This is a genomic window from Rathayibacter sp. Leaf299 (assembly GCF_001423055.1).
Classification (GTDB): Bacteria; Actinomycetota; Actinomycetes; order Actinomycetales; family Microbacteriaceae; genus Rathayibacter; species Rathayibacter caricis.
Genome location: NZ_LMNT01000002.1, coordinates 1 through 115343, shown reverse-complemented (window position 1 = coordinate 115343; position 115343 = coordinate 1). Strand labels below are relative to the sequence as shown.

Below are 115343 nucleotides of genomic sequence, written 5' to 3'. Positions count from 1 at the left end.
CGGGCCGGTCAGCTGCCGAGAGACGGGGTGTCGGTGGGGGCGTCCGGCTGGTCGCCCTCAGCGGGCGGGATGGGGTGCTCACCGTCCGCCGGAGGGGTGGGGTGCTCACCGTCGGCCGGAGGGGTCGGGTGCTCACCGTCGGCCGGAGGCGTCGGGCGCTCGCCGTCCGTCGGCAGGGTCGGCCGCTCCCCGTCCGCAGGCGGCGTCGGCGGGGTCGGCCGCTTACCGTCCCCCGACGGCAGCCCGCCGGCGGGGGGCCCCGCGGGTCCGCACTCGCCCGGCGCAGGCGGCGTCGGGGCCGACCCCTCGCCCGGAGCATCCGTCGATCCAGGCGTCGGCGCATCCGGTGCCGCACTCGCCCCCGGTCCCGGCACGACGGACCCGTTCGGCGAGGCGGTGGCCGTGGGAGTCGCGGTGCCCGTCGCCGACGGCCCCGCCGCGAAGGCCGCCGTCGATCCCAGTGCCGCGAGCCCGAGTGCGCCCGCGGCGATTCCGATCACGAGTCGGGTGCGGGGGCGGCGCGGTCCGCGGGGCTGCGGGGTGGTGGTCTCGTCCATGGTCGTCTCCTCCGTCCGGCGCTGCGGCGGACCCGGTCGGGCCCGGCTCGCCGCCGGTTCCTCATCAGACTCCGAAGCCGTTCTGAAGCCCCGCTTAAGAACAGCGTCCGCACAGGTGGCGCAGGGCCGGCCGATAACGGGCGCTCCTACGCTCGGCGGATGCCCTCCGCCGCCCGCGTCCTCCTCGTCGAGGACGACGACGCCCTCCGCTCCTCCGTCGACACCGCTCTGCGCAGCGAGCGCTTCACCGTGCGCGCCCTGGCGAGCGGTGAGGACCTCGCGCGGGAGGTCGCCGCGTTCGCGCCCGACCTCGTCGTCCTCGACTGGATGCTCCCCGGGCCCAGCGGCATCGTGCTCGCCGAGCGCCTGCGCCGCAGCAGCGACGCCGCGGTCATCATGCTGACCGCCCGCGACGCGGTCGACGATCGGCTGCGGGCGTTCGGCGAGGGAGTGGACGACTACGTCGTGAAGCCCTTCTCGCTCGCCGAGCTGGTCGCCCGGGTGACCGCCGTCCTGCGGCGCCGCGGGCGCATCCCGTCGATCATCGAGATCGGCGACCTGGTCGTCGATCCGGAGGCGGGTCGCGCCCGCCGCGCCGGCACGGCGCTGGACCTCACGGCGACGGAGTTCCGCCTGCTCGCGTTCCTCGCGGCGAGCCGGGGCCGCACGCTCACCAAGACGCAGATCCTCACCCAGGTCTGGGGCTACGACCACGTCGACCCCAATCTCGTCGAGGTCCACCTCAGCTCGCTGCGCAAGAAGATGGAGGCGCACGGCGACCGCCTCGTCCACACGGTCCGCGGCCTGGGCTACCGGGTCGACGCGTGAGCACCGCACCGCTGCGCACCGGATCGCTCCGCCTGCGGACCGTCGTCGCCGTGCTGGCCCTGCTCGCGGTGCTGCTGCTGGCGCTCTCGGTGACGGTGCAGGTCGTCCTCGGCGACCGCCTCCGCTCGCAGATCGAGGAGCGGCTGGCCGATCGCGCCGCGGCCGCGGCCGCCCTGGTCGGCACGGTCGACGACGACGACCTCGCCTCCCGCCTCTCGGCGCAGGGCGTCTCGGTGCTGATCACGAGCCCCGAGGGCGAGGCGGTCGTCGCGGGTCCGAGCCCGGAGGAGCTGCGCCGCGGACCGGGGAGCGGCCTCCCCGCCGGCCCCGGTCCCGCTCCCGCCGCCCCGCCGTCCACGACCGGCACGGCCGACGCGCCCGCCTCCGCGGTCACCGTGACCTCCTCCTCCGTCACCGCCGACGACGACCTCGTCACCCTCGCCTCGACGCTCAGCGACGGCACCGAGCTGGTGCTGACCGCCGACGCGAGCTCGGTCGGGACGACCCTCGCGTCGCTGAACGCGATCCTGCTCGGCGCCTCGGCCGCGTTCCTCCTCCTCGCGGCCGGCGCTCTCGTCGTGGTGGTGCGCGCGACGCTCCGTCCCCTCGAGCGGATGACGACGGTCGCCCGCTCCATCGCCCGCGGCGACCGGGGCCGGCGGCTGCGCCCCTCGCGCCCCTCCACCGAGCTGGGCCGCACCGCGACCGCGTTCGACGAGATGCTCGACGACCTCGAGACGGCCGAATCCGCCGCCCTCGCGGCCGAGCAGCGGATGCGCGCCTTCGTGTCCGACGCGGCGCACGAACTGCGCACCCCCGTCGCGGGCATCCGGGTGGCGGCGGACGCCCTGGTCCGCGCCGACGGCTCGAGCGAGGAGCGCGAGCGGCTGGCCGTTCTCGTGGTGCAGGAGTCGCTGCGCGCGGGACGGCTGATCCAGGACATGCTCCTGATGGCGCGCCTCGACGAGGGTCTGGCGGTGCGCTCGGAGCCGGTCGACGTCTCGTCGATCGCCGGCGCGGTGCTCGAGCGCCAGCGCCTCCGCAGGCCGGGGATCGTGCTCGCACTGCGGAGCGACGCGGCGGTGCCGCCCGCCGACGGCGACCCCGACCGGCTCGAGCAGATCGTCGCGAACCTCGTCGAGAACGCGGGGCGCTTCGCCCGCTCGCGCGTCGACGTCGTGGTCGCGGCGACGCCGAGCAGAGTGTCGCTGACGGTCGACGACGACGGTCCCGGCGTCGCGGAGTCGGAGCGCGAGCGGGTGTTCGACCGGCTGGTGCGCCTGGACGACGCCCGGAACCGTTCCGACGGAGGGGCGGGGCTCGGCCTGCCGATCGCCCGCGGCCTCGCCCGGGCCCAGGGCGGCGACCTCGTCTGCGTGCCGCGGGACGGAGGCGCGCGCTTCCGCGTCACGCTGCGGGCGGCTGCTCCGCAGAATCCCCCGAGCGCGGAGGAGGGGACTGGCCGGACCCGCCTCCCCCTCTGCGCACAGCCCTACAGCACGTAGAGCATCTCCTGGTAGGTCGGCAGCGGCCACAGGTCGTCCGCCACCACGTCCTCGAGCGCGTCGGCGGCCGTGCGCACGAGCGCCATGGCCGGCAGCAGCGCCGCCGCGGCGTGCTTCGCCTCGGCCTCGGCCGTGTGCCCCGGCTCGACGGCGAGGGCCGCCTTGAGATCCGCCAGCGCCGACCGCAGCGCGTCGACCTGCTCCGAGACCTCCAGCAGCGGGTCGAGCGAGGTGCCCACTCCGGCCGCCTTCATCGCGGCCACGTTCGAGGCCAGCTCGGTCTGGTGCCGCACGGCCGCGGGCAGCACGGTCGTGGTCCCCATCTCGAGCGTGAGGCGCGCCTCCACCCCGATGGTGAGCGCGTACTGCTCGAGCCCGATCTCGTAGCGCGAGTGCATCTCGCGGTGGTTGAACACGCGGTACTTCTCGAACAGCGCCAGCGCCGGCTCGGTGATCAGCTCGGGCAGGGCGTCGAGGGTCGTCCGCAGGTTCGCGAGCCCGCGCTTCTCGGCCTCGATCGGCCAGGCGTCCGCGTAGCCGTCGCCGTTGAAGACGACGGCGCCGTGCTCGGTGATGATCCCGGTCAGCAGCGCCTGCACGGCCTCGTCGAAGTCGACCCCGTCGGCCACGTCCTTCTCGAGCCGCGTGGCGATCCAGTCGAGCGACTCCGCCATGATCGTGTTGATCGTGACCATGGGCCCCGCGACCGACTGCATCGACCCGGGAGCGCGGAACTCGAAGCGGTTGCCGGTGAACGCGAACGGGCTCGTGCGGTTGCGGTCGCCGGGATCGGTCGGCAGCACCGGCAGCGTGTCGACTCCGATGGTCATGTGACCCCGGCCCTTCGACGAGGTGGCCGGGCCCGAGGCGATCTGCTCGAACACGTCGGCGAGCTGGTCGCCGAGGAAGATCGAGATGATCGCGGGAGGCGCCTCGTTGGCCCCGAGGCGGTGGTCGTTCGTCGCGGAGGCGACGGAGGCCCGCAGGAGCCCGGAGTAGCGGTGCACCGCGCGGATCACGGCCGCGCAGAACACCAGGAACTGCGCGTTGTCGTGCGGGGTGTCGCCCGGCACCAGCAGCGAGCCGAGCGAGGAGTTGCCGAGCGAGAAGTTCACGTGCTTGCCCGAGCCGTTGACGCCCTGGAACGGCTTCTCGTGGAACAGGATCTCCATCCCGTGCTTCTTCGCGATGGTCTTGAAGGTCGTCATCAGCAGCTGCTGGTGGTCCGCCGCGACGTTGCCGCGCTCGAACATCGGCGCGATCTCGAACTGGCCCGGCGCGACCTCGTTGTGCCGTGTCTTCGCGGGGATGCCGAGCTTGAACAGCTCGCGCTCGGTGTCCATCATGAAGCCGAGCACGCGCTCCGGGATCGCTCCGAAGTAGTGGTCGTCGAACTCCTGGCCCTTGGGCGGGGTGCTGCCGAAAAGGGTGCGGCCCGCGTTCATCAGATCGGGACGGGCGAGGAAGAAGTGCCGGTCCACCAGGAAGTACTCCTGCTCGGGGCCGCAGAACGAGACGATCTTCTCGTCGTCGGCGTGGCCGAAGAGTGCCAGGACGCGCTCGGCGTGCTCGCCCATCGCCTGCTGCGAGCGCAGGAGCGGCGTCTTGTGGTCCAGCGCCTCGCCGGTCATCGAGACGAAGACGGTGGGGATGCAGAGAGTGTTGCCGTTGGGGTTCTCGAGCACGTACGCCGGGCTGGTGACGTCCCAGCCGGTGTAGCCGCGCGCCTCGAACGTGTTGCGCAGCCCTCCGTTCGGGAAGCTCGACGCGTCGGGCTCGCCCTGCACGAGGGTCTTGCCGGCGAACTCGGCGAGCGCCGCTCCGTCGCCCGTGGGCTCGAAGAAGCTGTCGTGCTTCTCGGCGGTCAGGCCGGTGAGCGGGTAGAACACGTGGGCGTAGTGGGTGGCGCCCTTCTCGAGCGCCCAGTCCTTCATCGCGCTCGCGACCGCGTCGGCGACCAGCGGATCCAGGGTCGTGCCGCGCTCGATCGTCGAGATCACGGACTTGTAGACCGACTTCGGCAGGCGCTTGCGCATCACCGCGGTGCTGAAGACGTTGGCGCCGAAGACCTCGCCGGGCGCCTCCGACTCGTCGAAGCTGTGCGCCGGAGGAACGTAGGCCTCCACGTCGCGGATGGCCTGGAGGCGGACGGTGTTGCCACTCATCGGGTCTGTTCCCTTCGTCGCGGCGGACGGCCCGCCGTGCGCGGGGCACCGCTGCGCCCACAGTAGGGAGGCCGTGTCTCCGGGTCGTTTCGACGGCGTGACGGTCTGCCCCGTCCGCGCCAGCGTTCCGGTGACACGGGTTTCGTTGGTCCGCACAACAAATCCGGGACCGCACGCGGCAGAATGGGTTCATGACGCACCGGAGCAACTGGGCGGGCACCTACGAGTACCGCGCCGCCGACATCCTCGAACCCGAGTCGATCGAGGAGGTGCAGTCCCTGGTCCGCTCGAGCGACCGGATCCGCGCCCTCGGGACCCGCCACTCCTTCAACGCCCTCCCCGACACCCCCGGCACCCTGCTGCACTTGGGCCGGATCTCGCCCGACCCGGTGATCGACGCCGACGCCAGCACCGTGACGGTCGGAGGAGCGACGCGCTACGGCATCGTCGCTCAGCACCTGCACGCGGCGGGCTACGCCCTGCACAACATGGGCTCGCTCCCCCACATCTCGGTCGCCGGCGCGATCTCGACCGGCACGCACGGGTCCGGCGACCGCAACGCCAACCTCTCCTCCGCCGTCTCGGCGCTCGAGCTCGTCACCGCCGATGGGTCGCTCCGCACGGTCCGCCGCGGCGAGCCGGGCTTCGAGGGCCTGGTCGTCGGACTCGGCGCCTTCGGCATCGTGACCCGCGTCACCCTCGACATCCAGCCCACGTTCGACGTGCGGCAGGACGCGTTCGTCGACCTGCCCTGGGACCGCGTGCTCGACGACTTCGACGCGATCACCTCCTCCGCCTACAGCGTCAGCCTCATGACGCACTGGTCGAGCCCCACGGTCGAGCAGCTGTGGCTGAAGACCAAGGTCGAGAAGGGGAGCGTCGCCGACGTCGACGCGACGCACCTGGGTGCGATCGCGGCCTCCGCGAGCCTGTTCGCCGTGTCGGAGGGAGTGGACTCGAACCTGAACCCGTTCGGCGGGTCGGTCGGGCCGTGGTCCGAGCGACTGCCGCACTTCCGTCTCGATCGCGAGCCGAGTGCCGGCGACGAGATCCAGAGCGAGTACATGGTGCCGCGCTCGAGGATCCGCGAGGCGATCGTCGCGCTGCGCGCGATCGGCGACCGGATCGACGAGGTCCTGCTGATCACGGAGCTGCGCACCATGGCGGGCGACGACCAGTGGCTCTCGCCGGCGTCCGAGCGCGACAGCGTCGGCATCCACTTCACCTTCGCGAAGAACCGCGCGGGAGTCGACGCCGTGCTGCCCGCCGTCGAGGGCGCGCTGCTGCCGCTGGGCGCCCGGCCGCACTGGGGCAAGCACTTCCTGGCCGGAGCGGACGAGATCGCCCCGCTCTACCCGCACCTGCCCGCGTGGCGTGCGCTGGTGGCGGAGTGGGATCCCTCCGGCCGCTTCGCGAGCGACTTCGTGCGCGAGCGCCTGCTGGGCTGACGCCGGCGCGAGATGCCACTCCGGTACGCGACACGCCGACGAAGGCGTCCCGGAGTGGCATCTCGCGGGCTCGTCAACGGGGTGATCCCGCCTCGGGTGGAGTCGTAGCGTCGAAGGGGACGAGAGGGAGGCACCCATGCCGGCACGCGACGAGATCCCGTCGACCATCGAACGTTCCGAGAAGCACGCGCAGGACCTCTGGTCGGCGGCGCACGACTCCGCCGTCGAGAGCTACGGAGAGGGCGAGCGCGCCCACCGCACCGCCTTCGCCGCGCTGAAGCACGAGTACGAGAAGGTCGGCGACCACTGGGAGCGCAAGGACGAGAACGGCCCGTCCGACTCGCGCGCCGCCGAGCGCGGCACCGACGGCGGCGGCGAGACGGCGGGCGGAGTCGACGCGAACGCCTCGAAGGCGCACCTGATGGACCTCGCGAAGCGCCTCGAGATCTCGGGCCGCTCGCGCATGACGAAGGACGAGCTCGTCGACGCGCTGCAGAAGGAGAACGCCCGCCAGACCCGCAAGGCCCGCTGAGGGTTGGGCACGCGGATCTCGATAAGCCCGCCGCGCGGGCTACTCGATCAGCAAGCAGACCCCGCTGGTCGAGTAGCCGCCGCAGGCGGCGTATCGAGACCCCCGTCACCAGAAGGGCGGATCCCGGTACGCCCCGCCCCTCACCGCAGCAGCACCGGCCCCGCCCCGATCGCGACGCGGAACAGCGAGTACGGGTAGGCGCGCAGGTCCACTCCGCCCTGGTAGTCGGCCTGCCGGTGCAGCTGGTTCGCCGTGAAGTAGAGGTGCTCGTCCGTCGCGACCGACATCGTGTCGGGCCACAGCATCCGCTCGTCGTGGACCAGCGTCTCGAGCACGCCGTCGCTGCGCCGACGCAGGATCGCGTTGTGCTCGTAGTCCGTGGCGTAGAAGCGCCCGAGCGCGTCGGTCTCGAGCCCGTCCGATCCGCCGCCCTTATCGCCCTCGTCGACGACGGTCGCTGCGACCTCCTCGTCCGGCAGCGCGCGGTCCACGAGCGCCGCCGTCGACACGCTCCACCAGCGCCGCGAGACCAGCGGGCAGTACCAGAGCCGCTCGCCGTCGGCCGAGATCGCGATGCCGTCGGCGCCCATGGTCACAGGCTGCGGATCGCCGTCCTCCGGCCGCTTCATCAGCACGCGCCCCTCCGCCACGGCCACCATCTCGGGCGGTGTGAGCGCCTTCGTCGAGGGGTGCTCGTGCAGCCGGCGCCACGCCTCGCCCGACTCGAGGTCCACCACGATCAGCCCGTTGGGCCCGGAGTCCGCGGAGTCGGTGATGTACGCGACTCCTCGGCGCAGATCGAAGCGCACGTCGTTGAGGTAGGTCGTCGGCAGGGCCACATCGGGCTCGAACACGATCACCTTCTCGACCGTGTCGGTGGCGAGGTCGACGCAGACGAGCTTCGGTCCACCGCGCTCCGTCGGCTGGAACAGCGGGCTGCCGGTGTCGAGGATCCACAGCCGGTCGGCCGGATCGACGACGATGCTCTGCACCGAGACGAGCGCGTTCTCGTCGTGGTCGCTCGCGGGGCTGTTCCACTCCTCGCTCGGGAACGGCACCGCCACTCCGTCGCGCAGCTCGACGACCGTCGCGGGCACCTCGTCGCCCCACTTCGGGAAGTTCACGAAGATCCGCCCGGTGTGCGAGACGCTGACCCCGGTGGGCATCGGCCCGCTCTCGAACGCGTGCACCAGCTCGAGCTCGCCGACCGGCTCGTCGACCGGCCTGGTCTCGCGCCCGGCGTCGTGCTGTCCCCAGAAACTCATCGGATGCCCTCCTCGCGTCGGCCGCGCGGCTCGCGACCTGTGTTCGACGCTAGGCACGCGGGGCGCGGAGCGAAGGCCGCTTGACAGGCCGCGGAAGAGCGGGGCAGGAGGATCCAGCGCGCTCAGCGCAGCGAGTCCCGCACCGCCGTCAGCCCGAGCTCCAGCTCGGCGAACGTCGTCGACAGCGGCGACAGACCGATCCGGATGCCGTCCGGGTTCCGGAAGTCCGGGATCACGCCGCCCGCCTGCAACCGCGGCACCAGCTCCGCGAACGACTCGTGGTCGATCGTGATGTGCGAGCCCCGGGCGGCGGGGTCGCGCGGAGTCGCCACCCGCACGCCGAGCGGCACGAGCCACTCGTCGACGAGCTCCAGCGCGTAGGCCGTCATCGCCTCCGACTTCGCGCGGATCGCCGGCATCCCCACCTCGGCGATCAGCGCGATCATGTCCTGCATCGCGAGCATCCCGGTGATCGGAGGCGTGCCGCTGAGGAAGCGCCTCATCCCCTCGGCCGGACGGTAGCCGGGCCCCATCTCGAACATGTCGGCGACGCCCATCCAGCCCTGGATCGGCTGCGTCAACGACTCCTGGTGCCGCTCGGCGACGTACGCCCAGGCCGGCGCGCCGGGCCCGCCGTTGAGGTACTTGTAGGAGCAGCCCACGGCGAGGTCGGCGCCCCACGCGTCCAGCTCCATCGGCACGGAGCCGACCGAGTGGGAGGCGTCCCACAGCACGACCGCGCCGGCGTCGTGCGCCTGCGCGGTGATCGCCGCGGCGTCGGCGAGGAAGCCCGAGCGGTAGGCGACGTGGCTGAGCAGCACGAGCGCGGTGCGGTCGCCGAGGACCGGCGCGAGGTCCTCGGGCCGCACGCCCGCCTGCGGATCGGACGAGACCCAGCGCAGCGTCGCTCCGGTCTCGGCCGCGATGCCCTCGAGCACATAGCGGTCGGTCGGGAAGTTGTCGGTGTCGACCACGATCTCGTCGCGGCCGAGGGGCAGCTGGTGCGCGAGCGCCGCGCGAGCGAGCTTGTAGAGCAGCACGGTGGTGGAGTCGGCGACGACGGTCTGCCCGGCCGCCGCTCCGAGCGCCGCGGCGCCGAGCGCATCGCCGACGGCGAGCGGCATCTCGAGCCAGCTCTCGGACCAGCCGCGGATCAGGCGACCGCCCCACTCCTCCTCGGCGAAGCGCTGGAGCCGCTTGATGCTGGCGCGCAGCGGCCGCCCGAGCGAGTTGCCGTCGAGGTAGGAGCGCACCTCGGGGGTGCGGACGAAGAGCTCGGGGTACTGCGCGAGCGGGTCCCGGGCGTCGAGGGGATGCATGCCCTCACCCTACGGTCGCGGTGGCGCCTCTTCCGGGGGTGGACGGCGGCGGCTGCCCGCGACCCACTCCTCGAAAGTCGTCGTGCTCGAGCCCGAGTACGACAACTCCTGCGGACTCGACCTCGAGCGCTTCCTCCTTCCGCAGAAGTTGCGGGAAGCGCGCGCCGTCACCGCAACTTCTGAGGAACCACAACACCTCCACCCGCTCCTCCAAAAGTTGCGGGAGACGCCACCCGCTACCGCAACTTCTGAGGAAGCACGGCACCTCCGCCCGCACACCCCGTCTCCGATCTGTTCCGTCCTCCAGAAGTTGCGGGAAGCGCGCGCCGTCACCGCAACTTCTGAGGAAGCACGGCGACTCGAGCCTCCGCGCCCCGACCACCCCCGCAACCCTGAGAAATCAACGAGCAGACGCCGATCCGCGCCGCACCTACCGTCGAGACAGGACGACCCTCGCCCCCGATCCCCGGAGCCGCCCCATGCCTGCAACGCCCACCCGACTCGCGCACGAGCCGCGCGTCCTCCGCACCGCACCCGCCCTCGCCCGCCGCTCCGACGACATCCGGGAGCACTCCGCATGAGGCTGACCGACACCAGCGACCTGTGGTGGCGCTCCGCCGTCTACTACAACCTCGACGTGAAGACCTTCATGGACTGGAACGACGACGGCGTCGGCGACCTCGAGGGCCTCGCGCACCGGATCGACTACCTCGCCGAGCTCGGCGTCAGCTGCCTCTGGCTCGCGCCGTTCTACCGCTCGCCCGGCAAGGACAACGGCTACGACATCAGCGACTTCTTCGGAGTGGACGAGCGCTACGGCCACCACGGCGACGTGGTCGAGGTGATCCGGACTGCCCACGACCGCGGCATGCGCGTGATCATCGACCTGGTCGTGAACCACACGTCCGACCAGCACCCGTGGTTCCAGGCCGCGCGCTCCTCCCCCGACAGCCCGTACCGCGACTACTACGTCTGGCGCGACGAGGTGCCGGCCGACCAGCCCGCGAACGTGTTCCCCGATGTGGAGGACGGAGTCTGGTCCTTCGACGACGAGGCCGGCCAGTACTACCTGCACAACTTCTACCGGCACCAGCCCGACCTCAACACCGACAATCCTGCGGTGCGCGACGAGATCGCGAAGCTGGTCGGATTCTGGCTGCAGCTCGGAGTCGACGGCTTCCGCGTCGACGCGGTCCCGTTCCTGATCGAGCCGGGCGCGCACGACGAGCACGAGTGGCTGCGGCTGCTGCGCCGCTTCGTCTCGCGCCGGTCGGGCGAGGCGATGATGCTCGGCGAGGTCAACGTGAGCCGCGACCAGCAGCTCGCCTTCTTCGGCGGGGCCGACGCCGACGAGCTCTCGATGCAGTTCGACTTCATCGGCAACCAGCGCCTCTACCTGGCGCTCGCCCGCGGCGACTCGACACCGCTGGCGGAGGCGATCGCGAGCCGTCCCGAGATCTCGATCGGCAGCCAGTGGGCCAACTTCGCCCGCAACCACGACGAGCTGACCCTCGACCAGCTCGAGGACTCCGAGCGCGACGAGGTCTTCGCGGCGTTCGCTCCGCACGAGGCGCAGCGGATCCACGGACGCGGCATCGTCCGCCGCCTCCCGCCGATGCTGGGCGGTGATCCCCGCCGCCTCCGCATGGTCTACAGCCTGCTGTTCTCGCTCCCCGGCGCGCCGGTGCTCTACTACGGCGAGGAGATCGGCATGGGCGAGAACCCCTCGATCCCGGGACGCGGCGCCGTGCGGACGCCGATGCAGTGGAGCTCGGCCGCGAACGGCGGCTTCTCGCGCGCGGACGCGTCCGCACTGATCGCGCCCGTCACGGGGGACGGCTTCAGCCCCGAGCACGTGAACGCCGCCGACCAGCTCAAGTCCCCGGAGTCGCTGCTCGCGCACCTGAAGGGCCTCGCGTGGCTCTACCGCCGCTCCCCCGAGATCGGCTGGGGCGAGTACACGCACCTCCCCGCCGACGAGTCGTGCGTCTTCGCGCACCGCATGTCGGCGTCGACCGGGACGACCGTGGCCGTGCACAACTTCGCCTCGAGCCCGCGGACCGCGGCGCTGACCGTGCCCGGCACGGAACCGGGCGCGCGCCTCGTCGACTCGCTGAGCTCGGAGGAGTACCCGGTCGGCGACGACGGCGCGGTGTCGATCCCGATCGACGGCTACGGCGGCCGCTGGTTCCGTCTGCTGTCGGTCGGCTCCCGCCGCCTGGTCTGACGCGGTCCCCGCACTTCGAGCGCCGACTCCGCGAGAGTCGTCGTACTCGTGCCCCCGTACGACGACTCCTGCGCACTCGGCGGCGGTGCTCGCCGCGTCGGAATCCATCCGAGCGCGACTCCGCGGAAGTCGTCGTACTCGACGCCCAGTACGACGACTTCCGCGTACTCGGCGCGCCTGAACCCACCCGGCCGGCGACTCCGCAGAAGTCGTCGTACTCGAACACCCAGTACGACAACTTCTGCGGACTCGAAGGAGTCATGCAGACGCGGGGGTCCGACCGCCCCGCATCCGCCTGAGAGTCCGCGAGGCGTTCTCACGGGAGACGTCCCTACTGTTGCTCCGTGGATCTCGACACCCTCCTCAACATCGGCCTCGTCGTCCTGTTCGTGCTGATCGGAGGAGTGTTCGCCGGCACCGAGATGGCGATCGTCAGCCTCCGCGAGAGCCAGGTCCGCGCCATCGAGGCGCAGGGCGAGCGCGGGGCCCGCATCGCGACCCTCGTGCGGAACCCCAACACGTTCCTCTCGGCCGTCCAGATCGGCGTCACGCTCGCCGGCTTCTTCTCCTCCGCCTACGGAGCGTCGACGATCGCACCCGACCTCGCCCCACCGCTCGAGGCTCTGGGTCTGTCGGCCGGAGTCGCCTCGACGGTCGCGTTCATCGGCCTCACGCTGGTCATCGCCTACCTCTCGCTCGTGCTCGGCGAGCTGGTGCCCAAGCGACTCGCCATGCAGAAGTCGGTCGCCTTCACCAAGGTCCTGGCACCGCCGCTCAACGGGTTCGCGCGCCTGATGCGCCCCGTGATCTGGCTGCTCTCGGTCTCGACCGACGGAGTCGTGCGCCTGCTCGGCGCCGACCCGCGCGAGAAGGGCGAGAGCGTCTCCGCCGACGAGGTGCGCGACATGATCTCGAGCAACACCGAGATCCACGAGGACAGCCGGCGCCTGCTCACCGACATCTTCCGCGCCGACGACCGCCGCGTCGCCGAGGTGATGCGTCCGCGCCCGGACGTCGACTTCCTCCGCGGCGAGCTGCCGCTCGAGGAGGGCTACCGCGCGGTCCTCGACCAGCCGCACTCGCGCTACCCCGTCGTGGGCGAGAACCGCGACGACGTGCTCGGCTTCGTGCACGTGCGCGACCTCATGGCGGCGTTCCCGGAGGCGGGCGAGCCCGGCACCGCGAGCAGCGTCTCGGACATCACCCGCCCGATCCTCGCCGTGCCCGGCTCGACGAAGGTGCTCGCCGCTCTCCGCACGATGCGGCAGGACGGTCACCAGATCGCCGTCGTCGTCGACGAGTACGGCGGAACCGACGGCATCATCACGCTCGAGGACCTGCTCGAGGAGCTGGTCGGCGAGATCTACGACGAGTACGACGGCGCCCGGCAGGACGTCGATGCGAAGGCGGCCGAGCAGCTGCAGGACGTCGACGGCGGCATGATCCTCGAGGACCTCGAGGAGCTGCTCGGCGTCGAGCTGCCCGACGGCCCGTACGAGACCGTGGGCGGATACATCCTCGACCGCATCGGCCGGGTGGCCGTGGTCGGCGACTCGATCGTCGTCGGCGAGTACGTCCTCCGCGTCGCCGAGACGGACCGCTACCGCATCTCGCGCGTGACCCTCACCCCGCAACCGGCCTCGTCGAGCCCCGCGGAGCCGGCCGAGCCGTCCGTCTAGCCCAGGCTCCCCGGCAACGGCGGCGACCCGGGCGGTCGTCCCGCGCGCCTCACGGCAGCCGCGTCTCCACCCACCGCGTCGCCGGAAGCCCCCGCGCTCCCGGCCGCGCGACCCACAGCCCGCCCGCGAACGGATGCGCCGCCCGCTCGTCGGCCGAGAGGTCGCGCGAGGCCGACGTGATCACCGCCACGTCGAGCCCCTCGCCCGCGAAGGCGATGCTCGAGCAGTGCGGCGCGTCGATCCGCACTCCCTCGCCCTCGACGAGGCGCCCCTCGGAGTCGTAGACGCGCACGCCGGAGCCGCCCCAGATCGAGACCCACAGACGACCGTCGGCGTCGACGGTCATCCCGTCGGCGAAGACCCCCTCATCGAGCTCCACGAACGGCTCGCGGGCGCCGTGCGACCCGTCGAAGTAGGGCCGGCGGAAGATGACGCCCGACTCGGTGTCGATCGAGTACATCACCGCACCGTCGAGAGACCAGCCGAGCCCGTTCGAGAGCCGCAGGTCGTGGTCGAGCACGGTCACCGAGCCGTCGTGCTCGAGGCGCAGCAGCACGTCGTCGCCCACCGACTCGCCGAGGGTGAGCGAGCCGACCACGAGCCGCCCCTGCGGGTCGATGGCGCCGTCGTTGAAGCGGTGCCCCTCGGGCAGGAGCTCGGAGCCGCGGGTCAGCGACCCGTCGACCTCGAGGATCGCGAGCCGTCGAGTCAGGGCGACGAGCACCCTCCCGTCGCCGATCGGCAGCGCGCAGCCCACCTGCTCGCCGACGTCCGACCGCGAGACCGCGCCGAGCCCCTCGGGAACGAGCGGAGCCGACAGCACCGCGCCCGCCTCGATGTCGACCCAGGTGAGGCGGCCGGTCGAGGCGTCCCAGACGGGACCTTCGCTGAGGACGTAGGAGGGGGTGCCCGCGGGCGTCGCGTCGATCATGGACTCAACCTAGCCAAGGCTCCCGGGCACCGTCCCGGGGGTGGACGCCGCCGGGGAGAACGCGGTGGAACCCCGGCTGTGGAGGAGCCGACTCGAGCGCGACCGCGACCCGGAACGGACAGTTCTACACCCTCCGCACCCCACTCCGATAGCCCGACGATACGAATTCCCGCGCGGGTCTATCGTCGTGTCTCGCCGCGACCGGAGGGGCCTCCCGCAGAACGAACCGGGGCGACAGGAAGGCGTGCGCCATGTCGACCACCGACACCCCTCGGGGCCCCGTCCGGAGCCTCGTCCCCGCCCGCATCGACCGGCTCCCGTGGACGCGGTTCCACTGGTCGATCGTCGTCGGCCTCGGCTTCTCCTGGGTCCTCGACGGACTCGAGATCCAGATCGTCGCGAGCGCCGGCTTCGCGAAGGAGTTCGACCTCTCGGCCGCACAGGTCGGCGTGCTCGGCACCGTCTACCTCGTCGGCCAGATCGCGGGCGCCCTGATCTTCGGCCGCCTCAGCGACAAGCTCGGACGCCGCAAGCTCTTCATCCTCACCCTCGTCATCTACCTGCTGGCGAGCGGCATCGCCGGCCTCTCGCCGAACTACGCGTTCCTCGCGGTGTTCCGCTTCTTCGCAGGCATGGGCATCGGCGGCGAGTACGCGGCGATCAACTCCGCGATCGACGAGCTCATCCCCTCCAAGTACCGAGGACGCGTCGACATCGCCATCAACGGCACCTACTGGGGCGGTGCCGCGCTGGGCTCCGCCGCCAACCTGTTCTTCCTCAACGACGAGATCTTCGCCGAGAACGTCGGCTGGCGGCTCGGCTTCTTCCTCGGCCCGATCCTCGGACTCGCGATCATCTACCTCCGCCGCCACATCCCCGAGAGCCCGCGCTGGCTGATGACGCACGGCCGCGAGGAGGAGGCGGAGCGCACCGTCGACGAGATCGAGCGCCGCGTGCAGAACGAGGGCGGTGTCCTCGAGCCGGTGGACGACGCGAAGGCGATCACCGTGAAGGCCACCGAGAGCATCCCGTTCCGCACGATCGCACGGGTGCTCATCCGGCAGTACCCGAAGCGGACGCTGGTGGGCGCCACGATGATGGTCACCCAGTCCTTCCTCTACAACGCCATCTTCTTCACCTACGCGCTGGTGCTCGAGAACTTCTACGGCGTGGAGCAGAGCGCCGTCTCGTACTTCTTCTTCCCGTTCGCGATCGGCAACCTGATCGGCCCGCTGGTGCTCGGCCACCTGTTCGACGTGTGGGGCCGGCGCAAGATGATCTTCCTCACCTACGGCGTCTCGGGCGCGGTCCTCGCCCTGTCGGCCGTGCTGTTCAGCATGGACGTGCTGACCGCGACGACGCAGACGATCCTCTGGTGCGTCTCCTTCTTCTTCGCCTCCGCGGGCGCCTCGAGCGCCTACCTCACCGTGAGCGAGATCTTCCCACTCGAGCTGCGCAGCCAGGCCATCTCGTACTTCTTCACCCTCGGCCAGATCGCCGGTGCGATCGCCCCCACGCTCTACGGCGTGCTGATCGGCGACGGCAGCGACCGCGGTCCGCTCACGATCGGCTACTTCGTCGGAGCGGCGGTCATGATCGTCGGCGGAGTCGTGGCGCTGGTCTTCGGCGTCGACGCCGAGCGCCGCAGCCTCGAGAGCATCACCGAGCCGCTGTCGACGGTCCGCGACGGCGACTGACGTGCAGAACGTCGGCCGGGAGTGCCGCTCAGCCGCGATCGTGTCCGACGGGCACTCCTGACCGACGTTCTGCACCACGCGCGCGCCGAGGAGCAGCGGCGCTGATCCGCCGAACCGGACTTCCCTCGCGGAGGGTCACGCGCACAACATCAGCCAGGAGCAGGGTCTAACCCCTGACAGCCGACAGACCCCCTCCTCAGCAGAGGTTCCGCATCCGCTCCACCTCGAGCAGGCCCAGGGCACTCGCCCGCCACATCCGGCCCCTCGGGCAGGGTCACGCGCACAACATCAGCCAGGAGCAGGGCATAACGCCTGACAGCCGACAGGCCCCCTCCTCAGCGGAGGTTCCGCAGCTCAGAGCGCCCCGGGCGGCACCGGCGGCGCGTCCGGCACCTCGTCGACCGCGGTCCGCGGCCAGATGACGGTGGGCATCCGCTGCCGCTCGGTCAGCGCGAGCGCCTCGCGCACATGGCCGAGCACGTGCGCGGCGAACCCCGCATCGGCTGCGCCCGGCGGGTCGAACGCGTCGAGGAGGTCGCGGAGCACGCGCTCAGGAGGGACGGGGAGCTGTTCGGGTTCGTTCACGTCGACCACTGCCGATCCGGAGGTGGGTCTCGCGCCGGGGTCCAGGGCACGCCGCGAGTGGAGAGAGGGTCGACGCCGCGGCGTCGGATCGAGCGGGGACTCCCGTCCCCGCCGTCGCACCGGGTGCGGACTCGACATGGTCGTCGTCGGCACCCTGTCATCCATCGTGTAAGGCTCCCCGCTGGCGCCCCCTCCTGGGAGTGGGTTGACAGCGCTCCTGCGGGCCTCGGTCAGCGCAGCCCGTCCAGCACCGCCTCCAGCTCGTCGACCGCGAAGTCGATCTCGTCCTCGGTGACGACCAGCGGAGGAGCGAGCCGGATCGTGGATCCGTGCGTGTCCTTCGCCAGCACGCCGCGTGCCAACAGCGCCTCGCAGACCGCCCGGCCCGAGGCGAGCGCCGGGTCGATGTCGATCCCCGCCCACAGTCCCGCGCCGCGGACCGCGACGACGCCGCGGCCGATCAGCGCGGTCAGTCGCGCGTGGAGCTGCGCGCCGCGGGCGACGGCGAGCGCCTGGTACTCGCCCGTGGCGAGCATCCCGACGACCGCGAGGCCGACGGCGGCGGCGAGCGGGTTGCCTCCGAAGGTCGAGCCGTGCTGACCCGGCTGCAGCACCCCCAGCACGTCGGCGTTCGCGACCACGGCCGAGACGGGCACGATGCCGCCGCCGAGCGCCTTGCCCAGCAGGTACACGTCGGGCACGACGCCGACCAGGTCGCAGGCGAACGTCGCGCCGGTGCGGCCCAGGCCCGACTGGATCTCGTCGGCGATGAAGAGGACGTTGCGGCGCGAGGTGATCTCGCGCACCGCGGGGAGGTAGTCGGCCGGCGGCACCACGATGCCGGCCTCGCCCTGGATCGGCTCGATCAGCACGGCGACGGTGTCCTCGTCGATCGCGGCCTCGAGCGCCGCCGCGTCGCCGAACGGCACCGTGCGGAACCCCGGCGTGAACGGGGCGAAGCCGTCGCGCGCCTCCGCGTCGTCACTGAACGAGATGATCGTGGTCGTGCGCCCGTGGAAGTTGCCCGCGGCGACGATGATGTTCGCGCGTCCCGGCGTCACTCCCTTCACCCGGTAGCCCCAGGCGCGCGCGACCTTGATGCCCGACTCCACGGCCTCGGCGCCCGTGTTCATCGGCAGCACCATGTCCTTGCCGGCGAGCGCCGCGAGCGCGGTGACGAACGGGCCGAGCCGGTCGTTGTGGAACGCGCGGCTGGTGAGGGTGACGCGGTCGAGCTGCTCGCGGGCCGCGGCGAGCAGCACCGGGTGCGAGTGGCCGAAGTTCACGGCGGAGTAGGCGGCCAGGCAGTCGAGGTAGCGGCGGCCCTCGACGTCGGTGATCCACGCGCCCTCGCCGGTCGCGGCGACGACGGGCAGCGGGTGGTAGTTGTGGGCGGCGTGCGCCTCCTCCTCCGCGATCAGGGCGGCGGAGGCGGTGGTCGTGTCCAGGATGCTCATGTCGGTCCTCTCGTGATCGCGGATCAGCGGCGCAGCTCGAGGGTGCAGCACTTCACGCCGCCGCCGCCGAGCAGCAGCTCGGACAGGTCGACGCCGATCGGCTCGTAGCCGCGCTCCCGCAGCTGGCGCTCGAACCCGGTGGCGCGCGACGCGATGACCACGTGCAGTCCGTCCGAGAACGAGTTCAGGCCCAGGACGGAGGCGTCCTCCTCGGACACCAGGATCGCGTCGGGGTAGAGGCGCTGCAGCGTGCGGTTGCCCTCGTCGCTGAACGCGCTGGGCAGGTAGGCGATGGTGGAGTCGTCGAGCACGGCGATCGCCGTGTCGAGGTGGTAGAACGACGGATTCACGAGCTCGAGGGTCACGACCTCGCGGCCGAAGACGCGGGCGACCTCGGCGTGCGAGTCCGAGGCGGAGCGGAAGCCGGTGCCCGCGAGGATGCGCTCGCCGACCAGGAGGAAGTCGCCCTCGCCCTCGTTGACCTCCTCGGGGACGCGCACGTCGAAGCCGGCGCCGCGGAACCAGTCCATGTAGGCGGGGCCCTCGGGCTGGCGCTCGGGGTAGGTGAAGGAGGCGCCGTAGGCGATGCCGTCGATCACGAAGCCGCCGTTCGCGGCGTAGACCATGTCGGGCAGGCCCGGCTCGGAGTCGATCAGCTGCACGTCGAAGCCGAGGCCGACGTAGGTGTCGTGAAGGGTCTGCCACTGGCGGACGGCCAGCGCGGTGTCGGTGGGGACCTGCGGGTCCATCCACGGGTTGATGCGGTAGACGACGGTGAAGTGCTCGGGGCGGCACATCAGGACCGTCTTGGCGACGGGGGTGCGGGTCGTGGCGCCGGGTCGGGCGGAAGTATCGGTCGTGTCGGTGGGAAGCACGGCGGTGTCGGTCATTCGAGTCCTCCTGCGAAAGGCTGCGGATGAGCGGACCGGGTCCAGTGGCGCCGGGTCCCGCGGAGGATCATCGCGGAGTGGCGCACGCTCGGCCCCAGTCTCGCACGCGCAGATCCTGCGATGTCCTCGACTGGGCGCACGGTATCGGCGGAAAGCCGCCGGCCTAAGCACGATCGTTGCGCACAGGGCACCTACCGGCGCGACCCCCTCCGGCCCGCCACCCCTCCCTTTCGGGGGAAGGCGACGACCTCCCGACGCCCCCTCCGGTACCGACCCGATCACTAGTCTTCAGTCATCGCATCCGTCGCGGTCCTCCGCGGATCCTCTCGAAAGACTCGCCGTGCACACACCTCGCCGCCGCCTGCTCCCTCTCTCCTGCGTCGGCGTCGCCGCCGTGCTGCTCGCCGGCCTCGCCGCCGGACCCGCGGCGGCGGATCCGCTCGCGCCCGTGTCGCCCGCGGCCCCGGCCGACAGCTCCCGCGACCTCGCCTCCCTCGTCGCCGGCTCCGCCGAGCGCGAGAGCGCCGTTCCGCTCTCCCCCGCGAAGACGCAGCGTCAGACGGTCGACGCCACCGCGACCGCCGACGAGGTCGTGCTCTCGGGCCGCATCGTCCTGTCCGGCGCCGACGACGCGAACCCCGCGCCGACCGGCGACGCCTACTTCCTGCGCATCGAGGACGACCGCGGCGGCATCGTGGCCGAGGTCACGACCGCCGCCGACTTCAGCGTCTCGCTGCCCGTCGGCACGAACTACTACCTCCAGGCGTCGGTGCCCGGCAGCACCGCCTGGTACCCCACCTGGTTCGGCGACACCCCGATCGGAGTCGAGGCCGACGCGCTCGCGACGGACCGCGACGGCCTCGTCATCACCCTGCCCCGCACGGCCGCGGCGAGCGGCGGAGTCTTCACTCCCGCCGGCGCGGCCGACCCGACCTCGTGGGTCGTCCAGGCCTACTGGTTCGAGGAGGACGCCGGAACGCTGTACCCGTTCGACGAGACGGCCACGAGCAGCGCTCCGAACACCTGGGCCGACTGGTCCCTCTCCGGCGAGGACGCGCTCCCCCTCGGCGAGTACGTGTTCCGCGTCACCCAGCCGGGCTACCCCGCCTTCGACGACCAGTACTTCTCGAACCTCCCCTACGTGCAGCCGAAGGCGATCACGACGCTGCCTGCTGCCGGACTCTCCGGCGTCGACTTCCGCCCGACCGGCTTCGCGACCGAGACCGACCGCGTCTTCGGCTCCGACCGCTACGCGACCTCCGCGGCGACGACGCAGCTGGCCTTCGGCGACGACGGCACCCTCCCGGTGCTCTACATCGCCAGCGGCGAGAAGTGGCCGGACGCGCTCAGCGCCGGACCGGCGGCCTCCGTCCAGGGCGGAGCACTCCTGCTCACCGACCCGAACCGCGTGCCCGCGGTGATCACGGCCGAGATCGAGCGCCTGAACCCCGAGCGGATCGTCGTGGTCGGCAGCTCGCTCTCCGTCAGCGACCAGGTCTTCCAGACGCTCCAGCGCACCTCCGGAGCCGACGTCGAGCGCATCGCCGGCACCGACCGCTACGACACGAGCCGCAAGATCGTCGCGGACGCGTTCGGCGACGACTCCTACGGCATCGTGTTCCTCGCCACCGGATCCAACTTCCCCGACGCCCTGTCCGTCGCTCCGATCGCCGGCCGCCTCGGCCAGCCGGTGCTGCTCGTCGACGGAGCGAAGTCCGCGCTCGACGCGCCGACCCGCACCGCGATCGACCGCCTGCAGCCCGACCTCGGCGAGCTGCTCGGCGGAACCCCGTCGATCTCGGCCGGTGTGGAGGGAGACCTCGCCACCTCGGGTCTCGTGACCGAGGTCGGCCGCGTCGCGGGCGTCGACCGCCACGACACGAGCCGCCAGCTCAACGACCGGTACCCCTCGAACGAGCTCAACGACACCGCGTTCCTCGCGACCGCCACCGGCTTCGCCGACGCGCTCTCGATCGGCGCCGTCGCCGCGGCCTACGGCGCCCCGCTGTACCTCAGCGAGCCGAACTGCGTGCCGTACGCGACCCGCGTCGCGCTGCAGGCGAACGAGCTCGACTACGTGCTGCTGCTCGGCGGACCGACCACGCTGCAGCCGGCGATCGACTCCCTCGCCGTCTGCTGATCCGCCTGCTGATCCGTCCCCCGCGAACGCCCCGTCCCTCCGCCTCCGCGCGGTCGGGCGGGGCGTTCCGTCGTCCCGCGTCGGCCCACTACTGTCGGAGGGCCGACGTCGGACACACACTCCCGGAGACTCCATGAGCACCCTCAGCGCACGCCCTCTCCTCGTCGGGATCGAGACCGGGGGCACCAAGGTCGTCGCCGCCGTCGCCGCGGTCGACGAGCCGGAGCGCCTCCTCGCGACGACCACGCTGCCCACCCGCGGTCCGGTCGAGACGCTCGCCGACATCGCCGCGTTCGTCCGCGGCCACGGCGTCGACGGCTCCGTCGCGGCGGTCGGCGTGGCCTCGTTCGGACCGCTCGACGTCGATCCGCAGTCGCCCACCTACGGGCACCTGACCTCGACGCCCAAAATCGGTTGGGAGGGCGTCGACGTGCTCGGCCCGATCGGAGCCGCGGCCCCGGGCGCGCGGACCGCTCTCGTCACCGACGTGAACGGCGCCGCCCTCGGCGAGGCACGGTGGGGTGCCGCCGTCGGCGAGAGCGACGTCGTCTACCTCACGGTCGGCACCGGAGTCGGCGGCGGACTGCTCGCCGGCGGCCGCCTGCTCGCGGGCAGCGGTTGGCCCGAGGTCGCGCACCTCCTCCCCCGCCGTCACCCGGAGGACACGTTCGCCGGGACCTGCCCGTTCCACGGCGACTGCCTGGAGGGCCTGGTGGCCGGGCCCGCCATCAGCGCCCGCTGGGGCGTCGACGGCTCGAGCCTGGGCCCGGAGGACGCCGCGGCGAACCTCCGCTTCAGCTCCTTCTACCTCGCCCAGCTCGTCGCGACGCTCGCGTACGTGGCGGGAGTGCGCCTCGCGATCCTCGGGGGCGGCGTCTCGAAGACGCCGGGCCTCCTCGCGGCGGTCGAGTCGGAGGTGGAGCGGCTGATGGGTGCCCCGGGCGCGACGGGCACGGCGGCGGGGCCCATCCGGATCGTGCGACCCGGTCTCGGCGACGAGTCGGGCGTGCGCGGAGCGGTGTCGCTCGCGCAGTCGCTGCTCTGAGGCGTCAGCCGAGCAGCGCTCCGAGGCGTCAGCCGAGCAGCTCGGCGACCAGGCGCTCCACGCGGCCGCGGATGTCGTCGCGGATCGGGCGCACCTGCTCGAGCGGGAGTCCGGCCGGATCGGCGAGCTCCCAGTCCTCGTAGCGCTTGCCGGGGAAGATCGGGCAGACATCGCCGCAGCCCATGGTGATGACGACGTCGGACTCGCGGACCTGCTCGGTCGTCATGAGCTGCGGGACCTCGTGCGAGATGTCGATCCCCTCCTCCGCCATCGCGGCGACCGCGACGGCGTTGACGCTCGCGCCCGGCTCGGACCCGCCGGAGCGGACCTGAACGCGTCCTCCGGAGAGGCTCGTCAGGTAGCCGGCGGCCATCTGCGAGCGGCCGGCGTTGTGGATGCAGACGAACAGGACGGCGGGGGTGTCGCTCACGGGGGTCTCCTCGGGGGGGGGGTGGGGATCGGCCCGACGAGTATGGCGCGTTCCGGTGAACGACGGCGCTACCCTCCTGTCCATGACAGGACAGGACGCCGAGGAGCGCACGGAGCCGGGCGCGGGCCGCGACGAGACCCCCGAGGAGCGCTCGGACCGCAACTGGAACGAGATCCTGCAGGAGCTGCGGGTCGTGCAGACCGGCACCCAGATCCTCGGCGGCTTCCTGCTGACGCTCTGCTTCCAGCAGCGCTTCACCGAGCTCGCGCCGATGGACGTGGCGCTGTACCTCGTGCTCGTGTTCCTGGCGGCCACGGTGACGGTGCTGGCGCTGGCGCCGGTGGTCGTGCACCGGCTGCTGTTCGCGCGCGGCCGCAAGGCCGAGCTGGTGCGGTTCGGCAACCGGATCGTGCTGACCTGCCTCGCGGCGGGGTCGCTCCTGTTCGTGGGCGTCGTGACGTTCGTGTTCGACTTCGTGCTGACTCCGACGGCCGGGCTGATCGCGGGCGGGGCGGTGCTGCTGATCATCGCGGCGGTGTGGACGAGTGCGCCGGTGATCCTGCGGAGGCGGGCGCGCGGCTGAGGGCGGCGGTACTCCTGCCCTCGCTACCGGCCGCTGCCGCGCGAGGATGCCAGCCGGTCGCGGTCGCCGTCAACCGGCTTCAGCACGGGCGGCCCCGCTCCCTAGCGTGAGGGTGCGGCATCCGGCCGCCCGAGAGGAGATCCAGCATGAGCGCGACCGACGGACCCCAGGACAACCCGCAGAACCACGACACGGTGGACGACGCCGGAGTCGACAAGCCCTCGCAGGCCGAGGGCGACGACGCGCAGATCGGCGACGGACAGGGCGGCGACGCGCAGTCCGGCGACGCGCAGTCGACCGCCGAGGACGTGACGACCGCGGTCGACGACGACGACCTCGACGCCGGCGTCAGCGAGCCGACGGACTGAGCGTGATCCCCGCGCTCGGCGCTCTCGACAGCACGGCGGCCGTCCTCGCCGACGGCTACCTCTTCGGCACCAGGCGCTTCGCGCGGGTCGACGCCGACGCCTTCCGCACCCGGATCCTCGGCCGAGCCGTCGTGGTGGCCCGCGGCATCGAGGCGGCCCGCTTCTTCTACGAGGGGGCCCGCTTCGACCGGGCGGGCGCCCTGCCCGGCTCCGTCCTGCACCTCCTGCAGGACGAGGGCAGCGTGCAGACCCTCGAGGACGAGCAGCACCGCCGTCGCAAACGGCTCTTCCTCTCCCTCGTCGAGACCGCGGACGAGCGCTCGCGCCTCGTCAGCGCGTTCGCCCTGGAGTGGCAGCGCTCGGCGGCGCGCTTCGCCGGAACCCCCGTGCCGCTGCAGGACATGGCGGCCGAGGTACTCGGCGGGCGGTCCTCACCTGGGCCGGCATCGCACTGAGCGAGGAGGAGGCGCAGCAGCGCTCCGACGAGCTCCGCAGCATGGTCGACAACGCCGGGCGCTTCGGTCCGCCGAACTGGGCCGCGCGCCTGCGCCGTCGGCGCACCGAGCACTGGGCGCAGAGCCTGATCGAGGCGAGCCGCGCCGCCGGGATGCCTCCAGAGGAGGGCGCCGCCTCGATCGTCGACCGGATCGCGCACGCCGAGGAGGACGGCGCCGTGCTGCCGACCGACGTCGCCGCCGTGGAGCTGCTCAATCTGCTCCGCCCCACGGTCGCGGTTGGCCGATTCATCGTCTTCGCCGCGCTGGCGCTGCACGAGCACCCGGAGTGGCGCGACCGGCTCGAGCAGCCCGAGGAGCGCGCCGCCTTCGCGAACGAGGTCCGCCGCTTCTACCCGTTCTTCCCGATGGTCGGCGGGCGCGCGCGGACGGGACTGCCCTTCAAGGGCGAGACGCTGCCCGCGGGCCAGTGGTTCCTCCTGGACCTGTACGCGACGGACCACGCGGTCGCCCACTGGGACGCCCCCGAGACCTTCGACCCGTCGCGCTTCCTCGCCCCCGTCGACCGCAACGGCTTCGTCGCCCAGGGCGGCGGCCACTACGGCGACGGCCACCGCTGCCCGGGCGAGCCCGCCACGGTCGACCTCCTGGCGGAGGCACTCGAGCTGCTCACGACCGGGCACCCGTACGACGTGGCCCCGGGCCAGGACTTCTCGATCAGCCTCCGCTCGTTCCCGACGGAGCCGGCCGACGGGTTCGTGGTGACGTTCCGGGCGTAGGTCCGTCTGAGCGGTCCGTTCGGATGCCTCCTGAAGTGAACGGAGGCAAGGCCGTCGACGTAACGCTGCATTGCCACGACGTCGCGGCCGCTCGGGCCTGCTGGCGACGAGAGCGGGTCGCGCGACTTCTCTCGACGAGACGGGCTCCATCATCGGCCGTGCGGCCGCGTACTTTCCCGGTCGCGGGCCTGTCCGACACGGCCACCGGGTCCTCCCGCGGCCGACCGAACCGGGGTCCGCTCGCACGGGCGCGCAGGTCCAGGTGTTCACGCGTCCGAGGATCAACTCCCGCTCGTGCTCCGCAAGCGTGGCGAGCATGTTCAGCATCGACCGCCTGTCGACGTCGAGGCGTCGATCCCGACCGAACCTGCACCCCGCACTCACGCAGCAGGTGCCAAAGTCGATCAGCGATCGGCCTAGGCGATTGACTTAGCAGAAGACAACGGGGTCCCCGTCCTCGGCGTACTCGAGCTCCTTCTTAACCCCGCCGCTCGATCGTGGTCTTGCTCCCGGACGTCACGTCCGCGAAGACGTCCCGACTTGGAGGGCCTCTCCCGGCACCACCTGCGACGACTTAAGGCGAGGCAAGGTGCCGAGACAGTGAGACCTGCGCCGTCTCGGCCGATGCCGACCTCAAGAACGGACCTCGACGAGGTGTCTCCGAAAGCTAATGCTTTCCAGGACGCCAGAGACGTCCCGCCGAACGACCCCTATCGGACGGCATGGGTGCGGCCGCTATTGAAAAAGTGGTGTCGCACTTCGAGTAGTCGTACCGTGGCCATCAGCGACCCAGACCCCGTCGCCGCCCCCTCGAACCGTCGACCTAGGAACAGGCGTGCACTCGGAAGCACCTCCCCCACACCAGAGGGTCCCCTCCAGGGTGAACGAGCCCGGGAATATGTCGGTTCTCGCCGCGCTACTGAACGCGCTCGACCCACCTGAAGCGATCCACCCCGCGCTGGCAGAGCTGGTCGGAAATGCCGCTCGAGCGCTGCTGACTGATCATGTAGGCGGGACCGGTGCGTGACGTCATCCCTGCGCCGCAGTTGGGGACGTCCTAGCTGCAAGGCGCTAGAGCGCGGCCGACACATCCTCCGTCCCGTCGGCGCGGACCACGCGGCCGAGATCTTCGGCGATGGACGCATCGAGCGCGCCTGCGGCGATGACGTGTCATGAGCTCGGCAAGCGTACAAACGTTCCCTTCATCTAGATGCTCCATGCGGAAGCTCCCCTGATCGATCGACAGTCCGGCACTGACACCGGTGCAACGCGACGTCACCCTTGTCGACGTGATCCGAGCGCAGCGCCAGGAGCCTGACGGGTCGGAGAAATTCTCGAGCAAGATCGCCGGGCGCATGCTGATCACATGGCGGCGGGTGGTGTCGGTGGTAGGTCCGGCAAGTCGAACACGGCCGAGCGCGGCCACATCTGCCTCGGCATGCGCATCCGAAGCGAAATCCGGCCGTTCGACGCAGTATCGAGTAGGTCGGCGGCATGCGCGAGGACATGCTCGGCATAGGCGGGGTGCACCCAATGCGGACCGGAGAACGCGGCGATCAGATCCTGAAGCGCCTGGATGGTCTCTTGCTGACTTTCGTCCCGCGGGGGCATGGTGGCTCGACTCGATAGTGGGAAGCTCTCCTGGTCGAGCGGTGACATCTGGGCTGACGAAGAGAGTCTGTGCACCTCCGCGAAGCGGTCGGCACCCGCCACGGTACGCCACGGGATCCGGCGGGCGGGGATTCGGACGCCGACGCAGGCAGAGCCTGTCCCGATGCGGGCTGGGCAGACAAGTCGTGCTGCTTTCTCAGATAGCGTGGTGTCGTGCCGAAGTCGTTGTCGATGAATGAGATCCGTGTTCGAGCCGCCCAGTTTTGCCGTGACTGGCAGGGCGAGCCGGGGGACGAGCGCCAGCAGGCGCAATCGTTTGTGCGGGATCTACTCGGCGTGTACGGGATCACCCAGACCCGCGCGGCCTTCTACGAGAAGCGGGTGAAGCGATCTTCGACAGGTTCTCGGGGCTACATCGACGCCCTGATCCCTGGCCTCGCCCTGATTGAGATGAAGTCCTCGGGCAGGGATCTCGCCGCGGCCGAGCAGCAGGCGCTCGACTACATTGACGATCTCTCAGATCCCGAAATGCCGCGATGGGTGCTCACGAGCGACTTTCATAGATTCCGCCTACTCGACCTTCACGCCGACAGCACCACACCGCCCCTCGAGTTCACGCTGTCTCAGCTACGTGACGAGGCGGCCGCTCTGGCCTTCTTTGCCGGGTACGGTGAGCGCGTTTTCGGCTCGAAGGCGCAGGAGGCGGCGTCGATCAAGGCTGCGAAGCTGATGGCCTCGCTCTACGAGGCGCTCGAGGGATCCGGGTATGATGATCACGAAGCATCGGTTTTCCTTGTCCGCACCCTCTTCGCGCTCTACGCCGACGACGCCGGCGTGTGGGATCGAGATCTCTTCCTTGAATTCCTCGAAACCCGGACAGCGAAGGACGGCTCCGACCTGGGTCCCCAGCTGTCTTTGCTCTACCAGGTCATGGGACGCGATCTTTCGCGCCGACAGTCGAACCTCGACGAGCTAATCGCTCGGTTCCCCTACGTGAACGGAGGAGTGTTCGAGGAGCCGCTCTCGATCCCCGCTTTCGACACCGCGATGCGCGATCGCCTCGTAGAGGCGGCCATGTTCAACTGGTCTGCGATCTCCCCGGCAATCTTCGGCAGCCTCTTCCAGGCGGTCAAGGATAAGGCCGCGCGTCGCGAGCTTGGCGAGCACTACACGACTGAGACCAACATCATGAAGGTCATCGGGCCGATGTTTCTTGACGAGCTTCGACAGCGTTTTACCGATAATTTTCACGACGCGCTCGCCTTGAAGAAGCTACGCACCTACATGGGCGAGATGCGGTTCCTAGACCCGGCGTGCGGCTGCGGAAATTTCCTCGTCGTCGGTTACCGACAGATGCGCGCCCTTGACTTGGAGGTGCTGGTACGCATCCAGGAGCTGACTGGCGAGACCTCTCGCACGATGTTCTTCACGGAGGAACATCTCGCTGTCAGGCTCACCAGCTTCCACGGCATCGAGCTCGAAGAATGGCCCGCGCAGATTGCGGCCACCGCGCTGCACCTGGTGGAGCACCAGGCGAATCAGGCGATGGAACTGGCGCTCGGCGACGCGCCGGATCCGCTGCCGCTGGATAAGATCCGGAGCATCCAGGTCGGCAACGCTCTTCGGATCGACTGGGTCGACGTTGTCGAGCCCAGCGACCGCCTTTACGTCATGGGTAACCCGCCTTTCCTCGGCCACGCGACCCGCTCTCTCGAGCAGGCGCAGGAGCTCCGCGACGTGTGGCGCCGCACGGACATCGGCCGACTCGACTACGTCACAGGCTGGTACGCGAAATCCCTCGAGCTGTTCAGCCGACCCGGCTACGCCGGCGAGTTCGCCTTCGTGTCTACGAACTCGATCGCTCAAGGTGAGCCGGTGCCGGCCCTGTTCGGGCCCGTCTTCGCCGCGGGCTGGCGGGTCAAGTTCGCGCATCGCACATTCGCTTGGACGAGCGAAGCGCCCGGCGCCGCAGCGGTGCACTGCTCCGTCATCGGTTTTGACCGGGCACCGAAAAAGCGGGCCCGCCTGTTCGACTATTCCGGCAACGTCAGGGGCGCACCCGTAGAACTTCCCGTCGTTGGTCAGCTAAACGGATACCTGGTGGACGGACCCAACGCGCTCGTCGAGCAGCGCCGCACACCCCTCGCGCCGCAGCTCCCGCCGATGGTCTTCGGCAACATGGCCCGCGACGACGGTAACCTTCTCGTCGAGCCAGAGGACTATGACGACGTCGCAGCTGACTCCGTCATCGCGAAGTACCTCCGACCGTTCGTCGGCGCCCGCCAACTCATCCACAGCGAACCGCGGTGGTGCCTCTGGCTTGTGGATCTTGACCCCAGCGACATCGCGCAATCGCCCGAGCTCCGTCGGCGCCTCGATGCAGTCCGACAGTTCCGCGCGGCATCCTCCGCCGAGTCGACCAGGCAGATGGCGGAGACACCGCATCTTTTCGGTCAACGCTCACAACCTGACACGCCATACGTATGTGTGCCGCGGCATGCCAGCGAGACCCGCCGCTACTTTCCAACTGCCCTCTTCGACCCAGACGTGATCTGCGGCGATGCGAACTTCAAGGCCGACGATCCGGATGGCATCGCGTTCGCAGCCATTTCCTCCTCGGCGTTCATCGCCTGGCAGCGCGCAGTGGGTGGACGCATCAAATCGGACCTGAGATTCTCGAACACACTCACATGGAACACTTTTCCCCTTCCTCTCCTCGCTGATCGGCAGCGCACCGCGATTATTGCCGGCGGGCAGGCCGTACTCGATGCGCGAGCGCTGCACCCGGAGCGGTCGCTGGCGGACCACTACAACCCGCTTGCGATGGCCCCGGAACTGCTGCGGGCACATCACGAGCTCGACGCCGCCATGGATAAGGCCCTCGGGCTTAGAGGCGCGGTCACAGACGATAGTCGTCTCCGAGCACTGTTCGGGAGCTACACAAAGCTCGTCGCCGAGAACAAGCTAGCAATGCCGTCCCCACCGACACGTCGCCGTGCGGCTAAGAGTGGGGCACCGGCATGACAGGCGCGGCTCAACACTGGCCATATCCAACTCGCACAGTACGCGGCAGCGCACAGGTCGATAGCGACGGTGAAAACCAAACGTGCGCCTGCGGTAACGACTCGCACAGCGAGGACTGGCGTAGCGCCGACCGAACGGGCCGACTCTCATTCGACGCGGCCGGGTCGTCTGATCCCGCAGAGTTCGCAGTATGTCCTGTATGCGGCCGGGTGTACAGCAACGCAGAACTTTTTGACTCAAACGAGGAGGGGGTGCCTGCAACGGCACGCTACGACATTCACTCGAGACCGTTCAAGACCGCACTCGCACAGTACGACCGTGAGGCGTACGAAGCACCCGGCAGCAAGACGGTAAAGATGCCAGTTTGGTCCGAAGACTCGTACTATCAGGTGGCTGTACACCCCCAAGATTCCAGCGTAGGAAGGGTCGGCATCGTTCTGGAGGCTATCGGGGCAGCAGCATATCTTGCCTCTGACTACGAGCGCGTCGATGTCGCGGTCGCTTACGCCTCAGCGGAAGGCGTTCGCCTGCTCGACGAAAGACTGTCGGGCCCGAACTGGAGCGGTGCCCGCAAACGATTCCTCGTGAGCTTGGACTTCGGATTTACTCAGCCGAGCGCTCTCGTCCGTCTGAGTGAACTCAGCAATGCGGAGGTTAGGATTCCCAACGGGCGGGCGGTACTCGCCTCAGCCACGCTACGACCGCCTTCGGCGTTTCACGCGAAGGTATTCCTCTTCGGACTCGACGAGCTGCCCTACTTGCGCGCCTTGGTCGTCGGGTCGGCTAACTTGACAGCGAGTGCTCTCACCACCGGCGCCGAAGTCGTTACGACACATAGCTGGAGTCAGCGCGGGTTCCCCCCAGCTGCGTGGAGTCACCTCAAGAAGGCGCAGCCCGTCCTCGACTGGTTCGAGGACGCATGGAAAGCCGCGGATCTGCTGGAAGATGTGCTTGACGAGTATCGAATCCGTCACCGAGCTTTGCCCAAACCAGCGCGCCTACGGGAAGACAGGACCCAAGCAACCCGTCGCTACCTCGCTTCACTTGAGAGTCACGAGATTAATGGCGATCTTCCGGTGCAGCTGGCGGCCGCGAAGGAACTTTGGGTTGATGCGTCCTCCGTGATCGGTAACCGAAAGAATCAACCGGGCACACAGCTAAATACCCCTAAAGGCACGCGAGTCTTCTTCGGGATTGACGCGGAGAAGGTTCCCGAGAAAACGACCTTCGAACCCATAGACATCCGCATCGCTGGGCATGACTACGTGGAGCGCACTATCCGCTTCAATACGAACGGCATGGATGTTATCAATCTGCCGATCCCATGGCAGTACGGGGTGGACACCTACAAGGGAGCGCTCCTCGTTTTTACTCGCGAGATGCCAGATACCGCTGGCCGACGTCGGTTCACCTTGACCGTCACGAACGCGTCAGACATCGACGACCGCATAGCGTCCGCAACGAACAGCATCGAGCTGAGCATGAAGGGTGGCAGACGGTACGGTCTGCTTTTCTAAATCGTCCGCCCATCGGATCCCGATTGCGTCAGTGAGCGTTGCGCTCAGATGCAGATGAAGGGCGCCCGGGTCGTTGCCGAGCGAGCTGTGAAGAATCGCGGCCGCTTCTAATTGGGGCGGCGCCGGCCTCTGCCTATCCCCCGGGCGGTTGGAGTGCGCTCAGTGGATAGGTGAAGCGGCGATGAATGGCCGGAGCCTCGCATCATCTCTGGGCGACCGCCCGAGCTTGTGGCTCTCGTGCACCAATCGACCGGTTTCGTCGGCACCGGCCTCGGCCTGGGGTGGCTCTCGAGAACGCACAACCCGAGCGAGTGTCGAGGCTGTCGGAGGTGCCCGCTACCGTTCGACCATGGAACTGGATCACCTGAAACCGCACGACTTCCGTCGCCTCGGTCTTCTAGGGCGTGTTATCGAGCTCACCGACGCCAAGGAGCAAGCGTCGAGTCGGACGTTAACGGAGAGCGAAGATGCTTCTGTTGAACGCCAAACCGTCACCGCGGACGCGTCGGCTCTCGAAGAAGAGGGTCTGCTGAACCTCGATCGACGGTTCGGGGGAGCGTGGCTTGCCCGGCCGACGCAGGCAGGCCGCGATGCGTGGGCGGAGTTGAGCCAAAGCCGCAACGATCGGGCGAAGCGCACCCGTCAACTCCGCAACGACTACCTCGGCTGGATTCACAGCACGCGCAGCAGCGGATCAGCTGTCAGTGATGACTTCCTGCTCTCCGGCCCTTCCTACTTGGGCGTCCCCTACTTAGAGGACGAGTTCCTCGAAGCCGGAGCGTGGCTCAGGGACCGGAACTTCATCGCGGGCGAGGGAGCATGGGGGCGGAAAAGCCCCCTCTTCCCCTCGTTAACCGCGAAAGGGGAGGACTACGTGGAAAACGACCGCGATGTTCATAGTGAGGCGACCGAAGGGGACGGTGGGACGTCCTACGCATTCCACGGTCCCACTCAGTTCGCTACCGGCAGCCGCCACTTCACTCAGACGCAGAACATCGGAGACGTTAAGAACGGCGTCGAGGAAATCGCGCGCGCGCTGTACCAGCTCTCACAGCTGAGCACTGGGCAGCAAGAAGCCGAGTTGACGGCTGCGGCCGTCCAGCTCGAGGAAGAAGTTGCGGGACAGGCTCGCCCTCATCGGCTACGGACGATTGCGGAGGGCGTGCAGCGCATTCTGGTCGGCGGGGCCGGCGGAGCGCTCGGAGCGTTCACCTCCAAGCAGGTCGCCGAGTTTCTCGAGTCTCTTCCGCTCTCATGACCGCGAAAGTCAGGCCAACTCAGAGAGATAGACGCCCGGTGATGACCGATGCAGCGACGTCGACCAGCACGTCGCTTCCAGCCCCGCATGAACGCGATGATGCCTGAGCGCGGTCCGGCGCACTTGCACGCCGCGGGGATGCGCGACGTCGACGATGTCTCCGAACTCTCGCTGGAAACGTTCGGCGAAAAGGACGGAGCGAACCGTCTGGAGGTAGCGCACTCGGTCGCCAACTGGCGGGAGAGGCGATCACCACGGATCGTCGCGCGAGGTGACGACGGTCATTTCATGGGTTACGCCATCGTGAACCCCAATCGCGGTGGTGACTTCTGGCGCACCGACGGACAGGTGGCGATCCTCACGCACGTGGCAGTTGCGGCCGAGTTCCAAGGTGATGGTGTCGGATCGGCACTCCTTGAACGGGCCGTGAGGACGGCGCGGATGCTTGGCTGGGCTCGGTTGATGGCCCAAATCCCGTCCGGCCTGGTGAGCTGGTACAGGTCGCGCGGCTGGATAGTGCAGCCGGAGCGCGAGCTGCTCGCGTGGGTGGAACCGTGGGTCGAGAGCGACGACCACTGGCACCCGGAGCTACCAAGCCGCGCGTTCTCGCCTGTTCTGTACCTCGAGCACTGTGACGACTACCCCCATGTCGCCACCCTGCAACTACGAGAGGAACCTCCGATCCTCGAGGTCTCCTTCCCCGCTGGTCGTGACAGCGAGACCACCGAAGCCCTACTCGGCCAGGCGATCGCAACGGCCCTGCTTGAACGTCTCTCCCTGGCCCGCAGGTTGCCCCCTGCTCTGGTTGAGACGCTTGCGGAAACGCCGGGTCTACCCTCATCCTGTCGACGAATGCTTCTTGCCGAGTTGGCCGTTCCGGCCATCGGCCGGAACAGTAGCCGATAGACCGATCCTCCCTGCTCGTATCTTCGTCGGCATCGACGTCACTTCCTCGCTGGTACGGTCGATCCACTACCAGGGAGACACCGGATGACAGCGTTGAGTGGACCGACACAACAGGCACTCGCTCGCCTGCTCGATGCGGAAGTCACTCATAGCGTCATCGACAGCCTGTTCCAGCGCTTTCAGGTCGATCCCCTGCCGACGGCTGACGGAATTCCGACCAAGCTGAAGAAGGCCACACACCTCACCCGCGAGCTCGCGAAGCGCCCCGAGGAGCGCTTGAGCTTGATGAAGCTGATCGAGTACGTCGGATCTGACTCATCGGGCATGCCTCGGACCTTCCGGCGCGGAGACCCGGCTGCCACGGATCTGTACGAGAATCTCGACCACGACCTTGAGGCAGCTCCACCTGGTCAGCAGCCGGTGGCAAGGAGTCCCAAGCCGGAGCGTCAATTCAAGAGACCGGGAACAACTGCCCCGATGCCGACCGAAGCGACGACACGTCTACCCAAACGCGCCGTCTTCGTGGTCCGTGGTCGAGACAGTAACGCCTACGAAGCTCTCGAGTCTCTGCTACTCGCGCTGGACCTGCGGATCGTCACCTGGGACGACGCTGTTCGCGCATGCGGCGGGGGCACTCCGCACACTCTTGACGTCGTCCGCGCGGGAATCAACCTGGCGACGGCGGTCGTTGTTCTGATGACGGCGGATGATCTCGGCCAGGTCAAGCCGGACTTCTACCAGGCAACCGATGACCCCCGCGAAGCGAACCTGAGTGGGCAGGCCCGGCAGAACGTTGTCTTCGAAGCCGGCTGGGCCATGGCCCTGGATCAAGACCACGTCGTCCTGGTGCGCGTCGGTGATGTCCGGCCGCTGAGCGACATCGACGGGTTGAACTACGTGAGCCTGTCTGGTGATCTCTCCAGTCGTCGCCAGCTCATCGGTCGACTCAGGAACTGCGAGCTCGCGGTCGACGACAGCGGGGAGCGATGGCGTACTGCCGGCACGTTCCCTGGGCAGGAGTAGATCATCTTCACGTTTCCTGTTCCGCTGTTGTTAGGGCCACCCGCAGGCCTGCTTGTCGCGGTTCTGATGGGTGCACTGTCGGGGTCCCTGTCTTGGCCACTGGAGATCGCCGGCCCTTCGTGGCTTGCTCGGCGGCATGGCCTACAGCGCGCTTCAAAGCCGTTCGCGCGATTAGGCCTGCGCCGTCCTCACACTGGCGCCGTGGTCTTCTCCGGCGTGGTGGCGGTGTCCGGGAGCAGCGCGATCTCGAACAGGCGGGCGACTCGTCGACGTTCGTCTGATGTGCCAGGGACGAGGAACGCGCACGCGCAGTAGACGGCGCCGTTGACGGCGAGGGCGATGACGCCTGAGGTGCGTCCGCCCGCCCACGGGATGCTGACCGGGTAGATCAGTTGGAGGATGCTCGCGGTGATCACGCCGAGCGCTGCGCTGAGGGCGTTGCCGCGTTGCCAGATGACGCCGAGGAGCAGCGCTGGGGCGAGTTGGCGGATGGCTTGGTAGGACACCTGGGCGAGGGCGACGAGTCCGACTGTTCCGATGGTGGTGCTCGCTGCTGCGGCGACGAGGATGGTGACTCCGAAGACGGCGATCTTCGCGGAGCGGGCGTCGCGGAGGGGGCTCTGCTTGGTATAGGCGAAGATGTCGTTGGCTGTCTGGGTGCCGAGGGCTTGCAGGTTCGCGCCGACGTTGCCCACGGTGGCGCCGAGGACGCAGAGGCCGGCCAGGGCGACGGTGGCCACTCCTCCGGTGCCGGCGACCATGAACCAGACGTCGTCGGGTCGTTCGCTGACTTCGAGGATGCTCGAGGCAAGGAGCGCGAGGAGGCTGAGGGCGAATCCGAAGACCAGGAGGATCGGAGCGGCCTGCGCTCCTGAGCGGTGGATGGCGGTGACGCTGCGCGCGATGAACAGGCGGACGAAGATGTCGGGCCAGCACCAGCCGCCGATGGCACCGGGGAAGATGAGGGACATCAAGTAGAGGGGTCCGAGGTCGCTGCCATCTCGCGATCGCTCTGAGTCTCACCTGGTCGCCGGCCAGCGTCCTCATCGCAGCCGGCCGCGAAGACGACGCGCTCGAGCACGACCGACGTCGAGCCCTGCTGCGCGACTCGACCGCGCACACCTTCGCCCCCTAGCGGGCGACGGCAGTGGGAATCGTGACCTGTCCGGCGGCGGCCCAAGTTGTGCGGATGTCTGACCAGTAGTTGCGCTGGTCCTCGAGCTGCGCGCGCTCGGCGTGCAGCCGGTCGATGCGGCGGGCGAGCATCCCGGGGGGCGCAGTGATGTCCGGGGGCGTGGGCGGCGACGTCGGCGCCGGCTCAGACGGCGTGCTCGCACGTGAGCCTGAGCGGCCCCGCTCATCGAGCAGCGCCGGTCGAGAAGTCAGGCTCTGCCCGGTTCGTCCAGCGCGTCCAGATCACGGAGCGCCTCCCGCGCACGCGCCAGCCGCGCCTCCTCCGGCTCGTCCCACCACGCAGGTCCGCGCTCGCCGAGCCCGTGCTTCGCGAGCCCCACCCGAACGCGCGCAGACGCGACCGCGTCCTCATCCCCTGCGCGCTTCCCCGACCGCACTCCCGAGCGCCCCCTCCCCAGATGCGAGGTCAGCGCCGCGACGAGGTCAGAAGGGAGGATCGGATCCGTGCGTCGCCAGCGGCGCCCGCCGACGACCAGCCAGCGCTCGTCCTCCTCGTCAGCCACTCCCGCCTCAACCCTCGAGCACAGCTCAGCGCCGCGAGACCAGACCCGAAAGCGCGGCGAACGCCCGCTCCGGACCGGTCGTGCCGGTGAGCTCCTCCGCCAGCGCGTCGAGCCGCTCCCTCGCCGGTCCGCCCAGCGCGAGCATCCGCGCGGCCGCCTCGGCAAGAGCCGACACAGGCGCCACGTTGGGGTCGAGCACCTCCGCGACCCCCGCATCCTCCAGCGCCGCCGCCCCGGCGAACTGATCCGTCGAGAACGGCAGCACCACCAGCGGCACCCCCGCGGTCATCGACTCCGTGACGCTGTTGTTCCCGCCGTGCGTCACAGCGAGCGCGGCGCGGCCCAGCAGCGTCACCTGCGGGAGGAAGCCGCGGACGAGCCACGACGACGGGACGTCGCCGAGGGCCGCGCGGTCCGTCGCTCCGGAGGCGAGGGCGACCCGCACCGGGCGGCCGTCGACCGAGACCGTGGCGAGGGCGGCGGCGACGCGGGCGAGCACGTCGTCGCGCACCGAGAGGAAGCTGCCGAAGCTGACGTAGACGACCGGGTCGTCCGAGGCGGCCAGCCACTCCTCGACCTCCGCGTCGACGGGCTCGGAGCGGACCGCCGAGCCCAGGAACGCGTGCGGCGGCAGCTGGGCGGTGCGGGCCGGGTCGTGCAGCTCGCCGGGGTAGTTCAGCAGCAGCACGTCGCCGGACTCGGCGAACGCGTCCTGGCTGGCGGGGGCGGCGGAGTCGAGCGAGGCGAGGGCGGCGTTCCACTCGGCGGTGAACGAGTCGCGGACCTCGTCGCAGAGGGCGCGCAGGGCGGCCAGGTCGTCCGGGTCCGGGGCGAAGGCGTCGGGCCAGACGGGTGGGAAGCCGTAGACCTCGCCGGGCACCGTGAGGGCGCTGGGGTGCCCGAGCACGACGTCGCCGTAGGGCACGCCGAGCGCGCGCAGGGCGACGCGGGCGGTGAAGGCGAGGTGGTCCACGACGATCGCATCGGGCTGCACCTCGTCGAGGATCTCGCGCAGCCGGGCCGCGACTCCGGCCGGGTCCCACAGCAGGTCGGTCAGCCGCTCGCGCGCCTGGTAGGCGAGGGTCGGGACCATGCCCCGGCGGGTCGCCGCGAAGAAGCCGCGGAGCGACTCCCCCTCGTCGGGAGCCTGCTCCTCGGCCCGGATCGTGCCGGGGTTCGAGCCGCGGCCGAGCCGCAGCGCTGTGTGCTCGAAGCCGAAGTCGTCGACGATGGCGCGGGTCGCGTCGCCCGTGGCCACCACTACGCGCTCGCCGGCCGCGCGCCAGGCGGTACCGAGCGTCGCGAGCGGGAGCAGGTGGGAGGCGTAGTCGGGGCTGACGATCAGCAGGGTCATGACGCTCCGAGCACGAGGTCCGAGCGCAGCGGCCGCTCCTGGTCGGCGGTCGCGTGCGCGTAGACGCCGGCGAGGGCGCGCGCCATGGCCTCGATCGTGTACCGCTCGGCGACCATCGCGCGGCCGCGCTCGGCGGCGTGCTCGGCGAGGGGGCCCGCGGCGAGCTCGAGGGCCGACGTCGCGGCTCCGGCGAGCGCCGTCGCGTCCGCGGTGTCGATCAGGAAGCCGGTCACGCCGTCCTCGACGTAGGTCACCGGGCCGCCGGTCGCGGGGGCGACCACGACGAGGCCCGCGGCGAGCGCCTCGAGCAGGGCGATGCCGAACTCCTCCTTGACGCTCGCGCAGACGTACGCACCTCCGGGGGCGGCGAGCCCGGGGCGGCCGTGCCGCACCGCGCCGAGCCAGCGCGCCACGGTGCCGTTCGGGCGGTGACCGGCGAGCAGCAGTCCGTCCTCCGCGCCTCCCGCGGCGCGGATGCGGTCGAGCTGCTCGCGCTCGTCGGGGCTCGGGTCGGCGAGGTCGCCGCCCACGAGCACGAGGTTCGCGCGGCTCCTCAGGGCCGAGTCGCCCGCCCACGCCTCGGCGAGCGCCGCCATGCCCTTCACCCGGTGCAGCCGGCCGACGCTGAGCAGCAGGGGCAGGTCGCGCCGGTCGTGGGGCAGGGCCGCGAGCAGGTCGTCCAGGGCCGAGAGGTCGTCGCCGACGTCGATCGCGACCTCCTCCCCTGCCGCGGAGGCGCGGGCGGCCTGCTCGCCGCGCTCCACCAGGCGCACGTCGATTCCCTCCGGGACGATCGTGTGCCGCTCCGGATGCGCGGTGATGTCGATCCCGATCAGCTCGCGCATGCTCTGCGCCAGGTCGGCGCGGGGGAAGAGCACGGTGTGCGCGGCGTCGGCGGCGAGGCGCTGCACGAGTCGCACGCGGAACCAGAAGTGCTCGGCGGAGTCGCGGTCGCCGAAGTCGGCGCGCGAGAGGGTCCCCGCGGCGTCGAGGCCGGCGATGAGGGCGTGCGGGTCGGGAGCGACGGTGAAGACGACCGGGATCTCGAGCTCGCGGGCGACTGCGGCGGCGGCGAGCGACCCGACGTCGGCCATGCGCAGGTGCAGCACGTCGACCCGGCCCGCCGCGCGCAAAATGCGGCGGATGCCGCGCTCGGCGGCGATCCGGCGGGGCCAGGCCTCGGGCATCGGGACGGCCGGGCCTGCGAAGGGCACCGGAGCGAACCCGTGGCCGGCCGAGGGCAGGTCGGCGAGAGCGCGCTCCGCCTCCGCGGGAGTGCCGCGCGAGAGGGTCAGGACGCGCTCGATCCCGTCCTCTCCCCCGAGGGCGTCGCCGAGGCGGACGAGCAGCGTGGCGATGCCACCGTTGTCGCCGGCGCCGACCCGGGTCAGGGTGCCGTCGATGTCGGCGTGCAGGAAGAGCTGCGCGACCGTGGGGCCGGCGTCTGCGACCGGAGCCGGTGCGTGGTCGAGCAGGGCGACGCGGGCGATCGAGCCCAGCGGTCCCTCCACGGCGACGAGGCGCGAGAGCAGCAGCTCGGCGTCGTCCGAGCGGCGCTCGCCCAGCGCGTCGATCGCGGCGGCCCGGGCGTCGAACCCCTCCGCCTCGTCGGCGGCGAGCTCGAGCAGGGTGCGCTCGGCGATCGGGCCCGGCACCAGGCCGAGCGTCTCGACGAACCGGGAGCGGGCGCCGGGATCGCGCTCGCCGATCAGGGCTCCCTCGAGGGCGAGCGAGAGCGGCTCCGGAGTCGAGGAGCCCCAGAGCAGCAGCGTGCGCTGCGCGAGCATGCCGACGAATCCGCCCGCACCGACCATCCGCAGGAGCGGGCCGATCGCGCTCGGCCTGGGCAGCCGACCGCCGAACGCCCAGGCGGCGTGCTCGCGGATGAAGGCCCGCTCGTCGGCGAGCAGGCGGAGGAGGGCGAGGTCCGCCTCCTCGTCGAAGACCTGCGCCAGGGAGTGCACGGCGGCGATGGCGGTCAGCTGGTCCGACGGATCGAGGGCGGCGCGGGTGAGCAGGCGCACGGCGCGTCCGCCTCCGTCGCTCACGGCCGCGATGGTGAGCTCGTCAGCGGCGCGGACGGCCTCGAGCAGGGTCGGTGCGCCGCGCACGGCATCGAGAACGGTCTGGGTGGCCACGGTTCACCTGGTCTCGTCGGTACGGATGGAGCAGCGCGCCCACTCCGGGAGTCCTTCGGAGCCGTCGGGCTCCCGGGATCGCGGCGTCGGCGGACCGAGTACGAGCATGCCGCGCCGGGTCCTGGGATTTCACCACTTGCGCAGACCCCCACGATGTGCGCACTGTCAAGGGGGTACCGGCTCCGATCCGCATCCTCCACGCGCGCGAGCCTGCTCAGGAGCGCGAAGTCCACTCCAGCAGTCGCCCGAGCGGCCACGTCGTCACGATGCGCTCCTCGGGGACGCCGAGCCGCTCCGCGCGCTCGGCCCCGTAGTCGAGGAGTCCGAGCTGCCCCGGAGCGTGCGCGTCGCTGTCGATCGAGAACAGGCAGCCCGCCTCGATCGCCAGGGCGATGAGCTCGTCCGGCGGATCCTCCCGCTCGGGGCGGGAGTTGATCTCGACGGCGGTCCCGTGATCGGCGCAGGCCCGGAAGACGGCCCCCGCATCGAACTCCGACGGCGGCCGCGTGCCGCGCTCCCCGCTCACCAGTCGCCCGGTCACGTGCCCGAGCACGTCGGTCCGCGGATCGGAGGCGGCGGCGACCAGTCGCGCGGTCATCTCGCGTCGCGGAGTCCGCAGCTTCGAGTGGGCGCTCGCCACGACCACGTCGAGCCGGTCGAGGAGCTCGGGCGTCTGATCGAGCGAGCCGTCCTCGAGCACGTCCACCTCGATCCCGCTGAGCAGCCGGAGCGAGCCCGTCTCGAGGGTCGCCAGGTGCGCGAGCTGCTCCTCGAGCCGCTCCGCACTCAGACCGTGCGCCACGCGCAGGCGCGGCGAGTGGTCGGTGAGAGCGAGGTACTCGTGACCCAGCGCGCGAGCGGCGTCCGCCATCGCGGCGATCGGAGTCGCTCCGTCCGACCACTCGCTGTGGCTGTGCAGATCGCCGCGCAGCCGGGCGCGGAGAGCGCTCGTGGGCAGGGGGCTGCTGCCGCGCAGGTCGGCCAGGTAGTCCGGCACCCGCCCGTCGCGGGCCTGGCTGATCACGGTGAAGGTCGTGTCGCCGATGCCCGCGGCGCGGCGCACGGCACCGAGATCCTCGCGCTCCGCCGCAGGCAGGCCCTCGAGCACCGCGATCGCCTTGCGGAACGCCTTCGCACGGTACTTCGACGCGCGCTCCCGCTCGAGCAGCGTCGCGATCTCCTGCAGCGCCGCGATCGGATCCATGACCCCGGTCTACCAGACACCGGAGCCGCCGCTCACCCCCTCCGCTCCACGAGCGCCTGCAGGGCGTCACGGACGAACCGCGCGCCCTCGACGCCTCCGTAGTGGACCGCGAAGCGCTCGTCGGCGACGTACATCCCGCCGAGCCCGAGCAGGTACTCGTCGCTCGGCCCGCCGTCGGCGCCGCGCGGAGTGCCGGGGATCCCGGCCAGCCATGCGCGGTGCCGCTCGGCGAGGGCGAGCGCCCGGGCGCCGGAGGGATCCGCTCCGCTCGAGGCGGCGGCGATCCAGTCGGCCGCGAGGTCCTCCTGCGCGAGCGTCCACCGCTCCTTCTCCTCCGCGCTCATCGACCGCCACCAGCGGTCGCCCTCGGCGTACGCCGGCGCACCCCAGCGGCGCTCGACCTCCTCGCGGTGCTCCGCGTGGTCGAAACCGTCGAACATCTCCTCGGCCATCGGCCCGTTCCCTTCTCTCATGGTCGTGATGGTGCGACGGACGGCCGCGATCCGGCGGTCCAGGCGTTGCCGCTCCTCCTCGAGCACGTCGACGTGCCGTTCGAGCGCGGTGAGCGGCTCGGTGTCGCGGCGCAGGATCCGCCCGATCTCGGCGAGCCCGAGGCCGAGATCGCGCAGCAGCAGGATCCGCTGCAGCGTCACGAGCCCCGCGGCGTCGTAGTAGCGGGTGCCGCCGGCCCCCACCCGGCTGGGCGCGAGCAGGCCCACGGCTCCCCAGTGCCGGAGCGTCCGGCTCGTCGTCCCCGCGAGCCGCGCCACCTCCTGCACCGACCACTCCTGCTCCACGACGCCCTCCTCTCTCACCGCGATCCGTCGACAGGAGCGACCGTACGGCTTGACGCTGCGTCAACCGCAAGGCCCGCATTCGGCCGAGCCGGGAGCGACGAGCCTTCGGAATCGCTGAGCACTCTTGCCGCGTGCGCAAAACGCGATATATCGTGACTCTCACCACTCGCGATATATCGCGTCACACGCATCCGCTCCACTCCGGGGCGAGAAGAAGAAGGAGGACAGCATGTCGCTCGAGAAATGGCTCGTGCAGGCGGGCGAATCGAAGGTCATCGACCTCGATGTCGTCCGCTCCGTCAAGATCGCCCTGGTCGGAGGTCAGATCGACGTCATCGCGCACGACGAGCCGACCGCCCGTGTCGAGGTCCACAGCGTCGGCGGACGCCCGCTCAAGGTCTCGATGGACGGCGACCGCCTCGAGATCGACCACATCCAGCTGCGCTGGGACTCGATCGTCGAGGTCGTGAAGGGCCTCGGCCGTCGCGGCGACCGCGCCGACGTGAGCCTCCTGGTCCCCGGCGGTGTCGCGCTCAAGTTCGACACCGTCTCGGCCGACGGCCTCGTCTCGGGCCTGCACAGCGACGCCCGCGTCTCGACCGTCGGCGGCGACGTCGTGATCGACGGCCTGCACGGCGACATCGACGTGAACACCGTCCACGGCGAGCTCTCGGTGCGCAACCACACCGGGCGCGTCGCCGCGCACACCGTCTCGGGCGACGTCACCGCCGCCGGCGCCCTCACCCGCTTCACGGTGGACGGCGTCTCGGGCAGCGTCTTCGTCGACGCCGAGGGCACCCCCGACGAGATCCAGGCCAACACCGTCAGCGGCGACCTCACCGTCCGCATCGACGAGGGCCTCGGCGCGCGCTACCGCATCAACACCGTCTCGGGCACCCTGCAACTCGACGGCTCGGTTGTGCGCGGCACCTTCGGCCGCGGCTACACCTCGACCACGGGCTCCCTCGACTCGAAGTGGGTCGACATCGCCGCCAACTCGGTGACCGGCGACGTCGTCGTCGTGCGCCGCAGCACCGCGGGCGCCGGCGCCCCCGCCTCCGTCGGCGAGAGCGCCGGCTGGGGCTCGCCCGACGCCGGCTCGTCGACCGACGACCAGCGCCCGATGGACGGAGGCGCGCTGTGAGCCCCGTCTTCGCGCACGGACGCCTGCGCCTCTACCTGCTCAGCCTCCTCGCCGAGGCGCCCAAGCACGGCTACGAGCTGATCCAGGCCCTCAGTGACCGCTTCGGCGGCACCTACGCCCCGAGCGCAGGCACGGTCTACCCGCGCCTCGCGAAGCTCGAGGAGGAGGGGCTCGTCACCAAGGAGGCCGACGGCCGCAAGACCGTCTACTCGATCACCGACGAGGGCCGCGCCGAGCTCGCGAACCGCGCCACCGATCTGGGCGACATCGAGGACGAGCTGACGGATTCGGTCCGCCGTCTCGCCGACGAGGTCCGCCTGGGCGTCGCGGAGGCGATGAAGAGCCTCCGCGCCGACCTCGCCAGCGCGGCCCGCGACGCACGCGGGGATCGCGGCGACCGCACCCCCGAGCACTCGGCCGAGCAGCCCCCGCGCACGCAGGACGAGCCCGCCGCCGCGCCCGCTCAGGAGTCGACCCCCGCGCCGTCCGACGCGCGCACCGCCTCCCGCCTCGCCCTGCGCGACGCGGAGGTGCTGCTCACCGAGTTCCGCGACGAGCTGCGGGCCGAGCTCCGCACCGCCGCCTCGCAGGGCTCCGTCACGCCTGCCAGCGTGGACGCGCTGCGGTCGGCCCTCGAGCAGGCTCGCGCCTCCGTCCGCTCGACCCTGAACTGACACCGGGACGACCCGCAAGACACCGCTGAAGGGCGGGGAACCCGTGAGGGATCCCCGCCCTTCAGCACGTCTCAGTCGTCGAGCCGCGCCCGCTCGAGCGGATCCGGCGAGAAGCGTCCGCGCGGGATCCGCGAGCGCACGAGCATCCCGAGGCCGATCAGCGCGGCCGCCGAGCCCATCACGATGCCGCTCACGGCGTCGATCCGGCCTTGCGATTCCGCTTGCACCAGGCTCAGCAGCGCCGTCTGCGCGAGCACCAGCAGCACGAGGGCGGCCGCGATGTTCGCCAGGCGCGCGGCCTCGAGCAGCAGGGCCCGCTGCCGCCGGGCGGTGATCGTGCCCACGATCGCGAACGTCAGCTCGGTCAGCGCGATGACCGCCAGGGCGAGCGCGATCGGCTGCGGGAACGCCGCCTCGGGCGAGTCGTCGACGAACTCCCACGCGGAGGCCGCCGTGTAGAGCACCGCGCTGATCGCGATCATCCGCCCGATGATCCGGTAGAGGCGCCGCTGCACGGCGAAGTCGACCCGCACGCCGCGCCGGGAGTGGTGCGCCCGGAAGACGAGCACCCGCGAGACGGCGACCGCCGCCGTGACGACCACGTTCGCGAAGAGGAACAGCGACGGCGCCGCGACGGTGAGGGCGATCTTGCCGAGGACCACCAGCACGCTGATCGGCACGCCGAGCCCGATGAGCAGGACGCCGCGCTCGTAGGTGTCGGCGACGGTCGCGCGCAGGCGGTCGGCAGGAGTCGGCACGACGACCGCGGTCGTCTCGGGCAGTGCCTCCGAGCCCGTCATGCTCCTCCTCCGCGTCCGCACGCGCAGGACACCCCATTCTCCGCCCTCGAACGCGCCACTCGGCGCGCCTACTCCCGCCCCACCGCCAGCGCCTCCTCCTCGACGTCGAGGAATGCGAGCGCGCTCACCACGGCGGGCTCCTGGTACCGCCCCTCGGCGCGCGCCCGCAGCACCGCCTCCCGCTCGGCGGCGATCATCGCGCGCCGGAGCCGGTTGTACGAGTGGGTCAGCGGCTCCGAGTCCTCGGCCGCCGGCGGGTTCTCGAGCGCGTCCGCGAGGAACGTGGCGTTCCGCCGCAGCCGGTCGAGCACCCGCTCCTCCACTCCGTCCTGCGGCTCCTCGTCGAGCCGGGCCAGGCCGGCCGTCTGCGCCTCGGCGAGCAGCATCTGCTTCTCGACGTGCTCCTGCATGTCGTTGGGCGGCGGCAGCTTCAGCACGCGGATGAGGCTCGGCAGCGCGAGCCCCTCGACGAGCGTGCCGGCCACCACCACGAAGGCGAGGAACTGCAGGAACTCCCGCTGCGGCGTCTCCTCGGGCAGGAGGAACGCGGCGGCCAGCGTGACGACGCCGCGGATCCCCGCGAACGAGACGCCGATCGCCGTTGGCCAGGTCCAGCCGCGTTGCTGCAACCGCCGGGGCCCGTGCCGGTAGAGCACGGTCGTCATGATCATCCAGAGCACGCGGCTGCCGATCAGCGTCGCGAGCAGGGCCGCGCTGATGCCCACGGTCTGCCAGAGCCCGATCCCGGAGTCGGCGGTCGCCTCGACGACCGACGCGAGACTCAGCCCGATGAAGAGGAACACCGCGTTCTCGAGCAGGAACTGGATCGTGCGCCAGTTCAGCGACTCCGCGATGCGCGCCTGCGCCGACTGGATCACCGGCGCCCGGAAGCCCAGGTAGAGCCCGGCGACCACGACCGCGAGCACCCCCGAGCCGTGCAGCAGCTGCGCCGGGATGAAGGCGAGGTACGGAGTCACGAGCGACAGGCTCGTGTCGAGCACCGAGGACTGCACCTGCTTGCGCACGGCCCCCAGCACCACGGCGACGACGATGCCCACGCCTCCGCCGACGACCACGGCGAGCACGAAGTCGAGGGCGACGCCGCCCGGAGTCACGGTGCTGGCCAGAGCCAGGATCGACGCGTTCAGCGCGACGAGCGCGGTGGCGTCGTTGAGCAGGCTCTCGCCCTCGAGCACCGTGAGCATCCGGCGCGGCAGGCGGAGCCGTCCGGCGATCGCGGTGACCGCCACCGCGTCGGTCGGAGCGACGATCGCCCCGAACGCGAGGGCCGCGGCGATCGAGATCGCGGGCACGACCGCCCAGGCCACCGCGCCCACCACGAGCACCGTGAACACGACCAGGCCGACCGAGAGCAGCAGGATGCTGTCGCCGCGCGCCCGGACGTCGAGCACGGAGGTGCGGATCGCCGCCGCGTAGAGCAGCGGCGGCAGGATCCCGAACAGCACCACGTCGGGCTCGACCACGACCTCGGGGATCCCGGGCACGAACGAGGCGAGCGCGCCCACCGCCACGAGGGCGACGGGCGCCGACCAGTTGACCCGGCCCGAGAGCCCGGTCACCAGCACGGTGACGACGACGAACGAGACGATCCAGACGATCGCGACGACCGGCTCCTCCACAGGACCCCTCCCCGGGGCGCGGACGGCGCGCCTCCGGGCACCATCATGGCGCGCGGAGCGGACCGGCGGAGGAGCGCCGGTGGATCAGCGGAGTCGCGCCGGCCGACCCGCCTCAGCGCTGCGCGTCGTGCACGTCGCGCGCCTTCATCACCCGCGCCGAGTCGACCGGGTTCATGCCGAGCACGATCTTGCCGCGCGAGTGCCGCTTCTCGAGGTCGTCGAACGCGTCCTGCACGAAGCCGTAGGGGTAGAAGCCCGAGACGAGCACGCGCAGCTTCTGCGCGGCGACGAGGCCGACCAGCTCGCCGAGGATCTCGGTGTCCTGCGCCGCCGTCTCGGCGTCGGGCCAGACGGCGCGGAGCTCGATCTCCTTGCGGTCGTCGCTCGAGTGGTACCGGCTGCCCTCGATGCCCAGCGACGCGGCGAGCTCGTCGTTGCCGCCGAAGTTGTCCAGGAACGCCGTGACGCCGCCCGGAGCGGCCTCGCGGATGCGGTCGGCGATGCCGTCGCCGTAGACGATCGGCTTCACTCCGATCTGGCGGAGGTAGTCGAAATTGCGCTCGCCGCAGGTGCCGATGACCGTCGCCCCGCGCAGCTTCGCGAGCTGGATCTCGAGACTGCCGACCCCGCCCGCCGCGGCCGAGACGACCACGGTGTCGCCCGCGGCGACGTGCACCGCCTCGAGTGCTCGCCACGCGGTCACACCGGCGAGGAACAGCGCGCCGCCGACCTCCCAGCTGACCGAGGCGGGCTTGGGCACGAGGTTCTCGCGCGGCACGACCACGTGGGTGGCGTGCGAGCCCACGAGCGCGTGGCCGACCACGTCGCTCTTGAGCTTGAGGTCGGTGACCCCCTCGCCCAGGCCCACGACCACGCCGGCGAGGTCGGTGCCCTGGCGCATCGGGAAGACGGCGGAGTGGTCGGAGTCGAAGCGGCCCTCGCGGATGAACGCCTCCATGTGGTTCACGCCCGCGGCGAGCACCTCGACGAGCACCTCGCCCCGGCCGGGCACCGGCCTCTCGACCTCCGCGACCTCGAGCACGTCGGTACCGCCGAAGCGGGAGTACTGGACCACACGGGCGGAGTCGGAGCGGAGACGGTTCATGGGCTCATCCTGTTCCTCCCCGCACGAGAACCGGTGACCCCCGAACGGGGACGTGCGCCTCGCGGCCGCCCGGATCGGCCGCGCGAATCCGTGAGGGCACGAATCATTCGTGTCACGACGAGTGGCAGGATGAGCGGGTGGAACCGGACCCGCTCGCCCTGCAGAACCAGGTGTGCTTCTCGCTCGCCGTCGCCGCGCGCACCGTCATCGGCCTCTACCGCCCGGTCCTGGAGCCGATGGGCCTCACGCATCCGCAGTATCTCGTCCTGCTCGCCCTCTGGGAGCGCAGCCCCCGCTCGCTCGGCGACCTCGGCGACGCGCTGCACCTCGAGCCCGCCACCCTCAGCCCCCTGGTGAAGCGGCTGGAGGCGAACGGCCACGTCACCCGGACCCGCAGCACCGAGGACGAGCGCCGCCTCGACGTCGCGCTCACCCCGTCCGGGGCGGCGCTGCGCGAGGAGGCACTGCAGGTGCCTCCTCAGATCGTCGAGCGCCTCGATCTGCCCCTCGACGACCTCGTCGCGATCCGCGACTCCCTCACCCGCCTCATCGGAGCGGCGTCCCGCCCCTGAGGCCTGCCCGACGCCCGCCTGGCCCCTGGCCGACGACTGTCGGAAAATCCCCGGTCACAGCGACGGATCAGCCCGCTCACGGCTGCACTCCCGACGGCTTGACTCGCCTTGCGCACGGAGTAATGTCGTCGCTCGTGACTAAAGAGGGCCCCGGGTCCGACGCGCTGGCCTCCGCCTCCGACGCCGGCGAACTGCGGACGGCGAAGCACTTCTTCATCGGGGAGCCCCTCTCGAGCGACAAGCTCGAGGGCCAGCTCCTCAAGAAGCGGCTCGCGCTCCCGATCTTCGCCAGCGACCCGCTCTCCTCCGTGGCCTACGCGCCGCAGGAGCTGCTGATGATCCTGCTGCTCGGCGGGCTCTCGTTCCTCACCTTCGCGCCGTGGGTCGCGGCCTGCGTGGTCGTCCTGCTGCTCGTCGTGGTGCTGAGCTACCGGCAGCTGATCCGCGCCTACCCCTCGGGCGGCGGCGACTACGAGGTCGCCCGCACCAACCTCGGCGAGACGGCCGGCCTCACCGTCGCCTCCGCGCTCCTGGTCGACTACGTGCTCACCGTGGCGGTCTCGGTCGCCTCGGGAGTCGACAACATCATCTCCGCGGTCCCCGAGCTCGCGCCGCTCCGGGTCGAGCTCGCGATCCTCTTCGTGGTGCTGCTCGCCGCGGTGAACCTCCGCGGCGTCTCGGAGTCGAGCAGAGCGTTCGCGATCCCGACGTACCTCTTCGTCGTCAGCGTCTTCGTCATGGTCGTCGTCGGCCTCGTCCGCACCCTGCTGGGCGACGCGCCGGTGGCGGAGTCGGCCGGCTACACCGTCCGCGCCGAGGAGCTCACCCAGGCCGCCGTGGTGCTCCTCCTGCTGCGCTCGTTCGCCAGCGGATGCGCGGCCCTCACCGGCGTCGAGGCGATCTCGAACGGCGTGCCCGCGTTCCGGGCCCCGAAGGTGAAGAACGCGCAGCGCACCCTCGTGGCGATGGGCTCCATCGCGATCGTGCTCTTCGTGGGACTCACCGCGCTCGCCCTCGTCTCGGACGTGCACTACGCCGAGGACGCGTGCCACCTCGTCGGCTTCGCGGGCTGCGAGGACACTCCGCAGCGCTCCGTGATCGCGCAGGTCGCCGCCGCGACCTTCGGCAACGGCTCGATCCTCTTCTTCGTGATCCAAGCGGCGACCGCGGCGGTCCTCCTGCTCGCGGCGAACACCGCCTTCAACGGCTTCCCGCTGCTGGGCTCCGTGCTCGCCCGCGACGGCTTCGCCCCGAAGTCGCTCAACACCCGCGGCGACCGCCTGATCTACTCCAACGGAGTGATCATCCTCGCGCTCGTCGCCGCGATCATCCTGCTCGTCTACCAGGCCTCGCTGACGAGCCTGGTGCAGCTGTACATCATCGGCGTCTTCGTCTCGTTCACCCTCGGGCAGACCGGCATGGTGAAGCACTGGATCCGGCTCATCAAGCAGGGCGAGGGCTCCCGCACCGTCTACACGAGCCTGGGCATCAACCTCTTCGGAGCGGCCCTGACCTTCGTCGTCCTCGTGATCGTCACGATCACCAAGTTCACGCACGGCGCCTGGCTCGTCTACCTGGTCATGCCGATCCTGGGCGTCCTGATGGCCGGCGTCTACCGCTACTACCGCGACGTCGAGAAGGAGATCGAGGTCGACCCGACCACGACCTTCGGAGCGAACGGCGACCACGCGATCGTGCTCGTGGGCCGCATGAACAAGCCGACGCTGAAGGCGCTCGACTACGCCATCGCCGCCCGGCACGAGACGCTCGAGGCCGTCCACTCCTCCATCGACGACGCCCAGACGGCCCAGTTGAAGGCCGACTGGGAGCGGATGGACATCCAGGTGCCGCTGCGCTGCGTCGCCTCGCCCTACCGCGACATCTCGTACCCGCTGATCAAGTACATCAAGGCGCACCGCCTCGAGCACGGGTCCGAGATCACCACCGTGTACATGCCGCAGTACATCGTCGGCCACTGGTGGGAGTCGTTCCTCCACAACCACAAGTCGCGCCGGATCCGCCAGAAGCTCCTGCTCGTGCACGGGGTGACCGTGGCGCTGGTGCCGTGGCTGCTCGACTCGTCCGAGCTGATCTACGGCCGCCGCTCGCGGCCGATCCCGGGCCAGGCCCGCCGCGGGGAGCCGGTGCGACCCGTGACCCGTCGGCCGATCCCTCCGGCGTCCGTGCTGCCCAAGGGCGCTGCCGGTGAAGGCGCGCCGCGCAGCCACTCCCGCACCGCGGCAGCCGTCCGCACCAAGAAGGGCGGCAAGCGCCGCTGATCCGGCGCAGAACCTCCGCCGAGACGGGGCGTCGGCCACGATCGCGGACGAGCGGCCCTCCCGGCCGAGGCTCTGCGACACGACGCCGCTGAGATTGTGCGGGCGCCGCCCGTGAACGGATAGAGGGCCCGCGGCCATCGGCCGCGAGCCCTCGATTTCCCCTTGTGCCTTCCCCCGAAGGCGGCCCGCCCCAACGGGCCGATCTCGACGCTATCGGCGGGCTATGGACCTGCGCATCCTCCTCACGACGGATCCCCACCCGCCGTGAGGTGGGGGGCCGGGGACACGACGAGCCGGTGCAGGAGCGCGATGGCGAGGGCCGCGCCTCCCGTGCAGATCACGGTGAGGATCGCCGCGTCGACGACCGAGGAGCGGTACTCGGGGGCCAGCGGATCGAAGCCCGCGACCGCGAGGACGATCCCGACGGGCACGACGGCCGCCGCGAGCACGACCGACCAGGCCGCGAGGCGGACTGCGGTGCGCCCGTCGGGAGCGAGGGGGCGGGGCCGGTGCGCGACGTACCAGACCAGCGCACCGATGCCCAGGCCCACGAGCCCCAGCACCCCGCTGCCGTACTGCAGCCACTTGTAGACCGGGAACGGCCCGAGCTCGCGTTCGAGCGCGGGGATCGCCACGACCCCCGCGCCGGACAGGTGGGTGAACGCGTCCCAGACCACGTGCGTGGCGGCTCCGATCACGATGCCGGCCGCCGTCAGGAGCAGCGCCGTGACCCACGCGCGCGCACCCCGCGGCGACGGTCGACGCGGACGGAAGCGCATCCGCACGATCCGCGGCGCGAGGTCGCGCCAGGCGGGCTCGAGCAGCACGAACCAGAGGGCGAGCCCGACGGCGCCGAGCGCCAGGTCGACCGTGACGACGCCCAGGAGCGAGTGGGTCGCGGCGCGGGCCCCCTCCCAGGGCAGGTACATCCCGATGTCGGGCATGACCGCGCCGGAGGCCACGGCGCTCGCGGGGATGCGGCCGTTCCTGAAGGCCAGAGCGACGACGGCGTGGCTCGGAGTGAACGGCATGCTCCACGGTATCCCGACGGCGACGGCGGGCGTCGGGAAGCGACAGCCGGTCCCGCGCCGGACCACCCGCGCGGGGGGAGCTCGGAGGAGCGCGACCGTAGAATCGCACGGACGTCCGGCCCGCCGGACTCAGGTGACGACGGATCGGAGCGGGTGTGCGGAAGGCGTTCGCGATCCTCCGACTCGCGCTCGCGGGTCTGGGCGTCGTGGGCCTGGTCGCCGACTTCTTCTACACCCTCGGCTTCCGCGCGTTCCAGATCGACAACTTCTTCGCCTACTTCACCACGCAGTCGAACATGGCCGGAGTCGTCCTGCTCGGCCTCTCGGGGCTCGTCGCCCTCGCCCGCACCCGCGAGCCGCGCTGGCTCAGCACCGTGCGGGCCCTCGTGCTGACCTACATGGTCGTCTCGGGCATCGTCTTCGGCCTCATCGCCGTGGAGGCAGGCAACCGGGGCGTCCGCGTCGACGTGCCGTGGTCGAGCGCGCTGCTGCACTTCGTGATCCCGACGCTGGCGATGCTCGACTGGATCCTCGGCCCCGGCCGGCGCCCCGTGCCGTGGCGCTCGACCCTCACCGTGCTCGGCTTCCCGGTGGTCTGGGGCGTCATCACGCTGGTCCGCGGCGCCCTCATCGGCTGGTACCCGTACTTCTTCCTCGACCCCGACCAGGTCGACGGCCCGGTGATGTACGTCGTCTACGACGTGATCGTGCTCGGGCTCATCTCGGGCATCGCGGCGTTCGTCGTCGCGCTCAGCCGGGTCCGCCCGCTGGGCGAGTCGCACACCGCGGAGTGGCGCGGCCCGTTCGCGAGGCTGCGCGAGCTGGTCAGTCGGGGACGACGGCGAACGGCTCCAGCGCCGTCACCGCGACCGTGAGCAGCTCGTCGTCGCTGAGCGCCTGCAGCGACAGCGCCTGATCGGCGCCGACGAGGCCGATCAGCACCGTCTCTCCGGTGACCGGCTGCAGGTTCACCCACTCCGTGATGCCCGCCTCCGAGCCCACGAGCGACCACCGCACGGCCGACACCGCGTCGGCGTCCGCATCCCAGAAGGACTCGTCGAAGCGGAGCCACAGCGTCTCGACGACACCGGAGCCGATCGCCGCGATCGCGGTGCGGTGCGCGAACGGCAGGGGCGGATCGAACACGATCGCGTCGGTCTTGAGCACGCCGATCGGCACCGTGACCAGCACGCGGTCGGCCGAGAACGACTCCCCCGTGGCGAGGCGGACGCTGGCGCCCTCCTCGTCGTAGCCGATGCCGCTGACGACGGCGCGCAGCGAGACCTCGACGTCCTCGAGCAGCGACGCGACGAGCGGAGCGAGGCCGTCGGTGAGGACGGCGTCCGCGCGCTCGGAGTCGTCGTCGAGCTCCTGGGCCGTGGTCGCCGCTGAGGCGTCGCCGAGCCCGTACCAGGACGAGAGCTCCGCGGGGGCGGCTCCGGTCGTGAGCGCCGCCCCTCCCGCGAGGAAGGCGGCGACCCGCTCGGGCTCGCCGTCGCCGCTGCCCGCCTCCGCCTCGGCGGGGTCGGCGGCACCGGACCCGGCGAAGGCCTCGGCGAGCGGCACGTCCTCGGACTGCTCGGCCCCCCACTCCAGCGCCCGGGTCAGAGCGTCGGCGCCGGTCGTGCCGACGTCGAGGACGGAGCCGTCGGGCGCGACCGAGCGGATCGCCGCGAGGTCGATCGGAGTGGTGCCCACTCCCGCGTCCAGGACGCTCTCGCGCAGGGCCGGGCCGGCGCCGGCCAGCGCCCAGGCTCCGCTGTCGACCGCGACGGGCCAGCCGTCGGGCTGCGTGGTCGCGATGCGGCCCCCGGTGCGCTCGCGCGCCTCGACGAGGGTGACGTCGTAGCCCGCGTCGACCAGGCGGCGCGCCGCGATCGCCCCCGCGAGCCCCGCTCCGACGATCGCGATGCGCTCTCCGTCGCCCGCGACCGCCGCGATCTCGCCGGCGGCGCGGACGCCCGAGTTCCAGGCGCCCTGCAGGGTGCCCGGCTCGGACGAGTCGGTCGCCTCCCCGGCGAAGAAGACGCGGTCGAGCACGTTCTGCGCGAGGTCGTCGCGGTGCTCGGGAGTCGCTCCGACGGGCAGGTAGGAGGTGCTGCCGAGCGCGAAGGGATCGGTGCCCCAGGCGGAGCGCACGAACGCCGAGGGCGTCGGAACGGCGGTGGTGCTCGGCGTGGGCACGGGCGCCTTCGTCACCGAGCGGGTGGGCGTCGGACGCGGCGGCGTGCAGCCCGCGAGGACCAGGAGACCGACCCCCGTGGCGGCTCCCGAGAGGAAGGTGCGGCGTCCGATCGTCATCCCCGACATCCTACGTTCTCGCCTCCGAGCGCCGCCCTCGGCGCACCCGTGAGCCTCGCGCACTCTTGCCCGCTCCTCCGTCGCCACCGCAAGGCCCGGCGGACGCCCGACCGCGAGTGGTAGACCTGGACCATGAGCAACGACATCCGCGAACTCGCCGAGGGCGAGAGCTACCTCGCCTTCTTCCAGGGCGGCCCCTTCGACGGGCAGACCGAGACCCGCGTCAGCACCGACGGCGGCTACGAGAAGGAGGTGGACGTCTACGCGGCGGTGGACGGCCAGGAGACCCACCTCGTCTACACCGCCGTCGCCGCGAAGGAGGTCGGCGAGTCGGTCCACGTGACCTTCACCCTCGACGCCCCCGACTCCGACCCCATCGAGGACCACGAGGACCGCGGCGGCGGATTCCAGTAGGCACGACCCCTCAGGGACGCCGTCCCGGCTTCGGCCGGGGCGGCGTCCGTCGTTCCCGGCCGCCCCGCCTGTGACGAACCATGACGTCCCCCCTGCGGGTGTCGAGGTGCCCCTCCTACGATCGCCGCTGGAGCGGCCGAGCAGCGGGCGCCGGACGGAGACGACGATGCCCACCACGAACGCGACCCCCACGATCGGCCAGCAGTCCACCGAGTTCACCACCGGATTCACGGCCGCCATCGGCGACGACCTCGCGGCGGTCTTCGCCGGCGAGCAGGCCGACCTCGTCTCGGCCGGAGTGCCCGACCACGCCGTGTCCGCCGGCGACGGGCTGCCGGACGCGACGGTCCTCACCGTCGACGGCGACTCCGTCGCGCTGTCCTCCGTGCTGGGCGACGGCGCGGCCGTGCTCGTCTTCTACCGCGGCGCCTGGTGCCCCTACTGCAACCTCACCCTCCGCCACTACGACGCCACACTCGCCCCGGCCCTGCGCGAGCGCGGCGTCGCGTTCGTGGCGATCAGCCCCCAGACCGCCGACGGCTCGCGGTCGACGGGCGACGGCGAGCTCGGCTTCACCGTCGTCTCGGACCCGGGCAACGCCCTCGCCGGGCGCCTGGGCATCGTGACGGCTCCGAGCGACGCGGCGATCGAGGCGCACACGTCCCTCGGATTCGCGGTGAAGGACTCCAACGCGGACGACACCCCCGCGATCCCGTTCCCGACCGTGCTCGTGGTCGACGCGGGCCGCGTCGTGCGCTTCGCCGACGTGCACGTCGACTACACGACCCGCACCGAGACCGACGAGATCCTCGCCGCGGTCGACGACCTGGCCTGATCACCGACGGAGCGGGGAGGCCGCTGTCAAGCCTCCCCGCCGTCCGGGCGCTCTCCCCATCCGGCTGCCTAGTCTCCTTCGAACCACCATCGACGCCGACGGACGGCGCCGGAAGGAGAACCCGCATGACCGAGATCACCGCGCACCACGGCCTCTTCAAGGACACGAACCTCCACGTCGACGACACCGGCGGCTCGGGCCGCCCGATCGTCCTGATCCACGGCTGGCCGCTCTCGGGCGAGTCCTGGTCGGAGCAGGTCCCGGCGCTCACCGCCGCCGGCTACCGCGTCGTCACCTACGACCGCCGCGGCTTCGGCCGCAGCGACAAGCCGCTCACTGGCTACACCTACGACACGCTGACCGAGGACCTGCACGCGCTCCTCACCGAGCTCGACCTGCAGGACGTCACGCTGGTCGGCTTCTCGATGGGCGGCGGAGAGGTCGCCCGCTACTTCTCGAAGTACGGCACCGAGCGCCTGCGCAGCGTCGTGTTCGCCTCCGCGGTGCCGCCGTACCTGATGAAGGGCTCCGACAACCCGGACGGCCCGCTCGAGAAGTCCCAGGCCGCCGAGATGACGGCTGGTCTCACCAAGGACCAGGACGCGTTCTACGACGACTTCACCACGCAGTTCTTCTCGGCGGAGGGCACGCTCGTCGTCTCGGAGGAGCAGCGCCAGGACGCGCTCGCCCTCGCGAAGCAGTCGTCGAAGGTCGCCGCGCTCGCCTGCATGACGGCGTTCGCGACCACGGACTTCCGCGAGGACCTGCCGCTCGTCACCGTCCCCACGCTCGTCATCCACGGCGACAGCGACGCGACGGTGCCGTTCGAGGGCTCGGGCGCGCGCACGCACGCCGCAATCCCCGGCTCCGAGCTGCACGTCGTCGAGGGCGGCCCCCACGGCGTCAACGTCAGCCACGCGGAGGAGTGGAACGCCCGCGTCCTCGAGTTCCTCGCGAAGTAGGCGGCACCGCCTCCCCCTGCTGATCGAGTAGGCCGCGCAGCGGCCGTATCGAGATCCCCCGACTCCTGGAGACGCGGGTCTCGATACGCCCCTGCGCGGCCTACTCGGCCAGCAAGCGTCGAGTAGGGCGCGGAGCGGCCGTATCGAGATCCGCCAGCGCCCGCAGTCGCGGCGTCAGCCCTTCTCGGCACCCTCGGTGGTGTTCATGATCCGCTTCTGGAAGACGAAGAACAGCACCGCCACCGGGATCGACATCAGCACCGCCGCCGCCAACTGCAGCGGGTACTGGTTGCCGGTGCCCAGCTGCCCCGAGACGAGCGAGGCGACTCCGGTCGTCAGCGTGTTCAGCTCCGGCGACTGCCGCGAGACCACGAAGTGCGAGAACTCGTTCCACGAGCCCTGGAACGACAGGATGAACAGCGTCACGATCGCCGGCCGCGCCATGGGCACCACGATCGAGCGGAACGTGCGGAACACGCCGGCCCCGTCGATCCGCGCGGCCTCCTCGATCGACAGCGGGATCGAGTCGAAGAACTGCTTCATGATGAAGATGCCCGCCGCGTCTACGATCAGCGGCACGATCATCCCCGCATAGCTGTCGTAGAGCCCGAGCTGCTTGAGGATCAGGAACCGCGGGATCAGCAGGACGACCGCCGGCACACTCATCACTCCGATGAACAGCGCGAACAGGAAGCCCCGCCCGCGGAAGTTCAGCCGCGACAGCGCATAGCCGGCGAGCGAGTCGAAGAAGACGCGCCCGATGGTCACGAACACGGTCACGATGACCGAGTTCAGGGTCCACAGCGGCAGCGGCACATCGGTGAAGAGCCGCTCGTACGAGGCGAACGACCAGGTCGCGGGGAGCAGCGACAGCGGGTTCGACGTCGCATCCGCATCGGTCTTGAACGACGACGCCACCGAGATCAGGAACGGGTAGATGTAGACCAGCGCGAGCGCGATCAGCAGCAGGTAGCCGCCGATCAGCGAGGCGCGTCCGCGGGCACCGAGGTGCACGCGGCGGCGCGGGAGCGGTGCGGCGGGCGTCTCGTCGACGGCCCGGGTGCCGGAGTCGATCAGGGTGCTCATCGCACACCTCCCGTGGTGAGGGTCGTGGCGGCGTCGGCGCGGGCCGCGCGACGTCGGCGGGTGCGGGGCTCGCCCTTGTCGCGCAGCAGCGCCCGCTGCAGCAGCGTGAGCACCACGATGATGAAGAAGAGGATGAACGCGATGGCCGCGCCCTGGCCCCAGCGGAGGTCGGTGAACGAGGACTCGTAGGCGAGGAACGCGGGCGTGAGCAGCGTCTTGCCGGGAGAGCCGCCTCCGGTCAGGTAGATCTGGTCGAAGACCTGCCAGGTGCCGATCAGGCCGAGGGTGAGCACCGTGAACAGCGTGGGCTTGAGCATCGGCAGGGTCACCGAGAAGAACTTGCGGAGCGGCCCCGCGCCGTCCATCAGTGCCGCCTCGTCGATCTCGGCTCCGATGTTCTGCAGAGCCGCGAGGAACAGCAGCATGAAGGTGCCCGACGTGGTGAAGATCGCCATCGTGATCAGCACGCACATGGCGACGGAGGGGCCCGACAGCCAGTCCCACCAGGTGAGGCCGAGCGGAGCAGCGGCAGCGAGCGGGCCGGAGCCGTCGAGTCCGACCGCGCCGAGGGCGCTGTGCAGGATCCCCGAGGGGTCCGCCATCCAGGTCGGACCGTCGGCGCCGAACCAGCCGAGCACCGCGTTCACGACGCCCGAAGCGCTGAAGAGGAACAGGAAGATCACGGTGATCGCGATCGACGAGGTGACGGAGGGGAAGTAGAAGGCGGTGCGGAAGAACCCGCGGCCGCGCAGGATGCGCCGGTTCACCTGCACCGCGAGGAACAGCGCGAGAGCCGTCTGCAGCGGCACCACGAGCAGCACGTAGTAGAGGTTGTTGCGGATCGAGGTGCCGAAGTCCTTCTGCGCCAGGCCCGGCTCGGTGAGCACCGCCTGGTAGTTGTCGGCGCCGACGAACTGCGCGGTCGGACCCAATGGCGAGCCGAGGCCGTTCCAATTGCTGACGCTGACCCACAGCGCGAGGCCGATGGGCAGCACGAGGAAGACGCCGATGACGAGGATCGCGGGGAGTGTGAAGAGCCAGCCGTAGCGGGCCTCGTGCCCGCGGATGCCGGAGCGGCGCCTGCGGGCGGGTGCGGGGGCGGTCATCGATGCGTCTCCTTCGACGTGTCGGGGCGGGGCTGGGGCGGGGCGCGGGGTTTGCTCTGCAGGTAACGGTTCGATCTGCAGGGGTGCCGATCTGCAGGACTTCGCGCCGTCTGCAGGGGATCGACGTGCGATCTGCAGGGGATCCTCGCGGGAGAGCGCGTTCCTCCGCTCGCAGGAGTCGGAATCGCGCGGATCCCCTGCAGATCGTGCAGATGCCTGCAGACGGTGCGAATGCCTGCAGATCGTGCAGATGCCTTCAGATCGGACAGGTGCCTGCAGACGGTGCGAATGCCTGCAGATCGTGCAGAGGCCTGCAGATCGGAGGGGCCTGCGGATCGTCAAGGCGTCCGGAGGCGGCGGGTCGGGTCCCGACGCCTCCGGCGCGCGGCTACTTCGCGTTCGCGGTGTCGAGCGCGTCCTGCAGGTTCGTCTGCAGGCCGGCGAGGATCGCCTCCGGGTCGCCCGACGCCAGGCCCTCGAGGGCCGAGTTGAAGTCGGTGATCACGGTGGCGGCGCCCGCGAAGGCGACCGGGCTGACGGCGTAGTCGTTGCCCGACACGAAGGCGGCGTTCTCGGGGTACTTCGTCGCGTACTCCGCGGCGCCCGTCTCGGTCGAGGGGATCACTCCGAACGCGTCCGAGAAGGCGAGCTGCTGCTCGTCGGCGGTGAGGGACTCGACGAGCGACTGCGCCTGCTCCGCCGTCTCGCTGCCGACCGGGATGCCCCAGCAGTTGCTGAAGGTGAAGGTCGACTTGCCGCCGGGGCCCGCGGGGAGCTCGGCGACGGTGTAGTTCACGTCGGGGTAGTCGGCCTCGAGCGCGCCGTTGATCCACGGGCCCTCGATGACCATCGCGGCGGCGCCCTTGCCGAACGCCTCCCCGGACCAGCCGGAGTCGAGGTCGGCCGGGAACTTCAGCGTCCCGTCGGTCAGCAGCTTCTTCACCTCGGTGAGCCCGGCCACGTTCTCGGGAGTGTCCGCGGTGACGGTCTCGCCGTCCTCGGACAGCAGCGAGCCGCCGGCCTGGTTCATGAAGGTGCCGATGCGCGCGTACTCGGCGCCGAAGGAGAGTCCGGTCACTCCGCTCGCGGTGAGCTTCGCCGCAGCAGACTCGAGTCCCGCCCAGTCGGTCGGGATGTCGGCGTCGGTGAGACCGGCGGCCGCCCAGAGGTCGGTGTTGATGACGAGACCCAGCGTCGAGAAGTCCTTCGGCTCGCAGTAGAACTGGTCGTCGTAGGTGAACGCCTCGCGCAGCGCCGGGTAGAACGCGTCGGCGTTGCCGGCGTCCTGCGCGTACGGCTCGAGGTAGCGGTTGCTCGCGTACGTCTGGAACTGGTCCCAGCTCATGTAGAAGAGGTCGGGCGGGTTGCCGCCCGAGAAGCCCTGACCGAGCTGCTGCGTCAGGTCGCTGGCGGCGACGACCTCGACCGTCGTGCCGTTCTCCTCGCCCCAGGCGTTCACCGCATCGGTGACCGCGGTCGTCTCGGCGTCACCGGACGAGCCGATCATGACCGTGAGTCCGGCGTCGGACGAGGAATCGGAGGAGGAGCCGCCGCTCGAGCAGGCGGCGAGAGTGACCGCGAGGCCGCTCGCGAGGATCGCGGCACCCCAGCGTGCCGCGGTGGAGGTGGATGTCATGGCCTGACCTTTCGTGATCGGGAGGTGCACCGGGAGGTGCTCGGGGCTGTGGGAGTCAGAGGTGGAGGGGAGTCCGCACGACGAGGTGCGGCTCGACGAGGCGGTGGGCCTCTCCGGAGGCGAGCTCGCGGTGCACGATGTCGTCGCCGCGCTCGCCGAGGAGCAGCTCGAGGGCGCCGGCCGCGACCGCGCCGAGGTCCTGCTCGACGCTCGAGAGGCCGACGGCGGCGGCGACCGGGGTGTTGTCGAAGCCGACGATCGAGAGGTCGGGGCGGCCGACGGCGACGGCGGCCATCGAGGCGCCGAGCGCGAGGGAGTCCGAGACGCAGACCAGACCGTCGACCGCGGGGTTCGCCTCGAGGAACGCGATCGCGGCGGACCGCGCCTGCTGCACGTCGTCCTCCGCCTCGGCCCGCAGCAGTGCGACCCCGGGGAACCGCTCCCCCATCACCCGCTCCCAGCCGCTGCGGCGGTCGTCGCCGGTCGCGGATCCGCTCGGCCAGCCGAAGAACGCGACGGTCGCGCATCCCTCGTCGGCGAGGTGCCTGCTGGCCTGCGCGACTCCGGAGGCGCCGTCGACGTCGACCCAGAGGTGCTGCGGGTCGCCCTGGTCGTCCAGCCCCCAGGGGCGGCCGAACGTCACGAAGGGCACGCCCTGCTCGCGGAGCCACGCGGTGCGCGGGTCGCCGTAGAAGGTCGAGGTGAGGACGAAGGCGTCCACGTCGGCTCCGTCGCGGAGCCGTCCGATCTGCGCGATCTCGTCCTCGGGGGTGCTCGCCGTGTAGAGGAGGATGCGCATGCCGCGCGCATCCGCCTGCTCGGTCACGGCGTGGAGGAACCGGTCGAGCAGGCTGCCCGAGATGCCGTCGAGCACGCGGTCCATCCGGACGCCGATGGTGCCCGATTTGCGGGTGCGCAGGCGGCGGGCGGAGGCGTGCGGGCGGTACTTGAGGTCGGCGATGGCCTTCTCGACCCGCTCGCGAGTCGCCGGACGCACGATCGACGGGCTGTTGAGCACGTTCGAGACGGTCTGGCGCGAGACTCCGGCGGCGCGGGCCACGTCTTCGACGGTCGGCAGTGCCATGCGTCCTCCTCGACGGGTCCGGGTGCGGTTCGATCGTTCCAACACTGCGGTGAGCGCCGATTTGATCGATCAAATACGAGTGCTACATTACCTCCGACCGCGATGCTGTCAACCGGCAGCCACCGACGGCCCGATCCCGCAGGCGCTGCACGACGCGGCCCGCACCGACGATTCAGTGAGGAGTCGACCGTGACGACCGAGCGCGACGACCGCAGCAGCACGCCCCTCCAGCCCCTCCTCCACGAGGCCGTCGTCCTCCTCCGCGCCCCCTCGCAGCTGTGGTGCGACGAGACGGGCGAGCTCGGTGCGCAGCCGATCCACGGGCTCTACCACGGCGACGTCCGCGTGCTCGCCGTAGCGTCCCTCCTCGTCGGCGGGCTCCCCCTCGAGCCGATCGCGGCCGGACGCGACGGGGCCTCCTCCGCCCGCTTCACCGGCCTGGCCCGCCGCCTCGACGACGCGTCGGCGGATCCCCGGTTCCGCGTCGTCCGCACGCGCGCCGTCTCGGCGGGATCGCTCCGCGAGAGCATCCGCCTCGAGTCGGCCCTGGCCGAGGAGGTCGCCACGCGACTCGACCTCGCGCTCGAGCCCGACTTCTCCCTCGTGCACGTCGTGAAGGCCGGGCTGCGCGACGACGCCGAGGTGCGCACCGAGGCGGGCGACGGCTCCGTCGTGTGGACCTCGGGCAGCGTCCGCGCCGAGGTGCGCGCCCCGGGCGCCGCGATCGCGACAGGAGCGAGCACCACGCTCTCCTGGGACGTCGTGGTCCCGGCCCGCGGCACCGTCGAGGTCGGGTGGAGCGTCGCGATGGAGGACTCCGCCGCGGTCGTCGCCGGAGCCCCCGGCCCCGCGGAGTGGAGCGGCACGACGGTCGACGCGGGCGACTCCCGCCTCGCGTCCTGGTGCCGCGTCGCCCTCGACGACCTCGACGCCCTGCGGATGGTCACCGTCGACCGTCCGGACGAGCCGTTCCTGGCCGCCGGCGCCCCCTGGTTCTTCACCCTCTTCGGCCGCGACTCGATCTGGGCGGCGCGGATGCTCCTCCCGCTGGGCACCGGGATCGCCGGCTCGACCCTGCGCGTGCTCGCGGGGCTCCAGGGCACCGAGCACGTGGCCGGCACCGCCGAGCAGCCCGGCAAGATCATGCACGAGCTGCGCTCGACGACCCTCGAGATCCCGGGCGAGGGCGTCTCGCTCCCCCCTCTCTACTTCGGCACCGTCGACGCCACGGCGCTCTGGGTCTGCCTGCTGCACGACGCCTGGCGCTGGGGGCTCCCCGACTCCGAGGTCGAGGCCCTGCTGCCCGCGCTCGAGGCGGCGCTGCGCTGGCTCCGCGACGACGGCGACTCCGACGGCGACGGCCTGCTCGAGTACGTCGACACCACCGGGCACGGCCTCGCCAACCAGGGCTGGAAGGACTCGGGCGACTCGATCCAGTGGCGCGACGGCACCCTGGCCGAGGGCCCCATCGCGCTCTGCGAGGTGCAGGCCTACGCCTACGAGGCGGCGATCGGAGGCGCGGCGCTGCTCGAGCGGTTCGGCCGCGACGGAGCCGCGTGGCGCGAGTGGGCGGCGGCCCTGAAGGAGCGGTTCGCGGAGTCGTTCTGGATCGACACGGCCGACGGCGGCTACCCGGCGATCGCCCTCGATGCCCGCAAGCGCCCCGTCGACACGGTCACGAGCAACATCGGCCACCTGCTGGGCACCGGGATCCTGCCGCCCGACCGCGCCGCGCGCGTGGCCGAGCTGCTGGTCTCGCCCGAGCTCTCCTCCGGCTACGGGCTGCGCACCATGTCGACCGACTCCGACGGCTACTGGCCGCTGTCGTACCACGGAGGAACGGTCTGGGCCCACGACACCGCCATCGCCGTCACGGGGCTGGCTCGCGACGGCTTCGGGGCCGAGGCGACGACGCTCGCGCGAGGCCTGCTCGCCGCCGCCGAGGGCTTCGACTACCGGATGCCCGAGCTGCACTCGGGCGATTCCACCGCCGAGGCGCCCGCGCCGGTGCCCTACCCCGCCGCCTGCCGTCCGCAGGCCTGGTCGGCGGCCGCGGCGGTGGCAGTGCTGTCGGCGGCGCTGGGGCTCGCGCCGGGCGGAGAGACGCTCGTCGTCGCTCCGCTCTCGCCCGCCCTCGCCGGGCCGATCCGGGTCGACGGGATCCGCCACCGCGGGTCCGTCGTGCCGGTGGACTGGGACGGGCGCGTCTGAGCCTCGGCCGTCAGGGCAGCCGTCGTCAGGGCAGCCGCGCCACCACCGCGCGCGCGATGGTGCGCCCCGAACGGTTCGCTCCGATGGTCGAGGCCGTTGGTCCGTAGCCCGCGAAGAACACCCGCGGGTCGGTGAGGGACGCGCCGTTCGCGACGGCGACTCCGCCCTCGCGCTCGCGCAGTCCGAGCGGCGCCAGGTGGCGCAGCTCCGGTCGGAATCCCGTCGCCCAGATGATCGCGTCGGCGCGCGTGAAGCTCCCGTCGGGCCAGCGCACACCGTCCTCCTCGATCGAGCGGAACACGCCCCGCTCGCGGAGCACCCCGCGCTCGATCCCGGCCACGACCCTCCGGGTGCGCTGCACACCGGTGCCGCCGACGATGCTCGGCAGGGCACGGCCGGCCCGCGCCGCGCGGTCCTGCTCGGCCACCGCCTCCACCGCCGACTCGAAGGCGAGCTGCTCGCCGTCGCGGAACTCGACCGGGCGCCGCGTCGCCCAGGTGACCGAGCGGGCGACCCGCTCGAGCTCGAGCAGGAAGCCGATCGCCGAGGTTCCGCCGCCCACGACGACGACCTGCTTGCCCGCGAAGTCCTCGGCCCGCACGTACTCCGTGGTGTCGATCTGCACGCCCCTGAAGCGGTCGCGGCCCGGGTAGTAGGGCACGAACGGCGAGCCCCAGGTCCCAGTCGCGTTCACGACGAGGCGGGCGTGCTCGACGGCGCGGTCCGTCTCGATCACCAGAGCGGAGGAACGGTCGCCCGGTATCGTACTCGTGACGCTCCGCACCGCCTCGGGACGCCGGACGGGCAGCTCGTAGGCCCGCTCGTAGGCGCGGTAGTACTCCGTGACCACGTCGCGCGCCGGACGGCGCCGATCGGCGGTCGAGAACGAGAGGCCCATCCGGTCCATGCCGGGCAGATCGTGCACGCGGTGCGCCGACCCCAGCCGCAGCGCCTCCCAGCGGAACTGCCACGCACCTCCGGGCTCGGGCCCGCGGTCGAGGACCACCAGGTCACGGCCGGATTCGAGCCCCAGACGCCGCAGGTAGTAGGCCACGGCGAGACCGGCCTGACCGGCGCCGATCACCACGACGGAGCGCGGCGCGGAGGCACGGTCCACGCTGCTCCCCCCGTCGTCGAGGGGCCGCCTCGATCCGGATGCCCAGGGCCCGGAGTGGCGTGTGCCCCGTCTGCTAAACTACCGGGTAGATTTCACTGTTCTCAGTTCATCGTTCGTAACCACGTCGTTGATAACCACTTCCCCAGCCGGCTTCATCGCCCGTCTGGCCTGTCATCGTGAGGGGGTCACCCATGGGGCGCGGCCGTCAGAAGGCGAAGAACACCAAGATCGCCCGTGAGCTGAAGTCGTTCAGCCCGGCGGTCGATTACAGCGCGCTGGAGCGAGAGCTCAGCCACCCGGACGAGCCGGACTACTCGAAGTGGATCGACGCCGAGGACGACGGCGACGACACCGACTTCGTCGAGGAGCAGCACCAGAAGCGTGCGTGACGCATCGTCGTCGTCGGGGTCGTCCGGTTCGGGCGGCCCCGACGTCGTTTCCGGAGTGGTCGAGCAGCTGTCCACACGCGTCGCCTACGAGACGCCGTGGATCCGCGTCCGCGAGGACGAGGTGCTCTGGCCCGGCGGGAGCACGGGCGTCTACTCGGTCGTCGAGCGCGACGACTACGCCCTGGTCCTCCCCCGCGAGGGTGACGGATTCTGGCTGGTCGAGCAGTTCCGCTACCCGATCGGTCGCCGCGCCTGGGAGTTCCCGGCGGGCGGCTGGCCGCACGGCTCCGCAGGCGGCGACGCCCTCGCGCTGGCACGCGCCGAGCTCCGCGAGGAGACGGGTCTGCGGGCGGGACGGCTCCGGCACCTCGGACGGTTGAGCGAGGCGTACGGCTTCGTCGCCCAGTCCGTCGACGTCTTCCTCGCCGAGGAGCTCGAGCACGGCGAGCACGCCCGTGAGGCCACCGAGTCCGACATGGTGCAGCGGTGGTTCGCGGACCACGAGGTCGCCGAGTTGATCCGCGGCGGCGCGATGATCGAGACGGCCGCGGTCGCGGCACTCGGGCTCTTCTGGATGGACCGCGGCCTGGTCCCGTGAGCGGATCGGCGCCGGGATCCGCTCCCGAGGTGCACATCCGCCCCGATTCCGGAGCCGACACTCGCTCCGGACGGTCGATGTCGGTGGTCTCTGCCACGCTGGATCGATGAGTCCCGTCGCCGTTCCGAGCGCCCCCTCCGGCGGCTCTCGCGGGGCGCGCCTCCCGATCTGGCGCAGCGAGCGGCGCGGCGCCGATCTCGACGAGGCCCGCGACTTCTACCAGCGCGGGTACAACGGCTCCGGCTTCCGGGCCGAGCGCACGACGACCCCGTTCGAGTACCGCTACGCCTCGACGGGCGGCGGACCGGTCAGCCTCCACTCCGCGTCGTTCCTCGGGCACGTGCGCGGCTCGGTCGATCCGGCCGGCGTCTACGTCGTCCTGTGGCTGACCGCCGGCCGCGCGTCCGTCGACCTCGGGCGCGACGAGAACCGACTGGTCGTCGGGCGGCCCGCGATGTTCCCGACCGGGCGGCCCTTCGGCTTCGAGGCGCTCGAGTACCGCGATGCGCTCGTCCACTTCGACGCCGCCTACCTCGAGCGCGCCGCGGCAGAGCTGCACGGCAGCGAGCCCGGCCCGATCCGCTTCTCTCCCGTGGCGGGCGATCCGGCTCCCTGGTGGGCCGCGGTGCGCGGACTCCGCGACACCCTCGCCGTCTCAGCCGCCCCCTCCGAGCTGCAGCGCGACTCCGCGTCGAGGTTCGCGGCCGAGGCCGCTCTGCGCACCTTCGCCCACCGGATCGTGCCGATGCCCGTCACTCCGCCATCGGTGAGCGCCCGGCGCCTGCGCCGCGCGGTCGAGTTCGTGCACGCGAACGCCGATCTGCCCCTCGGAGTGGCCGACATCGCCGAGGCCGCCGGCCTCACGATCCGCGGACTGCAGCTCGCCTTCCAGCGCTCCTTCGGCACCACTCCGCGCCACTACCTGCGCGGAGTGCGCCTCGACCGCGCCCGTGACGAGCTGGGCAGCGCCTCCCCCGGCGAGCTCGTCGTCGGCGACGTCGCCGCCCGCTGGGGCTTCGTCGGCGCCGGCCGCTTCGCCCAGCACTACGCGCAGCGCTTCGGCGAGCTGCCCCGGCAGACGCTGCGCCGCTGACGCCCGCTACTTCGCGAGCACCGTCGCGCCGGCCGTCGCCCCGGCGCCGTCGGCCGTGACCGCCTGCACCGACAGCCGGTAGGTCCGCCCGGGGACGAGGTTCGTGAAGGTCTGCGAGCGCTTCGTCGAGGCGATCACCGCCGCCCACGGTCCCGCGCCGCTCCCGTCGACCCCGTCGCGCGACACCCGGTACCCCGTCACGGCCGGCCCGCCCGAGGGCGGCGCCCACGACAGCACGGCCGTCCCCGATCCCGAGGCCGTCGCGGTGACCGCGGTCGGCGGGCCCGCGAGCACGGCCGGCCGCAGCGTCGCCGTGTACGTGGTGGCCGCGCCCGGTGTCGTGATGCTGTGCGCCGCTGCGCCGCCGTCCGACCAGCGGGAGAAGACGTACGGCGTGCCCGACGCGGTCGACTGGGCCGGCACCTCGAGCTGGAGCGGCGACCCCGCCCACGAGACGACGGTGGCGGGCCCGGTGAACGGCGTGCCGTTCACGAGCACGGTGCGACCGGCGGGGCTCGTCGCGATCGTGACCGACACCTTCTTCGGCGCGAACACCCGGGTCGACGTCTGCACGAGGCCCTTCGAGTCCGTCGCCGTCACGGTGACGAGCAGATCGCTGTTCCCGGCCGCCGCCAGATCCTCGGGGCCCGGCGCGGTGAACGGGACGTCGTTCCCGGTCACGGGCCCGGAGAACGGATGCGTGTGCTCGGCGTGCCGGCGCTGCACGGTCCACGACAGCGACGACGCGGGCAGCGTGCCGTCCTCCGGGTCCGTCGCGGTGGCCCGCAGCCGGTAGGTGGTGCCCGAGGTGAAGGTCGCTCCGGCCGCCGGCGACGTGATCGAGACGGTCGGGGCGCGGTTCCCGGAGGAGATCCGCTGCGTCACCGGAGCGGACAGGGCGCCCGCGGAGTCGCGGACCCTCAGCGTCGCCGTCCAGTCGCCCCGGGCGTAGGTGTGGGTGGAGCTGGAGGCCGTCGTGGTCTTCGAGGCGGTTCCGTCGCCGAACGACCAGAGGTAGGCGAGCGCGCCGCCGTCCGGGTCGCTGCTCCCCGCGCCCTTCAGCGTCACCGAGAGCGGCGCGGATCCGGACGCCGGCGAGGCGGTCAGGACGGCGGTCGGTGCGCGGTTCGCGGTGCCGGTGTAGGCGAGCCGGCGCAGCTGGCCGCCGTTCGCGTAGGTCGTGTAGAAGAGGTCCTGCGTGCCCCGCGAGGGGCCGAACGCCAGGGCGACGGCGCTGCTGGTGCCGAGACCGCTGACGAGGTCGGTCGCGGTGCCGCTCGGGCTGAGCGCCCGGATCTTGCCGCAGACGTAGTCGCCGAAGAGGTACGCGCCCGTGTACGCGGCGGGCCAGACGCCGTTCGGCACGAACGCGCCTCCGGTGATCGAGGCGCAGCCGTCGGCGTGGGAGTAGTCGAAGACGGGATCGGTGTACGCGGCGGGCTTCGCCGCTCCGCAGTTCGTCGGCGAGCCGGTCTGCGCGCAGTGCCCCTCGCGGGTGTTCCAGCCGTAGTCGGCGCCCTTGATGCCGGCGTCGATCTCCTCCCACGCGTCCTGGCCGACGTCGTTGATGCGGAACACGGTGCCGGTCGCATTGGGGTCGAACGCCATGCGGAACGGGTTGCGCAGGCCCTGCGCGAAGATCTCGCGGCAGACCGTGCCGCTCGCGGCCGGGGCGAGGCGGCACGACGCGGTCCCGGTCCCGAGGAACGGGTTGCTCGCGGGAACGCCGCCGGACGTGGTGATCCGCGCGATCTTGCCGTTCAGGATGTTGCGGTCGCGCGCCGCGTCGTTCTTGCCGCCGCAGCCGCTGCCGCCCGTCGAGCCGACGCCGCCGCGGTAGTCGCAGCCGCCGTCGCCGATGCTGACGTAGAGCAGACCGTCCTTGCCGACGGCGAGGTCGCCGGCGTTGTGGTAGCCGGCCGGGGAGTAGATGCCGTCGAGGAGGATCGTCTCGGAGGCGGGGTCGATCCGGTCGTCGTCGCCGAGGACGAACCGCGAGACGCGGTTGCGCGGGGCTCCGGTCGGCATCTTCGTGCCGTTCGCGTTCGTGGGGCACGCCGCATCGGATCCGCGTGCCGTGTAGAAGACGAAGATCGCGCGGGTCGTGGGGTCGGGGTCGACCGCGAGCCCGAGCACGCCGCGCTCGCCGTTGGCGCAGATCTTTGCGCGCAGGTCGATCGCCGGGGTGGCGAGCAGCACCCCGTTCTCGACGATGCGGATGGGCCCGCCGCGGGAGGCGACGAGCGCCCGCCCGTCGAGGGCGAAGGCGAGCGCCGTCGGAGACGGGACGTCGGCGACCAGGGTGTCGGTGAACTTCGCCGGGATCACGGCGCTCGCGGAGACGGCCGCGGCCTGTGCGACGGCGGTGCTCGCGGCGACGGCGCTGCTCGCCGGGACGGCGGCGCTCGCGGGAACGGCTCCCGGCGCGGCCGGAGCGAGAGTCGCGACGAGGACGACCGCGGCGAGCGCGGCGAGTCCGCGGCGGAGGAAGGGGAGCGAGCGCACGGGTGCCTCCACGTCGACCCCGAGGGCCGGCGCATCGAGATCGGAGTGGAACGGGGAGGGGTCGTGCGGCGCACGCGGGCCCGCGGTCCTCCTCCGCTGGGAAGGGAGGAGGACCGCGGGCCCGGAGCGGCTACTTGACGACGGTGGCGGTCGCCGCGGAGGTGCGCGAGACCGTCGTGTAGGCGGTCTTCTTGCCCGTCACGGTGACGGTGACCTTCTTGCCGACGGTGCTGCTGGTCGGCTTGAAGGTCGACGACGTCGCTCCGCTGATCGCAACACCGTTCGCCTTCCACTGGTACGTCAGGGTGACGGGAGCGGGACCCCAGGCTCCGGGGTTCGCCGTGAGGGTGAACCCGACCTTGGCGGTGCCGGAGACGGTGGGCGTCGGGGCGACGAGCGTGCCGGCGACGACCGCGGCCGACGCATCGGACGTGCGGGTCACCCGGGTGTAGCCGGTCTTGCTGCCGGTGACCGTGACGGTGATCGTCTTGCCGAGCACGGCGCTCGTGGGCTTGTACGTCGATCCCGTCGCGCCGCTGATGGCCGTGCCGTTCGACATCCACTGGTAGACGAGCGAGACCGGAGCGGGACCCCAGGCGCCGGGGTTCGCGGTGAGGGTCGAGCCGACCTTCGCGGTGCCGGTGATCGTCGGCTTCACGGCGGTGAGGGTGCCGGAGGCGACCGCGGCGGTCGCGGCGGACGTGCGGGTCGAGGCGGTGTAGCCGGTCTTGCTGCCGGTGACGGTGACGGTGATCCGCTTCCCGAGCGTCGCGCTGGTCGGCTTGTAGGTGGAGGCGGTGGCGCCGCTCAGCGCCGTGCCGTCGGCCTTCCACTGGTACGCGTAGGCGACGGGAGCCGGACCCCAGGCGCCCGGGTTCGCGGTGAGGGTCGCTCCGACCTTCGCGGTGCCGGTGATGGTCGGGGTGGCGGCCGTGAGAGCGGCGCTCCCCATCCGGACCGAGCTGGAGGAGGCGATGCTGGAGCCGGCCGAGTTGATGGCGCGGACCGAGAGCGTGTAGGTGGAGCCGAGCGCGAGGTTCGAGAACGTGCGCGAGCGGGTGGACGCCGAGACGATGATCGACCACGGTCCGTTGCCCGACGCGTCGACGCCGTTGCGGGAGACCTCGTAGCCGGTGATGGCTCCGCCGCCGTCGTCATAGGGAGGGCTCCACGTGAGGGTGGCCGCGCGCGCGCCGTCGTCCTTGGTCGCGGTGACGTTCGTCGGGGTTCCCGGAGCGCTCACGTACGGGATGTAGATCCACGTCTCCGAGACGTAGCCCGTTCCGTAGGCGTTGATCGCCGAGACGGAGAGCCAGTAGCTCGACTCCGACTGCAGATTGGTGAACTTCTGCGACCGGGCGGAGGCCGAGACGATGGTCGACCACGGTCCGGCGCCGGAGGCGTCGGTCCCGTTGCGCGCGACCCGGTAGCCGGTGATCGCGGATCCGCCGTCGTACTCCGGCGCGTCCCAGAACAGCGTCGCCGACCGGGCCGTGCCGTCGGCCGTGGAGTAGACGTTCAGCGGCTCCCACGGAGTGCTGGCGCGGGCCGCCGACGTGGCCGCCTCGGTCGGAGCCGTGACGGCGGCGGTGCTGAGCGTGGTCGGCTCCACCTCGGCGGCGACCGCCGCGGAGGGCGCCGCCAGCGCGAGCGCGGCGGCGGCGGCGACGGCGGTGAGCCATCGCGGGATGAGGGGCTTTCGCTCCATGGGTTCGTCTCCAAATCGGCGTGCGCGACGAGCGGCGCATCTCTGCGCGCCGTCGGGTCATCGGGTGAGCGCCGTCCGCTGCGATCGGGTGATCAGCGGGAGGCGAGAGGGTGGGGACGCGGATGTCGGAGTCCGGACCTCGAGGAGAGAGGCGAGCGTTCCGATCGCGCGAGGCACAACTTATCGGCGCGAAGCGAGGACGATTGACCCCCCTTTCGGCCGTTTCTGTGAGCGCTCTCCGCGATGTCGTTCCCACCGTGACAGCGGAGGCCGATCGACGTCGGTCCGAGAAGGCCGACCGCTCGTGCGGCCGGCGTCGCGCTGTCAGGACGGTACGTCTCTCCAGGCCGCGCCGGCGATGACAGGCGCCGGAACCGCTCTGAGCGCCGCCGCGGACCGGTTGTCACGAACGACTCGTGCAGGACGGGGAAATACCTATCGCACCGATCCGGCAGGCCACCGGATCCCCCGTGCGGAGGACGCCGATCCTGTGTCCCCGCCCCGGGGATAGTGCGTCTTCCGATGCCGTGCTGATAATGAGCGACTCCGCCCCTCGAGCGCTCGAATTCCTCTCTTAGGAACCCTGAGCACCGTCTCGGCTCCCGCCGCCCGACCGATCGGTTCCTCGTGCCCCCCAGAACTCCGCGCCTCGCGCGCCTCGCCGTGATCGTCGTCGCCGCGCTGCTCCTGGCGTTCCTCCCCGCAGCTCCGGCATCGGCCGCGACCGCGTTCACGACCGCGCCGACGCCCACGATCTCGGGAACCGCCGCCGTCGGCTCCGTGCTGACCGCGAAGACCGGCACCTGGAACCCCGTGCCCACCTCGTACGCCTACCAATGGAAGCGCTCCGGAACAGCGATCACCGGCGCGACGGCCTCCACCTACAAGGCCGTCACCGCCGACTCCGGACGCACGCTCACCGTCACGGTCACCGGCAGCAGGACCGGCTACACGACCACTCCCCGCACCTCCGCTCCGACCGCCACGATCACCACCCCGCGCGCCTTCACCACGGCGCCGACCCCGACGGTGACGGGCACCACGAGAGTCGGCTCCGTGCTGACCGCGAAGACCGGCACCTGGAACCCCGTGCCCACCTCGTACGCCTACCAGTGGAAGCGCTCGGGAACCGCGATCACCGGCGCCACCGCCGCCACCTACAAGGCCGTCACCGCCGACTCCGGACGGACGCTCACCGTCACCGTCAGCGGCAGCCGGACCGGCTACACGACCACCCCGAAGACCTCCGCTCCGACCGCCACGATCAAGCCCGGTCCTCCCGGCGCGGCGACGAGTGTCGTCGCCGTCGTCGACGATGCGGCGGCGACCGCGACGATCTCCTGGCAGCCGCCGGCCACGACCGGCGGCTCGGCGATCACCGGTTACCGGCTCACCCGGGACGGCGTCGACTCGACCGGTCAGGGCGCGTGGTCGCACCTCTACGGTCCGGAGAAGCGGTCGGTGACGCACATCAGCCTGGTTCCCGGCAGCACCTACAGCCTCACGGTCACTCCGGTGAACGCGGTCGGGAGCGGGCCGACCACCGCGCGGTCCGTCACCCTGGCGCCGAAGGTCCTCGTGGCTCCGACGCCCACCGTCTCGGGCACGCCGACCGTGTACTCGACCCTCACGGCGAACTCGGGAGCGTGGACCCCCGGTACTCGTCTGAGCTACCAGTGGTACGCGAACGGGACCGCGATCAGGGACCGCGAGGGCGCAGCGGCCGTGGGTCCGACGTTCAAGACCGACATCGCCCAGTCGGGCACGCGAGTGACCGTCCGTGTGACGGGGACCCTGCCGGGCTACACCCCCGTCGTGCGGGAGAGCGCGGCGACGACGCCGATCCGGCCGCGGGAGGTGTTCGAGCTCTCGACCATCGGGCAGAGCGCCCCCTACGTGCTCTCGCCCCGCGGAGCGCGGGTCTACACGATCTCCCGCCCTCTCAACCTCCAGGAGACCGACGAGGGGGAGGAGCCGGTGAGGTGGACCGCCGAGGCGGGCACGATCATCAAGGTCTACGACGGCATCGCTGCGAATCTCCCACTGAAGGCCACCGGCACCGCGACCTCGCCCGTGGTCGTCACGTCGATCCACGACGACACCGTCGGCGGCGACACGGACGGCCCGTCGGCGGCCCTGCCCGCCACCGCGACTCCGTGGAAGGGCATCGACGTCTTCGAGCAGCACTACATCTACGACGAGTACCCGTACGAAGCAGAGAATTGCCGGATGGATGCGGAGTACCTCGTCGTGAAGCACGCGGAGACCGGCGTCTTCTGCAAGGTGTCCGAGAGCTACATCAAGATCTCGCATTCGCAGATCTGGGGTGGCGTGTTCCTCAGGGGGACGTCGGTGGATCTGCAGGACAACGAGTTCGTCCGGGGGCGGGTGTACGTGTCCGTCCCGACCCGAACGCCCCGGATGGACGACTGGTTGCCGCCGGAGCACCCCGTCATCGTCCGGAACAACGTCTTCACCGGGCTCCCGGGTCTCACGACCACGCCGATCGAGATCCATGAGGCACTTCTCGAGACGACCACGGCGATCGCGGGCAACACCGCTCCCGGCATCACCAATCCCCACATGCTTCTCGACGGCACGCTCGCGACCGACTCCCTGACCCTCGGTGCGGGATGGGTCTACGACCTGGTCACCGATTGGCCCGAGTACTGGCACGTCGACGGCACGCTGGTCGTGCAGCCGGGAGTGGTGGTCAGGATCGGCCAAAGCGTCGGGTTCCGCGGTCAGATCACAGCAGTGGGCACGGTGTCGCAGCCGATCACGTTCACCTCGATGCTCGACCGCTCGATCGGGATCACCGCACCCCGCGGCCCGTCTCCGGTCCTCGACTACGCCTCCGGCAGCGGCTGTATCGAGGGCGGAGCGTTCACATCCACGTCCCGGAACTACACAGTGCGTTCGCTCACCACCTGCGGCTAGAGGTCGCGCGCCGCCGCAAGCCCGTTCCGCGCCGACTCCGCCCGGCGTAGTGTCCGAGGACGGCGCGAGGAACGGTCCGCGCGCTCGCGTCGATGGAGCCGCGATGTTCGAACCCGAAGGATCCGTGCACCCTGTAGCACGGCTCAGCTACGTCACCGCCGCCCTCCTGGTGGGTGCGGTCCTCGTCGGAGGCGCTGTCGGCGCCGCCGTCGCCCTGGTGCTCTACCTGCCGGCCGCGCTCGCGTCCGGTCCGCTCGACCCGTCGGCGCTCGTGAGCTTCGGGATGCTGATGGGCGTCCTTTCGGGAGCGGGCATCGGCCTCTGCGGCGGCGTCGGCGCCGTGGCGGGCATGGTGTCCGTCCGCGCCGTGAACCGCAGCGACTCCGCGTTCGTGCTCGGCACGAGCTCGGGCTCGGCCCTGGGCGTCCTCATCGCGGCGGCGAACCTCCTGGTCAGCCGGGACGCTCCGACCTGGATCACGGTGCTGCTGGCGACGGCCGCCGCCTTCGCCCTCTGCGCCTGGGGCTCCTGGCTGCTGACCCGCCACGAGCACGCGTGGGAGCGCGCCCACGCCCGCTCGCAGCACCACCGCCCGGCCTGAGCCCCGCCCGTCCTCGCTGATCGAGCAGCCCGCCTAGCGGGCGTCTCGAGATCCACCCTCCCGGAGACGCCGGTCTCGATACGCCGCCTGCGGCGGCTACTCGACCAGCGAGAACTGCCCCGGCGTCAGCCCGCGTAGGCCCCGACCAGGCGCACCGCGCCGCCGTCGACGCCCTTGGCGCCCTGCTCGAAGCCCTCGAACGAACGGGTGCTCATCGACACGCGCCCCGCGATCCACGACGGCACGCCCGACGCCTCGAGCGAGGCGATGACCGACGGAGCCGCCTCCGCGTCGACCACGGCGAACATCCCGATGCCGAGGTTCCAGGTGCCCTCGGTGCTCTCGAGCGTCGCGCCCGACATCCCGGCGAGCGCGCGGAACACGTCCGACGGGCTCCAGGTCGACCGCTCGACCTCGACCCACGAACCGCGCGGAAGCACGCGAGCGAGGTTCGCGGCGATGCCGCCTCCGGTCACGTGGCTGATCGAGTGCACGGCCGACCCGAGCGTCTCGTGCTCGAGGACGTCGAGCAGCGGCCGCGTGTAGAGGCGAGTGGGCTCGAGCAGCACCTCGCCCACCACTCCACCGAGCTCGGTCGAGCGGTCGGTGAAGCCGATGCCGCGCTCGGCGAGGATGTGGCGCACGAGCGAGTAGCCGTTCGAGTGCAGTCCGGAGGAGGCCATCGCGATGACGACGTCGCCGTCCTGCACGCGGTCGGCGCCGCGCACCGCGTCCGCCTCGACCACTCCGGTCGCCGCTCCGGCCACGTCGTAGTCGTCGGGTTCGAGGAGCCCCGGGTGCTCGGCCGTCTCGCCGCCGACGAGCGCCGTGCCGGTGGCCGAGCAGGCCCGCGCGATGCCGGCCACGATGTCGGCGATGCGCGCCGGGACGACCTTGCCGCAGGCGATGTAGTCGGTCATGAAGAGGGGGCGGGCGCCGACCACGACGATGTCGTCGACGACCATGCCCACGAGGTCCTGGCCGATCGTGTCGTGCTTGTCGATCGCCTGCGCGAGCGCGACCTTCGTGCCGACTCCGTCGGTCGAGGTCGCGAGCAGCGGCGCTCGGAAGTCCTTGAGGAACGACACGTCGTAGAGGCCGGCGAACCCGCCGACTCCGCCGAGCACGTGGCGGTCGTGCGTCGCCGACACGGCCGACTTCATCAGCTCGACCGCGAGATCACCCGCCGCGGTGTCGACTCCGGCGCGGGCGTAGCTGCTCGTCTCATCACTCACGCGACGACCCTACCGACTGGCCCGCCCCGCCGAGAGTCCGCGAGAGGCCTCCTCCGCCCTGCCAGAGGGTCGGCGGATCCGCCCGACAGGGTGCCTCCGTGCCGCTCAGCACCGGCCGATCCGCCCAGGGCGAACCATTAGGGGATGCGTCCCCCACGTGTCAGGATGGACCGTCATCCCCCCCCTGCTACCCGATTGGGAGCCCATCCGGCATGTGCGGAATCGTAGGAATCGTCTCCTCGGGACCCGTCAACCAGTCCATCTACGACAGCCTGTCGCTCCTGCAGCACCGCGGTCAGGATTCGACCGGCATCGCGACGGCCGACGGCAGCACCCTCCACATCAAGAAGGCGGCGGGGCAGGTCCGCGAGGCGTTCCGCACGCGCGACATGCGGTCGCTGCTCGGGACCATGGGCCTCGGGCACGTCCGCTACGCCACGAAGGGCAACGCGGAGCGCGAGGAGGAGGCGCAGCCGTTCTACGTGAACGCGCCGTACGGCATCATCCTCGTCCACAACGGCAACCTGACGAACACGCGCGAGCTCACCGACGAGCTCTTCACCGTCGACCGCCGCCACCTCAACACCACCTCCGACACGGAGCTGCTGGTCAACGTCCTCGCCAACGAGCTGCAGGCGTCGATCTCGGGCCGCGACCTCGACGCCGACGAGGTGTTCGACGCGGTGGCCCGCGTGCACGAGCGCGTCGAGGGCTCGTACGCGACGATCGCGCTGATCGCCGGCAAGGGGCTGCTCGCGTTCCGCGACCCGTTCGGCATCCGTCCGCTCATCGTCGGCCGCCGCTCGAACGTCGGGGCGACCGACGACTGGGTCGTCGCCTCCGAATCGCTCGTGCTCGAGGCGCAGGGCTTCGAGATCGTGCGCGACGTCGCTCCCGGCGAGGCGATCTTCATCACTCCGGACGGCCGCATGGCGAGCCGCCAGTGCGCGAAGGACCCCCGCCTCATCCCGTGCTCGTTCGAGTACGTCTACCTCGCGCGCCCCGACTCCGTGATGTCGGGCATCTCGGTCTACGAGGCGCGCCTGCGCCTGGGCGACCGCCTCGCCGACACGATCGCCGCCTACACGCCGGGCGGGGCGATCGACGTCGTCATGCCCATCCCGGACTCGTCCCGCCCCGCCGCGATGCAGGTCGCGCAGAAGCTCGGCATCGAGTACCGCGAGGGCTTCTACAAGAACCGCTACGTCGGCCGGACGTTCATCATGCCGGGGCAGGCGGTGCGCAAGAAGTCGGTGCGCCAGAAGCTCAACGCGATGTCGAGCGAGTTCAAGGGCAAGAACGTGCTGATCGTGGACGACTCGATCGTCCGCGGCACGACCTCGAAGGAGATCGTCGACATGGCGCGCACGGCCGGAGCGAACACCGTCACGTTCGCCTCCGCCGCCCCGCCCGTGCGCTACCCGCACGTGTACGGCATCAACATGCCCTCGCGGCAGGAGCTCGTCGCCCACAACCGCCGGATCCCCGAGATCTCGGAGGCGATCGGCGCCGACTACCTGATCTACCAGGAGGTCGCCGACATGAAGGCGGCGATCCTCGAGGGGTCCGACGTCACCGATCTCGAGACCAGCTGCTTCACGGGCGAGTACATCACCGGCACCGTGACTCCGGAGTACCTGGACTGGGTCGAGCGCACGCAGCTCAGCTGATCCCGCGCATCGGGGCCGCTGAGCGCGCTCGCCACCAGCACACGCTCCGAGCCTCCGCAACCGGGTGCCCGGTCGCCGCCGCGGCGTCCAGACTCGTCTGCGTGCGCCATCCGGGCGCGCAGACGAGGAGCCTCCCGTGATCTACCGCCTGATCCCCTACGCGCTGATGTTCATCGCACGCAAGCTGACGAAGTCGCAGAAGGCGAAGCGCACGATGCAGAACGCCGCACGCAGGACCGCCCGCAAGGGACGCTGAGCCGATCCGTCAGCGGACGGCGGTGCCCGGCTCCTGCGCGGAGCCGCCGTCCGCCTCCGGGTCGTCGGAGACGCCCTCACGGGCGACCGTGCGCTCGGCGGTCCGGCGGACCACCTTGCGTCCGACGACGCGGTCGAGGATCACGACGATCAGCCCCGCGAGGGCGCCGAAGAGCGTCACGAACAGCAGCAGGCTGAAGCCGAAGACCTGGCCCCGCGAGAAGCCCTGCGTCTCGGGCAGGGCGAAGGTGAGCACGAACGCGGTGATCGCGCCGAGTCCGGCGCCGAGCGCCAGGATGCGCCAGATGCGCGGGCTCCGGCGCACCTCGACCTCTTCGCGGGTCACCTCGACGTCGTCGGAGTGCTGCGGAGTGTCGAGCGGATCGGTCATGCCTCCATTCTCCCCTGTGCCGGCCTCGGAGGGGACCGTGTCCGGTGCGGGCGAACAGCACGCGGCATCCGGCCGCTTCCGCCCTCGGCACCGTCCGGCTCCGCGAGTGGACGCCCGATGGGATCCGTCGACACTGCAGGCCCCGTTCCGCGACCACTCGTCCGCACGGCCTCGGCGACCGGGCCGGTCTCTCCACACCCTGCTCGACAGCCGCCGACCATCGGAGGAGCGGCTCACATCGCGTGGACCAGGCGCCCCGCCTGCGCGCGCAGCTCGCGCACGACCGTCCGGACCGACAACCGCTCGGCGCGATCGGGCCGCATGAGCGCCACGATGTGCCGCACCGAGCTGACCCCCCGGAGGGGCTTCACGACGATGCCGGGGGCGCCCGCCGTGTAGCGCGGCAGCACCGCGATGCCGAGGCCGGCCGCGACGAACGCCTCCGTCACGCGGGTCGACGCGAAGCGCTGCTCGACGCGCACGGCCTCGCCCGACGCCGTCTCGATCTCCTGCATGACGCTCTCGAACGGGAATCCGTCCGGTACGCCGATCCAGGTCTCGCCGACCAGGTCCGCGGCCGTCACCGTGGCCCGCTCCGCGAGCCGGTGCCCGACGGGAAGGGCGATGTCCAGCGGCTCCACCATCAGCTCCGCCATCGCGAGACCCCGGCCCGCCCAGGCGCTGCGGCCGGTCGGCGAGTGGCCGAGCACGATGTCGAAGTCGGCGGTGAGGTCGGCGAACTCGTCGGTGCCCGGATCCACGTCCTCGCACTGCACGACGAGTCCCTCCACGCTGCGCAGCGCCACGAGCGCGTCGGGCAGGAGCATCTGCCCCGCGGTCGGGAACGTGGCGATCGTGACCTCGCCGATCGGGTTGTTCTTGAAGGTCTGCCAGACGGCGTCCGCGCGTTCGAGCGCGATGGCGATCTCGGTGGCGCTCCTGGCGAGCTCGCGGCCGGCACCCGTGAGGACCACTCCGCGGCCCGACCGCTCGATCAGGGGCACGCCCGCCTCGCGCTCGAGCACCTTGAGCTGCTGCGAGACGGCGGAGGGGGTGCGGTGCGTCGCCTCCGCGACCGCGGTGATCGAGCGCCGCATCGAGAGCTCCCTGAGCAGTTCCAGCCGCCGCACGTCCATGAAGCAACGCTACACGTCAGGGCAAGAACACGTCGATTGTCCTAAGGAACAGGAGTGGCCAGAGTGGACGTTGTACACAGCATCCCGGCGGATGGATCCCGTTCCGCCACAACGAAAGGCAGAACAGTCATGAGCATCGCAATCGTCGCCCTCCTCGCCGGAGTCTCCGCCTGGGGCGCCGTCGCGACCGTGCTCGTCACCCGCCGCGACGGCTATCGTCAGGTCCCGACCCAGCACTGAGCCCCGCGCTCCGCGACAGCACTCGCGTCCGAACGCCGCTTTCCCCTCGGGGAGGCGGCGTTTCCGCGTTCCCGGGACGACGAAGGGCCCCCGACCGGAGTCGAGGGCCCGTCGTCGTGCGCTGCAGTACTACTTCGAGACGGTGCGGCGGCGCAGGTGCGCCACGCTCATCGCCGCTCCGAGCAGGAGGGCGACGGCGCCGGCCAGCAGGGCCGGGGTCGTGTCGAATCCGGTCGCGGCGAGCTGGTGCGCGCCACCGCCGGTCGGGCCGCCGGCGACGGGCTTCGTCGGGGCGGCGGGAGTCGTCGGGACCGTGGTCCCGGTCGGCTCCGGGACGGGAGTCGGCACGACGGCCGCGTCGGCGACCGCGAAGTCGACGCTCACGGTGACGCCGGTCTCCTCGAGAGCGAAGGACGCGGTGTGCGTGCCGCCCGCCAGGCTCTCGGCGATCGGGACGCTGAACGACGCGCGGCCGGTCGAGTCGTCGGTGACGGCCCGGGTCGGGTCGATCGGCGCAGTGCCGACCTCGGTGCCGTCGACGCTCGCGGTGACGGTGGTGTCGGTCGGCGCACCCGTGCTGAACAGGAGCGAGGAGAGGTCGACCGTCATCGTGTCGCCGACGGCGTACTCACCCGAGTCCGGGATGTTCTCGGTGAGGCCGATCGAGCGCTGGACGGGGTCCGGGCTCACGGTGCCGAGGTCCTGGATGTAGGCGACGAACGCGTCGAGGTCGATGCGGCCGGAGTCGGCGGTGCCGGTGCCCTCGGTGAAGGTGCTGAACCCGTCGCCACCGGTCGAGAGGAAGTTGTTCGTCACGACGGTGAAGGTCTGCGCCGGGTCGACGGGCACGTTCTCGAAGAAGACCTCCGAGATGTGCTCGCCCTGCGGGGCGGCCGGGTCGAAGACGTAGGTCAGCGCGGCCGAGGTGGCGAGCTTGAGCTGCGGGTGCGCGGCGCTCCCGACCCACTGCTCCTCGAGCAGGGCCTTGATCTGCGCACCGGTCAGCTGGAGCGTGACCAGCGTGTTCGCGAACGGCTGGGCGTCGGACGCCTCGGCGTAGGTCACGACGCCGTCGGCGTCACCGGGCACGGTGGCGTCCCCGGCGAACAGGAGGTCGTCGCGGAGTCCGCCGGCGTTGGTGAAGGCGATCTCGGTGCCCAGCTCGCTGGTGGCCCAGAGCTGCGCGTCGGCGACGAGGTTGCCCAGCGTCGACTCCGAGCCGCGGTTGGTCTGGCCGTCCTCGCGGTAGGCGCGGGAGATGTCGTCGGTGATGGTGCCGACCTTCACGCTGCCCTCGTCGACGGCGACGGCCTGAGCGGCCTCGACGATCGAGGTGACGGCGGGATCGGCGTCGAAGGCTCCGACGAAGATCGTGTCGGCGGCGTCGTCCGACTCGGGGTCGTCGACCTCGACGGTCAGCGGCACGACCTCGCTCGTGAGCGAGGTGAGCTCCTTGGTCGTCGGGTCCACGGTCAGCGCCATGTGGCCGATGTTCTCGGCGTAGCTGCCGGTCTGCGACACGATCGTCGGGAACGCACGTCCGCCGTCGACGGTCGCGTTGTACTCCTGGTGGCTGTGACCCGAGACGATCGCGTCGACGTTCGCGGCGACTCCGTTGACGATGGCGCCGAACTTGGGGTCGGCGGCGGGGGTGCCCGCGTCGGCCGCACCGGCGTCGGCGCCCTCGTGGAGCAGCAGGACGATCACGTCGGCCTCGCCGTTGGCGTCGTCGCCGTCCTGGAGCGCCGTCGCGACCTCGTTGACGTTCTCGACGATCGGCTCGATCGAGAGGGTCGAGATGCCGCCGGGGCTGACGAGAGTGCCGAGGTCCTCGGTCATCGCTCCGATGAACGCGACCGAGACGCCCTCCTGCTCGGCGAGGAAGTAGGGGTCGTACGCGCGCTCGCCCGTCGCGGTGTCGAAGAGGTTCGCGTTGACGTACGGGAAGTCGGACTCGTCGCTCACGCGACCGTCGACGTCGGAGCGGCCCTTGTCGAACTCGTGGTTGCCCAGCGTGCTGACGTCCAGGCCCATCTCGTTCAGGACGTCGAGCGTGGGCTGGTCGTCCTGCACCTTGGAGGTGAAGGTCGAGGCGCCGATGTTGTCGCCGGCCGAGACGAAGAGGGTGTTGGGGTTGGCGGCGCGGTAGGAGTCGACCGCGCCGGCGAGCACCGCCGCGCCGGCGACCGTGCCGTTGGCCTCGATCCGGCCGTGGAAGTCGTTGATCGACAGGACGTCGATCGCGATGTCGCCCTCGGCGGCCATCGCGGGAGCGGCGCCGAGCATCGCGGCGCCGGCGACGGCACCGACTGCCGTCACCGAGAGTGTTCTGATCAGGCCGCGTCGACGGCCGGGGGTAGTGCTTCGCATCTGGTCGGGATCTCCAAGCGTCGAGCGGTGATTCGGAGTGGACTCCGGCCGCATGAGGGGAACTTTCCCAGCCAAGCCGAGGGTCGGCCTCAGGTCAAACGCCGGTCCGCCGGTCGCGGGCGTCGTTTACGAGAAGTTAATCCGACGACTGCCGGGGTTCTCCCAGGTGACGCGGAGGGATCGCGCGAGCGCGGTCAGCCGACGCGGAGGAGGGGGAGGAACGGCGTGAGATCCGCCCGCACCCCGGACGCGTGGATCCGACCGCTCGCGAGGCCCTCGGCCCACGGCAGGTCGCCGGTCGCGAGGCGCAGCCAGGTCGCCGCGTCCATCTCGATGACGTTGGGCGGGGTCCCGCGGGTGTGCCCGGGGCCCTCGACGCACTGCGCGGCGCCGAACGGAGGAACGCGCACCTCGACGCTGCGGCCCGGCACCCGCGTCTCGATGATCTGCAGGAGGAACCGCACGGCGGTCGCGGTGGTGGTGCGGTCCGTCGCTCCGGCGAGCGCCGCGCGCACCGCGCCCTGACCGGACGCCTCGTCGATCTTCCCCTTGGCCATGCGTCCATCCTGCCGTGCCACCGCCCGGGAACGCCGCTCCGCGAGATGCCACTCGCGCTCGCGACACACTGCAGGAGGCGTGCCGGAACGGCATCCTGCGGACGCGCGATCCCGGTGCCGAAGGGGCGTGACGGAGTGCGACCGGCCCGGGACGGCCCGGGCCTATCCTGTTCAGGTGAAGATCCTCGTCCTCGGTTCGGGTGCCCGTGAGCACGCCATCATCACGGCTCTCCTCGCAGAGGAGGAGCAGCACGAGATCATCGCCGCGCCCGGCAACGCGGGCATCGCGCGCGACGTCGAGGTCATCCACTTCGACACCAACAGCCCCCGCCTCGTCACCGACTTCGCGCTCGAGCAGGGCATCGAGCTCGTCGTGATCGGCCCGGAGGCGCCGCTGGTCGCCGGAGTGGCCGACGCCCTCCGTCAGCGCCGCATCCCCACCTTCGGCCCCGACAAGGCCGCCGCCGCCCTCGAGGGCTCGAAGACCTTCGCGAAGCGCGTCATGGACATGGCGCGCGTCCCCACCGGCCGCGCCACCCGCGTCTCGACCCTGGTCGACGCGACCCGCGTCATCGACGGCTTCGGCGCCCCCTACGTCGTCAAGGCCGACGGCCTCGCCGCCGGCAAGGGCGTCCTCGTGACGGAGTCGCGCAGCGCGGCCGTCGCGCACGCCGAGTTCTGGCTGCAGTCGGGCGACGTCCTCATCGAGGAGTTCCTCGACGGCCAGGAGGTCTCGCTCTTCCTCCTCTCCGACGGCCACGACGTCGTCCCGCTCTCCCCCGCCCAGGACTACAAGCGCCTCGGCGACGGCGACGAGGGCCCGAACACCGGCGGCATGGGCGCCTACTCCCCCCTTCCCTGGCTCGCGGACCGCTGGGCGAGCGAGCGCGCCTTCGTCGACGAGGTCATCGACACCGTCGCCATCCCGACGATCCGCCAGCTCGAGCGCGAACGCACCCCGTTCGTCGGACTCCTCTACTGCGGCCTGATCGTCACCGAGGCCGGCATCCGCGTGATCGAGTTCAACGCGCGCTTCGGCGACCCCGAGACGCAGGTCGTGCTGCCGCGTCTGGCCTCCCCGCTCTCGGCACTGCTCCTCGCCGCGTCGACGGGATCGCTCGCCTCCGTGCCCTGGCCCGCCTTCACCGACGAGGTCGCCGTGACCGTCGTGCTCGCCAGCGAGGGCTACCCCGAGAACGCCGTCACCGGACGCGGCATCAGCGGGCTGGAGGCGGCCGAGGCCGTCCCCGGCGTCACCATCGCCCACGCGGCGACGCAGCTGGTCGACGGGCGCTTCGTGGCCACGGGCGGACGCGTGCTCAACGTGGTCGCGCGCGGCGCGGATTTCACGGAGGCCCGAGAGCGCGCGTACAAGGCCCTCGACCTGATCCACCTCGACGGCGGGCAGTACCGTCGCGACATCGCGCTTCGGGTCGCGCAGTAGCGCGACCGCTTCGCGTGATGTCGTCCACGCCGCCCCCTGTGCGGCGTGGCGCAGTCGGCTTCTCAAAGCGGTTGCGTTGTTAGGAGCGTCCTGCGTCCGGCTCGCCGACAACGCTCGCACGCGTTCTCGGCTTCGCCTCGTCGCGGGGCGGGGATCCGGAGGCGCGCCTCCCGGGACTCGAGCCTCCCGGGACTCGAGCCTCCCGGGACTAGTGCCTCTCGGGACTGATGCAACCCGGGACCGGTGCCTACCGGGACTAGAGGTTCCCAAGGACTGATGCAGCCCGGGACTAGTGCCACCCGGGATTGATGCAGCCCGGGACGAGTGCCTCCCGGGACTGATGCAGCCCGGGACGGGTGCCTCCCGGGACTACTGGTTTCCGGGACTGGTGCAGCCAGGAACTGGTGCCTGCGGAGGCTGGCGGCTCGCCTGGCCGATGCCTCGCGCGACGGCGGAGCTGCAGAAGTAAGGCTGGGCGGCTCGGAAGCGGGGGAAGTGTTGGGATCGGAGCGGTGGGCCTTCGTTGCGCGGGCTCTCGGAATAAGACGACGGGTCAGGCGGTGGCGGCGACGTCGCGGAGGGCCTCACCGAGGTCCGGGTGGGCGAAGGCGAAGCCGGCGTCTTCCAGGCGGCCCGGAACGACCCAGCGGCTCTTGAGGAGGAGCTCGGGCTCGGTGCGCAGCAGCAGCATCGCGGGCTCGAGGACGAAGCGCGGGGCGGGCAGGCCGAGGCTGCGGCCCACCGCGGCGCGCAGCAGGCGCGACAGCTCCGTGTTATCGCTGGGATTCGGCGAGGCGAGGTTCACCGGGCCCTCGAGCGACGACTCCTCGAGGAACAGGATCGAGCGGAACACGTCCTCCACGTGGATCCAGCTGAAGTGCTGGCGGCCGTGGGTCGCCCGGTACTCGTGGTGCACCCCCGCCGCCCGGCGCGCGTGGGTCGCCGGCCAGCGGCCGTCGTACTGCGGTCCGCCGAGGCCGAGGCGGGCGAGGCGCAGCAGGATGCCCGTCGCCGGTCCGTCGCCCAGCACGATCGCCATGCGCAGCGCGATCCGGCGGGTGGCGGGCGTGTCCCCGCCGAAGAACTCCGCCTCCCACGCCGTGGCCACGTCGACCGAGAACCCCTCGCCGATCACGCCGTCCGCCTCGGTGTTCGCGCGCTCCTCCTCGTGCCGGTAGATCGTCGCGGTGCTCGAGTTCATCCACACGGGCGGCGGAGTCGCGGCGGCCGCGACCGCACGGTGCAGCTCGGCGGTGGTCTCGACGCGCGAGCGGAGGATCTCGGCGCGGTTCGCAGCCGTGTACCGGCAGTCGACGCTCTTCCCCGCGAGGTTCACGAGCAGGCGTGCGCCGTCGACGGCGCGGACGAGCCCGGCGGAGTCGCCCCACCGCGCATCCGGACCCGACCGGCCGATGCGGCGCACGGTCCAGCCCGCCCGCTCGAAGCGGTGGGAGAGGTCGGTGCCGAGGAAGCCGCTCGCCCCCGCGAGGACGACGACGGGGCGCTGCGGGGTGCTCATCGCCCCATCGTGCCGCAAGGCGCCACGCGGCCGGTGCGCAACCGAGGGCGAGAGTGCCTGAGTCCCGCTCTGGTGACGATCCGGCGCGATCCGTCCTCGGTTAGGAACGCGCGACGGCGTGAGCGGCCCGCACCGCACCGGCCAGCCGCCCCGCGAACCCGGGCGGAACCTCCTCGGGCAGGGCGTCGACGGGGAACCAGGCCACGTCCTCGCTCTCGTCGCTCACCACGACGAGTGCCGACGGGTCCGCGATCGCGCCGTAGCCGATGTCCCAGTGCCGGGAGCAGCGTCCGAAGCCGCCGCCGAGCCCGTGCCGGTCGAGGTCGAGGGGCAGCGATCCGAGCGGAGCGAGCGATGGGACTCCGCTCTCCTCGCGCGCCTCGCGCAGAGCCGCGTCCGCCACGGAGGCGTCGCCGGGCTCGATGTGCCCGCCCAGCTGCACCCAGAAGCGGCCCTTGCCGTGGAAGCAGAGCAGTGCGCGGTCCAGCTCCGGCGAGAGCACGAAGCAGCTCGCGGTGATGTGCTCAGGCCCGAGGCTGCGCTCGAGAGCTCCCTCACCGTGCTCGGCGAGGAACGCGAGGTACTCGTCACGGAGGCCGAGGAGCGGAGCAGGGGCCGCCCACTCCTGCAGGTCGAGGGCGAGAGCAGCGGCGCGGGGGATCACTCCGCGAGCGTAGGCGAGATGCCACTCCGGTACGCGGCACGCCGAGCGGGCCGTACTGGAGTGGCATCTCGCGGAAGGGGTCAGACGGTGAGGCCGGCCAGTCCCTCGCGGTCGACGCGGCGGTGGAAGCGCATGCCGGCGAGTCCGCCGAGCACTGCGGCGATCAGCGCGACGACGAGGGCGGCGAGCGCCGTCAGGACCGCGGCGATGGTCGCGTCGCTCCCGTCGAGCGGGATGCGCGGGAAGCTGCTGACGGCCGAGAGCACCTGGGTGCCTCCGGTGACCGCCGAGGCGATGCCCACGAGGATCGTGACCACGACGGCCCACGCCCACACGGCCACTCCCTGCTTCGCTCCGCTGAAGCGGGCCATGCGGCCGGCGACGTAGCCGCCGCAGTAGTACGCGACGAAGAGGATGACCAGCAGCGCGATCGCGCCCGCCCAGCCGAACGCGACCGGGTCCGCGGCGAGGTCGGCGGTGACGTCCTGCGTGCCGACGACGGCCGCTCCGATCGCGGTGACCAGGGCGGTGAGGATCACCGCGAGGCCGGTCGCGGCGAGCCAGCCGAAGAAGGCGCAGCCGATCTTCAGCCCGCCGAAGCGCTCGCGCTCGCGGTCGTGGATGTCCTTGCGGGTGGCGGCGCGGGCCTGCTTGGCCTCGGCGGAGTCGGGATCGACGGGAGCCCGGTGGGCGGGCTCCTCCGCGGTCGACGGGGTGGACGACGCGGACGACGTGGTGCTCGATGCGCTCCCGCTCTGCGGGGCGGTCTCGAACCGGCGCGTCTCTCCGGCGGCGTGCGCCGTCGTGTCGTCGCGTCGCGGGTCGCTGCTGTCGCGACCGGAGTCGGTGGGGATGCTCATGACGACCTCCTGGGGTACCGCCGACGGGGTTCGGCGGTGTGCACAGTCAAGGCCCTGCAGGGCCCCGGTGTCGCGGGCTTGACGAGGAACGGCAGCGTTCCGGTCCGTCTCCGCACGCTCGTGCGAGCCCGGAGGAGCGTCAACCCCCTGCGCTCCCCCTCCGCTGTCGGCTTCCATGGAACGACCCACCCAACGACACGAGAGGGAGAGTCATGACTCCGGAATCCCCTGAGCAGACCCCGCCCGGCACCGAGGCCGAGCTGACCCCGAAGGCCGACCACGGCGAGGAGAGCTATCGCGGCACCGGCCGTCTCAGCGGCAAGGTCGCCCTGGTCACCGGCGCCGACAGCGGCATCGGCAAGGCGGTCGCCATCGCGTTCGCGCGGGAGGGCGCCGACGTCGCCATCGCCTACCTCGACGAGCACGAGGACGCCGAGGACACCGCGAAGTGGGTCCGCGAGGCGGGCCGGGAGGCGCTCCTGCTCCCCGGGGACCTGCGCGATCCCGCCCAGTGCCGCGCCGCCGTCTCGCAGACCGTCGAGACCCTCGGCCACCTCGAGGTCCTCGTCAGCAACGCGGCCTTCCAGATGAGCCACGAGGAGATCACCGACATCCCCGACGAGGAGTGGGACCGGACGATCGCGACCAACCTCAGCGCCTACTTCCACCTGGTGAAGGCGGCGATCCCGCACCTCCGGCCCGGCGCCTCGATCATCGCGACCAGCTCGGTGCAGTCCGACCAGCCGTCGTACCAGCTGCTCCCCTACGCCGCCACGAAGTCGGGGATGCTGAGCATGACCGCCTCGTTCGCGCAGGCGCTCGGCGAGAAGGGCATCCGCGCGAACGCGGTCGCTCCGGGCCCGATCTGGACCCCGCTGATCCCGTCGACGATGCCTCCGGAGGCGGTCGCCTCGTTCGGCGAGAACGTGCCGCTGGGCCGACCCGGCCAGCCGGCCGAGGTCGCGCACGCCTACGTCCTGCTCGCGTCCGACGAGGGCAGCTACATGAGCGGGGCGACGATCGCCGTCACCGGCGGGAAGCCGATCCTCTGATTCCGCTCATGAGCGCTCACCCGCAGGTTCCTGGGATAGGTTCCTGCGGGTGAGCGTGCACATCCGCAGCATCGAGACGGCCGTACCGGCGACGGTGCTGCGCCAGGGGGACGTGCGCGACCTCTTCGCCTCGCAGGAGGGCATCAGCCGGCTCGGCTCGAGGCTCCTCGGCGCCGCGTTCGACGCGTCCGCGATCGAGACCCGGCACACCGTGGTCGACGAGCTCGACCGCGAGGTGCGGGAGGGGGCGAGCGTCTTCTACGACGCCCGCTCGAACGCCGTGCTGAATCCGGGCACCGCGGCGCGCAACGCGCTCTACGCGGCCCGTGCGCCCGAGCTGTTCGCCGACTCCGCTCGACGCGCGCTCGAGGCGGCCTCGCTGACCGCCGACGACGTGACCCACGTCGTCACGGTCTCGTGCACGGGCTTCTACGCGCCGGGCCCCGACTACCAGCTGGTCCGCGCCCTCGGCCTGTCGCCGTCGACGCAGCGGTTCCACCTCGGCTTCATGGGCTGCTACGGCGCCTTCCCCGGGCTCCGCGCCGCGAAGGCGTTCTGCGACGCGGATCCGGACGCGGTCGTTCTCGTCGTCGCCGTCGAGATCTGCACGATCCACCTGACGTCCTCCAACGATCCCGAGCAGATCGTCGCCACCTCGGTGTTCGCCGACGGAGGCGCGGCGGCCGTCGTCACTGCGCGCCCTCCGGAGCCGGGCACCCCGGTCCTCGAGATCGACGCGCTCGACACGACACTCACCCCCGAGGGCGAGGACGAGATGGCTTGGACGATCGGCGACCACGGCTTCACGATGCGCCTGAGCACCTACGTGCCGGCGATCATCGGCCAGAACATCACGGGCGCCCTGGCCCCGCTGCTCGGCGAGGCCGGACCGCGGGGCGTGCAGCGCTGGGCCGTCCACCCGGGCGGGCGCAGCATCCTCGACCGGGTGCAGACCGCGCTCGAGCTCGACGACGAGCAGATGCACCCGTCGCGCGAGGTGCTGCGCACGGCCGGCAACATGTCGAGCGCGACGGTGCTGTTCATCCTGCGCCGTCTGCTGCACGGCGAGGCGGCCGACGGCGAGCGGATCGGCGCCATGGCGTTCGGTCCGGGCCTGACCGTCGAGATGGGCCTGCTCACGAAGCGGGGCGGGGAGTGAGGGCGCCGCTCGCCCCGGACCTCCGCCACCGCGAGCTCGAGGCGCAGGAGCTGATGGACGACCCGGCGTGCGACCGGGCCCTCCTGGACGCGACGTACGCGCGCTTCGGCGCCGTGAACCGCCTGGTCTCCGGCTGGCGCGGGCTGTACCGCTCCCGCATCCGCCCGCTCCTCGACGAGCACGAGCCCACGAGGCTGCTCGACATCGGGTCGGGCGGCGGCGACGTCGCTCTCGCCCTCGCGGGCTGGGCGCGCGAGGACGGGCTGCGACTCGCGATCACCGCCGTCGATCCGGACGAGCGCGCCTTCGCCTTCGCGACCGCGAGGCCGGGCACGCCGGGCGTCGAGTTCCGCCGGGCGAGCAGCGCCGACCTGGTCGACGAGGGCGAGGAGTTCGACCTGGTCGTGTCGAACCACCTGCTGCATCACCTGACTCCCCAGGCGCTCGCGTCGCTCCTCGAGGACAGCGCGCGGCTCGCTCCCCGCGCGCTGCACAACGACATCGAGCGCTCGCGCCTGGCCTACACGGCCTACTCCGTCGCCACGCGCCCGCTCGCCGCCGGCTCGTTCCTGCACTACGACGGCTCGCTGTCGGTGCGCCGCAGCTACACCGCGTCGGAGCTGCGCGCCGTCGCGCCCGAGGGCTGGCGGGTGGAGCGGGCGGCTCCGTACCGGCTGCTGCTGACGCGGGGCCCTGCGGAGTGAGCGCCGCCCGCGGCTGGATGAGCGCCGCCGCCGTCAGCTACTCCGCCAACTGCGCGCTCGGGACCGCGGTGGCGGCAGGTGTTGTGCGGACCGGGCGCTGGCACTGGATCCACCACGCGCTGTACATCGCGACGTCGGCGCTGACCGGCGCGGCCCTCGCCGCTCTGCTGCGGTCGGATCCGCGCGCGGCCGCAGCACTGGCTCCGGCCGTGGTGCCGCTCGCGGTCATCCCGTTCGCGGGGACGCACGGACGCCGGCATCCGGCGATCGCGCTGGCCGCGGCTCCGTTCGTCATCGCCGGGGTCGTGCTCTCGCGGCGCTGACTCGCAAAGGAGGGCGGAGATCAGCGCCGCACGCCGCTCAGCGCGGAGGCCCGACCTTCGGCTCGTCCGAGCCCGACCCGCGCTTCTGCGTGCGGAAGTACTCCCACGCGGCGAGCGCCAGGATCGCCAGTCCGCACACGATCGTGATGATGTCGGGGACGGACACATCGCCCCGCATCGCCGACGAGATGCCGGAGCCGAGGATGAGGACGCCTCCGATGAGGTAGAAGACCACTCGGGAGTTCTTCATCGGGCACCGCTCCTGTCGGCCCGCCGAGGCGCGGGCTCCGAAATCGTACCCGGTCCGACCCCCTGCCCCCTCCCGGGACGGGTGGGCAGGATGAGGGCATGGAGTTCCTCGACGTCGTGCGCCGCCGCAAGACCACCAACGGCCCCTTCCTGCCCGACCCCGTCTCCGAGGAGCACCAGCGCCTCCTGATGGAGGTCGCCGGACGCGCTCCCTCGCAGCTGAACAGCCAGCCGTGGCGCTTCGTGCTGATCGAGGAGCGGGACACCATCGACCGGATCGCCGAGATCAGCGGCTCGAGCATGACCACCGCCCTGTCGAACGGCACCTTCTTCGAGCGCTACAAGCCCTACTTCCGCTTCAGCCAGGAGGAGATGGAGCAGCGCCGCGACGGCATGCTGTTCGACAAGCTGCCGGCTCCGCTGCGCCCGTTCACCAAGCAGGTGTTCACCAAGCGCGGGCAGTTCCTGATGAACTCGCTCCGCGTGCCGCAGACCCTCGGCGAGGAGAACCGGAAGCTCGTCGCCGGATCGCCGCTCCTGCTCGGCGTGATGCTCGACCGCTCCGAGTACCGCCCGGGCGAGCTGTCGTCCTTCTACTCCGTCTTCAGCATGGGCGCGGCGATGGAGAACGTCTGGCTGAGCACGGTCGAGCTCGGCATGGGCATCCAGTTCGTCTCGTTCCCGATGGAGGTGCCGGGCGCCTGGGCGAGGATCGAGTCGCTCCTGGCGGTGCCGGACGACCTGGAGCTGATGGCGGTCTACCGTCTCGGCTACCTGCCTCCGGAGCAGCGGCGCCCGGCCATCGACTGGTCCTCGCACCAGCGCAAGGCGCCGTCGCAGTACGTGTTCCGCGGCACCTGCGCCACTCCGCAGACGGGGTGGGACGAGGGCTGACTGCAGCATCCCCCGCGGGGTGTCAATGGGGCTACGGCGTGTCTGTGCACCGATTCCCGCCCCGGGCGCTCGAGACGTTAGTTTCCCTGCGGAGCCGTCCGCGCCGGGCCGCCCGCAGACACGAAGGGGGCCCGTGGCCACTCTCATCTACGGACCGCAGAACCTCGAGATCGAGTTCGAGGAGCGGGTCCTCGCCCACCTGAAGGTCGCCGTGCTCTCGAAGCTGCGGCGCAACGAGGCCTTCTCCCTGTCCTGGGCCGAGGACGCCTCGACCGGCCACGGCCGCAGCTCCGTCTGGCTGCACCCCGCGGTGCCGCTGCACTTCCGGTTCCGCGAGACGCACCAGCAGAAGCTGAACCGCGCGTGGATCGAGCAGATGCTCAGCGCCGCGAGCATGCACGGCGAGCTCGCCGTCACTCCCGAGCCCCAGGAGCCGCGGGGCTGACCCCCGCTGCCTCGCGCCGGCGCATCCGTCAAGCCCATCCCTCCGCGGCGGCCCGGATCATAGCCTGAGGCGACAGCGCTCGTCGAGATCCGCACCGGGCGCGTCACGGACGGAGACGACGATGACCGACACCGCACGGGCGACCGCACCCAGCACCCTGACCGCTCCCGCACCGTTCTCGCGGAAGGACGCGTCGGACGTGCGTCGGCTCCCCGACTCGGTCTCGACCTCGTCGCAGCCGGTCATCGGCTCGAGGATCACGATCAACGGGCGCAGCTTCGTCGTCGAGCTCGACATGGCGGGCATCTTCCTGCGCCAGGTGCGCCGGAGCCTGCGGGCGGGCGACGGCGGACTTGTGCTGCTGCGCCATGTCGACGGGATCGAGATGATCCCGATCACGCGGCGGACGCCGTTCGAGGTGACCGACATCGTGTGCCCGGAGGGCATCGAGCCGTCGGTGGCGCGGGTCGAAGCGGGACTGCGGGCGAGCTGAGGCGCTCCCGCGTCCGCGCGCTGCGGAACATCAGCTGAGAAGGGGACGTAGCGGCTGTCAGCCGACATCCCCCTTCTCAACGGACGTTCTTCACCGCTCCGCCTACTGCCCGGGCAGCGACGCCTCGATCAGCTCGACGATCCGCGGGTCGTCCGGCTCGACCGTCGGGCGGAAGCGGTGCACGGTGCCGTCGGCCGTGACCAGGAACTTCTCGAAGTTCCACTTCACCTTGCCGGCCTTGCCCGCCTCGTCCTCGGCCTTCGTCAGCTCCGCGTAGAGGGGGTGAGCGGACTTGCCGTTCACCCGCACCTTCTCGAACATCGGGAACGTCACGCCCCAGGTCGTCGAGCAGTACTGCTTGATCTTGTCCTCGTCGCTGAGCTCCTGCAGGAACTGGTTGCTCGGGAAGCCGAGGACCGTGAATCCGCGGTCGCCGTAGGTCTTCTGCAGCGCCTCGAGCTTCTCGTACTGCGGAGCGAGCCCGCAGCGGGAGGCGACGTTGACGATGAGCTTGACGGGCGCGTAGTCGGCGAGGGTCGACGCGGCTCCGTCGATGGTGGTCAGGGGGATGTCGGTGAGCACGGGGTCTCCTTCGAAGTGGTGGCTCGACGCTACCCGCCGTCGCCGAGGGAACCCCGAACCGTCGAGGGAACCCGCAGGCCGGGGCTCCCTCGACGGTCCGGGGTTCCCTCGATGCGTGCGGGGCTCCACCATGAGGGATGGCATCCCCGCAGCAGCTCGTCTCGGTCGGCGGGCGGCGGCTGAAGCTGACCAACCTCGACAAGATCGTGTACCCGGAGGCGGGGTTCACCAAGGCCGACGTCCTCGCGTACTACGCGTCCGTCGCCGACGCCCTGCTGCCGCACCTCGCCCGCCGGCCCGTCACCCGCAAGCGCTGGGTCGACGGAGTGGGCACGGCCGAGCATCCGGGCGAGGTCTTCTTCGAGAAGAACCTGCCCTCCTCCGCCCCGTACTGGCTGAGCCGCACGCGCCTCGCGCACAGCTCGCGCGACGTCGAGTACCCGCTCGTCGACGACGTCGCGGGCCTCACCTGGCTCGCGCAGCAGGCCGCACTCGAGCTGCACGTGCCGCAGTGGCGGGTCGGATCCGGCGGCGAGCGCCGCCCGCCCGACCGCCTCGTGCTCGACCTCGACCCCGGCGAGGGCGCGGGGCTCGCGGAGTGCGCCGAGGTCGCGTTCCTCGCCCGCGACCTGCTCGAGGGGATGGGGCTCGAGCCCTACCCGGTGACCAGCGGCAGCAAGGGACTCCACCTCTACTGCCCGCTCGACGCCTCCGCCTCGAGCGACCAGATCTCGGCCGTCGCGCACGAGCTCGCGAAGGCGCTCGAGGCCGACCACCGCGACCTCGTCGTCTCGGACATGAAGAAGACCCTGCGCGAGGGCAAGGTGCTCGTCGACTGGAGTCAGAACAACGCGGCGAAGACCACGATCGCGCCCTACTCCCTCCGGGGCCGCCTGCGGCCGTTCGCCGCGGCGCCGCGCACGTGGGAGGAGATCGGGGCGGAGGGACTGCGCCATCTCGCGCCGGAGGAGGTCGTCGAGCGCCTGCGCGAGAGCGGCGACCTGCTGCGACCGGTGCTCGCCGCGCGCGAGGCGGGGCTCGAGCCGAGTCCGGAGCGGCTCGCCGGGTTCGCGGCGACGGACGCCTCCGCCGACCGCCTCGCCGCCTACCGCAGCATGCGCGACGCCGCGAAGACGCCCGAGCCCGTTCCCGAACCGGGCGCCGGAGCGACCTCGTCGGGCGACTCCTTCGTGATCCAGGAGCACCACGCACGGCGGCTCCACTACGACTTCCGGCTCGAGCACGACGGGGTGCTCGTGAGCTGGGCCGTGCCGAAGGGGCCGCCGCTCGAGGGCGATCCGAACCGGCTCGCCGTGCAGACGGAGGACCACCCGCTCGAGTACGCGACCTTCGAGGGCACGATCCCCGCAGGCGAGTACGGCGGCGGAGAGGTGCGGATCTGGGACGAGGGCACCTTCGCGCTCGAGAAGTGGCGCGAGGGCGAGGAGGTGATCGCGGTGCTGACGGGGCGGCCCGACGGCGGGCTCGGCGGCGAGCCGCGGCGGTACGCGCTGCTGCACACGGGAGCGAAGGGCGGGCGCGGGGACGAGAAGAACTGGCTGCTGCACCTGATGGCGCCGGGGGGGCACGGGACTCACGGGCGGCCGGCGGCGGGGAAGGGGCGGGCAACGGCGGGCTCGAAGACGCCGAGAACTGCGCCCGACGAGTCTCCCGTGAACGACGAGGCATCGGAGCCGCGCCGCGAGTACCGCCCCATGCTCGCGACCAAGGGCCGCCCGCTCGACATCGGCGACGACTCCGCGATCGAGATGAAGTGGGACGGCTACCGCGCGATCGTCCGCGTGCACGACGGCGTCGTGACCCTGACCAGCCGGAACGGCAACGACCTCACCCCCGCCTTCCCGGACCTGCACGCCCCGCTCGCGGAGGCCGCCGACGACGCGGTCCTCGACGGCGAGATCGTCGCCCTCGACGCCCGCGGACGCCCCGACTTCGGCGCCCTGCAGACCCGCGGTGGCCTGACGAAGGCGCGCGAGATCGACGTGGCCGCCCGCTCCACCCCCGTGCACCTGATGGTGTTCGACCTGCTCGAGCGCGCCAGCGAGGACCTCACCGGCTCTCCCTACTCCGCTCGCCGCGAGGCTCTGGTCGAGCTCGTCGTCGAGAACGAGCGCGTGCACGTGCCCGACGTGTTCGACGGCGACCTCAAGGAGGCGATGGCGACGAGCCTCACCCTCGGCCTCGAGGGCGTCGTCGCGAAGCGCCGCGACTCCCGCTACCGGGTCGGTGCGCGCTCGGGCGACTGGATCAAGCTGACCCACCACCGCGTGCAGGAGGTCGTGATCGTCGGCTGGCGCCCGGGCGAGGGCGGCCTGCAGGGCTCGGTCGGCTCGCTCCTCACCGCGATCCCCGCCGAGGACGGCCGCCTCGCCTACTCCGGCCGCGTCGGCACCGGCTTCAGCGACCGCGAGCGCCGCGGCCTCGTCGCCCGCCTCGGCGAGCACGAGACGGAGGAGCCCGCTGTGTCGGTGCCGCCGGTGGACGCCCGCGGGGTGCACTGGGTCGAGCCCGTGCTGGTCGGCGAGGTCCGCTACCGCGAGCGCACCTCCTCCGGCACCCTGCGCCAGCCCGTCTGGCGCGGCTGGCGCGCCGACAAGTCCGCGAGCGAGGTCCGCGCGGAGTGACCTGCCTTGCTCGAGCGAACGCCTCCGCCGAGTTGCCCGGAACGGTCCCCGACACTCCGCGTCCGACGACCGTTCCGGGCAACTCGATCCCGCGTCACTCCTCCCGCGCGTGCTCCGGCAGCGTCCCGAGCCGGTGGCGCCCGCGCAGCAGGTACCAGCCCAGCCCGACCACGACGACCACCGCGACCGCGATCAGCGCGATGTACTGCAGCGCCCCCGCGTCGCCGTAGACCTCGACGCGCGGCCACGCCAGGTTGACCGTCATCGCCGCGCCCCACAGCACGGCGACGACGTTCACCGGCAGCCCCAGCCGCCCGAGCGAGAACGAGCCCGTGACGCGCGGCCACTCTCCGCGGAGGCGCCGCACGAGCAGCGGCACCGTGACCAGCAGGTAGGCCAGGTAGATCAGCACCACCGCCACGCTCGTGACCGCCGTGAAGATCTCGGGCGTGCCGATGTTCACCGCGAGGATCAGGACCGCGAGCACGCCGATCACGATCGCGGGGGCGATCGGGGTCCTCCGTCGCGGATCGATGCGGGCGAGCACCGCGCTGCCCGGCAGGGCGTTGTCGCGCGCCATCGCGAAGACCAGTCGGATGCCCGCCGTGTGCACCGCGAGCGCGCAGACCGTGATCGCGACCACGATGCAGAGCAGGAAGACGGTGCCGAGTGGCCCGCCGAGGGCCTGCAGCACGATCAGCTGCAGTCCGCCCGAGGCCTCGCCGAGCGCCGGGTCGGCGAGATCGGGCGCCGCGAGGATCCCGAGCAGCAGGATCAGCCCGCCCAGCACGAACGACGCGATCACGGCGCGGAGGATCGCGGCCGGGCCGGTCCTGCGCGGGTCGACGGTCTCCTCCGAGAGGGAGCCGGCGGTGTCGAAGCCGTACATCACGTAGGCGGAGGCGATGGCCGCGATCAGGAATGCGCCTGCGTAGCCGCCCGCGTCTCCGTAGCCCGCTGTGTCGATCAGCACCGTCGGTGGATTCACGATGCTCGCCGCGAGGACGATCACCAGCAGCACGGCCGCGATCAGCTCGATCAGCACGCCGGTGCTGTTGATCCGGGCCATCAGCTTCACGCCGACCGCGTTCACGACGGTCGTGAACAGGATGAGGATCGCGCCCCAGATCACCGCGCTGACTCCGAAGCTCGTCCCCGTGCCGTCGCCGACGAGCTGGAAGCCGCTCCAGATCCGCGGCAGCGTCGCCTGGTACGCGAGCACGACGGCCGCGAGCGTGACGACGGAGGCCGTGGCCATCATCCAGCCCGCGAGCCAGCCGACCGTCGGGCCCGCGATGCGCTTGCTCCAGTTGTAGACGGAGCCGGCGACCGGGTAGCGGCCGGCCAGCTCGGCGAAGCAGAGCGCGACCGTGAGCTGCCCGGCGAACACGATCGGCCACGACCACCAGTAGGCGGGGCCGCCGAGTCCGAAACCGAAGTAGAAGAGCTGGAACGTGCCGGTCAGGATCGAGATGTAGCTCACTCCGGCCGCGAAGCTGCCGAAACGCCCGATGCCGCGTCGCAGCGACGGCCGATACCCGAACTCGGCCATGCCGTCGTCGGTCGGGCGCTGGCCGGTCGCGGTCATGCGGTCTCCTCCTGCGGGGGCGCCGAGCGGCGGCACCTGAGTCTGGCGCGTCCGCGTCCGCCGCGGCGTCCCCCGTTCAGGCCGATCGCCAGTGGACACTTTCTGCGGCTCTGACGCACGAGGAGCAGCGGAAAGTGTCGAACGGCGGGCGGGTGGGCGTCACACCCCGCCCCTTCTGAGCGCACTTCCCGCGCCGCACCCTGAGAGCCGCTCTCACACTTAGGGTAGCCTACCCTCATGCACCCCTCACCGAGACTCCGTTCCGCCCTGCCCCTCGCCGGCCTCGCCGTCGCCGCGCTCGCCCTCTCGGCGTGCTCCTCCGGCGCCTCCGAAGCCGCCCCGGCGACCGCCGAGACGATCGTCGTCGAGGACGCGAAGCCCACCCTCGTCCTCGTCGACGAGGACGGCGAGCAGTCGTACCAGGAGGACCGCGAGGCCGCCCGCACGTCGGTCGAGGTGCCCCTCTCCCCCGAGGCCGTCGTGACCTTCGACATCGCCACGCTCGACACGCTGCACACCATCGGCGCCGGGGACGCGGTCGTCGCGATCCCGGACGCCACCCTCCCCGACTACCTCTCGGAGTACGCCGACCTGCCCAAGGTGGGCACCCTGTTCGAGCCCGACTTCGAGGCGGTCGCCGAGCTCGAGCCCGACCTCATCGTCACGGCGGCCCGCAGCACCGGCCAGTACGACGAGCTGTCCGAGATCGCCACCACGATCGACCTGACCGGCAGCTACGCCGGAACCTTCGACCCCGCCGCGGCACTCGAGCGCGCGACTCAGCTCGGCGAGATCTTCGAGCGCGAGGACGAGGTCGCCGAGGCCTCCGCCGCGACCGAGGAGCTCGTCGAGTCCATCACCGCCGACGCCTCCGGCACCGCCCTCGTCCTCTCGGTCTCGGGCGGCGAGTACGGCGCCTTCGGCGAGGGCTCGCGCTTCGGCTACTTCTTCGACGGCCTCGGCTTCACCCCCGCGGTCGCCGCGGCCGAGCTGCCCGGCGCCGAGGGATCGCCGCACGGCGACACCGTGACCAACGAGTTCATCCTCAGCGCCGCTCCGGAGTGGATCTTCGCGTTCGACCGCGGTGCCGCGACCGGTGAGGGCAGCACCGCCGAGCAGACGCTCGACAACGCGCTCGTCGCCCAGACGCCCGCTGCGCAGGACGACCACGTCGTGCTGCTGCCCGCGAGCGAGCTCTACATCGTCATCAACGGCCTGACCGCCGTGCAGAACGTGCTCGAGACCGTGCACGACGCGATGCAGAGCTGACCGGAGCCGCTCCCGAGCGTGACCCGCCCCTCCCCCCGCGCGCTGATCGTCGCGGGGACGGTCCTCGTGGCCGTCCTCGCGACGATCTCGCTGTTCCTCGGCGTCGCCGAGCTCGACGCGTTCGTGCTCGTCGAGAGCCGCCTCCCCCGCACCCTCGCGCTCGTGCTCGCCGGCTCGGCCTTCGCCGTCACCGGCCTGATCATGCAGCTGCTCACCCGCAACCGCCTCGTCGAGCCGGGCACGACCGGGGCGACGGACGCCGCGACCCTCGCCCTGCTCGCGGTCCTCCTCCTCGCCCCCGAGCTGCCCGTCGGGGCGAAGGCCGCGCTGGCCGCACTCGGCGCCCTCGCGGGTGTCCTCGGCTTCCTCGCGTTGGCGCGCCGCATCCCGTCGCGCTCGAGCGTGCTCGTGCCGGTCGTCGGCATCCTCTACGGCGGAGTGATCGGCGCCGTCGCCGCGTTCATCGCCTACCGCACCGACACGCTGCAGGAGCTGCTCAACTGGGGCATCGGCGACTTCTCGGGCATCCTCCGCGGCCGCTACGAGATGCTCTGGGTCGCCGCGGCCGCCGCGGCGGTCGCCTGGATCGCGGCGGACCGCTTCACCGTCGCCGCCCTCGGCGAGGACACCGCCCGCGGTCTCGGCCTCGACACCCGGGCGGTCATGCTCACCGGCGTCGTCATCATCGCCGCGGTCACCGGAGTGATGATCGTGGTCACGGGCGCGCTCCCGTTCCTGGGCCTCATCGTCCCCAACCTCGTCAGCCGGATGGTCGGCGACAGCATGCGCCGCTCCGTCCCGCTCGTCGCCCTGCTCGGGGCCGCGCTGGTCCTGCTCTGCGACCTCATCGGCCGCACCGTCCGCTTCCCCTTCGAGCTGCCGATCTCGCTCGTGATGGGCGTCGTCGGCGGAGTCGTGTTCCTCCGCCTGCTCATCGGTCCGGCCGACACCGCGCGCCGCCGCCGAAGGAGCGTCGCCCCGTGACCGCGTTGCGCTCCCCCTCCGTCCGCCTCGCCCTGCTGACGGGCGCCGCCGCCCTCGCGGTCGTGCTCTACCTGCTCACCGACCTGCCCGGGAAGTGGGAGTACGCGCTGGGCCTCCGCGGCCGCACCGTGCTCGGCATGGTCATCGCGGCGGCGGCGATCGGAGTCGCGACCGTCCTGTTCCAGACCGTCACGGCCAACCGCATCCTGACCCCCGGCATCATGGGCTTCGACGCCGTCTTCCTGATGATCCAGGTCGTGAGCGCGTTCGCGATCGGCCCCACGATCCTCGTCGCCGCTCCGCCTCTCGCCTCGTGGCTGGTGGAGCTCCTGCTGATGGCCGGCGTCGTCGTCGCCCTCTACTCCTGGCTGTTCGTGCGCCGCCGACTCGACCTGCACGTGATCGTGCTCGCGGGCCTGGTGCTCGGCGTGCTGCTGCGATCGGTCACGTCGTTCCTCCAGCGGCTCCTCGATCCGGACACCTTCGCGATCGTGCAGAACCTGACCTTCGCGAGCTTCACCTCGGTCGACCGCGAGCTGCTCCTGCCGACCGGCCTCGTGGTCGTCGCCGCGATCGCGTCGCTGTGGCCGATCCGCCGCTCCCTCGACGTGCTCGCTCTCGGCGAGGCGACCGCGGTGTCGCTCGGAGTCGAGCACCGCCGGGTCGTGCTGCACACGATCGTCGCGATCGCCCTCATGGTCGCCGCGTCGACCGCACTGGTCGGTCCCGTCACCTTCTTCGGGCTCATCGTCGCGAACGTCGCCTACGGAGCGGTCGGCCACCGGCACGCGCGCAGCATCCCCGCTGCGGTGGCGATCGGAGTCGTCGCGCTGGTCGGCGGGCAGCTCGTCCTCGACCGGGTGCTCGGCTTCGGCACCGAGCTGCCCGTCGTCATCGAGTTCGTCGGCGGCGTCCTCTTCATCCTGCTCGTGCTCACCGGAAGGGCTCGCTGACATGATCCGCACCACCTCCGTCACCACCCGCCACGGCCGCACCCTCGCCGTCGACGACGTCTCGCTCGAACTCGGCACCGGCCTCACCGCGATCATCGGGCCCAACGGCTCCGGCAAGTCGACGCTGCTCTCCACCATCGGCCGCCTGCTGAAGGCCGAGAGCGGATCCGTCGCCGTCGACGACCTGGACGTCGCGACCACCCGCTCCCGCGACATCGCGAAGCGCCTGGCGATCCTCCGCCAGGACAACCACTTCGCGATCCGCCTGAGCGTCGACGACCTCGTCGCCTACGGCCGCTTCCCGCACGGAGGAACGGGCCGCACCCCCGAGGACCGCGCCCTCGTCGACGCCGCGATCGAGGCCCTCGACCTCGGCGCCGTCCGCGAGCGCTACCTCGACGAGCTCTCGGGAGGCCAGCGCCAGCGCGCGTTCGTCGCGATGGCCCTCGCGCAGGACACCGACCACCTCCTCCTCGACGAGCCGCTCAACAACCTGGATCCGCGCCACGGCGTCGTGCTGATGAAGCTGCTGCGCCGTCTCGCCGACGAGAAGCGGATGACCGTGGTCGTGGTCCTGCACGACATCAACGTCGCCGCGCAGTTCGCCGACGACATCGTCGCGATCCGCGACGGCCGGGTGGTGCACCACGGACGGGTGGCCGAGGTGCTGACGGCGCCGCATCTCGAGGCGCTCTACGACACCCCGGTCGCGGTCGAGCCGATCGCGGGCCGGCACGTCGTGCTCTGGCTCTGAGCCCTCGCCGCGACCCGGCCGGGTGACTCCTGCGTCGCCGTTGGACACTTCCCGCTGCTCTCCCTCCTCAGGAGCAGCGGATTCCGTCCAACCGCGAGCGCTCCGGCGTCCGGAACGACGAACGGGGCGCCCCTCACCCCGCACCCAGCGGAGGAGGGACACCCCGTCCCGGATCAGCCGAGCGTCAGCTCGTCGGCGCCAGCAGATCGGCGTGGTGCACCTCGGCCACGTTCGGGTGCGCGCGCAGGCGGTAGCGCAGCGCGTTCTCGCCGTACGTCTCGAGGATCGGGCTGTTCGTCGGGTCGACCGACAGGCCCGACTTGAGCTCCTCGGGCAGCGGCAGCGACGGCATGATCGAGTCGAGCGAGGGGTTGAAGAAGTAGGGGATCGAGATGCGGTCGGTGCCGATCAGCGGCGAGATCACGCGGTGCAGCGTGGCCTTGAGGTAGCCGCCGGTCGCGAGCTCCAGCATCTCGCCGATGTTGACGACGAACGCGCCGGGGAGCGCGGGCGCCTCGATCCACTCGCCGTCGTGCTCGACCTGCAGGCCGCCCTTGCCGGGCTCGACCAGCAGCAGGGTCAGCACGCCGCCGTCGCGGTGCGCGCCGACGCCCTGCTTGGGCTCGGGGTCGGAGGTGCCGGGATAGCGGACGACCTTGACCAGGGGGAACGCCTTGTCGGCGAAGGCCTCGTCGAAGACGTCGGCCGGGGCGTCGAGGGCGACGGCCCAGGTGCGCAGCAGGCGGATCGCGACAGCGGCGAGCTCCGCGTGCCAGCGCTCGAAGAGGGTGCGGAACTCGGGCAGGGCCTCGGGCCACAGGTTCGGGCCCTCGAGGCGCTGGTAGTCGGGCACGTCGGGTCCGGACGGGACGACCTCGCGCTCGATGCCGATGTCGACCTGCTCGCGGTAGTCGACGTCGCCGTTGGTGAGCTCGGCGCCGAAGCGGGTGTAGCCGCGGAACTGCGGGCTGGCCGTGTTCTCGATGGCGAGCTTGTCCTCCTCCGGCAGGTCGAAGAAGCGACGGGAGACGGCGACGACGTCGTCGAGGAGCTCCTGCGGCACGCCGTGACCGACGAGGTAGAAGAAGCCCACGTCGTGGGTGGTCTCGCGCAGGTCGCGGCGGAAGGCGGCGGCCTCCTCCTCGCCCTGGTCGAGGCGGGAGAGGTCGAGGATCGGCAGGGAATCGGTCATGGGGAAAGCCTTGCGCAGTTCGCCTTCGGCGGAGCGATTGTTACGACAACCAAAAGCGAAGACCCAGCAAGCACCCGGAGGACCGTGGTCCCCGAGTGCCCGCCGGGCCTTCAGCGCTGTCGAGTGTTACAGCACGATCACGGAGTGGGCATGCCGCCGTTGACGTGCAGCGTCTCGCCGACCACGTAGCTCGACTCGGGCGACGCGAGGAACACGTAGGCGGGAGCGAGCTCCGCCGGCTGGCCCCAGCGTCCGAGCGGCGTCTGCGAGCCGACCTCGGGCAGCTTCTCGGGCGGCTGGCCGCCCGCGGTCTGCAGCGGCGTCCAGATCGGGCCCGGCGCGACGACGTTCACGCGGATGCCCTTGGGGGCGAGCTGCTGCGAGAGCGCCTTCGAGAACGTGTTGATCGTGGCCTTCGTGCTGGCGTAGTCGACCAGCGTCGGCGACGGCTGGTAGGCCTGGATCGACGAGGTGCTGATGATCGCGGAGCCGGGAGCGAGGTGCGGCAGGGCCGCCTTCGTCATCCAGAACATGGCGTAGACGTTCGTCTTGAAGGTCTCGTCGAACTGCTCGTCCGAGAGCTCGAGGAAGTCCTCGACGAACTGCTGCTTGCCCGCGTTGTTGACGAGGATGTCGAGGCCGCCGAGGCCCTCGACCGCCGTGGCCACCGCGCCGACGGCGAAGTCGTGGTCGGTGATGTCGCCGGGGATCGCGACGGCCTTCCGGCCCGCCTCCTCGATCAGCGCGACGACCTTCTTCGCGTCGCTCTCCTCCTCGGGGAGGTAGACGATCGCGACGTCGGCGCCCTCGCGGGCGTAGGCGATCGCGACGGCCGCGCCGATGCCGGAGTCGCCGCCGGTCACGAGCGCCCTGCGGCCGGTCAGGCGGCCGGAGCCGCGGTAGGTCGACTCGCCGCGGTCGGCGAGGTCGTCCATCTTCGAGTCCAGGCCGGCGCCCTCCTGGTATTGCTCCTCCGTGTCGATCTCGGAGTACATCTTCGTCGGGTCCTGGAACGTGTACTGGTCTGCAGTGCTCTCGGAAGTCATGTCTTCGACGGTAGGCGCGCACCCCCGTCGAGCGCCGGTGGTTGACAGCGCCTCGGTTTCGAGAGAGCGCTCCTCTCCGCCGCCGGAAACCGGGAGAATGGTGCGGTGACCGTCTCCTTCGACTCCTCGATCCCCCTGCCCGGCTGGCAGCACGCCTACTCGGGCAAGGTCCGCGACCTCTACACCCCGGTCGACGCCGACCCGGTGCTCGGAGCCGACCGCATGCTCGTCGTGGCGAGCGACCGCGTCAGCGCCTACGACCACGTCCTCGAGCCGGGCATCCCGGGCAAGGGCGAGCTGCTCACCGAGCTCTCCCTCTGGTGGTTCCACCAGTTGAAGGACGTCCCGAACCACCTCGTCCGCGGCGAGATCCCCGAGCCGGTCGCCCGCCGCGCCATGCTCGTCACCACTCTCGACATGTTCCCGATCGAGTGCGTCGTGCGCGGCTACCTCTCGGGCAGCGGGTGGAAGGAGTACCGCGCGAGCGGCACCGTCTGCGGAGTCGAGCTCCCCGAGGGCCTGTCCGACGGCGACGCCCTGCCCGAGCCGATCTACACGCCCGCCTGGAAGGCCCCGCAGGGTCAGCACGACGAGAACATCACCTTCGAGCGCACCGTCGAGATCGTCGGCGAGGAGGCGGCGGAGGCGCTGCGCACCCTCTCGCTGCACGTGTACCAGGAGGCGGCGACGATCGCCCTCGCGCGCGGAGTGATCCTGGCCGACACCAAGTTCGAGTTCGGCGTCGACGGCGACGGCATCGTGACGCTGGGCGACGAGGTCCTGACGAGCGACTCCTCCCGCTACTGGGACGCCGACGCCTACGACGCCGGGATCCGCGGCCAGTCCTTCGACAAGCAGATCGTGCGCGACTGGCTGAGCGACAACTGGGACGGCCAGGGCCTCCCTCCGAGACTCCCCCACGAGATCGTCGAGCGGACCGCGGCACGCTACCGCGAGCTCATCGAGCGCCTGACCCGCTGACGACCGTTCGGAAAGACCCGTGAACGACGAGCGCACCCGCGTCCGGCTGGACACCGGCGGCGGCGACCCCGACGAGGCCAGCCACCGCCTCGCCACCCTCTACAACGGCGACGAGTGGTCGGCGCTGCCCAGCGAGAGCGCCTTCTCGTACCGGTACGCCGCCCTCGGCGACGCCGCCATGACGCTGCGCACCTCGCGCATGACCGGCGAGCTCCGCGGTGCGGTCGGAGTGACGGACGAGGTCGTCGTGCAGTGGATCGTCGGCGGGCGCGCCACGGTCGACGACGGGTCGGAGCCGCTCGCGATGGTGCCCGGCCGGCCGCAGCTGTTCCCCGTCGGCCGCGCGTTCGGCTTCGAGTACGTCGACTACGAGCAGAAGCTGGTGCACCTCGGCCGCGCGTCCGTCGAGAAGGTCGCCGCCGAGCAGGGTCTGCTGGGGCCGCTGCGCTTCGATCACCGCGTCGTCCCGACCGAGCAGGCGGTCCAGCACTGGCGCTCCGCGGTGTCGGCCTCGGCGCAGGCTCTGCGCAGCGAGCGTGTCAGCCACCTCCTCTGGGACGAGCTGACGCGCGGCACCATCACGGCGCTGCTCGAGCTCTACCCGCCGGAGGCCGCCGTCGCGCCGCCCGAGCTGCTGCTGCCGCGCAATGCCCGCCTGCGCCGGGCGGTCGAGTTCATCCACGCGCACGCGTCGGAGCCGATCGGCCCCACCGAGGTCGCCGTCGTCGCCGGGCTGAGCGTGCGCGGTCTGCAGTCCGCGTTCCAGCGGGTGCTCGGGGTGCGGCCCATCGCCTACATCCGCTCGGTGCGGCTCGACGCCGCGCACGCCGAGCTGGCGGCGGCGGATCCGCGCATCGCGAGCGTCACCGCGATCGCTCACGCGTGGGGCTTCGGCAATCCCGGCCGCTTCAGCTCGGCCTACCTCGCGCGCTTCGGTGAGTACCCCAGCGCCACGCTGCAGCGCTGAGACCGCGGCCGGCGGATCAAGCGGCGGCCAGGGGCGGCGGGTGGCCCTCGAGGATGTCGCTGACACCGGTGAGCAGCGCGGCGAACCGCACCGCCTCGGCGTCGGGGATGCCCGCCGAGAGCAGGCGGATCGCTCCGTAGGTCGGCTCGTCGGTGCCGCGGATCGCCGCCTGCGCGCTCTCGGTCAGGCAGAGGATGCGGCCACGGCCGTCGGAGGGGTCCGCCACGCGGTCGACGTAGCCGGCGCGCACGAGGCGGTCGATCATCAGCGAGACCGCGGCGGTGGTGATGCGGATCGCGGCGGCGAGGTCGACCGCGCGGACCACCTCGTCGCGATCGGCGCCGATCCCGATCAGGCGCAGAGCCGCGAGGTCCGTGGTGCCGATGCCCAGCCTCGACTCGACGCGTCCGTCGTACTCGCGCTCGGCCGAGCGGAGCCGGGTGAGCAGGGCGAAGAGATCGGGACGGACGTCCATGGGTGTGCGCCTTCCTGGGACGAGGCAGGCGCCCCGGGCGGGTACTCGCGGGCTCCATCGAACCACCTCGAGCACTCCTCCGGGGCTTCTGTACCGAAAGCGCACTGGGACCAGTATTGATTAGCTAACCGACTTAGCAAGTACCTAGAGTCCTGCAGAGACGCTGCGGGATACCTCCCCGTGCGCCCGGATGAGGAAGGCAGCGTGATGGGTCGTCTGCTGTACGGAACGCCGCCGAGCGCGCATCCGTTCGACGACCGCGCGCTCGCTCACCTGCAGCTCGTGATCACCGCGAAACTCCGCCGCAGCGAGGCCTTCGTGCTGTCGATCGACGCGGACGCCGACGGCAGGCACAGCGAGTTGTGGCTGCATCCCGCGATCCCGCTGCAGTACGAGTACGACGCTCCCGTCGGACCCGAGGTCAACGCGCACTGGCTGCGCGAGCTCTCGGCCGCCGCCAACGGGCGCCGCGGGCTCCACCTCGTCCCCGAGCCGACCACGGAGCTCGACCCGTCCCGAGCGAGAGCAGTGCAGACATGAGCGACCACAACGGCACACTCTTCCGCCGCGGAGGAACGGTGCGCTTCGTGCGCTGGGTCTCGTCTCGCGACGGCGGCTGGGCCCCCGAGATCCTGCAGGGCCGCTACCTCGAGCGCGACGACGCCGGCTGGCTCGTCGAGGTCGACGGCACCCCCACCGTCCTCGCCAAGGACGACTGGGCCGTCTACCGCTGAGCGCCCGCGCCCGGCGTAGTGTGGAGCGGGTGCGTGCAGTCGATCGCCGCGGCATCACCTCCGCGCCCTACCTCCTGACCACGGTCGGCACGACGAGCCTGGTGTTCCTGTGCGCCTTCGAGGCGCTGGCCGTGACCACGATCATGCCGATCGTCAGCGCCGACCTCGACGGACGCGATCTCTACCCGCTGGCCTTCGCCGCGACGCTCGCCGCGAGCATCGTCGGCATGGTCACCGCGGGGTCCTCGGCGGATCGACGCGGGCCGACCCCGGCGCTGGTCACGGCGATCCTGCTCTTCACCCTCGGGCTCGTGGCCGCCGGTCTCGCCGGCTCGATGGAGGTGTTCGTGGCCGCGCGCCTGCTGCAGGGGCTCGGCAGCGGAGGCATCACCGTCACCCTCTACGTCCTGGTCGCGCGGGTCTTCCCTGCGGAGCTGCATCCGCGGATCTTCGGCGCCTTCGCCGCGGCCTGGGTGGTGCCGTCGCTCATCGGGCCGTTCGCGGCCGGCGTCGTCGCCGAGCTCGCGAGCTGGCACTGGGTGTTCCTCGGGGTGGTGCTGCTGGTGGCCGTCGCGAGTGCGATCGTGGCACCGACCCTGCGCGCGCTCGAGCGGCAGGAGCGGCGGCCGTTCGATCGCGGGGCCGTGGCCCGCATCGTCCGCGCGGTGATCGTGGCAGGCGGAGTGGTGGTGCTGAGCACCAGCGCCGAGATCGCTCCCGACGCGGCCGGTGCGCTCGCCGTCGCGGCGATCGTGGTCGTCGTCCTCGCCGTGCGCGCGCTCCTGCCCCCGGGCACCCTGCGCGCGCGGGGCGTCCTGCCGTCCACGATCCTCCTGCGCGGCGCCGTCGCGGCCGCCTTCTTCGGCACCGAGGTCTATCTGCCGCTGCTCCTGTCGGAGCAGTACGGCCTGCCGCCGTGGCTGGCCGGGGCGGTCCTCACCGCCGGCGCCGTCTCGTGGGCGCTCGGCTCGAACCTGCAAGGGCGGCCCGGAACGCGGCTCACCCACGCGGGCGCCATGCGACGGGGCACGTCGCTCCTGCTGGTCGGCGTGCTGATCGTGCTGCTCACGTCGGCGCTCGCGCTCCCGCCGTACCTGGCCGCCGTCGGCTGGTTCGCCGCGGGGGGCGGCATGGGCACGATGTTCCCCCGGATGGGGACGCTGACGCTCGCCAGATCCGCGCCCGGGCGCGAGGGCTTCAACAGCTCGGCCCTGCAGATCTCCGATTCAGGAGGAGCGTCCGTCTCGCTCGCGCTGACCGGCCTGCTCGCCGCCGCCGTGACCGGCCTCGTCGGCGCGGGCTCGGTCGTGTTCACGGCGACGTTCGCCTACGGAGCCGTCATCGCCCTGCTCGCAGTGCTGCTCGCGATCCGCCTCGGTGGACTCCTCCGTGCCGAGGAGTCCACCGCCGGCGATCAGCTGTAGAGCGACTCCGGGACCTCGAGCCCGTAGATCGCCCGGCCCGAGCTCCAGATGACGGAGCACGCGGCTCGGAGGAGGTCCAGCTCGTCGTCGCCCGCGTCGACGATCACGACGGAGTCGCCCTCGAGGCGCACCTTGGCGGAGCGCACCGAATGGGTCCCGTTCCGCGCGATCGTCGTCGCCGGGTACGGGAGGTGCAGCTCGCGCAGGTCGCCCAGGATGTAGGTCGGGCGCAGCGTCGCGTCGGCCGCGAGCAGCTGCTTCGCCCGGTCGATCCCCGTGAGCACGTGCGCGCTCTCCATCCCGGCGGCGTTGGCACCCTTGATGTCGGTGTCGAGCCGGTCGCCGAGGAACAGCGGATTCGCAGAGCCGAACCGCGCCGTCGCCGCATCGAAGATGGCGCGCTCGGGCTTGCCGGCGACCACGGGCAGTCGGCCGACCGCGGTGTGCACCGCTGAGACGAGCGTGCCGTTGCCCGGAGCGATGCCCCGCGCGACGGGGATCGTCCAGTCGGTGTTCGTCGCGACCCACGGGATCCCGGTGTGCAGGGCGAACGAGGCCTCCGCGAGCTGCTCCCAGCCGACCGTCGGCGCGAAGCCCTGGATCACCGCGGCCGGGGAGTCCTCGGCGCTGCGGGTGAGCCGGAACCCGGCCCGCTCCACCTCCGTCGTCAGCCCCTCCCCGCCGACGACGAGGATCGTCGAGCCCGCCGGCACCAGGCCCGCCAGCAGCACGACCGCCGCCTGCGGCGACGTGACGACGTCCTCCGGTGCGACGACGAGCCCGAGGTCGGACAGGTGCGCCGCGACGGAGGCGTCGGTGCGGGACGCGTTGTTCGTGATGTACCCGACGCGGAGCGTCTCGCCGGCTCGGTTCAGACTGTCGACGGCGAAGGGGATCGCGTCGGCGCCCTTGTAGACGACTCCGTCGAGGTCGGCGAGGACCGCGTCGCGGCCCTCGAGCGGGGACGGGTCAGTCTTCGGGGTTCTGAACACGGGGCTCCTCGTCGGTGTCGGTCGTGTCGGAGGCGGCGAGGTCGGTCGGCTCGGCGTCGGAAGCGGTGTCGGTCGCGGCTTCGGTGTGACCGGAGTCGGAGTGGACCGGGTCGAGTCCGGGGCCGTCGAGCTCGACGTCGGTGAGGGTCTGATCGAGAGCGGCGTCCGGATCGGCGGGGTCGTCGAGTTCGATCGGCTCGTCCGCTTCGCTCGGCTCGTCCGCTTCGCTCGGCTCGTCCGCTTCGCTCGGCTCGTCCAGGTCGTCCTCGTCGTCCTCGTCGTCTCCATCGGAGTCGTCCGACGAGTCAGCACTCTCCGACTCGTCGTCGACGGCCGCGGAGGGAGCGTCGTCGCCCGGAAGGACTGCGAAGGCCTCGCCCTCCTCCTCAACCACCTCGATCGTCTCGTCGTCGCCACCACCCTCGGCCGCGAAGACTGCTCGTGCGGCGACATCCGCGCGCCGCTGCCACTGAGCGGCCTCCTCGGTGCGCCCGAGCTCCTCGAGCACGGCCGCGTACGCGGCGAAGAGGTCCGGGCTGTACGAGAACGCCTTGTTCGGATCGAGCTGCGGGATCTCGAGCTCCATCAAGGCCAGCTCGGTCTGACCGAGGTCGAGGCGCGCTCCCGACATCGCGATGGCGAGCGAGACCTGCGCCCCGACGCTCAGCGCACTGCGGTCGATCGAGCGTCCGAGCTCGAGCGCCTTGTCGGGGCGCCCCACACCGCGTTCGCTGTCGACCATCAGAGGGACCTGCTCGTCCGAGCCGGAGATGCGGCGGTACGTGCGCAGCTCCCGCAGCGCCAGAGCGAAGTCGCCGATCGCGTACGCCGAGATCGCGAGAGACTCGCGCACGACGGCGATGCGACCCGCGCGCCGAGCAGCCGAGAGCACGTGCCGGTGCGCGAGCTCGGGATCCTCCTCGAGGAGCCGGCCCGCCATCACCAGGTGCATCGCGACCCAGTCGGCGTTCTCCTTGGTCAGCGTCTTGAGCTCGTTGCGGGCGACCTTGTCGAGATCCCTCGCCTGCACGTCGTCGGGCAGCTCGGGATCGTCGTGGCGCGGCCGGACCGATTGGAGGGAGCGGCGCTCCCGCTCCTCCTCCGTGATCTCCGGCTCCTCGCGCGGCGCCCCGCGGCCGGCGAACCCGCGGCCGCCCTGACGGTCGCCGCCACCCCGCCGGTCGTCCGAGAACGAGCGACCGCCGTCGCGTCCTCCCCGCGAGTCCCCGTCCCGCCGCGGACGCGAGTCGCCGTCGGTGCGAGGACGGAACCCACCCTCCCGACGCGGACCAGAGTCCCCATCACGCCGAGGACGCGAATCCGCATCAGTACGCGGACGGAAGTCGCCCTCACGACGAGGACGCGCGTCCCCATCGCCACGAGGACGCGAGTCTCCGTCGGTACGAGGACGGAACCCACCCTCACGACGCGAACCGGAGTCGCCCTCCCGACGCGGACGAGAGTCACCATCAGTACGCGGACGGAAGTCACCCTCACGACGCGGACGCGAATCCCCATCGCGACGCGGACGAGAGTCACCATCAGTACGTGGTCGGAAGTCACCCTCACGACGCGGACGCGAATCCCCATCGCGACGCGGACGCGAATCACCATCAGTACGTGGTCGGAAGTCACCCTCACGACGCGGACGCGAATCCCCATCGCGACGCGGACGCGAATCCCCATCCCGACGAGGACGCGACTCCCCGTCGGAGCGCGGACGGGAGTCGCCCTCGCGACGCGGACGGGAGTCGCCGTCCCGCGAAGGACGAGCACCACCGTCCGCGCGGGGGCGCGACGGATCATCCGTCCGTGGGCGGAAGTCGCCCTCGCGCCGCGGTCGGGACTCCCCGTTGCCGCGCGGACGGTCATCGCGCCCGCTGCTGCGAGGCGCGGACGAGCGATCCGCTCCTCCCGCACGATCCGACCGCTGATCGCGCTTGCCGGCTCCCCGGTCGTCGCCGTCGGGTGCTCTGTCGTCCATGCGTTCCTCGCCTGTCGTGATCGTGCGCTGTGGAGTTGAACCGCTCGAAGCGGCGGACGGCTCGAAGCCGTCGTCCCTTCCACCCTAACCCCGGCTCTTCTGCGTGTGCAGGGCCTGGTGGTGCGGGTGGTGGGTTAAACAGCGATGGCCACCCATTTCTGGGTGGCCATCGTGAATGGTGTCCGGCGGTGTCCNTCTTCTGCGTGTGCAGGGCCTGGTGGTGCGGGTGGTGGGTTAAACAGCGATGGCCACCCATTTCTGGGTGGCCATCGTGAATGGTGTCCGGCGGTGTCCTACTCTCCCACAGGGTCCCCCCTGCAGTACCATCGGCGCTGAGAGTCTTAGCTTCCGGGTTCGGAATGTGACCGGGCGTTTCCCTCTCGCTATAGCCGCCGTAACCCTTGCGACACACCCACAACACTCGGTGCTGGTGGGGGTCAAATCTGGGTTACACGTCAAGCGTGTATTCAATTATGTGCACCACCTCTCGGTGGTGCGGTGCCCGTATTCTGGGAACCACAAAGTGGACGCAAGCAATCTCTGACCACTCCTACCAGCCTTTACAACGGTATGAGTGTAGTGATTATCAAGTTATCGGCTTATTAGTACCGGTCAGCTCCGACAGTCTTTAGTCCTGTCTTCCACATCCGGCCTATCAACCCAGTAATCTGGCTGGGAGCCTCTCCCCCGAAGGGATGGAAATCTCATCTCGAAGCCGGCTTCCCGCTTAGATGCTTTCAGCGGTTATCCGTTCCGAACGTAGCTAATCAGCGGTGCTCCTGGCGGAACAACTGACACACCAGAGGTTCGTCCATCCCGGTCCTCTCGTACTAGGGATAGATCTTCTCAAATTTCCTACGCGCGCAGCGGATAGGGACCGAACTGTCTCACGACGTTCTAAACCCAGCTCGCGTACCGCTTTAATGGGCGAACAGCCCAACCCTTGGGACCTACTCCAGCCCCAGGATGCGACGAGCCGACATCGAGGTGCCAAACCATGCCGTCGATATGGACTCTTGGGCAAGATCAGCCTGTTATCCCCGAGGTACCTTTTATCCGTTGAGCGACAGCGCTTCCACAAGCCACTGCCGGATCACTAGTCCCGACTTTCGTCCCTGCTCGACTTGTCAGTCTCACAGTCAAGCTCCCTTGTGCACTTACACTCGCCACCTGATTGCCAACCAGGTTGAGGGAACCTTTGGGCGCCTCCGTTACTTTTTAGGAGGCAACCGCCCCAGTTAAACTACCCATCAGGCACTGTCCCTGAACCCGATTAGGGTTCGAAGTTAGATATCCAGAGTGACCAGAGTGGTATTTCAACAATGACTCCACGAACACTAGCGTGCCCGCTTCAACGTCTCCCACCTATCCTACACAAGCCACACCGAACACCAATACCAAACTATAGTAAAGGTCACGGGGTCTTTCCGTCCTGCTGCGCGTAACGAGCATCTTTACTCGTAATGCAATTTCGCCGAGTTCGCGGTTGAGACAGCTGGGAAGTCGTTACGCCATTCGTGCAGGTCGGAACTTACCCGACAAGGAATTTCGCTACCTTAGGATGGTTATAGTTACCACCGCCGTTTACTGGGGCTTAAATTCTCAGCTTCGCCTTGCGGCTAACCGTTCCTCTTAACCTTCCAGCACCGGGCAGGCGTCAGTCCGTATACATCGTCTTGCGACTTAGCACGGACCTGTGTTTTTAGTAAACAGTCGCTTCCCACTGGTCTCTGCGGCCATCGAACGCTCCCGGAGCAAGTCCGTTCACGCCTCAGGCCCCCCTTCTCCCGAAGTTACGGGGGCATTTTGCCGAGTTCCTTAACCACGATTCTCTCGATCTCCTTGGTATTCTCTACCTGACCACCTGAGTCGGTTTGGGGTACGGGCAGCTAGAACCTCGCGTCGATGCTTTTCTTGGCAGCATAGGATCACCGATTTCGACTTGCGTCTACCCATCAGATCTCAGGCTGCATGAACGACGGATTTGCCTATCGTTCGCCCTACATCCTTAGACCGGGACAACCATCGCCCGGCTCGGCTACCTTCCTGCGTCACACCTGTTAATACGCTAAACGCACCAGCACGGGGTCGTACGCTAGGCCCAACGCTTCACCCCGAAGGGATCCATCAAAGGGATTCAGATACTTAGCACTACTGGATTGTCTTGGGCGGTTCTTCGCCGGTACGGGAATATCAACCCGTTGTCCATCGACTACGCCTGTCGGCCTCGCCTTAGGTCCCGACTTACCCAGGGAAGATTAGCTTGACCCTGGAACCCTTGGTCTTCCGGAGGACGGGTTTCTCACCCGTCTTTCGCTACTCATGCCTGCATTCTCACTCGTGTGGCGTCCACGGCTGGTTCACACCGCCGCTTCACTCGCCACACGACGCTCTCCTACCCATCAACACGGCTGGACCACGAAGGCCTACCACAAAATGTCAATGCCACAACTTCGGTGGCGTGCTTGAGCCCCGTTACATTGTCGGCGCGGAATCACTTGACCAGTGAGCTATTACGCACTCTTTCAAGGGTGGCTGCTTCTAAGCCAACCTCCTGGTTGTCTGTGCAACTCCACATCCTTTCCCACTTAGCACGCGCTTAGGGACCTTAGTTGGTGGTCTGGGTTGTTTCCCTCTCGACTATGAAGCTTATCCCCCACAGTCTCACTGCTGCGCTCTCACTTACCGGCATTCGGAGTTTGGCTGACGTCAGTAAGCTTTTGGGCCCCATCGGCCATCCAGTAGCTCTACCTCCGGCAAGAAACACGCAACGCTGCACCTAAATGCATTTCGGAGAGAACCAGCTATCACGAAGTTTGATTGGCCTTTCACCCCTATCCACAGCTCATCCCCTCCATTTTCAACTGAAGTGGGTTCGGTCCTCCACGACGTCTTACCGTCGCTTCAACCTGGCCATGGATAGATCACTTCGCTTCGGGTCTAGACCCTGCGACTGAATCGCCCTATTCGGACTCGCTTTCGCTACGGCTGCCCCACACGGGTTAACCTCGCCACAGAGCACTAACTCGCAGGCTCATTCTTCAAAAGGCACGCCGTCACCCCTACAAGGAGGCTCCGACGGTTTGTAAGCAAACGGTTTCAGGTACTATTTCACTCCCCTCCCGGGGTACTTTTCACCTTTCCCTCACGGTACTTGTCCGCTATCGGTCATCTGGGAGTATTTAGGCTTATCAGGTGGTCCTGACAGATTCACACGGGATTTCTCGGGCCCCGTGCTACTTGGGATACTCTTCACGCCATAACACCATTTCGACTACGGGGCTCGCACCCGCTCTGGCCAGGCATTCAAACCTGTTCGTCTATGATGCGCTGTAACGTTCCGTGCTCGGCAGAACACGACGAAAAGTCCCACAACCCCGACCATGCAACCCCTGCCGGGTATCACACATGGCTCGGTTTAGCCTCTTCCGCGTTCGCTCGCCACTACTAACGGAATCACTGTTGTTTTCTCTTCCTGTGGGTACTGAGATGTTTCACTTCCCCACGTTCCCTCTACCCGCCCTATATATTCAGGCGGGAGTCACCAGGTCACCACAAGGGGCCTGGCGGGGTTTCCCCATTCGGAAATCCTCGGATCACAGCTCGTTTATCAGCTCCCCGAGGCTTATCGCAGATTACGACGTCCTTCTTCGGCTCCAGATGCCAAGGCATCCACCGTTTGCTCTTAAAAACTTGAAAATCACATGAGTTAAGAAACTACAATTCGAAAATTGCAGATTTCAATGATTTGCAGGAACACCCGAAGGCATCCCTGCGCCTCTGTCGATCCAAGACCCGAAAGTCCTGAATCTAAGATGCTCGCGTCCACTGTGTAGTTCTCAAAATACGGGCGGYACCCCTCCCCCACACRCCCAGGCGTGAAGAAAGGATCCAGAAGGTCGACCCGAACCATCCGAAGACAGCCGGCCCGGTCCCTCAGGACCCAACAGCGTGCATGTGCAAGCCACCCTYCGCACCGTGCGTTCCCAACCCGAAGGCTGTACTGACACGAGACGAACTCGACCTGCACCTAGTTCAATGTTCCACCCATGAGCTACCAGCGAAGACATTCGCTTCGATCTGGCGCCTGGGACACCCTGCGGTGCCCAGATGCTCCTTAGAAAGGAGGTGATCCAGCCGCACCTTCCGGTACGGCTACCTTGTTACGACTTAGTCCTAATCACCGATCCCACCTTCGACGGCTCCCTCCCACAAGGGGTTAGGCCACCGGCTTCGGGTGTTACCGACTTTCATGACTTGACGGGCGGTGTGTACAAGGCCCGGGAACGTATTCACCGCAGCGTTGCTGATCTGCGATTACTAGCGACTCCGACTTCATGAGGTCGAGTTGCAGACCTCAATCCGAACTGAGACCGGCTTTTTGGGATTCGCTCCACCTTACGGTATCGCAGCCCTTTGTACCGGCCATTGTAGCATGCGTGAAGCCCAAGACATAAGGGGCATGATGATTTGACGTCATCCCCACCTTCCTCCGAGTTGACCCCGGCAGTCTCCTATGAGTTCCCACCATGACGTGCTGGCAACATAGAACGAGGGTTGCGCTCGTTGCGGGACTTAACCCAACATCTCACGACACGAGCTGACGACAACCATGCACCACCTGTATACCGACCTTGCGGGGCAACCATTTCTGGAAGTTTCCGGTATATGTCAAGCCTTGGTAAGGTTCTTCGCGTTGCATCGAATTAATCCGCATGCTCCGCCGCTTGTGCGGGCCCCCGTCAATTCCTTTGAGTTTTAGCCTTGCGGCCGTACTCCCCAGGCGGGGAACTTAATGCGTTAGCTGCGACACGGAGACCGTGGAAAGGTCCCCACATCTAGTTCCCAACGTTTACGGCGTGGACTACCAGGGTATCTAATCCTGTTCGCTCCCCACGCTTTCGCTCCTCAGCGTCAGTAACGGCCCAGAGAACTGCCTTCGCCATCGGTGTTCCTCCTGATATCTGCGCATTCCACCGCTACACCAGGAATTCCATTCTCCCCTACCGCACTCTAGTCTGCCCGTACCCACTGCAGGCCCGAGGTTGAGCCTCGGGTTTTCACAGCAGACGCGACAAACCGCCTACGAGCTCTTTACGCCCAATAATTCCGGACAACGCTTGCACCCTACGTATTACCGCGGCTGCTGGCACGTAGTTAGCCGGTGCTTTTTCTGCAGGTACCGTCAAACCGAAGTCCTTCTTCCCTACTAAAAGAGGTTTACAACCCGAAGGCCGTCATCCCCCACGCGGCGTTGCTGCATCAGGCTTTCGCCCATTGTGCAATATTCCCCACTGCTGCCTCCCGTAGGAGTCTGGGCCGTGTCTCAGTCCCAGTGTGGCCGGTCACCCTCTCAGGCCGGCTACCCGTCGTCGCCTTGGTGAGCCATTACCTCACCAACAAGCTGATAGGCCGCGAGTCCATCCTTGACCGAAAAACTTTCCACCCGCACCCGATGCCGGGGCAGGTCGTATCCGGTATTAGACGCCGTTTCCAGCGCTTATCCCAGAGTCAAGGGCAGGTTACTCACGTGTTACTCACCCGTTCGCCACTAATCCACCCAGCAAGCTGGGCTTCATCGTTCGACTTGCATGTGTTAAGCACGCCGCCAGCGTTCGTCCTGAGCCAGGATCAAACTCTCCGTAAAAAAATTACGACTCCAACCCCGAAGAGAAGGAAGTCAAGTTTGACCTCTAGCAAATAAGACATCATTACTGACATCAATTTCCAAAGGAATCCCAACCGGATCACAAAACCCGGCCGGGGTTATAAAATTGGCATTGAACATAGTGCACGCTGTTGAGTTCTCAAGAATCGGACACACCCCGCCTCCACCCCACAAAGGAGCTTCACAACGAGAGTGATCGA

96 protein-coding genes and 3 rRNA genes are annotated in these 115343 nt (G+C 70.7%); 51 read left to right on the top strand and 48 right to left on the bottom strand.

The features are described 5' to 3' along the window. Positions 1-8 precede the first annotated feature (8 nt). Positions 9-557 carry a hypothetical protein gene (locus ASF48_RS07835; protein WP_055789408.1) on the bottom strand — a complete coding sequence of 183 codons (549 nt, stop codon included), beginning with the start codon at positions 555-557 and terminating at the stop codon, positions 9-11. 159 nt (positions 558-716) lie between these two features. On the opposite strand from ASF48_RS07835, the gene ASF48_RS07830 reads away from it, so the two are divergent. Both ASF48_RS07830 and ASF48_RS07825 read left to right on the top strand, forming a co-directional pair. Further along, the gene (locus ASF48_RS07830; RefSeq protein WP_055789405.1) at positions 717-1385 is read left to right on the top strand and encodes a response regulator transcription factor; all 669 of its coding nucleotides are present in this window, start codon (positions 717-719) and stop codon (positions 1383-1385) included. Further along, positions 1382-2890, top strand: a complete 1509-nt coding sequence (locus ASF48_RS07825) for a HAMP domain-containing sensor histidine kinase (protein ID WP_082481128.1) — start codon at positions 1382-1384, stop codon at positions 2888-2890. Before ASF48_RS07830 ends, ASF48_RS07825 begins: the two co-directional genes overlap by 4 nt. Here the strand turns inward: ASF48_RS07825 and ASF48_RS07820 are convergent. Then, a complete protein-coding gene (locus ASF48_RS07820) occupies positions 2878-5055 on the bottom strand; it encodes a glutamine synthetase III family protein (RefSeq protein WP_055789403.1) in 2178 nt (725 codons plus the stop codon). The two genes, ASF48_RS07825 and ASF48_RS07820, sit on opposite strands and share 13 nt — an antisense overlap. Before the next feature lie 191 nt (positions 5056-5246). On the opposite strand from ASF48_RS07820, the gene ASF48_RS07815 reads away from it, so the two are divergent. Both ASF48_RS07815 and ASF48_RS07810 read left to right on the top strand, forming a co-directional pair. Next, positions 5247-6503, top strand: coding sequence for an FAD-binding protein (locus tag ASF48_RS07815; RefSeq protein ID WP_055789400.1), 1257 nt, complete (start codon positions 5247-5249; stop codon positions 6501-6503). Positions 6504-6639: 136 nt separating this feature from the next. Beyond that, entirely contained in the window at positions 6640-7035 is a 396-nt protein-coding gene (locus tag ASF48_RS07810) for a ChaB family protein (protein ID WP_055789397.1), read from the top strand. A gap of 140 nt (positions 7036-7175) precedes the next feature. Here the strand turns inward: ASF48_RS07810 and ASF48_RS07805 are convergent, their stop codons facing one another. Both ASF48_RS07805 and ASF48_RS07800 read right to left on the bottom strand, forming a co-directional pair. Further along, on the bottom strand, positions 7176-8300 hold the full coding sequence (locus ASF48_RS07805) for an L-dopachrome tautomerase-related protein (RefSeq protein ID WP_055789393.1): 1125 nt from the start codon (positions 8298-8300) through the stop codon (positions 7176-7178). A 122-nt stretch (positions 8301-8422) separates the two neighbouring features. Further along, a complete protein-coding gene (locus tag ASF48_RS07800) occupies positions 8423-9619 on the bottom strand; it encodes a kynureninase (protein WP_055789389.1) in 1197 nt (398 codons plus the stop codon). Between the two features lie 577 nt (positions 9620-10196). On the opposite strand from ASF48_RS07800, the gene ASF48_RS07795 reads away from it, so the two are divergent. Next, on the top strand, positions 10197-11846 hold the full coding sequence (locus ASF48_RS07795) for an alpha-amylase family protein (RefSeq protein ID WP_055789386.1): 1650 nt from the start codon (positions 10197-10199) through the stop codon (positions 11844-11846). A gap of 344 nt (positions 11847-12190) precedes the next feature. Beyond that, positions 12191-13525: a hemolysin family protein gene (locus tag ASF48_RS07790; RefSeq protein WP_055789383.1), complete on the top strand. Its 1335-nt coding sequence runs from the start codon at positions 12191-12193 to the stop codon at positions 13523-13525. 49 nt (positions 13526-13574) lie between these two features. Here ASF48_RS07790 and ASF48_RS07785 read toward each other — a convergent pair whose 3' ends face one another. Further along, a complete protein-coding gene (locus ASF48_RS07785) occupies positions 13575-14456 on the bottom strand; it encodes an SMP-30/gluconolactonase/LRE family protein (protein WP_055789380.1) in 882 nt (293 codons plus the stop codon). A 251-nt stretch (positions 14457-14707) separates the two neighbouring features. On the opposite strand from ASF48_RS07785, the gene ASF48_RS07780 reads away from it, so the two are divergent. Further along, a complete protein-coding gene (locus tag ASF48_RS07780) occupies positions 14708-16153 on the top strand; it encodes an MFS transporter (protein WP_055789378.1) in 1446 nt (481 codons plus the stop codon). A gap of 354 nt (positions 16154-16507) precedes the next feature. Here ASF48_RS07780 and ASF48_RS07775 read toward each other — a convergent pair whose 3' ends face one another. From ASF48_RS07775 to ddaH, 3 genes are all read right to left on the bottom strand, one after another. Then, positions 16508-16738 (bottom strand): hypothetical protein, encoded by a 231-nt coding sequence (locus ASF48_RS07775; protein ID WP_157603100.1) that lies wholly within the window; start codon positions 16736-16738, stop codon positions 16508-16510. Between the two features lie 230 nt (positions 16739-16968). Further along, positions 16969-18195: an ornithine--oxo-acid transaminase gene (gene rocD, locus ASF48_RS07770; protein WP_055789372.1), complete on the bottom strand. Its 1227-nt coding sequence runs from the start codon at positions 18193-18195 to the stop codon at positions 16969-16971. A 23-nt stretch (positions 18196-18218) separates the two neighbouring features. Beyond that, the gene (ddaH, locus tag ASF48_RS07765; protein ID WP_082481325.1) at positions 18219-19085 is read right to left on the bottom strand and encodes a dimethylargininase; all 867 of its coding nucleotides are present in this window, start codon (positions 19083-19085) and stop codon (positions 18219-18221) included. A gap of 340 nt (positions 19086-19425) precedes the next feature. On the opposite strand from ddaH, the gene ASF48_RS07760 reads away from it, so the two are divergent. Together ASF48_RS07760 and ASF48_RS07755 are read left to right on the top strand one after the other, a co-directional pair. Further along, complete coding sequence (locus tag ASF48_RS07760) at positions 19426-21225, top strand: cell wall-binding repeat-containing protein (RefSeq protein ID WP_055789368.1); 1800 nt, start codon at positions 19426-19428, stop codon at positions 21223-21225. Positions 21226-21358: 133 nt separating this feature from the next. Continuing rightward, entirely contained in the window at positions 21359-22270 is a 912-nt protein-coding gene (locus ASF48_RS07755) for an ROK family protein (RefSeq protein ID WP_055789365.1), read from the top strand. A 28-nt stretch (positions 22271-22298) separates the two neighbouring features. Here the strand turns inward: ASF48_RS07755 and ASF48_RS07750 are convergent, their stop codons facing one another. Next, positions 22299-22700 carry an arsenate reductase ArsC gene (locus ASF48_RS07750; protein ID WP_055789361.1) on the bottom strand — a complete coding sequence of 134 codons (402 nt, stop codon included), beginning with the start codon at positions 22698-22700 and terminating at the stop codon, positions 22299-22301. Positions 22701-22782: 82 nt separating this feature from the next. On the opposite strand from ASF48_RS07750, the gene ASF48_RS07745 reads away from it, so the two are divergent. From ASF48_RS07745 to ASF48_RS18940, 4 genes are all read left to right on the top strand, one after another. After that, positions 22783-23283: a DUF6328 family protein gene (locus tag ASF48_RS07745; protein ID WP_055791341.1), complete on the top strand. Its 501-nt coding sequence runs from the start codon at positions 22783-22785 to the stop codon at positions 23281-23283. Between the two features lie 146 nt (positions 23284-23429). After that, on the top strand, positions 23430-23651 hold the full coding sequence (locus tag ASF48_RS18950; RefSeq protein ID WP_082481126.1) for a hypothetical protein: 222 nt from the start codon (positions 23430-23432) through the stop codon (positions 23649-23651). 2 nt (positions 23652-23653) lie between these two features. Next, on the top strand, positions 23654-24106 hold the full coding sequence (locus ASF48_RS18945; protein ID WP_082481125.1) for a hypothetical protein: 453 nt from the start codon (positions 23654-23656) through the stop codon (positions 24104-24106). 41 nt (positions 24107-24147) lie between these two features. Next, a complete protein-coding gene (locus ASF48_RS18940) occupies positions 24148-24885 on the top strand; it encodes a cytochrome P450 (protein ID WP_082481124.1) in 738 nt (245 codons plus the stop codon). Between the two features lie 1362 nt (positions 24886-26247). Here the strand turns inward: ASF48_RS18940 and ASF48_RS07735 are convergent. Beyond that, complete coding sequence (locus ASF48_RS07735; RefSeq protein ID WP_157603099.1) at positions 26248-26544, bottom strand: hypothetical protein; 297 nt, start codon at positions 26542-26544, stop codon at positions 26248-26250. 165 nt (positions 26545-26709) lie between these two features. Here ASF48_RS07735 and ASF48_RS07730 point away from each other — a divergent pair, with 165 nt between their 5' ends. The 5 genes from ASF48_RS07730 to ASF48_RS07710 all read left to right on the top strand — a co-directional run bounded on the left by ASF48_RS07730 (position 26710) and on the right by ASF48_RS07710 (position 34224). Beyond that, complete coding sequence (locus tag ASF48_RS07730) at positions 26710-29520, top strand: class I SAM-dependent DNA methyltransferase (RefSeq protein WP_235577211.1); 2811 nt, start codon at positions 26710-26712, stop codon at positions 29518-29520. A gap of 209 nt (positions 29521-29729) precedes the next feature. Further along, positions 29730-31037, top strand: coding sequence for a hypothetical protein (locus ASF48_RS19345; protein WP_157603098.1), 1308 nt, complete (start codon positions 29730-29732; stop codon positions 31035-31037). Positions 31038-31386: 349 nt separating this feature from the next. Next, the gene (locus tag ASF48_RS07720) at positions 31387-32295 is read left to right on the top strand and encodes a hypothetical protein (protein ID WP_055789349.1); all 909 of its coding nucleotides are present in this window, start codon (positions 31387-31389) and stop codon (positions 32293-32295) included. A gap of 87 nt (positions 32296-32382) precedes the next feature. Then, a complete protein-coding gene (locus tag ASF48_RS07715) occupies positions 32383-33201 on the top strand; it encodes a GNAT family N-acetyltransferase (protein WP_055789347.1) in 819 nt (272 codons plus the stop codon). Positions 33202-33285: 84 nt separating this feature from the next. Continuing rightward, entirely contained in the window at positions 33286-34224 is a 939-nt protein-coding gene (locus ASF48_RS07710; RefSeq protein ID WP_055789345.1) for a TIR domain-containing protein, read from the top strand. A 188-nt stretch (positions 34225-34412) separates the two neighbouring features. Here ASF48_RS07710 and ASF48_RS07705 read toward each other — a convergent pair whose 3' ends face one another. The 6 genes from ASF48_RS07705 to ASF48_RS07680 form a co-directional block, all read right to left on the bottom strand. Further along, entirely contained in the window at positions 34413-35195 is a 783-nt protein-coding gene (locus tag ASF48_RS07705) for a hypothetical protein (protein ID WP_055789343.1), read from the bottom strand. A gap of 411 nt (positions 35196-35606) precedes the next feature. Continuing rightward, positions 35607-35921: a hypothetical protein gene (locus tag ASF48_RS19645; RefSeq protein ID WP_055789339.1), complete on the bottom strand. Its 315-nt coding sequence runs from the start codon at positions 35919-35921 to the stop codon at positions 35607-35609. A gap of 25 nt (positions 35922-35946) precedes the next feature. After that, positions 35947-37275 (bottom strand): glycosyltransferase, encoded by a 1329-nt coding sequence (locus tag ASF48_RS07695; protein ID WP_055789336.1) that lies wholly within the window; start codon positions 37273-37275, stop codon positions 35947-35949. Then, positions 37272-39413 carry a glycosyltransferase gene (locus ASF48_RS07690; RefSeq protein WP_055789333.1) on the bottom strand — a complete coding sequence of 714 codons (2142 nt, stop codon included), beginning with the start codon at positions 39411-39413 and terminating at the stop codon, positions 37272-37274. The genes ASF48_RS07695 and ASF48_RS07690 overlap by 4 nt, the downstream gene beginning before the upstream one ends. A 214-nt stretch (positions 39414-39627) precedes the next feature. Beyond that, on the bottom strand, positions 39628-40617 hold the full coding sequence (locus ASF48_RS07685; RefSeq protein ID WP_055789331.1) for a PHP domain-containing protein: 990 nt from the start codon (positions 40615-40617) through the stop codon (positions 39628-39630). Positions 40618-40649: 32 nt separating this feature from the next. Next, positions 40650-41414, bottom strand: a complete 765-nt coding sequence (locus ASF48_RS07680; protein WP_055789328.1) for a MerR family transcriptional regulator — start codon at positions 41412-41414, stop codon at positions 40650-40652. Between the two features lie 229 nt (positions 41415-41643). Here ASF48_RS07680 and ASF48_RS07675 point away from each other — a divergent pair, with 229 nt between their 5' ends. Together ASF48_RS07675 and ASF48_RS07670 are read left to right on the top strand one after the other, a co-directional pair. Next, the gene (locus ASF48_RS07675) at positions 41644-42558 is read left to right on the top strand and encodes a DUF4097 family beta strand repeat-containing protein (protein WP_235577210.1); all 915 of its coding nucleotides are present in this window, start codon (positions 41644-41646) and stop codon (positions 42556-42558) included. Then, positions 42555-43232 carry a PadR family transcriptional regulator gene (locus ASF48_RS07670; protein WP_055789325.1) on the top strand — a complete coding sequence of 226 codons (678 nt, stop codon included), beginning with the start codon at positions 42555-42557 and terminating at the stop codon, positions 43230-43232. The genes ASF48_RS07675 and ASF48_RS07670 overlap by 4 nt, the downstream gene beginning before the upstream one ends. Before the next feature lie 71 nt (positions 43233-43303). Here the strand turns inward: ASF48_RS07670 and ASF48_RS07665 are convergent, their stop codons facing one another. From ASF48_RS07665 to ASF48_RS07655, 3 genes are all read right to left on the bottom strand, one after another. Beyond that, complete coding sequence (locus ASF48_RS07665; RefSeq protein WP_055789321.1) at positions 43304-44032, bottom strand: hypothetical protein; 729 nt, start codon at positions 44030-44032, stop codon at positions 43304-43306. A 68-nt stretch (positions 44033-44100) separates the two neighbouring features. Continuing rightward, a complete protein-coding gene (locus ASF48_RS07660) occupies positions 44101-45672 on the bottom strand; it encodes a cation:proton antiporter (protein ID WP_055789318.1) in 1572 nt (523 codons plus the stop codon). Positions 45673-45784: 112 nt separating this feature from the next. Further along, on the bottom strand, positions 45785-46777 hold the full coding sequence (locus ASF48_RS07655; RefSeq protein WP_055789315.1) for an NADP-dependent oxidoreductase: 993 nt from the start codon (positions 46775-46777) through the stop codon (positions 45785-45787). A 137-nt stretch (positions 46778-46914) separates the two neighbouring features. Between ASF48_RS07655 and ASF48_RS07650 the strand changes: the two genes are divergently transcribed. Further along, the gene (locus tag ASF48_RS07650) at positions 46915-47349 is read left to right on the top strand and encodes a MarR family winged helix-turn-helix transcriptional regulator (RefSeq protein WP_055789311.1); all 435 of its coding nucleotides are present in this window, start codon (positions 46915-46917) and stop codon (positions 47347-47349) included. Between the two features lie 122 nt (positions 47350-47471). Further along, positions 47472-49628 carry an APC family permease gene (locus ASF48_RS07645; RefSeq protein ID WP_082481122.1) on the top strand — a complete coding sequence of 719 codons (2157 nt, stop codon included), beginning with the start codon at positions 47472-47474 and terminating at the stop codon, positions 49626-49628. 242 nt (positions 49629-49870) lie between these two features. Here the strand turns inward: ASF48_RS07645 and ASF48_RS07640 are convergent, their stop codons facing one another. Then, positions 49871-50659, bottom strand: coding sequence for a DUF4184 family protein (locus ASF48_RS07640; RefSeq protein WP_055789308.1), 789 nt, complete (start codon positions 50657-50659; stop codon positions 49871-49873). Between the two features lie 155 nt (positions 50660-50814). Here ASF48_RS07640 and ASF48_RS07635 point away from each other — a divergent pair, with 155 nt between their 5' ends. Next, positions 50815-51534, top strand: a complete 720-nt coding sequence (locus tag ASF48_RS07635; RefSeq protein WP_055789305.1) for a Pr6Pr family membrane protein — start codon at positions 50815-50817, stop codon at positions 51532-51534. Here ASF48_RS07635 and ASF48_RS07630 read toward each other — a convergent pair. Further along, positions 51485-52960, bottom strand: a complete 1476-nt coding sequence (locus ASF48_RS07630; protein WP_055789303.1) for an NAD(P)/FAD-dependent oxidoreductase — start codon at positions 52958-52960, stop codon at positions 51485-51487. The two genes, ASF48_RS07635 and ASF48_RS07630, sit on opposite strands and share 50 nt — an antisense overlap. Positions 52961-53092: 132 nt before the next feature. On the opposite strand from ASF48_RS07630, the gene ASF48_RS19340 reads away from it, so the two are divergent. The 3 genes from ASF48_RS19340 (at position 53093) to ASF48_RS07615 (ending at position 55171) form a co-directional block, all read left to right on the top strand. Further along, positions 53093-53374, top strand: coding sequence for a hypothetical protein (locus ASF48_RS19340; protein ID WP_055789301.1), 282 nt, complete (start codon positions 53093-53095; stop codon positions 53372-53374). A gap of 166 nt (positions 53375-53540) precedes the next feature. Then, positions 53541-54209 carry a peroxiredoxin-like family protein gene (locus ASF48_RS07620; protein ID WP_055789299.1) on the top strand — a complete coding sequence of 223 codons (669 nt, stop codon included), beginning with the start codon at positions 53541-53543 and terminating at the stop codon, positions 54207-54209. A 125-nt stretch (positions 54210-54334) separates the two neighbouring features. Further along, a complete protein-coding gene (locus ASF48_RS07615; RefSeq protein ID WP_055789296.1) occupies positions 54335-55171 on the top strand; it encodes an alpha/beta fold hydrolase in 837 nt (278 codons plus the stop codon). A 174-nt stretch (positions 55172-55345) separates the two neighbouring features. Here ASF48_RS07615 and ASF48_RS07610 read toward each other — a convergent pair whose 3' ends face one another. From ASF48_RS07610 to ASF48_RS07595, 4 genes are all read right to left on the bottom strand, one after another. Continuing rightward, complete coding sequence (locus ASF48_RS07610; protein ID WP_055789292.1) at positions 55346-56257, bottom strand: carbohydrate ABC transporter permease; 912 nt, start codon at positions 56255-56257, stop codon at positions 55346-55348. After that, entirely contained in the window at positions 56254-57363 is a 1110-nt protein-coding gene (locus ASF48_RS07605; RefSeq protein ID WP_055789289.1) for a carbohydrate ABC transporter permease, read from the bottom strand. Before ASF48_RS07605 ends, ASF48_RS07610 begins: the two co-directional genes overlap by 4 nt. 388 nt (positions 57364-57751) lie before the next feature. Further along, positions 57752-58999, bottom strand: a complete 1248-nt coding sequence (locus tag ASF48_RS07600; RefSeq protein WP_055789284.1) for a sugar ABC transporter substrate-binding protein — start codon at positions 58997-58999, stop codon at positions 57752-57754. Positions 59000-59054: 55 nt separating this feature from the next. Then, positions 59055-60083, bottom strand: coding sequence for a LacI family DNA-binding transcriptional regulator (locus tag ASF48_RS07595; protein WP_055789281.1), 1029 nt, complete (start codon positions 60081-60083; stop codon positions 59055-59057). A 189-nt stretch (positions 60084-60272) separates the two neighbouring features. Here ASF48_RS07595 and ASF48_RS07590 point away from each other — a divergent pair, with 189 nt between their 5' ends. Then, entirely contained in the window at positions 60273-62294 is a 2022-nt protein-coding gene (locus ASF48_RS07590; RefSeq protein WP_055789277.1) for a glycogen debranching N-terminal domain-containing protein, read from the top strand. Between the two features lie 25 nt (positions 62295-62319). Here ASF48_RS07590 and ASF48_RS07585 read toward each other — a convergent pair whose 3' ends face one another. Then, positions 62320-63411, bottom strand: coding sequence for an FAD-dependent oxidoreductase (locus ASF48_RS07585; RefSeq protein WP_055789266.1), 1092 nt, complete (start codon positions 63409-63411; stop codon positions 62320-62322). Positions 63412-63602: 191 nt separating this feature from the next. Here ASF48_RS07585 and ASF48_RS07580 point away from each other — a divergent pair, with 191 nt between their 5' ends. The 3 genes from ASF48_RS07580 (at position 63603) to ASF48_RS07570 (ending at position 65491) form a co-directional block, all read left to right on the top strand. Next, positions 63603-63800, top strand: coding sequence for a DUF3073 domain-containing protein (locus ASF48_RS07580; protein WP_055789263.1), 198 nt, complete (start codon positions 63603-63605; stop codon positions 63798-63800). Next, entirely contained in the window at positions 63793-64398 is a 606-nt protein-coding gene (locus ASF48_RS07575) for an NUDIX domain-containing protein (protein WP_200930994.1), read from the top strand. The genes ASF48_RS07580 and ASF48_RS07575 overlap by 8 nt, the downstream gene beginning before the upstream one ends. 106 nt (positions 64399-64504) lie before the next feature. Then, positions 64505-65491 (top strand): AraC family transcriptional regulator, encoded by a 987-nt coding sequence (locus ASF48_RS07570; protein WP_055789256.1) that lies wholly within the window; start codon positions 64505-64507, stop codon positions 65489-65491. Positions 65492-65497: 6 nt separating this feature from the next. Here the strand turns inward: ASF48_RS07570 and ASF48_RS07565 are convergent, their stop codons facing one another. Beyond that, positions 65498-67996 carry a PQQ-dependent sugar dehydrogenase gene (locus ASF48_RS07565; RefSeq protein WP_055789253.1) on the bottom strand — a complete coding sequence of 833 codons (2499 nt, stop codon included), beginning with the start codon at positions 67994-67996 and terminating at the stop codon, positions 65498-65500. 130 nt (positions 67997-68126) lie between these two features. Next, positions 68127-69704, bottom strand: coding sequence for a fibronectin type III domain-containing protein (locus ASF48_RS07560; protein WP_055789250.1), 1578 nt, complete (start codon positions 69702-69704; stop codon positions 68127-68129). Positions 69705-70331: 627 nt separating this feature from the next. Between ASF48_RS07560 and ASF48_RS07555 the strand changes: the two genes are divergently transcribed. Next, positions 70332-72644, top strand: coding sequence for a fibronectin type III domain-containing protein (locus tag ASF48_RS07555; RefSeq protein WP_055789246.1), 2313 nt, complete (start codon positions 70332-70334; stop codon positions 72642-72644). 124 nt (positions 72645-72768) lie between these two features. Beyond that, positions 72769-73245 (top strand): hypothetical protein, encoded by a 477-nt coding sequence (locus ASF48_RS07550; protein ID WP_157603096.1) that lies wholly within the window; start codon positions 72769-72771, stop codon positions 73243-73245. Between the two features lie 125 nt (positions 73246-73370). Here ASF48_RS07550 and purM read toward each other — a convergent pair whose 3' ends face one another. Continuing rightward, positions 73371-74480 (bottom strand): phosphoribosylformylglycinamidine cyclo-ligase, encoded by a 1110-nt coding sequence (gene purM / locus ASF48_RS07545; RefSeq protein ID WP_055789240.1) that lies wholly within the window; start codon positions 74478-74480, stop codon positions 73371-73373. A gap of 212 nt (positions 74481-74692) precedes the next feature. Here purM and purF point away from each other — a divergent pair, with 212 nt between their 5' ends. Continuing rightward, positions 74693-76150, top strand: coding sequence for an amidophosphoribosyltransferase (gene purF, locus ASF48_RS07540; RefSeq protein WP_055789236.1), 1458 nt, complete (start codon positions 74693-74695; stop codon positions 76148-76150). Between the two features lie 265 nt (positions 76151-76415). Here the strand turns inward: purF and ASF48_RS07535 are convergent, their stop codons facing one another. The 4 genes from ASF48_RS07535 to ASF48_RS07520 all read right to left on the bottom strand — a co-directional run bounded on the left by ASF48_RS07535 (position 76416) and on the right by ASF48_RS07520 (position 81099). Further along, on the bottom strand, positions 76416-76796 hold the full coding sequence (locus tag ASF48_RS07535) for a hypothetical protein (protein WP_055789232.1): 381 nt from the start codon (positions 76794-76796) through the stop codon (positions 76416-76418). Positions 76797-77029: 233 nt separating this feature from the next. After that, complete coding sequence (locus tag ASF48_RS07530) at positions 77030-77932, bottom strand: LysR family transcriptional regulator (RefSeq protein WP_055789228.1); 903 nt, start codon at positions 77930-77932, stop codon at positions 77030-77032. A 369-nt stretch (positions 77933-78301) separates the two neighbouring features. After that, positions 78302-80491 carry a bifunctional metallophosphatase/5'-nucleotidase gene (locus ASF48_RS07525; RefSeq protein ID WP_235577209.1) on the bottom strand — a complete coding sequence of 730 codons (2190 nt, stop codon included), beginning with the start codon at positions 80489-80491 and terminating at the stop codon, positions 78302-78304. Between the two features lie 245 nt (positions 80492-80736). Continuing rightward, the gene (locus ASF48_RS07520; protein WP_055789224.1) at positions 80737-81099 is read right to left on the bottom strand and encodes a sterol carrier family protein; all 363 of its coding nucleotides are present in this window, start codon (positions 81097-81099) and stop codon (positions 80737-80739) included. 175 nt (positions 81100-81274) lie between these two features. Here ASF48_RS07520 and purD point away from each other — a divergent pair, with 175 nt between their 5' ends. Then, entirely contained in the window at positions 81275-82543 is a 1269-nt protein-coding gene (purD, locus tag ASF48_RS07515) for a phosphoribosylamine--glycine ligase (RefSeq protein WP_055789220.1), read from the top strand. A 553-nt stretch (positions 82544-83096) separates the two neighbouring features. Here purD and ASF48_RS07510 read toward each other — a convergent pair. From ASF48_RS07510 to ASF48_RS07500, 3 genes are all read right to left on the bottom strand, one after another. Next, complete coding sequence (locus ASF48_RS07510) at positions 83097-84062, bottom strand: epimerase (protein WP_055789216.1); 966 nt, start codon at positions 84060-84062, stop codon at positions 83097-83099. A gap of 100 nt (positions 84063-84162) precedes the next feature. Next, positions 84163-84726, bottom strand: coding sequence for an NUDIX hydrolase (locus ASF48_RS07505; protein ID WP_235577208.1), 564 nt, complete (start codon positions 84724-84726; stop codon positions 84163-84165). Between the two features lie 80 nt (positions 84727-84806). Then, on the bottom strand, positions 84807-85586 hold the full coding sequence (locus ASF48_RS07500) for a hypothetical protein (RefSeq protein ID WP_082481118.1): 780 nt from the start codon (positions 85584-85586) through the stop codon (positions 84807-84809). A gap of 212 nt (positions 85587-85798) precedes the next feature. Between ASF48_RS07500 and ASF48_RS07495 the strand changes: the two genes are divergently transcribed. Genes ASF48_RS07495 through ASF48_RS07480 form a run of 4 tightly spaced genes read left to right on the top strand, consistent with a single transcriptional unit; the run spans position 85799 to position 88824 of the window. After that, a complete protein-coding gene (locus tag ASF48_RS07495) occupies positions 85799-86638 on the top strand; it encodes an SDR family oxidoreductase (protein WP_055789213.1) in 840 nt (279 codons plus the stop codon). 49 nt (positions 86639-86687) lie between these two features. Continuing rightward, positions 86688-87797 carry a type III polyketide synthase gene (locus ASF48_RS07490; RefSeq protein ID WP_055789211.1) on the top strand — a complete coding sequence of 370 codons (1110 nt, stop codon included), beginning with the start codon at positions 86688-86690 and terminating at the stop codon, positions 87795-87797. Then, positions 87794-88501 carry a class I SAM-dependent methyltransferase gene (locus ASF48_RS07485; RefSeq protein ID WP_230674111.1) on the top strand — a complete coding sequence of 236 codons (708 nt, stop codon included), beginning with the start codon at positions 87794-87796 and terminating at the stop codon, positions 88499-88501. The genes ASF48_RS07490 and ASF48_RS07485 overlap by 4 nt, the downstream gene beginning before the upstream one ends. Continuing rightward, a complete protein-coding gene (locus tag ASF48_RS07480; protein ID WP_235577207.1) occupies positions 88498-88824 on the top strand; it encodes a hypothetical protein in 327 nt (108 codons plus the stop codon). Before ASF48_RS07485 ends, ASF48_RS07480 begins: the two co-directional genes overlap by 4 nt. 37 nt (positions 88825-88861) lie before the next feature. Here the strand turns inward: ASF48_RS07480 and ASF48_RS07475 are convergent, their stop codons facing one another. Beyond that, positions 88862-89074 (bottom strand): hypothetical protein, encoded by a 213-nt coding sequence (locus ASF48_RS07475; protein WP_055789205.1) that lies wholly within the window; start codon positions 89072-89074, stop codon positions 88862-88864. A 98-nt stretch (positions 89075-89172) separates the two neighbouring features. Between ASF48_RS07475 and ASF48_RS07470 the strand changes: the two genes are divergently transcribed. From ASF48_RS07470 to ASF48_RS07460, 3 genes are all read left to right on the top strand, one after another. Beyond that, on the top strand, positions 89173-89967 hold the full coding sequence (locus ASF48_RS07470; protein WP_055789201.1) for a nitroreductase family protein: 795 nt from the start codon (positions 89173-89175) through the stop codon (positions 89965-89967). A gap of 133 nt (positions 89968-90100) precedes the next feature. Beyond that, positions 90101-90412 (top strand): DUF7882 family protein, encoded by a 312-nt coding sequence (locus ASF48_RS07465; RefSeq protein ID WP_055789198.1) that lies wholly within the window; start codon positions 90101-90103, stop codon positions 90410-90412. A 121-nt stretch (positions 90413-90533) separates the two neighbouring features. Then, positions 90534-90905, top strand: a complete 372-nt coding sequence (locus tag ASF48_RS07460) for a hypothetical protein (RefSeq protein WP_055789193.1) — start codon at positions 90534-90536, stop codon at positions 90903-90905. Between the two features lie 102 nt (positions 90906-91007). On the opposite strand, the gene ASF48_RS07455 is transcribed toward ASF48_RS07460, so the two are convergent. After that, positions 91008-91487, bottom strand: coding sequence for a glutathione peroxidase (locus ASF48_RS07455; RefSeq protein ID WP_055789191.1), 480 nt, complete (start codon positions 91485-91487; stop codon positions 91008-91010). Between the two features lie 137 nt (positions 91488-91624). Between ASF48_RS07455 and ASF48_RS07450 the strand changes: the two genes are divergently transcribed. Further along, positions 91625-94132: an ATP-dependent DNA ligase gene (locus ASF48_RS07450; RefSeq protein ID WP_055789186.1), complete on the top strand. Its 2508-nt coding sequence runs from the start codon at positions 91625-91627 to the stop codon at positions 94130-94132. Positions 94133-94226: 94 nt separating this feature from the next. Here the strand turns inward: ASF48_RS07450 and ASF48_RS07445 are convergent, their stop codons facing one another. Continuing rightward, complete coding sequence (locus ASF48_RS07445) at positions 94227-95720, bottom strand: APC family permease (protein WP_055789183.1); 1494 nt, start codon at positions 95718-95720, stop codon at positions 94227-94229. A 237-nt stretch (positions 95721-95957) separates the two neighbouring features. On the opposite strand from ASF48_RS07445, the gene ASF48_RS07440 reads away from it, so the two are divergent. Genes ASF48_RS07440 through ASF48_RS07425 form a run of 4 tightly spaced genes read left to right on the top strand, consistent with a single transcriptional unit; the run spans position 95958 to position 99680 of the window. Then, complete coding sequence (locus tag ASF48_RS07440; protein WP_055789180.1) at positions 95958-96989, top strand: siderophore ABC transporter substrate-binding protein; 1032 nt, start codon at positions 95958-95960, stop codon at positions 96987-96989. 18 nt (positions 96990-97007) lie between these two features. Next, positions 97008-97973 carry an iron chelate uptake ABC transporter family permease subunit gene (locus ASF48_RS07435; protein ID WP_055789175.1) on the top strand — a complete coding sequence of 322 codons (966 nt, stop codon included), beginning with the start codon at positions 97008-97010 and terminating at the stop codon, positions 97971-97973. Continuing rightward, positions 97970-98926, top strand: coding sequence for an iron chelate uptake ABC transporter family permease subunit (locus tag ASF48_RS07430; RefSeq protein ID WP_055789172.1), 957 nt, complete (start codon positions 97970-97972; stop codon positions 98924-98926). The genes ASF48_RS07435 and ASF48_RS07430 overlap by 4 nt, the downstream gene beginning before the upstream one ends. A gap of 1 nt (position 98927) precedes the next feature. Then, entirely contained in the window at positions 98928-99680 is a 753-nt protein-coding gene (locus ASF48_RS07425; RefSeq protein ID WP_055789170.1) for an iron ABC transporter ATP-binding protein, read from the top strand. A 184-nt stretch (positions 99681-99864) separates the two neighbouring features. On the opposite strand, the gene ASF48_RS07420 is transcribed toward ASF48_RS07425, so the two are convergent. Both ASF48_RS07420 and ASF48_RS07415 read right to left on the bottom strand, forming a co-directional pair. Next, the gene (locus tag ASF48_RS07420; RefSeq protein WP_055789165.1) at positions 99865-100872 is read right to left on the bottom strand and encodes an isopenicillin N synthase family dioxygenase; all 1008 of its coding nucleotides are present in this window, start codon (positions 100870-100872) and stop codon (positions 99865-99867) included. Between the two features lie 137 nt (positions 100873-101009). Then, positions 101010-101918, bottom strand: coding sequence for a glucose 1-dehydrogenase (locus ASF48_RS07415; protein WP_055789161.1), 909 nt, complete (start codon positions 101916-101918; stop codon positions 101010-101012). Positions 101919-102023: 105 nt separating this feature from the next. Between ASF48_RS07415 and ASF48_RS07410 the strand changes: the two genes are divergently transcribed. Together ASF48_RS07410 and ASF48_RS07405 are read left to right on the top strand one after the other, a co-directional pair. Then, positions 102024-102899, top strand: coding sequence for a phosphoribosylaminoimidazolesuccinocarboxamide synthase (locus tag ASF48_RS07410; protein WP_055789156.1), 876 nt, complete (start codon positions 102024-102026; stop codon positions 102897-102899). Between the two features lie 19 nt (positions 102900-102918). Continuing rightward, complete coding sequence (locus ASF48_RS07405; RefSeq protein ID WP_055789153.1) at positions 102919-103866, top strand: AraC family transcriptional regulator; 948 nt, start codon at positions 102919-102921, stop codon at positions 103864-103866. 16 nt (positions 103867-103882) lie between these two features. On the opposite strand, the gene ASF48_RS07400 is transcribed toward ASF48_RS07405, so the two are convergent. Next, a complete protein-coding gene (locus ASF48_RS07400; protein ID WP_055789150.1) occupies positions 103883-104341 on the bottom strand; it encodes a MarR family winged helix-turn-helix transcriptional regulator in 459 nt (152 codons plus the stop codon). A gap of 207 nt (positions 104342-104548) precedes the next feature. On the opposite strand from ASF48_RS07400, the gene ASF48_RS07395 reads away from it, so the two are divergent. The 3 genes from ASF48_RS07395 to ASF48_RS07385 are packed head-to-tail and all read left to right on the top strand — an operon-like array spanning position 104549 to position 106499. Next, positions 104549-104881, top strand: a complete 333-nt coding sequence (locus tag ASF48_RS07395; protein ID WP_055789146.1) for a DUF7882 family protein — start codon at positions 104549-104551, stop codon at positions 104879-104881. Then, a complete protein-coding gene (locus ASF48_RS07390) occupies positions 104878-105075 on the top strand; it encodes a hypothetical protein (RefSeq protein WP_055789142.1) in 198 nt (65 codons plus the stop codon). The genes ASF48_RS07395 and ASF48_RS07390 overlap by 4 nt, the downstream gene beginning before the upstream one ends. A 29-nt stretch (positions 105076-105104) precedes the next feature. Continuing rightward, positions 105105-106499, top strand: a complete 1395-nt coding sequence (locus ASF48_RS07385; protein ID WP_055789137.1) for an MFS transporter — start codon at positions 105105-105107, stop codon at positions 106497-106499. Here the strand turns inward: ASF48_RS07385 and ASF48_RS07380 are convergent. From ASF48_RS07380 to ASF48_RS19890, 6 genes are all read right to left on the bottom strand, one after another. Next, a complete protein-coding gene (locus ASF48_RS07380) occupies positions 106490-107491 on the bottom strand; it encodes an HAD-IIA family hydrolase (RefSeq protein ID WP_055789133.1) in 1002 nt (333 codons plus the stop codon). The genes ASF48_RS07385 and ASF48_RS07380 overlap by 10 nt on opposite strands. Further along, the gene (locus ASF48_RS19775; protein ID WP_235577206.1) at positions 107469-108521 is read right to left on the bottom strand and encodes a hypothetical protein; all 1053 of its coding nucleotides are present in this window, start codon (positions 108519-108521) and stop codon (positions 107469-107471) included. Before ASF48_RS19775 ends, ASF48_RS07380 begins: the two co-directional genes overlap by 23 nt. A gap of 1234 nt (positions 108522-109755) precedes the next feature. Then, positions 109756-109872, bottom strand: a 5S ribosomal RNA gene (rrf, locus tag ASF48_RS07370). 185 nt (positions 109873-110057) lie between these two features. Further along, positions 110058-113174, bottom strand: a 23S ribosomal RNA gene (locus ASF48_RS07365). Positions 113175-113596: 422 nt separating this feature from the next. Further along, a 16S ribosomal RNA gene (locus ASF48_RS07360) occupies positions 113597-115122 on the bottom strand. Together the 16S, 23S and 5S rRNA genes form the textbook arrangement of a ribosomal RNA operon. A gap of 33 nt (positions 115123-115155) precedes the next feature. Further along, positions 115156-115343, bottom strand: a 188-nt coding sequence (locus ASF48_RS19890; RefSeq protein ID WP_235577205.1) for a hypothetical protein, incomplete at its 5' end; no start/stop codon positions are given.

Bases quoted from the DNA above. Each gene is read 5' to 3' on its own strand.
- ASF48_RS07400 (WP_055789150.1), bottom strand. From the start codon at position 104,341: ATGGACGTCCGTCCCGATCTCTTCGCCCTGCTCACCCGGCTCCGCTCG.
- ASF48_RS07795 (WP_055789386.1), top strand. From the start codon at position 10,197: ATGAGGCTGACCGACACCAGCGACCTGTGGTGGCGCTCCGCCGTCTAC.
- ASF48_RS07475 (WP_055789205.1), bottom strand. From the start codon at position 89,074: ATGAAGAACTCCCGAGTGGTCTTCTACCTCATCGGAGGCGTCCTCATC.
- ASF48_RS07570 (WP_055789256.1), top strand. From the start codon at position 64,505: ATGAGTCCCGTCGCCGTTCCGAGCGCCCCCTCCGGCGGCTCTCGCGGG.
- ASF48_RS07675 (WP_235577210.1), top strand. From the start codon at position 41,644: ATGTCGCTCGAGAAATGGCTCGTGCAGGCGGGCGAATCGAAGGTCATC.
- ASF48_RS07720 (WP_055789349.1), top strand. From the start codon at position 31,387: ATGGAACTGGATCACCTGAAACCGCACGACTTCCGTCGCCTCGGTCTT.
- ASF48_RS07640 (WP_055789308.1), bottom strand. From the start codon at position 50,659: ATGCCGTTCACTCCGAGCCACGCCGTCGTCGCTCTGGCCTTCAGGAAC.
- ASF48_RS07460 (WP_055789193.1), top strand. From the start codon at position 90,534: ATGACCGACACCGCACGGGCGACCGCACCCAGCACCCTGACCGCTCCC.
- ASF48_RS07495 (WP_055789213.1), top strand. From the start codon at position 85,799: ATGACTCCGGAATCCCCTGAGCAGACCCCGCCCGGCACCGAGGCCGAG.
- ASF48_RS07615 (WP_055789296.1), top strand. From the start codon at position 54,335: ATGACCGAGATCACCGCGCACCACGGCCTCTTCAAGGACACGAACCTC.
- ASF48_RS07630 (WP_055789303.1), bottom strand. From the start codon at position 52,960: ATGACGATCGGACGCCGCACCTTCCTCTCGGGAGCCGCCACGGGGGTC.
- ASF48_RS07560 (WP_055789250.1), bottom strand. From the start codon at position 69,704: ATGGAGCGAAAGCCCCTCATCCCGCGATGGCTCACCGCCGTCGCCGCC.
- ASF48_RS07520 (WP_055789224.1), bottom strand. From the start codon at position 81,099: ATGGCCAAGGGGAAGATCGACGAGGCGTCCGGTCAGGGCGCGGTGCGC.
- ASF48_RS07470 (WP_055789201.1), top strand. From the start codon at position 89,173: ATGGAGTTCCTCGACGTCGTGCGCCGCCGCAAGACCACCAACGGCCCC.
- ASF48_RS07835 (WP_055789408.1), bottom strand. From the start codon at position 557: ATGGACGAGACCACCACCCCGCAGCCCCGCGGACCGCGCCGCCCCCGC.
- ASF48_RS07745 (WP_055791341.1), top strand. From the start codon at position 22,783: ATGACAGGACAGGACGCCGAGGAGCGCACGGAGCCGGGCGCGGGCCGC.
- ASF48_RS07535 (WP_055789232.1), bottom strand. From the start codon at position 76,796: ATGACCGATCCGCTCGACACTCCGCAGCACTCCGACGACGTCGAGGTG.
- ASF48_RS07685 (WP_055789331.1), bottom strand. From the start codon at position 40,617: ATGGATCCGATCGCGGCGCTGCAGGAGATCGCGACGCTGCTCGAGCGG.
- ASF48_RS07390 (WP_055789142.1), top strand. From the start codon at position 104,878: ATGAGCGACCACAACGGCACACTCTTCCGCCGCGGAGGAACGGTGCGC.
- ASF48_RS07645 (WP_082481122.1), top strand. From the start codon at position 47,472: ATGTCGTCGCTCGTGACTAAAGAGGGCCCCGGGTCCGACGCGCTGGCC.
- ASF48_RS07395 (WP_055789146.1), top strand. From the start codon at position 104,549: ATGGGTCGTCTGCTGTACGGAACGCCGCCGAGCGCGCATCCGTTCGAC.
- ASF48_RS07665 (WP_055789321.1), bottom strand. From the start codon at position 44,032: ATGACGGGCTCGGAGGCACTGCCCGAGACGACCGCGGTCGTCGTGCCG.
- ASF48_RS18940 (WP_082481124.1), top strand. From the start codon at position 24,148: ATGGTCGACAACGCCGGGCGCTTCGGTCCGCCGAACTGGGCCGCGCGC.
- ASF48_RS07800 (WP_055789389.1), bottom strand. From the start codon at position 9,619: ATGCATCCCCTCGACGCCCGGGACCCGCTCGCGCAGTACCCCGAGCTC.
- ASF48_RS07820 (WP_055789403.1), bottom strand. From the start codon at position 5,055: ATGAGTGGCAACACCGTCCGCCTCCAGGCCATCCGCGACGTGGAGGCC.
- purF (WP_055789236.1), top strand. From the start codon at position 74,693: ATGTGCGGAATCGTAGGAATCGTCTCCTCGGGACCCGTCAACCAGTCC.
- ASF48_RS07610 (WP_055789292.1), bottom strand. From the start codon at position 56,257: ATGAGCACCCTGATCGACTCCGGCACCCGGGCCGTCGACGAGACGCCC.
- ASF48_RS07595 (WP_055789281.1), bottom strand. From the start codon at position 60,083: ATGGCACTGCCGACCGTCGAAGACGTGGCCCGCGCCGCCGGAGTCTCG.
- ASF48_RS07735 (WP_157603099.1), bottom strand. From the start codon at position 26,544: ATGTCACCGCTCGACCAGGAGAGCTTCCCACTATCGAGTCGAGCCACC.
- ASF48_RS07705 (WP_055789343.1), bottom strand. From the start codon at position 35,195: ATGTCCCTCATCTTCCCCGGTGCCATCGGCGGCTGGTGCTGGCCCGAC.
- ASF48_RS07415 (WP_055789161.1), bottom strand. From the start codon at position 101,918: ATGACTTCCGAGAGCACTGCAGACCAGTACACGTTCCAGGACCCGACG.
- ASF48_RS07605 (WP_055789289.1), bottom strand. From the start codon at position 57,363: ATGACCGCCCCCGCACCCGCCCGCAGGCGCCGCTCCGGCATCCGCGGG.
- ASF48_RS07450 (WP_055789186.1), top strand. From the start codon at position 91,625: ATGGCATCCCCGCAGCAGCTCGTCTCGGTCGGCGGGCGGCGGCTGAAG.
- ASF48_RS07780 (WP_055789378.1), top strand. From the start codon at position 14,708: ATGTCGACCACCGACACCCCTCGGGGCCCCGTCCGGAGCCTCGTCCCC.
- ASF48_RS07620 (WP_055789299.1), top strand. From the start codon at position 53,541: ATGCCCACCACGAACGCGACCCCCACGATCGGCCAGCAGTCCACCGAG.
- ASF48_RS18950 (WP_082481126.1), top strand. From the start codon at position 23,430: ATGAGCGCGACCGACGGACCCCAGGACAACCCGCAGAACCACGACACG.
- ASF48_RS07755 (WP_055789365.1), top strand. From the start codon at position 21,359: ATGAGCACCCTCAGCGCACGCCCTCTCCTCGTCGGGATCGAGACCGGG.
- ddaH (WP_082481325.1), bottom strand. From the start codon at position 19,085: ATGACCGACACCGCCGTGCTTCCCACCGACACGACCGATACTTCCGCC.
- ASF48_RS07655 (WP_055789315.1), bottom strand. From the start codon at position 46,777: ATGAACCGTCTCCGCTCCGACTCCGCCCGTGTGGTCCAGTACTCCCGC.
- ASF48_RS07500 (WP_082481118.1), bottom strand. From the start codon at position 85,586: ATGAGCATCCCCACCGACTCCGGTCGCGACAGCAGCGACCCGCGACGC.
- ASF48_RS07710 (WP_055789345.1), top strand. From the start codon at position 33,286: ATGACAGCGTTGAGTGGACCGACACAACAGGCACTCGCTCGCCTGCTC.
- ASF48_RS07785 (WP_055789380.1), bottom strand. From the start codon at position 14,456: ATGATCGACGCGACGCCCGCGGGCACCCCCTCCTACGTCCTCAGCGAA.
- ASF48_RS07715 (WP_055789347.1), top strand. From the start codon at position 32,383: ATGAACGCGATGATGCCTGAGCGCGGTCCGGCGCACTTGCACGCCGCG.
- ASF48_RS07830 (WP_055789405.1), top strand. From the start codon at position 717: ATGCCCTCCGCCGCCCGCGTCCTCCTCGTCGAGGACGACGACGCCCTC.
- ASF48_RS07510 (WP_055789216.1), bottom strand. From the start codon at position 84,062: ATGAGCACCCCGCAGCGCCCCGTCGTCGTCCTCGCGGGGGCGAGCGGC.
- ASF48_RS07600 (WP_055789284.1), bottom strand. From the start codon at position 58,999: ATGACATCCACCTCCACCGCGGCACGCTGGGGTGCCGCGATCCTCGCG.
- ASF48_RS19340 (WP_055789301.1), top strand. From the start codon at position 53,093: ATGAGCAACGACATCCGCGAACTCGCCGAGGGCGAGAGCTACCTCGCC.
- ASF48_RS07580 (WP_055789263.1), top strand. From the start codon at position 63,603: ATGGGGCGCGGCCGTCAGAAGGCGAAGAACACCAAGATCGCCCGTGAG.
- ASF48_RS07810 (WP_055789397.1), top strand. From the start codon at position 6,640: ATGCCGGCACGCGACGAGATCCCGTCGACCATCGAACGTTCCGAGAAG.
- ASF48_RS07695 (WP_055789336.1), bottom strand. From the start codon at position 37,275: ATGACCCTGCTGATCGTCAGCCCCGACTACGCCTCCCACCTGCTCCCG.
- ASF48_RS07530 (WP_055789228.1), bottom strand. From the start codon at position 77,932: ATGGACGTGCGGCGGCTGGAACTGCTCAGGGAGCTCTCGATGCGGCGC.
- ASF48_RS07440 (WP_055789180.1), top strand. From the start codon at position 95,958: ATGCACCCCTCACCGAGACTCCGTTCCGCCCTGCCCCTCGCCGGCCTC.
- rocD (WP_055789372.1), bottom strand. From the start codon at position 18,195: ATGAGCATCCTGGACACGACCACCGCCTCCGCCGCCCTGATCGCGGAG.
- ASF48_RS07425 (WP_055789170.1), top strand. From the start codon at position 98,928: ATGATCCGCACCACCTCCGTCACCACCCGCCACGGCCGCACCCTCGCC.
- ASF48_RS07420 (WP_055789165.1), bottom strand. From the start codon at position 100,872: ATGACCGATTCCCTGCCGATCCTCGACCTCTCCCGCCTCGACCAGGGC.
- ASF48_RS07805 (WP_055789393.1), bottom strand. From the start codon at position 8,300: ATGAGTTTCTGGGGACAGCACGACGCCGGGCGCGAGACCAGGCCGGTC.
- ASF48_RS07815 (WP_055789400.1), top strand. From the start codon at position 5,247: ATGACGCACCGGAGCAACTGGGCGGGCACCTACGAGTACCGCGCCGCC.
- ASF48_RS07445 (WP_055789183.1), bottom strand. From the start codon at position 95,720: ATGACCGCGACCGGCCAGCGCCCGACCGACGACGGCATGGCCGAGTTC.